110 protein-coding genes, 1 pseudogene and 1 riboswitch (1 of these 112 running past the window's edge) are annotated in these 110,273 nt (G+C 69.6%); of the genes and pseudogenes, 73 read left to right on the top strand and 38 right to left on the bottom strand.

Features of this window, described 5'->3' with window-relative positions:
* The 3 genes from MKK50_RS17930 to MKK50_RS17920 all read right to left on the bottom strand — a co-directional run.
* Positions 1 to 1,972, bottom strand: partial view of a glycosyltransferase family 2 protein gene (locus MKK50_RS17930; protein WP_499024240.1) — the 5' portion only. The gene continues 83 nt to the left of window position 1, outside the view; 1,972 of the gene's 2,055 nt are visible here — the first part of the coding sequence; it begins with the start codon at positions 1,970 to 1,972; its stop codon lies off the left edge, out of view.
* A gap of 71 nt (positions 1,973 to 2,043) precedes the next feature.
* Entirely contained in the window at positions 2,044 to 2,676 is a 633-nt protein-coding gene (locus MKK50_RS17925) for a hypothetical protein (RefSeq protein ID WP_499024239.1), read from the bottom strand.
* A gap of 60 nt (positions 2,677 to 2,736) precedes the next feature.
* A complete protein-coding gene (locus MKK50_RS17920) occupies positions 2,737 to 3,279 on the bottom strand; it encodes an invasion associated locus B family protein (protein ID WP_499024237.1) in 543 nt (180 codons plus the stop codon).
* A gap of 235 nt (positions 3,280 to 3,514) precedes the next feature.
* On the opposite strand from MKK50_RS17920, the gene MKK50_RS17915 reads away from it, so the two are divergent.
* Positions 3,515 to 3,934, top strand: coding sequence for a hypothetical protein (locus tag MKK50_RS17915; protein WP_499024236.1), 420 nt, complete (start codon positions 3,515 to 3,517; stop codon positions 3,932 to 3,934).
* Between the two features lie 81 nt (positions 3,935 to 4,015).
* Here the strand turns inward: MKK50_RS17915 and MKK50_RS17910 are convergent, their stop codons facing one another.
* The gene (locus MKK50_RS17910; RefSeq protein ID WP_499024234.1) at positions 4,016 to 4,741 is read right to left on the bottom strand and encodes a M48 family metallopeptidase; all 726 of its coding nucleotides are present in this window, start codon (positions 4,739 to 4,741) and stop codon (positions 4,016 to 4,018) included.
* 94 nt (positions 4,742 to 4,835) lie between these two features.
* Positions 4,836 to 6,080 (bottom strand): polyhydroxyalkanoate depolymerase, encoded by a 1,245-nt coding sequence (locus MKK50_RS17905; protein WP_499024232.1) that lies wholly within the window; start codon positions 6,078 to 6,080, stop codon positions 4,836 to 4,838.
* 146 nt (positions 6,081 to 6,226) lie between these two features.
* On the opposite strand from MKK50_RS17905, the gene MKK50_RS17900 reads away from it, so the two are divergent.
* From MKK50_RS17900 to purQ, 5 genes are all read left to right on the top strand, one after another.
* The gene (locus MKK50_RS17900) at positions 6,227 to 7,621 is read left to right on the top strand and encodes an ActS/PrrB/RegB family redox-sensitive histidine kinase (protein WP_499024230.1); all 1,395 of its coding nucleotides are present in this window, start codon (positions 6,227 to 6,229) and stop codon (positions 7,619 to 7,621) included.
* A 36-nt stretch (positions 7,622 to 7,657) separates the two neighbouring features.
* Positions 7,658 to 8,260, top strand: a complete 603-nt coding sequence (locus MKK50_RS17895) for an ActR/PrrA/RegA family redox response regulator transcription factor (RefSeq protein WP_499024248.1) — start codon at positions 7,658 to 7,660, stop codon at positions 8,258 to 8,260.
* Positions 8,261 to 8,442: 182 nt separating this feature from the next.
* Positions 8,443 to 8,667: a hypothetical protein gene (locus MKK50_RS17890; RefSeq protein ID WP_253367620.1), complete on the top strand. Its 225-nt coding sequence runs from the start codon at positions 8,443 to 8,445 to the stop codon at positions 8,665 to 8,667.
* 192 nt (positions 8,668 to 8,859) lie between these two features.
* Positions 8,860 to 9,099: a phosphoribosylformylglycinamidine synthase subunit PurS gene (gene purS, locus MKK50_RS17885; RefSeq protein ID WP_253367619.1), complete on the top strand. Its 240-nt coding sequence runs from the start codon at positions 8,860 to 8,862 to the stop codon at positions 9,097 to 9,099.
* The gene (purQ, locus tag MKK50_RS17880; RefSeq protein WP_499024227.1) at positions 9,099 to 9,779 is read left to right on the top strand and encodes a phosphoribosylformylglycinamidine synthase subunit PurQ; all 681 of its coding nucleotides are present in this window, start codon (positions 9,099 to 9,101) and stop codon (positions 9,777 to 9,779) included. Before purS ends, purQ begins: the two co-directional genes overlap by 1 nt.
* A 123-nt stretch (positions 9,780 to 9,902) precedes the next feature.
* Here the strand turns inward: purQ and MKK50_RS17875 are convergent, their stop codons facing one another.
* Both MKK50_RS17875 and MKK50_RS17870 read right to left on the bottom strand, forming a co-directional pair.
* Entirely contained in the window at positions 9,903 to 10,448 is a 546-nt protein-coding gene (locus tag MKK50_RS17875; protein ID WP_253367611.1) for an adenine phosphoribosyltransferase, read from the bottom strand.
* A gap of 74 nt (positions 10,449 to 10,522) precedes the next feature.
* Positions 10,523 to 11,317 (bottom strand): inositol monophosphatase family protein, encoded by a 795-nt coding sequence (locus MKK50_RS17870; protein ID WP_253367610.1) that lies wholly within the window; start codon positions 11,315 to 11,317, stop codon positions 10,523 to 10,525.
* A gap of 122 nt (positions 11,318 to 11,439) precedes the next feature.
* Here MKK50_RS17870 and MKK50_RS17865 point away from each other — a divergent pair, with 122 nt between their 5' ends.
* On the top strand, positions 11,440 to 11,616 hold the full coding sequence (locus tag MKK50_RS17865; RefSeq protein ID WP_499024225.1) for a heme-binding protein: 177 nt from the start codon (positions 11,440 to 11,442) through the stop codon (positions 11,614 to 11,616).
* Here the strand turns inward: MKK50_RS17865 and MKK50_RS17860 are convergent.
* The 5 genes from MKK50_RS17860 to MKK50_RS17840 form a co-directional block, all read right to left on the bottom strand.
* Positions 11,609 to 12,226: a thiamine phosphate synthase gene (locus MKK50_RS17860; protein WP_499024224.1), complete on the bottom strand. Its 618-nt coding sequence runs from the start codon at positions 12,224 to 12,226 to the stop codon at positions 11,609 to 11,611. The two genes, MKK50_RS17865 and MKK50_RS17860, sit on opposite strands and share 8 nt — an antisense overlap.
* Positions 12,227 to 12,232: 6 nt before the next feature.
* Positions 12,233 to 13,042, bottom strand: coding sequence for a thiazole synthase (locus MKK50_RS17855; RefSeq protein WP_253367607.1), 810 nt, complete (start codon positions 13,040 to 13,042; stop codon positions 12,233 to 12,235).
* 2 nt (positions 13,043 to 13,044) lie between these two features.
* Positions 13,045 to 13,257: a sulfur carrier protein ThiS gene (gene thiS, locus MKK50_RS17850; RefSeq protein ID WP_499024221.1), complete on the bottom strand. Its 213-nt coding sequence runs from the start codon at positions 13,255 to 13,257 to the stop codon at positions 13,045 to 13,047.
* The gene (gene thiO, locus MKK50_RS17845; RefSeq protein WP_499024219.1) at positions 13,254 to 14,474 is read right to left on the bottom strand and encodes a glycine oxidase ThiO; all 1,221 of its coding nucleotides are present in this window, start codon (positions 14,472 to 14,474) and stop codon (positions 13,254 to 13,256) included. The genes thiS and thiO overlap by 4 nt, the downstream gene beginning before the upstream one ends.
* 77 nt (positions 14,475 to 14,551) lie before the next feature.
* Positions 14,552 to 14,674: riboswitch (TPP riboswitch) on the bottom strand.
* A 121-nt stretch (positions 14,675 to 14,795) separates the two neighbouring features.
* Positions 14,796 to 16,067, bottom strand: coding sequence for an adenylate/guanylate cyclase domain-containing protein (locus MKK50_RS17840; RefSeq protein ID WP_499024217.1), 1,272 nt, complete (start codon positions 16,065 to 16,067; stop codon positions 14,796 to 14,798).
* Between the two features lie 297 nt (positions 16,068 to 16,364).
* Between MKK50_RS17840 and MKK50_RS17835 the strand changes: the two genes are divergently transcribed.
* The 3 genes from MKK50_RS17835 to MKK50_RS17825 all read left to right on the top strand — a co-directional run bounded on the left by MKK50_RS17835 (position 16,365) and on the right by MKK50_RS17825 (position 19,281).
* Positions 16,365 to 16,733: a hypothetical protein gene (locus MKK50_RS17835; RefSeq protein ID WP_499024216.1), complete on the top strand. Its 369-nt coding sequence runs from the start codon at positions 16,365 to 16,367 to the stop codon at positions 16,731 to 16,733.
* A 191-nt stretch (positions 16,734 to 16,924) separates the two neighbouring features.
* On the top strand, positions 16,925 to 17,929 hold the full coding sequence (locus tag MKK50_RS17830; protein WP_499024213.1) for a helix-turn-helix domain-containing protein: 1,005 nt from the start codon (positions 16,925 to 16,927) through the stop codon (positions 17,927 to 17,929).
* A gap of 8 nt (positions 17,930 to 17,937) precedes the next feature.
* Positions 17,938 to 19,281, top strand: coding sequence for an MFS transporter (locus MKK50_RS17825; protein WP_499024212.1), 1,344 nt, complete (start codon positions 17,938 to 17,940; stop codon positions 19,279 to 19,281).
* A gap of 205 nt (positions 19,282 to 19,486) precedes the next feature.
* Here MKK50_RS17825 and rpoD read toward each other — a convergent pair whose 3' ends face one another.
* The gene (gene rpoD, locus MKK50_RS17820) at positions 19,487 to 21,487 is read right to left on the bottom strand and encodes an RNA polymerase sigma factor RpoD (RefSeq protein ID WP_253367593.1); all 2,001 of its coding nucleotides are present in this window, start codon (positions 21,485 to 21,487) and stop codon (positions 19,487 to 19,489) included.
* A gap of 201 nt (positions 21,488 to 21,688) precedes the next feature.
* Positions 21,689 to 23,617, bottom strand: coding sequence for a DNA primase (gene dnaG / locus MKK50_RS17815; RefSeq protein WP_499024211.1), 1,929 nt, complete (start codon positions 23,615 to 23,617; stop codon positions 21,689 to 21,691).
* A 134-nt stretch (positions 23,618 to 23,751) separates the two neighbouring features.
* Between dnaG and MKK50_RS17810 the strand changes: the two genes are divergently transcribed.
* Positions 23,752 to 24,738 carry an SMP-30/gluconolactonase/LRE family protein gene (locus MKK50_RS17810; RefSeq protein ID WP_499024209.1) on the top strand — a complete coding sequence of 329 codons (987 nt, stop codon included), beginning with the start codon at positions 23,752 to 23,754 and terminating at the stop codon, positions 24,736 to 24,738.
* Positions 24,735 to 25,901, top strand: a complete 1,167-nt coding sequence (locus MKK50_RS17805) for an L-dopachrome tautomerase-related protein (protein ID WP_499024208.1) — start codon at positions 24,735 to 24,737, stop codon at positions 25,899 to 25,901. Before MKK50_RS17810 ends, MKK50_RS17805 begins: the two co-directional genes overlap by 4 nt.
* Before the next feature lie 9 nt (positions 25,902 to 25,910).
* On the opposite strand, the gene MKK50_RS17800 is transcribed toward MKK50_RS17805, so the two are convergent.
* Positions 25,911 to 26,369 (bottom strand): GatB/YqeY domain-containing protein, encoded by a 459-nt coding sequence (locus tag MKK50_RS17800; RefSeq protein ID WP_499024206.1) that lies wholly within the window; start codon positions 26,367 to 26,369, stop codon positions 25,911 to 25,913.
* A 190-nt stretch (positions 26,370 to 26,559) separates the two neighbouring features.
* Here MKK50_RS17800 and carA point away from each other — a divergent pair, with 190 nt between their 5' ends.
* Both carA and MKK50_RS17790 read left to right on the top strand, forming a co-directional pair.
* Positions 26,560 to 27,810 (top strand): glutamine-hydrolyzing carbamoyl-phosphate synthase small subunit, encoded by a 1,251-nt coding sequence (carA, locus tag MKK50_RS17795; protein ID WP_499024204.1) that lies wholly within the window; start codon positions 26,560 to 26,562, stop codon positions 27,808 to 27,810.
* Between the two features lie 130 nt (positions 27,811 to 27,940).
* Entirely contained in the window at positions 27,941 to 28,315 is a 375-nt protein-coding gene (locus MKK50_RS17790; RefSeq protein ID WP_056498551.1) for a hypothetical protein, read from the top strand.
* Positions 28,316 to 28,355: 40 nt separating this feature from the next.
* On the opposite strand, the gene MKK50_RS17785 is transcribed toward MKK50_RS17790, so the two are convergent.
* Positions 28,356 to 31,016, bottom strand: coding sequence for a heparinase II/III domain-containing protein (locus tag MKK50_RS17785; RefSeq protein WP_499024202.1), 2,661 nt, complete (start codon positions 31,014 to 31,016; stop codon positions 28,356 to 28,358).
* Positions 31,017 to 31,173: 157 nt separating this feature from the next.
* Between MKK50_RS17785 and flgB the strand changes: the two genes are divergently transcribed.
* The 10 genes from flgB to fliP all read left to right on the top strand — a co-directional run bounded on the left by flgB (position 31,174) and on the right by fliP (position 37,884).
* Positions 31,174 to 31,563 (top strand): flagellar basal body rod protein FlgB, encoded by a 390-nt coding sequence (gene flgB, locus MKK50_RS17780; protein ID WP_253367578.1) that lies wholly within the window; start codon positions 31,174 to 31,176, stop codon positions 31,561 to 31,563.
* Positions 31,560 to 31,976, top strand: coding sequence for a flagellar basal body rod protein FlgC (flgC, locus tag MKK50_RS17775; protein WP_253367576.1), 417 nt, complete (start codon positions 31,560 to 31,562; stop codon positions 31,974 to 31,976). The genes flgB and flgC overlap by 4 nt, the downstream gene beginning before the upstream one ends.
* Before the next feature lie 13 nt (positions 31,977 to 31,989).
* Positions 31,990 to 32,343, top strand: coding sequence for a flagellar hook-basal body complex protein FliE (fliE, locus tag MKK50_RS17770; protein ID WP_499024198.1), 354 nt, complete (start codon positions 31,990 to 31,992; stop codon positions 32,341 to 32,343).
* 26 nt (positions 32,344 to 32,369) lie between these two features.
* Positions 32,370 to 33,158, top strand: coding sequence for a flagellar basal-body rod protein FlgG (gene flgG, locus MKK50_RS17765; protein ID WP_253367573.1), 789 nt, complete (start codon positions 32,370 to 32,372; stop codon positions 33,156 to 33,158).
* 53 nt (positions 33,159 to 33,211) lie between these two features.
* The gene (gene flgA, locus MKK50_RS17760; protein ID WP_056456770.1) at positions 33,212 to 33,706 is read left to right on the top strand and encodes a flagellar basal body P-ring formation chaperone FlgA; all 495 of its coding nucleotides are present in this window, start codon (positions 33,212 to 33,214) and stop codon (positions 33,704 to 33,706) included.
* 110 nt (positions 33,707 to 33,816) lie between these two features.
* Positions 33,817 to 34,944 carry a flagellar basal body P-ring protein FlgI gene (flgI, locus tag MKK50_RS17755; protein WP_253367569.1) on the top strand — a complete coding sequence of 376 codons (1,128 nt, stop codon included), beginning with the start codon at positions 33,817 to 33,819 and terminating at the stop codon, positions 34,942 to 34,944.
* 362 nt (positions 34,945 to 35,306) lie between these two features.
* Positions 35,307 to 35,792 carry a MotE family protein gene (locus tag MKK50_RS17750; RefSeq protein WP_499024246.1) on the top strand — a complete coding sequence of 162 codons (486 nt, stop codon included), beginning with the start codon at positions 35,307 to 35,309 and terminating at the stop codon, positions 35,790 to 35,792.
* Positions 35,792 to 36,499 (top strand): flagellar basal body L-ring protein FlgH, encoded by a 708-nt coding sequence (gene flgH, locus MKK50_RS17745; RefSeq protein WP_499024196.1) that lies wholly within the window; start codon positions 35,792 to 35,794, stop codon positions 36,497 to 36,499. The genes MKK50_RS17750 and flgH overlap by 1 nt, the downstream gene beginning before the upstream one ends.
* Positions 36,500 to 36,622: 123 nt before the next feature.
* Positions 36,623 to 37,105, top strand: coding sequence for a flagellar basal body-associated FliL family protein (locus MKK50_RS17740; protein ID WP_499024194.1), 483 nt, complete (start codon positions 36,623 to 36,625; stop codon positions 37,103 to 37,105).
* The gene (fliP, locus tag MKK50_RS17735; protein WP_499024192.1) at positions 37,102 to 37,884 is read left to right on the top strand and encodes a flagellar type III secretion system pore protein FliP; all 783 of its coding nucleotides are present in this window, start codon (positions 37,102 to 37,104) and stop codon (positions 37,882 to 37,884) included. Before MKK50_RS17740 ends, fliP begins: the two co-directional genes overlap by 4 nt.
* Positions 37,885 to 37,926: 42 nt before the next feature.
* On the opposite strand, the gene MKK50_RS17730 is transcribed toward fliP, so the two are convergent.
* Positions 37,927 to 38,580 (bottom strand): hypothetical protein, encoded by a 654-nt coding sequence (locus MKK50_RS17730; protein ID WP_499024189.1) that lies wholly within the window; start codon positions 38,578 to 38,580, stop codon positions 37,927 to 37,929.
* A gap of 111 nt (positions 38,581 to 38,691) precedes the next feature.
* Between MKK50_RS17730 and fliF the strand changes: the two genes are divergently transcribed.
* From fliF to MKK50_RS17700, 6 genes are all read left to right on the top strand, one after another.
* Positions 38,692 to 40,383, top strand: a complete 1,692-nt coding sequence (gene fliF / locus MKK50_RS17725) for a flagellar basal-body MS-ring/collar protein FliF (protein WP_499024188.1) — start codon at positions 38,692 to 38,694, stop codon at positions 40,381 to 40,383.
* Complete coding sequence (locus tag MKK50_RS17720; protein WP_499024186.1) at positions 40,383 to 41,114, top strand: hypothetical protein; 732 nt, start codon at positions 40,383 to 40,385, stop codon at positions 41,112 to 41,114. The genes fliF and MKK50_RS17720 overlap by 1 nt, the downstream gene beginning before the upstream one ends.
* A 1-nt stretch (position 41,115) precedes the next feature.
* Positions 41,116 to 42,486, top strand: a complete 1,371-nt coding sequence (locus MKK50_RS17715) for a MotB family protein (protein ID WP_499024184.1) — start codon at positions 41,116 to 41,118, stop codon at positions 42,484 to 42,486.
* A 158-nt stretch (positions 42,487 to 42,644) separates the two neighbouring features.
* A complete protein-coding gene (locus tag MKK50_RS17710) occupies positions 42,645 to 43,955 on the top strand; it encodes a chemotaxis protein (protein ID WP_499024244.1) in 1,311 nt (436 codons plus the stop codon).
* 39 nt (positions 43,956 to 43,994) lie between these two features.
* Positions 43,995 to 45,944: a flagellar hook-length control protein FliK gene (gene fliK, locus MKK50_RS17705; RefSeq protein ID WP_499024183.1), complete on the top strand. Its 1,950-nt coding sequence runs from the start codon at positions 43,995 to 43,997 to the stop codon at positions 45,942 to 45,944.
* A complete protein-coding gene (locus MKK50_RS17700) occupies positions 45,898 to 46,566 on the top strand; it encodes a transglycosylase SLT domain-containing protein (RefSeq protein ID WP_499024182.1) in 669 nt (222 codons plus the stop codon). Before fliK ends, MKK50_RS17700 begins: the two co-directional genes overlap by 47 nt.
* Before the next feature lie 6 nt (positions 46,567 to 46,572).
* Here MKK50_RS17700 and MKK50_RS17695 read toward each other — a convergent pair whose 3' ends face one another.
* From MKK50_RS17695 to fliN, 5 genes are all read right to left on the bottom strand, one after another.
* Positions 46,573 to 47,274, bottom strand: a complete 702-nt coding sequence (locus MKK50_RS17695) for a response regulator transcription factor (RefSeq protein WP_253367535.1) — start codon at positions 47,272 to 47,274, stop codon at positions 46,573 to 46,575.
* Between the two features lie 222 nt (positions 47,275 to 47,496).
* Positions 47,497 to 47,943, bottom strand: coding sequence for a BspJ family T4SS effector nucleomodulin (locus MKK50_RS17690; protein ID WP_253367533.1), 447 nt, complete (start codon positions 47,941 to 47,943; stop codon positions 47,497 to 47,499).
* Positions 47,940 to 49,001, bottom strand: coding sequence for a flagellar biosynthesis protein FlhB (gene flhB, locus MKK50_RS17685; protein WP_499024178.1), 1,062 nt, complete (start codon positions 48,999 to 49,001; stop codon positions 47,940 to 47,942). The genes MKK50_RS17690 and flhB overlap by 4 nt, the downstream gene beginning before the upstream one ends.
* A gap of 43 nt (positions 49,002 to 49,044) precedes the next feature.
* Entirely contained in the window at positions 49,045 to 50,124 is a 1,080-nt protein-coding gene (locus tag MKK50_RS17680; RefSeq protein WP_499024177.1) for a flagellar motor switch protein FliG, read from the bottom strand.
* Between the two features lie 22 nt (positions 50,125 to 50,146).
* Positions 50,147 to 50,473 (bottom strand): flagellar motor switch protein FliN, encoded by a 327-nt coding sequence (fliN, locus tag MKK50_RS17675; RefSeq protein WP_253367528.1) that lies wholly within the window; start codon positions 50,471 to 50,473, stop codon positions 50,147 to 50,149.
* A 200-nt stretch (positions 50,474 to 50,673) separates the two neighbouring features.
* On the opposite strand from fliN, the gene MKK50_RS17670 reads away from it, so the two are divergent.
* Positions 50,674 to 50,946, top strand: coding sequence for a PepSY domain-containing protein (locus tag MKK50_RS17670; protein ID WP_253367526.1), 273 nt, complete (start codon positions 50,674 to 50,676; stop codon positions 50,944 to 50,946).
* Positions 50,947 to 50,959: 13 nt separating this feature from the next.
* Here the strand turns inward: MKK50_RS17670 and MKK50_RS17665 are convergent, their stop codons facing one another.
* Genes MKK50_RS17665 through motA form a run of 3 tightly spaced genes read right to left on the bottom strand, consistent with a single transcriptional unit; the run spans position 50,960 to position 53,138 of the window.
* Positions 50,960 to 51,256 carry a hypothetical protein gene (locus MKK50_RS17665; RefSeq protein ID WP_253367524.1) on the bottom strand — a complete coding sequence of 99 codons (297 nt, stop codon included), beginning with the start codon at positions 51,254 to 51,256 and terminating at the stop codon, positions 50,960 to 50,962.
* Positions 51,240 to 52,250, bottom strand: coding sequence for a flagellar motor switch protein FliM (locus MKK50_RS17660; protein WP_499024175.1), 1,011 nt, complete (start codon positions 52,248 to 52,250; stop codon positions 51,240 to 51,242). The genes MKK50_RS17665 and MKK50_RS17660 overlap by 17 nt, the downstream gene beginning before the upstream one ends.
* 12 nt (positions 52,251 to 52,262) lie before the next feature.
* Positions 52,263 to 53,138, bottom strand: coding sequence for a flagellar motor stator protein MotA (motA, locus tag MKK50_RS17655; protein WP_003601565.1), 876 nt, complete (start codon positions 53,136 to 53,138; stop codon positions 52,263 to 52,265).
* A 199-nt stretch (positions 53,139 to 53,337) separates the two neighbouring features.
* Between motA and hslV the strand changes: the two genes are divergently transcribed.
* From hslV to MKK50_RS17640, 3 genes are all read left to right on the top strand, one after another.
* A complete protein-coding gene (hslV, locus tag MKK50_RS17650) occupies positions 53,338 to 53,898 on the top strand; it encodes an ATP-dependent protease subunit HslV (protein WP_253367521.1) in 561 nt (186 codons plus the stop codon).
* 112 nt (positions 53,899 to 54,010) lie between these two features.
* On the top strand, positions 54,011 to 55,324 hold the full coding sequence (hslU, locus tag MKK50_RS17645) for an ATP-dependent protease ATPase subunit HslU (protein ID WP_003601561.1): 1,314 nt from the start codon (positions 54,011 to 54,013) through the stop codon (positions 55,322 to 55,324).
* A 2-nt stretch (positions 55,325 to 55,326) separates the two neighbouring features.
* The gene (locus MKK50_RS17640; protein WP_499024173.1) at positions 55,327 to 56,217 is read left to right on the top strand and encodes an EamA family transporter; all 891 of its coding nucleotides are present in this window, start codon (positions 55,327 to 55,329) and stop codon (positions 56,215 to 56,217) included.
* A 35-nt stretch (positions 56,218 to 56,252) separates the two neighbouring features.
* Here MKK50_RS17640 and MKK50_RS17635 read toward each other — a convergent pair whose 3' ends face one another.
* The 3 genes from MKK50_RS17635 to MKK50_RS17625 form a co-directional block, all read right to left on the bottom strand.
* Positions 56,253 to 57,314: an MBL fold metallo-hydrolase gene (locus MKK50_RS17635; RefSeq protein ID WP_499024172.1), complete on the bottom strand. Its 1,062-nt coding sequence runs from the start codon at positions 57,312 to 57,314 to the stop codon at positions 56,253 to 56,255.
* A 49-nt stretch (positions 57,315 to 57,363) separates the two neighbouring features.
* On the bottom strand, positions 57,364 to 58,449 hold the full coding sequence (locus MKK50_RS17630) for an aromatic ring-hydroxylating oxygenase subunit alpha (protein ID WP_499024170.1): 1,086 nt from the start codon (positions 58,447 to 58,449) through the stop codon (positions 57,364 to 57,366).
* 523 nt (positions 58,450 to 58,972) lie between these two features.
* On the bottom strand, positions 58,973 to 59,479 hold the full coding sequence (locus tag MKK50_RS17625) for a hypothetical protein (RefSeq protein ID WP_499024169.1): 507 nt from the start codon (positions 59,477 to 59,479) through the stop codon (positions 58,973 to 58,975).
* A 266-nt stretch (positions 59,480 to 59,745) separates the two neighbouring features.
* On the opposite strand from MKK50_RS17625, the gene MKK50_RS17620 reads away from it, so the two are divergent.
* The 5 genes from MKK50_RS17620 to rimM all read left to right on the top strand — a co-directional run bounded on the left by MKK50_RS17620 (position 59,746) and on the right by rimM (position 63,064).
* Positions 59,746 to 59,967, top strand: a complete 222-nt coding sequence (locus MKK50_RS17620; RefSeq protein WP_499024168.1) for a glutathione S-transferase — start codon at positions 59,746 to 59,748, stop codon at positions 59,965 to 59,967.
* Positions 59,968 to 59,985: 18 nt separating this feature from the next.
* Positions 59,986 to 61,548, top strand: coding sequence for a signal recognition particle protein (gene ffh / locus MKK50_RS17615; protein ID WP_499024167.1), 1,563 nt, complete (start codon positions 59,986 to 59,988; stop codon positions 61,546 to 61,548).
* Positions 61,545 to 61,892, top strand: coding sequence for a chorismate mutase (locus tag MKK50_RS17610; RefSeq protein WP_499024165.1), 348 nt, complete (start codon positions 61,545 to 61,547; stop codon positions 61,890 to 61,892). The genes ffh and MKK50_RS17610 overlap by 4 nt, the downstream gene beginning before the upstream one ends.
* The gene (gene rpsP, locus MKK50_RS17605) at positions 61,892 to 62,254 is read left to right on the top strand and encodes a 30S ribosomal protein S16 (RefSeq protein WP_091950264.1); all 363 of its coding nucleotides are present in this window, start codon (positions 61,892 to 61,894) and stop codon (positions 62,252 to 62,254) included. Before MKK50_RS17610 ends, rpsP begins: the two co-directional genes overlap by 1 nt.
* A gap of 126 nt (positions 62,255 to 62,380) precedes the next feature.
* A complete protein-coding gene (rimM, locus tag MKK50_RS17600) occupies positions 62,381 to 63,064 on the top strand; it encodes a ribosome maturation factor RimM (RefSeq protein ID WP_499024161.1) in 684 nt (227 codons plus the stop codon).
* Between the two features lie 7 nt (positions 63,065 to 63,071).
* Here the strand turns inward: rimM and MKK50_RS17595 are convergent, their stop codons facing one another.
* A complete protein-coding gene (locus tag MKK50_RS17595) occupies positions 63,072 to 63,866 on the bottom strand; it encodes a bestrophin-like domain (RefSeq protein ID WP_499024159.1) in 795 nt (264 codons plus the stop codon).
* Between the two features lie 68 nt (positions 63,867 to 63,934).
* Positions 63,935 to 64,666, bottom strand: coding sequence for a class I SAM-dependent methyltransferase (locus MKK50_RS17590; RefSeq protein ID WP_499024157.1), 732 nt, complete (start codon positions 64,664 to 64,666; stop codon positions 63,935 to 63,937).
* Between the two features lie 109 nt (positions 64,667 to 64,775).
* On the opposite strand from MKK50_RS17590, the gene MKK50_RS17585 reads away from it, so the two are divergent.
* The 6 genes from MKK50_RS17585 to mtnA all read left to right on the top strand — a co-directional run bounded on the left by MKK50_RS17585 (position 64,776) and on the right by mtnA (position 70,571).
* Positions 64,776 to 65,078, top strand: coding sequence for a hypothetical protein (locus MKK50_RS17585; RefSeq protein ID WP_499024155.1), 303 nt, complete (start codon positions 64,776 to 64,778; stop codon positions 65,076 to 65,078).
* Between the two features lie 109 nt (positions 65,079 to 65,187).
* The gene (gene trmD, locus MKK50_RS17580) at positions 65,188 to 65,910 is read left to right on the top strand and encodes a tRNA (guanosine(37)-N1)-methyltransferase TrmD (RefSeq protein WP_499024153.1); all 723 of its coding nucleotides are present in this window, start codon (positions 65,188 to 65,190) and stop codon (positions 65,908 to 65,910) included.
* Between the two features lie 173 nt (positions 65,911 to 66,083).
* Complete coding sequence (locus MKK50_RS17575) at positions 66,084 to 67,259, top strand: phosphoserine transaminase (RefSeq protein ID WP_499024151.1); 1,176 nt, start codon at positions 66,084 to 66,086, stop codon at positions 67,257 to 67,259.
* Between the two features lie 157 nt (positions 67,260 to 67,416).
* On the top strand, positions 67,417 to 69,024 hold the full coding sequence (serA, locus tag MKK50_RS17570) for a phosphoglycerate dehydrogenase (RefSeq protein WP_499024149.1): 1,608 nt from the start codon (positions 67,417 to 67,419) through the stop codon (positions 69,022 to 69,024).
* Between the two features lie 103 nt (positions 69,025 to 69,127).
* A complete protein-coding gene (locus MKK50_RS17565; RefSeq protein WP_253367480.1) occupies positions 69,128 to 69,331 on the top strand; it encodes a DUF1902 domain-containing protein in 204 nt (67 codons plus the stop codon).
* A 142-nt stretch (positions 69,332 to 69,473) separates the two neighbouring features.
* Positions 69,474 to 70,571 carry an S-methyl-5-thioribose-1-phosphate isomerase gene (gene mtnA, locus MKK50_RS17560; RefSeq protein WP_499024147.1) on the top strand — a complete coding sequence of 366 codons (1,098 nt, stop codon included), beginning with the start codon at positions 69,474 to 69,476 and terminating at the stop codon, positions 70,569 to 70,571.
* A 12-nt stretch (positions 70,572 to 70,583) separates the two neighbouring features.
* Here the strand turns inward: mtnA and MKK50_RS17555 are convergent, their stop codons facing one another.
* From MKK50_RS17555 to MKK50_RS17545, 3 genes are all read right to left on the bottom strand, one after another.
* Positions 70,584 to 70,931: a DUF3140 domain-containing protein gene (locus MKK50_RS17555; RefSeq protein ID WP_499024145.1), complete on the bottom strand. Its 348-nt coding sequence runs from the start codon at positions 70,929 to 70,931 to the stop codon at positions 70,584 to 70,586.
* Positions 70,932 to 70,996: 65 nt separating this feature from the next.
* Positions 70,997 to 72,424 carry an MATE family efflux transporter gene (locus MKK50_RS17550; protein ID WP_499024144.1) on the bottom strand — a complete coding sequence of 476 codons (1,428 nt, stop codon included), beginning with the start codon at positions 72,422 to 72,424 and terminating at the stop codon, positions 70,997 to 70,999.
* Between the two features lie 125 nt (positions 72,425 to 72,549).
* Complete coding sequence (locus MKK50_RS17545; RefSeq protein WP_499024143.1) at positions 72,550 to 74,406, bottom strand: ABC transporter ATP-binding protein; 1,857 nt, start codon at positions 74,404 to 74,406, stop codon at positions 72,550 to 72,552.
* A gap of 124 nt (positions 74,407 to 74,530) precedes the next feature.
* Between MKK50_RS17545 and MKK50_RS17540 the strand changes: the two genes are divergently transcribed.
* The 8 genes from MKK50_RS17540 to MKK50_RS17505 all read left to right on the top strand — a co-directional run bounded on the left by MKK50_RS17540 (position 74,531) and on the right by MKK50_RS17505 (position 85,173).
* Positions 74,531 to 74,980 carry a tRNA (cytidine(34)-2'-O)-methyltransferase gene (locus MKK50_RS17540; RefSeq protein ID WP_499024141.1) on the top strand — a complete coding sequence of 150 codons (450 nt, stop codon included), beginning with the start codon at positions 74,531 to 74,533 and terminating at the stop codon, positions 74,978 to 74,980.
* Between the two features lie 170 nt (positions 74,981 to 75,150).
* A complete protein-coding gene (locus MKK50_RS17535; protein ID WP_499024139.1) occupies positions 75,151 to 76,848 on the top strand; it encodes a methyl-accepting chemotaxis protein in 1,698 nt (565 codons plus the stop codon).
* Positions 76,849 to 77,111: 263 nt separating this feature from the next.
* The gene (locus MKK50_RS17530) at positions 77,112 to 78,251 is read left to right on the top strand and encodes a PspA/IM30 family protein (RefSeq protein ID WP_499024136.1); all 1,140 of its coding nucleotides are present in this window, start codon (positions 77,112 to 77,114) and stop codon (positions 78,249 to 78,251) included.
* Positions 78,248 to 78,904 (top strand): OB-fold-containig protein, encoded by a 657-nt coding sequence (locus tag MKK50_RS17525; protein ID WP_499024134.1) that lies wholly within the window; start codon positions 78,248 to 78,250, stop codon positions 78,902 to 78,904. Before MKK50_RS17530 ends, MKK50_RS17525 begins: the two co-directional genes overlap by 4 nt.
* Positions 78,905 to 78,953: 49 nt before the next feature.
* Positions 78,954 to 80,660 (top strand): flotillin family protein, encoded by a 1,707-nt coding sequence (locus tag MKK50_RS17520; protein ID WP_253367464.1) that lies wholly within the window; start codon positions 78,954 to 78,956, stop codon positions 80,658 to 80,660.
* Between the two features lie 191 nt (positions 80,661 to 80,851).
* Positions 80,852 to 83,038: a TonB-dependent siderophore receptor gene (locus tag MKK50_RS17515; RefSeq protein WP_499024133.1), complete on the top strand. Its 2,187-nt coding sequence runs from the start codon at positions 80,852 to 80,854 to the stop codon at positions 83,036 to 83,038.
* A gap of 42 nt (positions 83,039 to 83,080) precedes the next feature.
* Positions 83,081 to 84,004 (top strand): oxygen-dependent coproporphyrinogen oxidase, encoded by a 924-nt coding sequence (gene hemF / locus MKK50_RS17510; RefSeq protein WP_499024132.1) that lies wholly within the window; start codon positions 83,081 to 83,083, stop codon positions 84,002 to 84,004.
* A gap of 47 nt (positions 84,005 to 84,051) precedes the next feature.
* Positions 84,052 to 85,173, top strand: coding sequence for an ATP-dependent DNA helicase (locus MKK50_RS17505; RefSeq protein ID WP_499024130.1), 1,122 nt, complete (start codon positions 84,052 to 84,054; stop codon positions 85,171 to 85,173).
* 134 nt (positions 85,174 to 85,307) lie between these two features.
* On the opposite strand, the gene MKK50_RS17500 is transcribed toward MKK50_RS17505, so the two are convergent.
* Positions 85,308 to 86,585: an aspartate aminotransferase type Ic gene (locus MKK50_RS17500; RefSeq protein ID WP_499024128.1), complete on the bottom strand. Its 1,278-nt coding sequence runs from the start codon at positions 86,583 to 86,585 to the stop codon at positions 85,308 to 85,310.
* Between the two features lie 384 nt (positions 86,586 to 86,969).
* On the opposite strand from MKK50_RS17500, the gene MKK50_RS17495 reads away from it, so the two are divergent.
* Positions 86,970 to 87,650, top strand: a complete 681-nt coding sequence (locus tag MKK50_RS17495; protein WP_056194201.1) for a response regulator transcription factor — start codon at positions 86,970 to 86,972, stop codon at positions 87,648 to 87,650.
* A gap of 108 nt (positions 87,651 to 87,758) precedes the next feature.
* On the opposite strand, the gene MKK50_RS17490 is transcribed toward MKK50_RS17495, so the two are convergent.
* Together MKK50_RS17490 and MKK50_RS17485 are read right to left on the bottom strand one after the other, a co-directional pair.
* Complete coding sequence (locus MKK50_RS17490; protein ID WP_253367452.1) at positions 87,759 to 89,510, bottom strand: flagellin N-terminal helical domain-containing protein; 1,752 nt, start codon at positions 89,508 to 89,510, stop codon at positions 87,759 to 87,761.
* A 348-nt stretch (positions 89,511 to 89,858) separates the two neighbouring features.
* Positions 89,859 to 90,161: a PilZ domain-containing protein gene (locus tag MKK50_RS17485; RefSeq protein WP_499024125.1), complete on the bottom strand. Its 303-nt coding sequence runs from the start codon at positions 90,159 to 90,161 to the stop codon at positions 89,859 to 89,861.
* Between the two features lie 203 nt (positions 90,162 to 90,364).
* Here MKK50_RS17485 and MKK50_RS17480 point away from each other — a divergent pair, with 203 nt between their 5' ends.
* From MKK50_RS17480 to fliQ, 11 genes are all read left to right on the top strand, one after another.
* Positions 90,365 to 90,925, top strand: coding sequence for a hypothetical protein (locus MKK50_RS17480; protein WP_499024124.1), 561 nt, complete (start codon positions 90,365 to 90,367; stop codon positions 90,923 to 90,925).
* A 172-nt stretch (positions 90,926 to 91,097) separates the two neighbouring features.
* The gene (locus tag MKK50_RS17475; protein ID WP_499024123.1) at positions 91,098 to 92,351 is read left to right on the top strand and encodes a DUF1217 domain-containing protein; all 1,254 of its coding nucleotides are present in this window, start codon (positions 91,098 to 91,100) and stop codon (positions 92,349 to 92,351) included.
* A 5-nt stretch (positions 92,352 to 92,356) separates the two neighbouring features.
* Positions 92,357 to 93,085 (top strand): flagellar basal-body rod protein FlgF, encoded by a 729-nt coding sequence (gene flgF, locus MKK50_RS17470; protein WP_499024121.1) that lies wholly within the window; start codon positions 92,357 to 92,359, stop codon positions 93,083 to 93,085.
* Between the two features lie 4 nt (positions 93,086 to 93,089).
* Complete coding sequence (gene fliI / locus MKK50_RS17465; RefSeq protein ID WP_499024120.1) at positions 93,090 to 94,418, top strand: flagellar protein export ATPase FliI; 1,329 nt, start codon at positions 93,090 to 93,092, stop codon at positions 94,416 to 94,418.
* A 202-nt stretch (positions 94,419 to 94,620) separates the two neighbouring features.
* A complete protein-coding gene (locus tag MKK50_RS17460; RefSeq protein ID WP_499024118.1) occupies positions 94,621 to 95,832 on the top strand; it encodes a flagellar hook protein FlgE in 1,212 nt (403 codons plus the stop codon).
* Between the two features lie 78 nt (positions 95,833 to 95,910).
* A complete protein-coding gene (gene flgK / locus MKK50_RS17455) occupies positions 95,911 to 97,374 on the top strand; it encodes a flagellar hook-associated protein FlgK (protein WP_499024117.1) in 1,464 nt (487 codons plus the stop codon).
* 10 nt (positions 97,375 to 97,384) lie between these two features.
* On the top strand, positions 97,385 to 98,434 hold the full coding sequence (locus MKK50_RS17450; protein ID WP_499024115.1) for a flagellar hook-associated family protein: 1,050 nt from the start codon (positions 97,385 to 97,387) through the stop codon (positions 98,432 to 98,434).
* A gap of 41 nt (positions 98,435 to 98,475) precedes the next feature.
* Complete coding sequence (flaF, locus tag MKK50_RS17445) at positions 98,476 to 98,826, top strand: flagellar biosynthesis regulator FlaF (RefSeq protein WP_499024113.1); 351 nt, start codon at positions 98,476 to 98,478, stop codon at positions 98,824 to 98,826.
* 46 nt (positions 98,827 to 98,872) lie between these two features.
* Entirely contained in the window at positions 98,873 to 99,358 is a 486-nt protein-coding gene (flbT, locus tag MKK50_RS17440; RefSeq protein WP_437178564.1) for a flagellar biosynthesis repressor FlbT, read from the top strand.
* A 6-nt stretch (positions 99,359 to 99,364) separates the two neighbouring features.
* Positions 99,365 to 99,781, top strand: coding sequence for a flagellar hook assembly protein FlgD (flgD, locus tag MKK50_RS17435; RefSeq protein ID WP_253367431.1), 417 nt, complete (start codon positions 99,365 to 99,367; stop codon positions 99,779 to 99,781).
* A 128-nt stretch (positions 99,782 to 99,909) separates the two neighbouring features.
* Complete coding sequence (gene fliQ, locus MKK50_RS17430; RefSeq protein ID WP_110350743.1) at positions 99,910 to 100,176, top strand: flagellar biosynthesis protein FliQ; 267 nt, start codon at positions 99,910 to 99,912, stop codon at positions 100,174 to 100,176.
* Positions 100,177 to 100,191: 15 nt separating this feature from the next.
* Here fliQ and bamA read toward each other — a convergent pair whose 3' ends face one another.
* Positions 100,192 to 102,690 (bottom strand): outer membrane protein assembly factor BamA, encoded by a 2,499-nt coding sequence (bamA, locus tag MKK50_RS17425; protein WP_499024110.1) that lies wholly within the window; start codon positions 102,688 to 102,690, stop codon positions 100,192 to 100,194.
* A 436-nt stretch (positions 102,691 to 103,126) separates the two neighbouring features.
* Here bamA and flhA point away from each other — a divergent pair, with 436 nt between their 5' ends.
* From flhA to MKK50_RS17385, 8 genes are all read left to right on the top strand, one after another.
* Positions 103,127 to 105,208 carry a flagellar biosynthesis protein FlhA gene (gene flhA / locus MKK50_RS17420; RefSeq protein ID WP_253367429.1) on the top strand — a complete coding sequence of 694 codons (2,082 nt, stop codon included), beginning with the start codon at positions 103,127 to 103,129 and terminating at the stop codon, positions 105,206 to 105,208.
* Positions 105,205 to 105,975: a flagellar biosynthesis protein FliR gene (gene fliR, locus MKK50_RS17415; protein ID WP_253367427.1), complete on the top strand. Its 771-nt coding sequence runs from the start codon at positions 105,205 to 105,207 to the stop codon at positions 105,973 to 105,975. Before flhA ends, fliR begins: the two co-directional genes overlap by 4 nt.
* A gap of 5 nt (positions 105,976 to 105,980) precedes the next feature.
* A complete protein-coding gene (locus MKK50_RS17410) occupies positions 105,981 to 106,391 on the top strand; it encodes a hypothetical protein (protein WP_253367426.1) in 411 nt (136 codons plus the stop codon).
* A 74-nt stretch (positions 106,392 to 106,465) separates the two neighbouring features.
* The gene (locus tag MKK50_RS17405) at positions 106,466 to 106,936 is read left to right on the top strand and encodes a rod-binding protein (RefSeq protein ID WP_499024108.1); all 471 of its coding nucleotides are present in this window, start codon (positions 106,466 to 106,468) and stop codon (positions 106,934 to 106,936) included.
* 5 nt (positions 106,937 to 106,941) lie between these two features.
* Positions 106,942 to 107,286 (top strand): flagellar protein FlgN, encoded by a 345-nt coding sequence (locus MKK50_RS17400; protein ID WP_253367422.1) that lies wholly within the window; start codon positions 106,942 to 106,944, stop codon positions 107,284 to 107,286.
* Positions 107,287 to 107,289: 3 nt separating this feature from the next.
* Positions 107,290 to 107,736, top strand: a complete 447-nt coding sequence (locus MKK50_RS17395; RefSeq protein WP_499024107.1) for a hypothetical protein — start codon at positions 107,290 to 107,292, stop codon at positions 107,734 to 107,736.
* A gap of 107 nt (positions 107,737 to 107,843) precedes the next feature.
* A complete protein-coding gene (locus MKK50_RS17390) occupies positions 107,844 to 108,737 on the top strand; it encodes a dihydrodipicolinate synthase family protein (RefSeq protein WP_499024106.1) in 894 nt (297 codons plus the stop codon).
* Between the two features lie 101 nt (positions 108,738 to 108,838).
* Positions 108,839 to 109,825: a hypothetical protein gene (locus MKK50_RS17385; protein ID WP_499024105.1), complete on the top strand. Its 987-nt coding sequence runs from the start codon at positions 108,839 to 108,841 to the stop codon at positions 109,823 to 109,825.
* Positions 109,826 to 109,942: 117 nt separating this feature from the next.
* Here the strand turns inward: MKK50_RS17385 and MKK50_RS17380 are convergent.
* Positions 109,943 to 110,014: pseudogene (locus tag MKK50_RS17380) on the bottom strand (DUF1491 family protein); the annotation flags it as partial.
* Positions 110,015 to 110,273: the final 259 nt, after the last annotated feature.

Here is a 110,273-nt window from a genome sequence, read left to right as displayed (position 1 = left end):
CGGTGAAGGCGGCGGCCTCGCGCTCGAAGCGCGCGCGGGCGGGCCCGACCGGTCGGCCGCGGCTCACCGATTCGAGGTGGGACAGCACCGCGTGGGGTGTCCATACCGTCTTCCAGCCCCGCGCGCCGAGGCGCAGGCAGAAGTCGATGTCGTTGAAATCGACGGCAAAGGTCTCTTCGTCGAACCCGGCGATGGCGTGATACTTCTCGCGCGCGACGGCGAGGCAGGCCGCCGTGACGCCTGAGACCTCATGCGCCACGCCCAAGCGATCGAGGTGGCCGGGCGTGTCGGCGCGGCGGCGGCGCAGGATATGGCCGGCCTCGCCGCCGAGCCCGACCACGACACCCGCGTGCTGGAGGCGCCCATCCTGGTAGAGGAGCTTAGCGCCGACCGCGCCGACCTCCGGCCGGACCGCCTGGGCGACGAGGACGGCGAGCCAATCCGGTCGCAACACCGCCACGTCGTTGTTGAGCAGGACAAGGACGTCGCCGCGCGCTTGCCGCGCGCCGGCATTGACCAGCGCCGAGAAATTGAAGGGGTGCGGATAGGGCTCGATCCGGACCCGTGGATCGCCGCGCAATCGCTCATACAGATCGAGCACGGCCGGCTCTTTCGAGTCGTTGTCCACGATCACCAGTTCGAGGGCGGGATAGGGCGTCTTTTCGAGGACATCCTCGGTGACCCGCGCGATCAGGTCGAGCCGGTCGCGGGAGGGGATGATGATGCTGACGAGCGGTGCCGGCTCCGGCAGCGGCCACTGAAGATCGAGGCGGCCGTCGTGGAGTGCCGCATGCGCCGACGATCCCGTGTTGCGCAGGTGCCGGTCGAGGTGTGGCGCGCGGGCGTTCGGATCGACCGTGACGGGTTCGCGACGGCATAGAATGCGGGGGATGTGAGCGACACGGGTCGCGGCCCCGGCCGCAAGATCGAGCGCAAGGGCGAAAGCGTCGGGAGTGCCCACCGGCTCGGCGGGCAGGCGGGCGAGGAAGGGTTCTGCGATCAGCGCCGGCGCGCCGACATAACCCGTGGCGAGGGCCAGATCGGGGCTCCAATCCGGCTTGAGGCGGGGCCTGACCCCTCGGCCGCCGGTCTCCTCGTCGGCATAGACCATCTCGGCCGCCTCAGCCTCGATGGACGTGGCGAGCAGATCCAGTGCCTCGGGCGCCAGGATGTCGCCGGGGCGGAGCAGGCCGAACAGGTCGGCCCCTCCGCCAAGCTCGTGCAGGGTCGCCGCCGAATTCCATGGGGTGGACCGCACGCGCCCGTCGATGGCCGGGTTCGTCGGCGGGGCGCCGTCGGTCCAAGCGATGAGGAGGGACCAGTCCTGATGGGTCTGGGCGCGCAGGCTCGCGACGCTGCGCGCCACCGCATCGGCCTGGGCAAAGGGAGCGGGGAGAACGAGACGGATCCGCGCACCGGATCGCTTCTCCGTCGATGCGGCGCGAAACAGCCGCGACGCCTTCCAGGCCGGATAGCGGGCAAGGGGCGCCGCCGCGCAGGCGCCGCGGAGGCTGTCGCGCCAGCGCCGCTCGTCGCGCGCGAGGCGGGCGCGCAGGGCGGCTGCGGCGCGCCCCGGCCGCTTCAGCAGCGCTTCCGCGAAGACGCCCGCGCTGCTCCGCAGTCCGACGCGCTCCAGCACGAAACCCGGCTCGGCCGCGATTTCGATGCGCTCGCAATCTTCCGGCAGGTAGCCGAGCCAGCGCGCGGCGCCGAGGGCAACACCCGGCAGCACGAAGCTGTCGCGTCGGCCGGCGCTGCGGAGCAGACGCAGCAGCGGTCTCTGCGGCCGCGCACGCACGGGCAGCGTGTAGGTCAGAACGATCCAGCGATCCTGCCACGGCCTCCGGTCCGGGGGCGACAGGACGAGGCGGCGGTCGAACAGGGGGGCGTCGGTGGGCAACAGGGAGAACGGCGTCTCACGGCCCCGCCACACGTCCCACCCATCGCGCCCCCTTTCATCAGGTTTGGCCATCAATCTTGGCCATCAGTCTTAGCGATGCCGTCCTCCGGCGCATTGCGAGCCGTGCGGCGCGGGCGCTTCCGTCATTGCCCAACAGGAGCCTCGCCCTGTTCCGCCGCCGCCGCAGGTGCAGGCTTGCGGCGGCGCGCGGCCGGCTTCGGGCGCGCCGAGGCGCCGGCCAGGGTCACTTCGATGTCGTAGCCCGTGGCCTTGTCGGCGGGCACGGTGAGATCGTTCTCGATGACCGTCGCCTCGCCCTGGACGGCGCCCGCCGGAACCACCACCGCCACACGGTGGCTGCGCATCATCACGGGCTGCTCGTTGTATTTCACGCCGATGGTCACCGGCACGTCGAAACGCCCGGCGGCACCGGCCGGTCCGAGCAAGGCACGCAGTTCGACGCCGACGCGCACCGCGACCGAGCCGTCGGGCCGGGCCTTGCACTCCCGGCTGAGCCGGCCGAGCACGACCTGATGGCGCAAGCGCCGGTTGTCGCCCGCGGCTCCGGCGAAAGCCTGGATCGCGGCGCCGCCGTCCGGCACGAAGACCGGCGGGCAATAGACGTCCCCGGGGTCCTGCGCCCGCGGCGCGGTGACCGCCGGCGCCTCGCCCTCGCGGCCACCGAACATGTTCTTGAAGAAGCTGCCCGGTTCGGCTCGCGCCGTGCCCGGCACGATCAGCACCAATCCGCCGAAGATGATCAACGCCCTGCGCATCGTCTGACCGTTCCCTGCCCTTTCCCGGCGATCCCTTGAACGCTCCGGAGCCGAACGATCCTACTTGAGCGCGTCGAAACCGGGGCCGAAGCCCTTCATCGAGACCGGGATGCCGACCCCCTCCTCCGGCGTCTGGAAGACGATGAAGGTCGATTGCGCCCCGTTGCGCATCGATTTGATGAGGCCGTCATCCATCACCACCTCGGCGACGCAGCCCATGGTCAGGCAGCGCACGAAGCTGGCGCGGCCGATATCGGTCTGATCGATCTTGAGGCCGAGGCCGGAGGTCAGGAGGATGCCGAGCGGGGCCTGCACCCGCAGCAGGTAGCCGCGGTTGTCGGCGATCTTCAGCACGATGACGACGAGGTTGAGGTTCGGCCGGTCTTCCGCCGCCACGTACTGCACCAGGGCGCATTGCTCGGCCTTGGCACCGGCCGGCGTCTCGCAGCGCAACTGCCAATCGTCGAAGGTCTTGCGCACGGTCCCCTGGGCCAGTGCAGCGCCGCCCCCGGCCAGCACCGCCGCGGCGGTCGCCACCGCCAGCGCAAGACGGCGGCCGGCCCCAGGACGCACCGCCCGAACCACGCCCGCAAACAGACTCATACGAACTCCGATCGATCGCTTTTCGAGACGGCGGCCGGCTCCGGCGGATGCCCCTCGCGCTGATGCACGCGGGCCCTCCGGAGCGCCACGCGGGCTCGGGCGTTGGGACCATGCGGGTTTCCCGGTGTCAAGCAATCGCGGCGCGGGTGTGTCGGGAATAGGGCAAAGCGGCTACCCCTCGCCGCCCCGCTGCCCTAAGGTAAGGCCAAGCTCTCATTCATCCGAGGAAACTGCCATGCGCCGCCTCGCCTCCCCCCTCGCCCTCGCGACCCTCTTCGTCGCGCTGGGTTGCGGGGGTGCTTTCGCCCTGTCCCTGCCGTTCGAGGAGTCGGATTACCTGCCCCCCGAGGCGACGACGACCTATGTCGAGCGCTCCCTCAACCATCAGGCGCCGCTCACCATCGAGCACCCGCCGGTGGAGCGGAATCCGCGCGGGCGCCGTCGTGGCGACGCGGCGGCCATCGCGGGTTTCTGCCGGGACGGCGGCACGGTGCTGCGCCGGGATACGATGGGCCGCCCCACCTACCTGCGTCAGCGCGAGGTTTGCGACAACGTCGCGCCCCGTACCCTGTGGCCGGGCCACGTCGCGCCGCGTCCGGCTTGGCCCGCCGAGGCGGCGCCCGTTCGCGGCCGGGCGATCGTGACGAAGTACTGAGCCGCTTCCGGTCGATCAGAACCGAGGCACGCTCGAGGATCGCCCGAATTCGCCGTCCCGCAGTAATCGACCGGACCGGGATCAGCCGTAGCGGTGCAGCTCCGAGCCGTGCCGCTTCAGCCAGCGCTCTGCCTCGTCGACATGGGGGCAGAGTTCATTGGTGAGGGCCCAGAAGCGCGGGGAATGGTTCATCTCCCGCAGATGCGCCATCTCGTGGGCGACGAGGTAGTCGAGCACGACCGGTGGTGCGAGGATCAGCCGCCATGAGAAGTTCAGCTCGCCGCGGGCCGTGCACGACCCCCAGCGGCTGCGCGTATCGCGCAGCGTCACCCGCGCCGGCCGCTGGCCGAGACGGGTCGCGTAGACAGCCACCGATTGCGACAGGTCGCGCCGCGCCTCCCGCATGAGGAACTCGCGGACGCGGCGAGGCATGTGCGCCGGATCGCCCGGGACGGCGAGCGTCGCGCTCGCGGGATCCGCCTCGGCGGTGCCGCGCCCCTCCCGGGCCACGATCCGGTGCGGCACACCGCGTAGCGGAATCACCGAGTCTTCCGCGAACGGCACCCGCTCCGGCAGCTTGGCGAGGCGGGCGGCGATCCAGCCGCCGTGGCTGTGCACGAACTTCTGAGCCGTGGCGAGCGACGACCGGGTCGGCAGCGTGAGCACCACCGCGCCGGTCGCGCTCGAAACCCGCAGGGTCAGCCGGCGCGCGGTCGGCCGCCGCAGGATGGCGATGCGGAAGGTCTGCCCGTCATGAGCGATCTCGATGTGATCCGGATCCGGCCGTCGCAGCAGGGCGCGCGTCATGCCCGCGAGCCTAGCCGCAGCCGGTCGGCTCAGCCATCCCAGCAATCCCTCTCTCACCGGAAATCCGCCTGACCGGAGCTTTGCGCGCGGGAATTCAGGCGCTCCCCTCCATCTCCCGCACGAAGCGGGCGATGCGTGGGGCGATGACGGAGCGGAAGCGCGAGCCGTTGAACACGCCGTAATGCCCCACCTTCTCCTGCATGTGGTAGGCCTTGCGGGCCTCGGGCAGGTTCGGGGTGAGATCGAGCGCGGCCTTGGTCTGGCCGACGCCGGAAATGTCGTCGTTCTCGCCCTCGACGGCGAGGATGGCGGAACGGCGGATCGCCGAGAGATCGACCAGCCGTCCGCCATGGCGCATGCGCCCCCGCGGCAGGGCGTGATCGACGAAGACGGTCTGCACGGTCTGAAGGTAGAACTCCGCCGTCAGGTCCATCACGGCGAGATACTCGTCGTAGAAGTCGCGGTGCTTCTCGGCCGAGTCGCCGTCGCCGGTCACGAGGTGATGGAACATGTCGGTATGGGCGGTGACGTGGCGATCGAGGTTCATCGCCATGAAGCCCGAGAGCTGCAGGAAGCCGGGATAGACCCGGCGCATCGCCCCCGGATAGAGCGGCGGCACCACCGTGATGCAATTCTTCTCGAACCAAGCCATGCCGCGCTCCTGCGCGAGGCAATTCACGGCGGTCGGCGAGCGGCGGGTGTCGATCGGCCCGCCCATCAGGGTCATCGAGACCGGCACATGGGCCGAATCCGCCGCCTCCATCAGCGCAACCGCGGCGAAGACCGGCACGGCGGGCTGGCAGACGGCCATGACGTGCAGGTCCGGCCCGAGGTCACGGAACATCGCCTGCAGGTAATCGATATACGTCCCGAGGTCGAAGCGTCCGTCCAGCAACGGGACCATGCGCGCGTCGGACCAGTCCGTGATGAAGACCCGGTGGTTAGGCAGCATCGCCTCGACGGTGCCGCGCAGGAGCGTCGCGTAATGGCCCGACATGGGCGCCACGATCAGGAGCTTGGGCTGCGGCTCCGAATGCCCGGCGGGCAGCGCCCGGTCGAAGGCGATCACACGGCCGAACGGCCGCTCCCAGACGACACGCTCCGAGACCGGGACGACCTGTCCGTCGATCACCGTCGTCGGCAGGCCGAAAGCCGGCTTGCCGTAGCGGCGGGTCACGCGCTCGAACATCTCCAGCGCGGCGGCCGTCGAGCGGGCATAGGGACCGTAGGCGAGAGGATTGCCGGGGTTGTCCAGACTGTGCCGGGCCGCGTCCGCCGCGAGCCGGGCCGGCGTCAACATCGCGCGGGCCGTCTCGTACCAGATATACGCCAAGTCCATTGCGGCACTCCCCGACGCGGCCCCCGAACCGGCCATGCTCGGATCGATCTTATCGAATGTTGCAGGCGGAGAAATCCTTCAAAATTACAGGCCGCCGGTAACGCGGCCGTGGACGTGCCCCCCACCGGCCCTATCGTAGCCGCAGCATGATGGACGCGGCCCACGAAACCCTGACCCCGACGGGCCGCCACCTGCGGCTCGACACCTTCGTGCGCCTGCGCTGGCTCGCGCTCACCGGACAGAGTGCGGCAGTCGTCGGCGCCCAGTTCGGGCTCGGGCTCAACCTGCCCTTCGGCTGGTGCTTCCTCGTCATCGCCGCCTCGTGCTGGCTGAATCTCGGGTTGCGGATCCGCTTTCCCGCGAGCTACCGCCTGAGCGACGATTCGGCGGCGCTCTTGCTCGCCTTCGACATCGTGCAGCTTGCCGGCCTGCTGTTCCTGACCGGCGGCCTGCAGAACCCGTTCTCGCTGCTGTTCCTCGCCCCCGTCCTGATCTCGGCCACCGCCCTGCCGCCGGAGCGGACCCTGGCGCTCGGTCTGCTGGCGGTGGGGCTCGCCACCCTGCTCGCTCTCGTCCACCGCCCGCTGCCCTGGTTCGCCGACGGGCGGATCGAGCTGCCCTTCCTCTACGTCTCGGGGGTCTGGACCGCGATCCTGCTCGGTACTGCCTTCACCGGCGTCTACGCGTGGCGGGTGGCGGAAGAAACGCGCCAGCTCGCCCGAGCGCTGGCCGCGACCGAACTGGTGCTCGCCCGTGAGCAGCACCTGTCGCAGCTCGACGGGCTCGCCGCCGCCGCGGCGCACGAACTCGGAACGCCGCTCGGCACCATCATGGTGGTGGCCAAGGAGCTCGACCGTCAGCTCGGCCCCACCGCCTCGCCCGCCATCGCCGAGGATCTAAGCCTGCTGCGCGATCAGGTGGACCGTTGCCGCGGCATCCTCTCGAAGCTCACTTCGATGGGCGAGGAGAACGAAGAGGGTGAGAGCTTCCTCCAGACCGTCACCTTCGGCCATCTCATCGAGGAACTGGTGGCGCCCCAGCGGGCGCTCGGCATCGCCGTCGAGGTCGTTCGGCAGGGCGAGGGGCCAGAGCCGATCTGCCGCCGCAACCCCGGCGTGATGTTCGGGCTCGCCAACATCCTCGACAACGCCGTGGACTTCGCCGAATCGCGCGTGGTGCTCGAGGCCAGGTGGGACGCCGAGCGCGTCACGCTGACGGTCCGTGACGACGGTCCCGGCTTCCCCAGCGAGGTGCTGTTGAGGGCCGGGGAGCCCTACGTCACCACGCGCAGTCGCGACCGTTCGCAGAATCCCGATGAGGTCGGCGGGGGGCTCGGACTCGGCCTGTTCATCGCCAAGACGCTGATCGAGCGCTCCGGTGCGCAACTCCTCCTGTCCAACATCACGGAGGCGGGACAGCGCGGTGCGCTGGTGCGGGTGACGTGGCCTCGTCACGTTTTCGAGAGGGAAGTGATTGCGCCCCATCGCGTTGCGCACAATTCTCTGAGACCCCTAACGGAACGGGATGCCGCACCCATATAATGCATATAGATGACACGAACCGACGAGGAGCGCCGCATGCTGACGCAGAGCGGGACGACGGTGCCGGGCTCCGACACCGCTTTTCTTTCCGATTCCGATCCCCTTGCCGCCTTCAGCGATCGCAGCCTGCTGATCGTTGACGATGACAAGCCTTTCTCAACCCGACTCGCCCGGGCGATGGAAGCGCGCGGCTATGAGGTCCATGTGGCCGAGAGCGTCAGCGAGGGCGTGGCGGCCGTCGAGTCCAAGGCGCCGGCTTTCGCCGTGATCGACATGCGGCTGGGCGACGGCAATGGGCTCGACGTGATCGCCCGCCTGAAGGAGCGACGCCCCGAGGCGCGAGGCGTGATCCTGACCGGCTACGGCAACATCGCCACGGCGGTGACCGCGGTGAAGCTCGGTGCCTTCGACTATCTCGCCAAGCCGGCGGATGCGGACGAGATCCACGGCACGTTGATGGCGCAGCCGGGCGAGCGGGCCGACCCACCGGAGAACCCGATGTCGGCCGATCGGGTCCGCTGGGAGCATATCCAGCGCGTCTACGAACTGTGCAGCCGCAACGTCTCCGAGACGGCACGGCGCCTGAACATGCACCGACGTACGCTCCAGCGCATCCTTGCCAAGCGCGCGCCGCGCTGAAGCCGAAAGAAGGGCCGGCGGATCGAATCCGCCGGCCCTTTTCGTTGTCGAGGCATCAGCGGACGCGCATGCCGGGCGCATTCATACCTTAACTGCGTGTTCTCGTTCGTTCCGGACGGTTGCGCCAAGCCCCGGCCTCGGGCTAGTTCGCCGCTTGAAAAGCGGAACGGGCTGACGCGCTTATGCGGAATCTCATCACGATCCTCGGTCTGATGGTGCTGGTCGGCACGGAAGTGTTCGCGGCTGCCATTGCCGCCGGCTGGGCTCTGGCCGGATTGCTCGATCTCGGCGATCAGGTCGGCCACGTGCTGATGGCGCTGTTCAGCCTCGTCGCCGCCTGGATCATGGTTCAGCTCTGGCGCCGCGCAACCGAAGCCGAGCCGATCGCGGCGGCCAAGCGCCGGTGAGATGTTTCCTGCGGTGACGTTTTCACGAAACCGCGGTAGAATTTCGGCCTCCGGCAGGCAGGTTCTCACTTGTTTTCGGATCGCCTTGAACAGTCCGGCTCACGCGCACGCGATCGAGCGCTCTTCCCTCCGTATCCGGCCTGACCGCCCCCGCGCGGCGCGGCCCGCCGATTTCCCAAACGAGTGCCCGCCATGAAAGCCCGCATCGTCGTCACCTTGAAGACAGGCGTTCTCGATCCGCAGGGGAAGGCGATCGAGGCGGCCCTGAAGTCGTTCGGGATCGATGACGTCTCCGGCGTACGCCAGGGCAAGGTGTTCGACCTTGAGGTCGCCTCCGGGAACCGCGAACAGGCCGAGGCGACGCTGAAGGCCGCCTGTGAGAAGCTGCTCGCGAACACCGTCGTCGAGAACTACACCGTCGAGATCGCCTGATGCGCGCCGCCGTCGTCGTCTTTCCGGGCTCGAATCGCGACGGCGACGTGGCCCGCGCACTCCGCCGCTCCGGTGCGGAAGTCGTTAGCGTATGGCACGCCGACACCGAGCTGCCCGCCGGCACCGACCTCGCGGTGGTGCCGGGTGGCTTCTCCTACGGCGACTATCTGCGCTGCGGCGCCATCGCCGGCCGGGCAGCGGCCATGGATGCCGTGCGCGCGCACGCCGCCCGCGGCGGCCTCGTGCTCGGCATCTGCAACGGCTTCCAGATCCTGTGCGAATCGGGCCTTCTGCCCGGCGTGCTGATGCGCAACGTCAACCGCCGCTTCATCTGCCACCGGCAGTTCCTGCGGGTCGAGCGCGCCGACACGCGGTTCACCTCGGCCTATACCGAGGGTCAGGTGATCGACGTCTGCGTGGCGCATGGCGAGGGCAACTACTTCGCCGATTCCGAGACGATCGACCGGCTCGAAGGCGAGGGCCGCATCGCCTTCCGCTACAGCGACGCCAGCGGCGCGCTGACCGAGGATGCGAACCGCAACGGCTCGCTCAACTCGATCGCAGGGATCTATTCCGAGCAGCGCAACGTGCTCGGCATGATGCCCCACCCCGAGAACTTCGTGGACGCCCTCGTCGGCGGCACCGACGGCAAGGGCCTGTTCGACAGCCTCGCCGCCTGATGGCCGATCGCCCGAACATGAGACGTCGCGCAGCCGGGTTGCTGCGCTGACGTTGGCGATGACGGCTGCGAAGCCGCCTCTCCGTCATCGCAAGGCGAGCAAGAATCCGGCGCTATGAGGGGCTCAGTGCCCCTCGAACTCCATCAGCGTGCGCACGGTGACGCCGAGATCGCGCAGGCGCTGGGCGCCGCCGATCTCCGGCAGATCGATCACGAAGCAAGCGGCCACTACCTCGGCGCCAAGCTGGCGCAGCAGGTTTACCGCCGCTGTCGCCGTGCCACCGGTGGCGATGAGGTCATCGACCAGGATCACCCGGTCGCCTGCCTTGATCGCATCGACGTGGATCTCGATCTCGTCGGTACCGTATTCCAGCGCGTAGGCCGTCGAGACGGTCTTGTGGGGCAGCTTGCCCTTCTTGCGGATCGGCACGAAGCCCGAGGAGAGCTGGTGCGCCACCGCGCCGCCGAGGATGAAGCCGCGCGCCTCGATGCCCGCGACCTGATCGATCCGCCCGCCCGCATAGGGGTGCACCAACGAATCGACCGCCCGGCGGAACGAGCGCGGATCGCTGAGCAGGGTGGTGATATCGCGGAAGATGATGCCCGGCTTCGGATAGTCGGGAATCGAGCGGACCGAGTCCTTCAGGGCGGAGTGGCGACGGGCTTCCATGCGGGGTGCTCGGTTGACGGCGATGCGGGACGTTCGGTTAGAGCGGGCCGGGGGCGCAGGGCGCGCCCCGCCCGTCAGGCGGCGGCCTTGCGCAGCAGGCCGATCAGATCACGGTGCAGCACCTCGTTGCCGCAGGCCACGGAGCGGGCGGCGAGCGGCTCGGCGCCGCCATCGGCGCTGGTGACGAAGCCACCGGCCTCGCGCACGAGGATGATGCCGGCCGCGATGTCCCAGGTCTGGAGGTCGCGCTCCCAGTACAGGTCGGTCCGGCCGCAGGCGACGTAGGCGAGGTCGAGCGCCGCCGAGCCGAGCCGGCGGGTGCCGCCGGACACCGCCATCACCGCGGCGACCTCCTTGAGCAGCCGGCCATGGCTGCCGCGGCCAAGATAAGGCGTGCCGTACGCGACCAGCGCGTCGGCGAAATCCTGCCGGCCGGAGACGCGCAGGCGCCGGTTGTTGAGGAAGGCACCCTTGCCGCGCTCGGCGATGAACAGCTCGTCCTTGGCCGGATCGTAGATGACGCCGGCAACGATCTGGCCGTCGCGCTCGAGCCCGACCGAGATCGCGAAATGCGGGATGCCGTGCAGGAAGTTGGTGGTGCCGTCGAGGGGATCGACGTGCCAGGTGTGGCTCTTGTCGGTACCCTCGATGTTCCCGCTCTCCTCCATGATGAGGCCGTAGCCGGGCCGCGCCTTCATCAGCGCGTCGCGCAGCACCTCCTCCGCCTTCCGGTCTGCGGCCGAGACGAAGTTACCGGGGCCCTTGCGAGAGACCTGAAGGTTCTCGATCTCGCCGAAGTCGCGCTTGAGACCGCGGGCGGCCTTGCGCACGGCATCGACCATGACGGTCATGAGGGGAGAGTTGATCATGCGGTTCGGCTCGCAGCCCTGGCCGGGCGCCTTGCTGGAAAAGAATTCTGTCAGGGCTTCTATACGCCTTACGCCGCAGCGCCAGGGGTGATCGGCGCAGGGGCGATATCCGGCAGGGTCCGGTGCCGAAACCGAATGGGCAAGCAGAGAACAAAAAAGCCTTCGCAGGGTTGGCGGCCTCGCCGGGCGGATTCCCGCTGGTTGTCGAGGGCCGAATCGTCGGCGCCATCGGCTGCTCCGGCGGCACGGGCGATCAGGATACGGTGGTCTGCCAAGCGGGCCTTGCCGCCCTCACGTGAGCGCGGCGACGAACCGGGCGGTGGCGGCACGCGGATCGGCCCCACGCATCACGCCGCCCATCACGGCGACGCCCGCTGCCCCGGCCTCGCGGCAGGCGGGGGCGTTGTCCCCGTCGATCCCACCGAGCGCGAAGACCGGCAGGCGATGGGCTGCGACGGCGCGCAATGAGGCGAGACCGAGGGCGGGACCGTAACCGGGCTTGCTTGACGTCGGGAAGATCGGGCTGAGGGTGGCGTAATCGGCGCCCATCGCCTCGGCCTCCGCGATCTCCGCGACGGAGTGGGCGGAGAACCCGATCAGCGCCCCCGCGCCAAGGATTTTGCGCGCCGCACGGATGCCGTCGATCCCGGCAGAGCCCGGCAGATGCACGCCCTGCGCCCCGGTCTCGGCCGCCAGCTCCGCGTCGCCGCCGACGATAAGACGGCCGCCGACCGGTGCCAGCAGGGCGATCAGGTCGTGGGCGAGATCCCGCCGCGTGTCCCGGTCGAGATCGCGGTCGCGCAGCCAGACGAAGCGCGCCCCGCCCGCCACCGCCGCCCGGACGGTCTCAGTCAGCGGCCGGTCCGCGCCGTGGCGGTCGGTGACGACGAGGAGCGGCGGGAGCGTCACCCGCCCTCACGAACCGACGAGGCCGAGCTGTGGGCTCGACGGCTCGGCCCGGCCGCGGCGCGGGATGCGCCCGGCCAGATGCGCGAGACGGCCCGCCTCGACGGCGTGGCGCATGGCGCCGGCCATCCGCACCGGGTCGTCGGCCTTCGCCACCGCGGTGTTGACGAGGCAGGCGGCCGCGCCCAGCTCCATCGCGATGACCGCGTCCGACGCGGTGCCGATACCGGCATCGACGATCACCGGCACCTTGGCCCGGCGGCAGATCAGCTCGATGTTGGCCGGGTTGGCGATGCCCATGCCCGAACCGATCAGCGAGCCCATCGGCATCACCGCGGCACAGCCGAGATCGGCCAGCCGCTCGCAGACCACGGGATCGTCGTTGCAGTAGGGCAGTACCGTGAAGCCGTCATCGACGAGATGGCGGCAGGCTTCGAGCAGTTCGGTGACGTCCGGATAGAGCGTCTCGCGGTCGCCGATGACCTCGACCTTGATCCAAGACGTGCCGAGCGCCTCGCGGGCGAGTTCAGCGGTCATGATCGCGTCGCGGGCGGTCTCGCAACCGGCGGTGTTGGGCAGGAAGCGGGCGCCCTTCAGCTTCTGGAAGGTGTCCGAGCCGTGGCCCTGGAGCGAGACCCGGCGGATCGAGGCGGTGACGATTTCGGCACCCGAGGCGCGCACCGACTGCGCCATGATCTCCTGGCTGGGGTAGCCGGCCGTGCCGATGAACAGCCGTGAGGAGAGCCGGATGCCGGCGATTTCCAGCGCGTCGTCCTCGGCGGCGGAGGTCTGGGCGAGGGTGGTGTCGTGATGATTCATGGTCAGCCTCCCTGCATGGCGCGGACGATCTCGATCCGGTCGCCCTCGTTGAGTGACGTTTCGGCCCAGGCCCCCTTGCGCACCACGCGGCCGTTGACGGCGATGGCGATTCCCTCGGCACTCTCGATGCCCCGCTCCTCGGCCTCCGTCGCGAACAGGACGGCGAGGTCGGTCGCCTCGCGCTCGCAGGTCTCACCGTTGACGGTCAGCCTCATGCCACGGCCCTCCCTGCGGTTTGCATCGATGACGAGAAGCGCGCCCGGCCAAAACCGCGGGCGAAGTCCGGCAGCGTGCCCTCGGTGAGGAGGGTCGCCACGGCGTCGGCGGTCGCCGGGGCGAGCAGGTAGCCGTTGCGGTGATGGCCGGTGGCGACGACGAGGCCGGGAGCGGCCTCCTCGATGATCGGCGCGTCGTCGTCCGAGGTCGGACGGAAGCCGCTCCAGACCGCGTCGATCGCCATTTCCTCGATACCGGGCAGAACCCGCCGTGCGCCCTCCAGCAAGGCGAACAACCCGCCCGCGGTGACGCCGCTGGTGAAGCCGCAATCCTCCACCGTCGCGCCGACGATGAGATGCCCGTCGCCTTTCGGCGCCATGTGCACCGCGTCGGTCCAGACCATGCGGGAGAGGGTGCCGGTGCGCTTGGTCGTGCGCAGCGCCAACGACTGCCCCTTGAGCGGCCGGACCGGCACGGCGAGGTCGCCGGGAAGCAGGCTCGCCTCCCCGCTCCAGGCACCGGCAGACAGGATCACCGTGTCTGCGGCCAGCGTGCGGCCGGCGGCGTGCAGGCCGGTGACGCGCTCGCCCCGGCGCTCCAGCCCCTCGACCGCGACACCCTCGCTGATAACGACGCCAGCCGCCTCGCAGGCGCCGAGCAGCGCGTCCATCACGAGCCGTGGGTCGACCTGCGCGTCGAGGGGGCAGAGGATGCCGGCGGTGACGTTGGGGCGCAGCAGCGGCTCACGCGCACGCACCTCCGGGCCGGACAGCCACTCGGCGGCGACACCCGAGCGGCGCTGCAGATCGTGACGGAAGCGCAGACGCTCGACCTCGTCGCGGCCGATGGCGATCACGAGGGTGCCGTCCGCGCGGTAATCGATTTCGCGGCCGGACGCCGCCTGGAGCGCGTCGCGAAAAACCGGCCAGCGGCGCAGCGACTCGAGCGCCAGCGGCAACAGCAGATCGGAGCCCGGCTCGTGCTCGGCAGCGGGCGCCAGCATACCGGTCGCGGCAAGGCTCGCACCGCTGCCGACGCTCCCGCGCTCCACCACGGCCACCGAGCGGCCGGCTTGCGCCAGCCGCCACGCGATCGACAGGCCGATCAGCCCCGCACCCACCACGGCGACGTCGGCACGCTGCGGCAACTCCGCCGGGCGCGGTCGCACCGTGAGGCTCCGGCGCTGGCCGATCGGGGAGGTCAGCAGGTCTGACATCGAAAACGTGCCTTCCGCGGGTCTGCCCGCAGGAACTGGCACCATGTGCTTCGATAGAAGCGGGTCCGCTCGAACGAGCGCCCCATCAGGTCCAATCCCTACGCCGGTATGAGCCGGATCAGGTTCGAAGGATTTCCGCGCTGCCGGCGACGGCGATAGCGGTTTCTCAGCCCCTTGTCGGGGATCTCCCTGGAACACTTCGGATGTGGGCCCCGCCGGGCGCGCGGTCAATCCCTACCGGGCCGGGGATGGGGTAAATCATCTACGACTCACACCGGACGGCGGAAGCACGCGAACGCTTGGCTTGCGTTCGTTGACGATTTATTCCGCAGCGGCCTTCGCCGCTCGTCTCCGGCCAGGGCGGTACACCGCCATCGGCTCGTCGAACCCGTCGAGGTCGTGGCTTCCGAGCGGTTCGGGGTCGCCCCACAGGAAGTCCACGAACGGCTTCGACATCAGGAGCGGCTCCTGAAGCGTCCGGTTGAGCCGCGCGAGGCGGCTCGCGAGGTTCACGTCGCGGCCGATCACGGTGAAATCGAGCCGGGTGCCGGAGCCGACATTGCCGTAGGCCGCCTCACCGTGATGCAGGGCGATGCCGGCATCGACCACCCGCTCGCCGAGACCGAAGCGCCCGACCGTGTTCGCTTCGGCAAGGGCCGCCAACGCCGCCTCTGCTGCCGTGAGCGCACTCTTGGCCGCGCCGCCGAGGTCGTCTCCCGATTCGCGGAAGATCGCGAGCAGCCCGTCGCCGAGATATTTCAGCACCTCGCCGCCCTCCCGCTCGATCGGCGGCACGAGACAGTCGAAGAACGCGTTCAGGAGATCGACCGCGCCCTCCGGCGTCCGGTTGGCGGACAGGCGCGTGTAGTCGCGCATATCCGCGAACAGGATCGCCGAGCGGATGCGGCGCACCTGCCCGCGCCGGATGTCGCCCGAGAGGATCGCGCGGTGCGGCTCGTCGCCGACATAGATGCGCAGCACCGTATCGAGCTGCTTGTTGAGAATGCGCATCTCCATCACCGCGGCGAGCGCGGGCATGACGAAGCGCAGGATCGCGATATCCTCATCGCGGAAGCCGTCCTCCGCGCGCGTGGCGAAGGTGATGCCGTTCTTGTTGCCGTTGGTGAAGATCAGGGGCGCCACGAGGTAGTGCGTGTAGCCGTCGGCCTTCAGCTCCGGGACGATCGCGTAGGCGTCCTCGGCGGTCTCCGCGAGATCGAGGCTCAGCCACTCGCCGGATTCGTGCACGGTGGAGAACGGGCTCGCTTGGTAGGCCTTCGCGGAGACCTCGCCGTGGGGAAACAGGCGCACGGTCGATCCGGCGCCGCGGGTCCAGACGCGGCCGACGCCGGAATACTCGGAATGAAGCGTGTCGATGGCCGTGGAGGCCCGGTCGATCGGCACGCCGATCGCGTTGAGGCGCTCGGCGAGCCCCGCAAGCAGGTCGTCGGCCTTGGGCAACCGGGCACCTTCACCGAGCAGCCAATCGCGGATGCCAACGCAGCGTTGCAGAGCCCCGAACGGGACGTCCTCGGCTTCCGATCCGTCGGCGAGAGCCGTCGGCGTTGGTTTCGGTGCGTCGGCGTCTCGCATCGGGGAAAGGTGGGTTCTCGGGTGCTCAAAGCAAGGCTTCGCGCGGGGCACGAACGGCGCTTTGAGCCCATGGTGGACGACGAGCGCCCGGCACGCTCGAAGCCTGGGGGACGAGCGTGACCGCATCGTGACGCGGAAGGCCGGGCAAGGTGAGCCAGCATGACCGAGATTGGGACGCTGGATCAAGTCATCGAAGCGACACGGCAATGCGCAGCGCACGCCCCGGCGCTAAGGCGGAAGCGTGGCAGGAGGATGCCTGCCGGACCCGCCGATCGATCGGCGCCAGGACGACCCGACATGTTGAGAACCGCTTTCAGCCTCACCCTTCTGGCCACCGCGGCGCTCGCACCAAGCCTTACCCTGGCTCAGGGCAAGCAGGATTTCACCCTCGTCAACCGCACCGGCTACCAGATCGACGAGGTCTATGTCGGTCCCGTCAGCCAGTCGCACTGGGGCCAGGACGTGATGGGCAAGGATGCGATCGCCAACGGCGACACCGCCGACATCACGTTCAACGGCAGCTCGAACGCCTGCAAGTGGGACATCAAGGTCGTCTACAACGACGGCGACGAGTCCGAGTTTCGCGCGGTGAACCTGTGCAATGTCAGCCGGGTGACCCTGTTCTGGAACCGCAGCGCCGGCGAGACGCGCTTCGTCGTCGAGTAGACCCGACCCGAGGCGGCTTGCCGAATGAAAAGTGCGCGGAAAGCATGCCGTTGAGCCGTCGATTGAATTACGCTTCTCAACACATCGCGAGCGCGGGACTTTCTGCACAATATCGCGCTTGCGATCACCAGAAGCGATACCGATAACTGCATGGGATCGCGGTTTTCAGATTCCCTTGCGCTCCTTGGCCCGTGTCGAACCAATCCTTCACCTTCACATCCGAGGCAGACGGCTTCGAGGGGTATCATGCGCTCTACTCGGCCGGTTCCAACGTCGCGGCGACCGATGGGACATTCCGCGCTCGCGTAGAGGCGCATCGGTTCGGCCCAATCAACGTCTTCGAGCGAACGTTAAGCAGCGTCCAGCATTGGCGTGACAGAGCCCGCGTGCGCCGCGACGGCTTCGATCACTTCGTGATTCAGTACCTGCGCAGCGGTACCTACTATGGTGGTTCCATCGACGCGGAACGCCGCCTCGCACCCGGCGATGTCATCCTGTTCGACATGAGCCGCCCGCAGCGGACGCACGTCGAATCGGCATCGACCGTGACGGTGAGCCTGAGCCGAAAACTGGTCGAGGCGGCGGCGCCCGAAGCGGGCCGCTATCACGGACATGTCTTGCCGGAGGCGGTGTCGGGTCTGCTCGGCGACCTGATGGGATCCCTCGCGCGGCGGGCCGCCGCCACCGAGCCGAGCACGGCCGAGAGTACCGCCCGTGCGCTGACCGAGTTGCTAGCCGGCGCGCTCGGGCAGGTCAGGCCCGACGACGAGGCTTCGAATGCCCTTATCGCCGATTTGCGGCGGCGGCGCGCGGAGGCGTTCATCGAAGGGCGGCTCAACGACCCCGCACTCGACGTCTCGATGGTCGCAAGGGGGGCGGGATTGTCCCGCAGCGCACTCTATCGCCTGTTCGAGCCGACGGGCGGCGTCGCACACCACATCCTGACCCGCCGCCTCGAACGGTTGAGCGGGGCGCTCCGCAATCCGGTCGAGGCCCGCTCGATCACCACCCTCACATTCGATCACGGCTTTGCCAGCGAGAGCCATTGCAGCCGCGCCTTCCGCAGCACGTTCGGCTTGCCGCCGGGCCGCTATCGCGCCGAAATGCGCCACCCGCGCGCGGGCACCGTCGGCCAGCCTCTGCCCGGTGAGAGTGCCGCGAACCTAATGTCCGCTTGGTCGCGCGCCCTCGCCTGAACCCACGGATGTCATCCCTTTCCGCGAACCCGCAACCGGGCACAGCCTCCGCCCGAGCCGGTCTCGCGGGCTGGCCGCTCGTCGCCTTGCTGGCCACGATCCAGTTTTCGGCGTTCAGTGACCGGTTTCTCCTGACGCTGGTCGCCACCCCGCTCAAGCAGGCCTTGGCTCTCAGCGATACCCAGCTCGGCCTGCTCCAAGGCTCGGCCTTCGCCCTCCCCTACGCACTTGCCCTTCCGCTGCTCGGCATCGTGGCCGACCGTGGTCGCCAGCGCGGACTTATCCTGGCAGGGCTCTCGCTCTGGAGTGCGGCGACCTTCGCCAGCGGTCTCGCAGCCGGGTTCGGCGCGCTCCTCGCGGCGCGCCTCGCGCTCGGGCTGGGTCAGGCGGGGTTCGGCCCCGCCGCTCTCTCGCTGATGACCCTGCATCTACGCCGGAATCGCCTCGGCCGGGGCATCTCGGCGCTCACCGCCGCCGCCACGCTCGGCCGCAGCTTCGCTCTCCTCGCGGGCGGGGCCGTGCTGGCATGGCTGACGGCACGGGGCGGCCTCACCCTTCCCGGCCTCGCCCCCCTCGCACCGTGGCAGGCTCTGCTCGTCCTCGCGGCGCTGCCGAACCTTGCCCTCGCAATCCTGGTGCTCCGCATCCGGCCGACCCCGCGGGCCACCGCTTCGGCACAGGCGTCGCGCAGACGCCGCGAACCGTCGCTTCGCAGCGCCCTGGCCTGGATCGCGCGGCGGCGGAAGGCGTACCTGCCGCACGTCGCCGCCGCCACGGCCGCGGTTCTCATGACGCAGACCCTCACCGCCTGGGCGCCGACCTTCTATGTCCGCGCCTTCGGCCTCACCCCGGCGGAGAGCGGCCTGCGCCTCGGCCTCCTCGTGCTGATCGCCGCGCCGCTCGGCCATTTCGCGGGCGGGCTGGCCCTGGACCGGCTGCGCGGCGCCGGGCACGCGGATGCCGCGCCGCTGCTTCTGGCGGTGGGGCTGATCCTGGCCGTGCCGATGACGGCGTTCGCGAGTTTGAGCCCCGACCTGTCCCTCTCGCTTATCGGGTTCGCCGGCCTCGTCGCGCTGCTCGGCTTCACCAGTCCACCCGGCTTGGCAGGCATACAGATCTTGACCCCGCAGCGGCTGCGCGGCCGGGTCAACGCCCTCTTCCTCGCAACCGTCAACTTGGCGGGGTTCGGCCTCGGGCCGCTTCTAGTCGGTCTTCTCAGCGACCACCTGTTCGGGGAGGCCAGCCTCGGGCTCGCCCTCCTGGCCGTCTACGCGCCCGTCGGCGTAGCGGGGACCCTGGCCGCCCTGCTCGCGCGCCGCGCTTGGCGACCGGCTCGGCGGCGCCCGGTCTGATACGGTTTATCGCCTCAGGATCTTCACTGTCTTTGCGAGACGAAGCCGTGGCAATCCAGGGCTCCGCACGATCCGGCGAAGTCGCGCCCTGGCTCGCTTCAGCTCCGCCTCGCGATGACGGAGGGGGCAAAATCCCGGGCGATCACTCTGAATCCGTGTCAAACGAAAACGGCCGCCCCGAGGGGCGGCCGGTTCAGCGTCCGGATCAGTTGTCGAGGAAGCTTCGCAGCTTCCGCGACCGGCTCGGATGCTTGAGCTTGCGCAGGGCCTTCGCTTCGATCTGACGGATGCGCTCGCGGGTCACCGAGAACTGCTGACCCACCTCTTCGAGAGTGTGGTCTGTGTTCATGCCGATGCCGAAGCGCATGCGCAGAACGCGCTCCTCGCGCGGCGTCAGCGAGGCGAGCACGCGGGTCGTGGTCTCGCGCAGGTTCGACTGGATCGCCGCGTCGATCGGTAGGACGACGTTCTTGTCCTCGATGAAGTCGCCGAGATGCGAATCCTCCTCGTCGCCGATCGGCGTTTCGAGGGAGATCGGCTCCTTGGCGATCTTCAGGACCTTGCGCACTTTCTCCAGCGGCATGGCCAGCTTCTCGGCCAGCTCCTCCGGAGTCGGCTCGCGGCCGATCTCGTGCAGCATCTGGCGCGACGTGCGGACGATCTTGTTGATCGTCTCGATCATGTGCACCGGAATGCGGATCGTGCGCGCCTGATCGGCGATCGAGCGGGTGATCGCCTGCCGGATCCACCACGTGGCGTAGGTCGAGAACTTGTAACCGCGGCGGTACTCGAACTTATCGACCGCCTTCATCAGGCCGATATTGCCCTCCTGGATCAGATCCAGGAACTGCAGGCCGCGGTTGGTGTACTTCTTGGCGATCGAGATCACGAGGCGGAGGTTGGCCTCGATCATCTCCTTCTTCGCCTGACGAGCCTCGCGCTCGCCCTTCTGCACCATCGCGACGATCTTGCGGTATTCGCCGATCTGAAGGCCGGTCTCGGAGGCGAGCGTCAGGATCTGCTCGCGCAGGTCCGCGACCTGCCGGCCGCCGCGCTCGACGAAGTTCTTCCAGCCCCGGCCGCCGAGGGTGGCGACGCGGTCCATCCAGTTCGGGTCGAGTTCGTAGCCCTGGTAGTGGCGCAGGAACTCGTCGCGGGCGACGCCGTGATGCTCGGCGGCGCGCATCAGGCGGCCCTCATGCGAAATGAGGCGCTTGTTGATGTCGTAGAGCTGCTCGACCAGCGCCTCGATGCGGTTGGCGTTGAGCGAGAGCGACTTCACGTCGGTGACGACGATGTCCTTCAGCTCGGCCTGCTTCTTGGTCTGCGCGGAGGTGACCGTGCCGCCGCCGGCCTTTAGCTCCGTCTCCTCGTTCTGGAGCTTGCGCAGCTTGCGGTAGTTCGAGGCGATGTTGTCGAAGGTTTCGAGAACGCGCGGCTTGATCTCGGCCTCCATGGCCGCGAGCGACACGTTGTTCTCCATGTCGTCCTCGTCGTCGCCGCCTTCCGGCGGGACGGCGCCTTCGGCGTCCTCCGACTCCTCGTTCTCGCTCTCCGCCTCCTGCGGCGCGCCGCGGGCGTCGGGGCCGGCATAGGTGGCTTCGAGGTCGATGATGTCGCGCAGCAGCACCTTGCCGTCGACGAGTTCGTCGCGCCAGATGATGATGGCCTGGAAGGTCAGCGGGCTCTCGCAGAGGCCAGCGATCATCGCCTCGCGACCGGCCTCGATGCGCTTGGCGATCGCGATCTCGCCCTCGCGCGAGAGCAGCTCCACCGAGCCCATCTCGCGCAGGTACATCCGCACGGGATCGTCCGTTCGGTCGGTCGGCTCGCGGGTGGTGGGGGTCGCGACCGCGACAGCACGGGTGCCAGAGGTCTCGGCGACCTCGCCGCCCTCGGCGCTCTCCTCCTCCTCGGAGGCTTCGCCGTTGGCCTTGGCCTCGGGCGCGGCCTCTTCGGATTCCTCCGCCTCGACCACACGGATGCCCATGTCGTCGAGCTGCGCGAGAACGTCCTCGATCTGGTCGCCGTCGACCTGACCGTCCGGGAGGACCTCGTTGATCTCTTCGTAGGTGACGTAACCGCGCTTCTTCGCGAGCTTGACCATCCGCTTGACGGCGGCATCCGTCAGGTCAAGGAGCGGGCCGTCCGTCGGTTGATCCTGGGCGGCGTCCGCATCGTCCCGCTCGGTTGCCTTCGTTGCCATGCTCAGCCTATTGTTCTCGTGGCGGCGCCGCAGGCTGAGCCCGCGCTCCGCGAAAGACCCGTCGCAATGTCTTGGAATGGCGCGCTTGTCGAGTGCCCGCGCCGATTCTCGTTGCATCCGCTTTAACTTGCCGTGCGTTGACCGACCGTTAACCAAATCGGCCCCTCGCCGCCGTCACCCTACGGTCACGCCGACGCGAATTCATTCCTCATGAGAGACCTCCGCTTCCGCCTCGGCCGCAGCGATCACTGCCAATTGCTGTTGCACATCGCATAGCCACGCGAAATTGGCCTCGGATCCGTCCTCGGCAAGATCTCTTTCAGCTTGGTGAAGTTCGCTATGTAGCGCTCCCGTCTGCCGGTGCAAGATCACGGCCTGATGCAGGGTCTGTTCGAGACGCTGCGGGTCGGCGTTCGGATCGAGCGTCCAGCGGTCGCCGGAGCTGACCAGGGCGAGCAATCGGGCATGGGCCTCTTCCAGCCCCGCACGACGCAGCCGCGCCTCCATCAATTCGGCTTCCGGGGTGCCGGCCTCCGCCGCCCGGTCGAGCAGGAGAGTGCGCAGCGCGCAGGCATCCGGGTTCATCAGTTCGAGGGCGGCGAGCGCCTCCTCCTCGATCCCGAGCAACTCCGGGTGCGCGAGCAGGCTCATGACGATCATCGCCTCGCGCTTGGCCGCCCGCCCGCCCGCCGCCGGCATGGGGGCCGCCGTCTTCAGCAGCGGGTTGAAGCCCGTGGTGATGCGGGGCGACGGCGGCGGATCGCCGGGGCGGGGCCGGCGCTGGAACGGGGCGCCGCGCGGGCTCGCCGGACGGCCGCCGGCCGCGCGCTCGGTGCGTCCGCCGGAAAAGCCGCCACTAGCCCCGCCGGACAGGCCCCGCAGCCGCCCCTCGATATCGTCGCGATAGAAGCGGCGCACGGTCTCGTCGCGAATGCCGGCCACCGCCTCCCGCAGGGTTCGGGCGAGTCCGGCCCGGCGCTCCGGCGTCTCGAGGGTCGCCGCCTCGGCCTCGCGCGCCCACAGCATCTCGACGAGCGGTCGCGCGGCCGAGAGCACCGCCTCGATCGCCGGGGGACCGCCGGAGCGCATCAGGTCGTCGGGGTCCTGCCCCTGGGGCAACATCGCGATGCGCAGGGACTTGCCGGGCTCCAGCATCGGCAGGGCTACGTCGAGCGCGCGGAAGGCGGCGCGCTGGCCCGCCCCGTCACCGTCGAAGCACAGAATCGGCTCGTCGGCATGGCGCCAGAGCAGGGCGAGCTGATCCTCGGTCAGCGCCGTGCCGAGCGGCGCCACCGTCTCGGGGTAGCCGGCCAGCGTCATGGCGATGACGTCGACATAGCCCTCCACCGCGACGATCCGGCTCCGGTCGTGCGCGCTCTTGCGGGCGGCATGGAGGTTGTAGAGCATCCGCCCCTTGTGGAAGAGCGGCGTCTCCGGCGAGTTCATGTACTTCGCCTTGGCCTCGGCTTGCATCGCCCTGCCGCCGAAGGCGACGACGCGGCCGCGGACGTCGAGGATCGGAAACATGATCCGGTCGCGGAACTTGTCGTAGGGGACGTTCACCCCCTCGGGCGCCGCGAGCAGCCCGAGTTCCAGCATCAGGTCGCGGTCGACCCCCTTGCCCGCGAGGAAATCGCGCAGGGCGTAGCGACCGGGCAGGGAATAGCCGAGCCGGAACGTCTTGCGCGTCGCCTCGCCCAGGGCCCGTCGGTCGAGATAGGCCCGCGCCTCCCCGCCCGCCGGCCCCCGCAACTGCTCCTCGAAGTAGGCGGCGGCCAGTTCCATGACTTCGAGGGCGCCCTTGCGCCGCTCCTCGGCCTGCTCGTTCTCCACCGTCATCTTCGGCAGGGGGACGCCCGCCTCGCCGGCCAGCCGCTCGACCGCCTCGGGGAAGCTCAAGCCTTCCGTTTCCATGACGAATTTGAAGATGTCGCCGTGCTTGCCGGAGGAGAAGCAGTGGTAGAACTGCTTCTGGTCGTTCACGTAGAACGAGGGCGTCTTCTCCGAATTGAACGGCGACAGGCCGCGCCACTCGCGGCCGGCCTTCTTCAGCCGCACGCGCCGGCCGACCACCTCGGAGGTGGGCACGCGGGCACGGATCTCTTCGAGGATGTGGGGCGGGTAGCGCACGGTGACTCTGCTGGAAGCGGATCGCGTGGACGTTCAGGACCGGCCTTGCGGCAGGCAGTCTAGCGCGGCGGACCTGCCGGAGTCTTAAAGCCGATCGCGCGGAGCTTTCGCCGGGGCGATGCGTTTTTCGCCCGATGACGGAATCGCCCTCGCTCACCCGCCGCGGCATCGGACGCCGCCCGCTCCTCGGCCTCGCCCTGTTCGGCGCGCTCGCCTCCCGGGCGCGCGCCGCCGACGATCTCTCGGCAGTGCTCGATCCCTCGGCCCGCGTGGAAACGCTGTATGACGAGGGTGAATGGTGCGAGGGGCCGGTCTGGGCGCCGTCCCTCGGCGGCCTGATCTTCAGCGACGTGCGGCGCAACCGGATGATGCTGATCCGCGAGGGTGGCCGCGCGGACGTGTTTCGCGAGCCCTCCAACAACGCCAACGGCAACACCCTCGATACGCAGGGCCGCCTCGTCACCTGCGAGCACCGTACCTCGCGAATCGTGCGGCGGGAGACCGACGGCGCTATCACCGTGCTGGCGGACCGTTACGACGGTGGACGGCTCAATGCGCCCAACGACGTCGTGGTCGCCCGCGAAGGCGCGATCTGGTTCACCGATCCCACCTACGGCATTGATCAGGCCGAAGAGGGCAAGCCGCGCCCGTCCGAGCAGAAGGGCCGCTTCGTCTTCCGCCTCACCCCCGACGGGTCGCTCGCCGTCGCCACGGATCGGTTCGTGCAGCCCAACGGGCTCGCCTTCTCGCCCGACGAGCGCATTCTCTACATCTGCGAGTCGGGCACCCGCGAAGGGGCGGCCGGTGAGATCCGCGCCTTCGACGTCGCGGACGGACAGCTTTCGAACGAGCGCGTCTTCGCAACCGTCTCGAAGGGTGTCCCGGACGGGGTGAAGGTCGATACCGACGGACGGGTCTATGCTGGCACGGGTGACGGCGTACGGATCTGGTCGGCCGACGGCCACCCGGTCGGACACATCCCGACCGAGGGCCCCTGCGCCAACCTTGCCTTCGGCGGGCCGGACGGGCGGCGACTGTTTCTCTGCGCGGGCAAGCGGGTGCTCGCCGTCGAGACCAAGGTGCGCGGCGCCGCGACCGGCTCAGGGGGGAGCCGCCCATGACGATTCGCTTCGCGCGGCGCACGCTGCTCGCCGGCACCGCGGCTTTGGCCGCCGCACGTACGATGGCGGCGAGGCCGGCCCACGCTCAAGCGGCGACCGGGCCGGTCGGGACCTTGGACCTCGTGGTGGCCGCGCAGGCACCGACGACGCCGACCGGGCTGACGCTCTCCGCCGACGGCCGGATGTTCCTGTTCATGCCGCGCTTCGACGAGAAGACGGTGTTCACGGCCGGCGAGGTGTTTCCGGACGGGCGGGTCGTGCCCTATCCGAGCGAAGCGGCGAACCGGCCCGATCCGGCGCGGCCGGCCGAGACGCTGTTCCACGTCCCTAACGGCGTGTTCGACCGGCAAAATCGCCTCTGGCTGCTCGATGCCGGGCTGATGGCCTCGTCGGGCGAACCGGTACCGGGGGCGGCCAAGCTCGTATGCATCGATCCGGCCACGAACGGGATCCTGCGCACGATTCCGCTGCAATCGGTCGTGACAGAAACCTCCTCGCTCAATGACCTGCGGGTCGATATCCGGCCGGGGCGCGAGGCGGCTTACATCACCGATCAGGGCCAGACCGGCGCGGGCGCTCTGATCGCCGTTGATTTGGCAAACGGGCGCGCGGTGCGGCGGCTCGCGGAGCATGCCAGCACGCGATCGGTGCCCGACATCCTCAAGATCGTCGAAGGCCGGGTGCTGCTGAAGCGCGAGCCCGACGGCACGACGAGCCCGATCAAGGGCGGCGCCAACGGCATCGCGCTGAGCCCGGACGGTGCGCGGCTCTACTACACGCCGCTGATGAGCCGCCGCCTCTACGCGGTTGAGACCGCCGCCCTGCTCGATGCCGGCAAGGACGACGCCGCGGTGGCGGACACGGTGAGGGATCTCGGCGAGAAGGGCCTGACCGGCGGGCTCGCCGCCGATTCGCGCGACCGGGTTTACCTCAGCCTGCAGGAATTCAACGGCATCGGCCGGCGCGACCCGGATGGGCGGATCGAGGTCATCGCCACCGATCCGCGCCTGATCTGGCCGGACACGTTCTGGATCACGGCGGACGGCTGGCTCTACCTGTCGTCCGCCCAGGCCAACCGCCGCCCGGAGCATAACGGCGGCACCGACCGGCAGGAGCCGCCCTACGCGATCTTCCGCATGCGGATCGATGCCGGGCCGGCGTGACGGGGAAGGCTACTTGCCCGCCAGCGCGTCCTTCACCAGCGCGCTCGCACGGCCGAAATCCATCCGGCCGGTATACTTGCCCTTCAGCGCGGCGATCACCTTGCCCATGTCCTTCGGGCTCTCGGCGCCGGTCTCGGCGATGGCGTCGGCGATCGCCGTACGGGTCTCGGCCTCGTCCAGCTGCTGCGGCAGGAAGGTCTGGATGATCTCGGCTTCCGCACGCTCGCTCTCGGCGAGTTCGGGCCGGCCGCCCTGGTCGTAGACGCCCGCGGCCTCCTGGCGCTGCTTGATCATCTTCTGGAGGAGCGCGAGGATTTCGTCCTCGCTCGTCTCAGCCTTACCCTCGCCGCGAGCGGCGATGTCGCGATCCTTGAGTGCGGCCTGAATCATGCGCACGGTCGAGAGCTTCTGCTTCTCGCCGGCCTTCATGGCCGCTTTCATTTCGGCGGTGATGCGCTCGCGCAGCATGGTGCTATGACTCCCGTCGGCTGTTTCGATGCGGACGTCTGATCCGTCCAGGGCATTGCGCACGGCTGAGTCCGCGCCCAGATTGACCCGGGCGCGGCCGGCTCGCTATGAGCCCCGCAGAGATATCGCCTTGCCCCGCGGCCCGAATGAGCGGCCGCGCGAGGCGGCGGACATAAGCCGGATCGGACCCATGCTGCAAGACGAACCCGCGACCCTGCGCGCCGATCCCGCGCGCACGAACCCGGAACCCAAGGCACCCGAGCCCTGGAGCGAACCGCTGGTGACGGCCCTGCTCGTGCTGGCCGACGGCACCGTGCTCGAAGGCTTCGGCATCGGCCAGACCGGTGCGGCCGACGGCGAGGTCTGCTTCAACACGGCGATGACAGGCTATCAGGAGATCCTGACCGACCCGTCCTATGCCGGGCAGATCGTGACCTTCACCTTCCCGCATATCGGCAATGTCGGCACCAACGACGAGGATCTGGAGAGCCTCGAAGCGGCGCCGGCGTCCGGCGTGCGCGGGGCGGTGATCGCCTCGGCCGTCACCAAGCCGTCGAACTGGCGCTCCTCCTCGCATCTCGACGGCTGGCTCAAGGCCCGCGGCATCGTCGGCATCACCGGGATCGACACGCGGGCGCTGACGGCGCTGATCCGGGACCGCGGCATGCCCAACGCCGTGATCGCCAACGATCCCGAGGGCAACTTCGACCGCGAGGCGCTTCAACGCCGCGCGGCGGCGCTCGCGCCGATGGAAGGTCTCGACCTCGTGCCGCCGGTGACCTCCCGCGAGACCACGGCCTGGACCGAGACCGTCTGGGCGGTGAAGGGCGGCTACGGCTCGCGGGCGCCGGGCCAGGGCTTGAAGGTCGTCGCCATCGATTATGGCGTGAAGCGCAACATCCTGCGCCTGCTCGCGGAAGCCGGCTGCGACGTGACGGTGGTGCCGGCCACGACCAAGGCCGAGGACATCCTGGCCTTGAAGCCGGACGGCGTGTTCCTCTCCAACGGCCCCGGTGACCCGGCCGCGACCGGCGAGTACGCCGTGCCGGTGATCCGCAAGCTCTTGGATGAGCGGGTGCCGACCTTCGGCATCTGCCTCGGCCACCAGCTCATGGGCCTCGCGCTCGGCGGGCGCACGGTGAAGATGGGTCAGGGCCATCACGGCGCGAATCACCCGGTGAAGGACCACACCACCGGCAAGGTCGAGATCGTCTCGATGAACCACGGCTTCGCGGTCGATCCGAAAAGCCTGCCCGAGACCGCGGTCGAGACCCATGTCTCGCTGTTCGACGGATCGAATTGCGGGCTGTCACTGACCGACCGCCCGGCCTTCTCGGTGCAGCACCACCCGGAAGCCTCTCCGGGCCCGCGTGACAGCCACTATCTCTTCGAGCGCTTCGTGAAGCTGATGCGCGAGAACCGGCCCGAGACGGCGGCGTAACAGGCTGAAACGGCGGCCCAGCGCCGCCGTTCCCAGCAGCGTCACAAAAAATCCAACCTTGCCCCCCATCCCCTGGTTCATGGCCGGATCGGACAAGAATCAGCGGCCGGACACATTGGGGGCTTGCCGGATGACGCTCGACGACGCGCGCGACGACTTCTCGCGCCTGCATCGCCTGTTCACCTTCCACCTCGGCGTGGCGGTCGGCCTCGCGTGGCTGACGACGCTCTACGCGGCGGCTTCCGCGCCTTGGGTGCGCAACATCCGCGCGCTGATCGACCCGACCGATCCGATGCGGATCGAGAGCACGCTCTCCTACCTGTTCGTGATGCCGGCGGTCCTGACCCTGGCCTGGGCCTCCGCCTATTTCGGCCGCGAGACCATGCGCCGCTTCCAGACCCTGCCGAACCAGACCCTCGAATTCGCCGCCGCGGCGATGGTGGCCTTCGGCGTGTTCTACCTGTCGATCGACCGCGCAGTCGCCGTCATCGGCGCCGGGTTCTGAACCCTGGCAACTCCCGAGTGCCGGCGCATCCAGCCTGCACTTATCCCTCCACCCACCGCCGCACCGCGCCGTCGGCGAGCAGACGCACCAGCCGCTGCTCCGCCTCAGCATCCGCGGCGACGATGACACCGCCGCAGACCGTGTCGCGGCCGGTGAACGCGTAGCGCAGCACCGGCGCCGGCCTCAGCCCGCCCGTTCCCGTCGCGCAAAATCCTTGCATCGCGTGCGGCCGGTCGCTGCGGCCGATGGCGACCTCCAACCCGCCCGCCTGCCCCTTCAGCGGAATCGCGAAGAATTCGAGCCGCCGCCCCTCCTGCTGGGCGAGCGCCCGACGGGGGCTGGAAAGCGCGACAAGGGCGTCGGGGGGCAGATGCAGCAACCCCTCGAACGACAGCGATGGCCCCACCCGCGCGAATCGGTCGATCACGGCCATCCCCCTCAGGTCGTCGAGTACGAGGAAGAGGCGCGCGTGGGCGTAGTCGGGCCCGTGCACGGTGGTGGAAACCGTCAGGACCTGGGCACCGTCGAGCGTGAAGCGTGCATCCAACCTCCCCGAACCGGCGACCGGCTCGCACCCGTCGGGGATGGCGACGTTGTGAGCGCGGGGCGAGAGCAGGTAGTGGCGCGCCGGGCCGACCTCGACGCCCTCGGCACCGCCCCCCTCCACGATCCAGCGGCGCGAGCCGGTGGCGAAGGTGAAGGAGGTGCAGTCGCGATGCCCGTGCGGTGATTGCACGGCGTGGGTGAGGGCGAAATGGCCCCAGCCCTGCTCCATCCCATCGTGGCGGAGCGCCAATATGCCGGCGGTGCGACCCTCGGGAACGGGCGCCGCGTCGCGCTCCGCGACGAGGTCGTAGCCCTGAGAAGGGCCCAGCGAGGAGAGTCGAGCGATCCAGGCGGCGTGGTCGAGGCCGGCGGGGGCATCGCCGAAGGGCGGCAGCCGTCCGCCGCGATCGATCAGTCCGGCGAGGCCGGGCAAAGCCGCGTCGACGCGGCGGCGGATCGTCGGGCCGGGCTCGGTCTCGCCGAGCGCATCCGCGATCGCCTGTCCGTGGCTCAGGAGATCGAGGCGCCGCATCGGGGCGGCATCGGTGAACGCGCCCGCCTCCGACAGCAGCGCATCGAAGCCGTGGGTGAGGCTGTCGCGCGCCAGAGAATCCCAGTGAGGGGCGAAGGCGAAGCCGGGCAGCGCCCGCGCGACGGCAAGCAGAGCCGCCGCCGCCTGGATCCCGTGCAGAGCCCGCGCGAGGGTGTTCTGCCCGACGATCTCGGCGAGCGCGAAGCCCTGCCGCGCGGCCTCCGCGGCAATCTCGGCGCGGGCGGGCTCATCGCCGCCCGCGAGCAGGCTCGCCAGCACGTCGCCGCGTGGCGCCAGAGCCGCCGGGTGCAGGCTCAGGCCGTCCGCCGGCTGACTCCACGGATTGCACCGCGACCAAGCCGCGGCGATCGTCCGGGCGCGGGCTGCTCCGTCCGGAAGGGCTGCGAGCGGCAGCAGCCAGGCCAGCGACTGATAGGCGAGGCGCCACGCCACCGAGCGGAACGGATCCTCGCGCCAATCCGGCGCTTGCGGCAACGTCCAATCGGGCAGGCCGGCCAGAGCAAGGACGACGCTCTCGCCTTCGATCCGCGCACTCCGATCCGGCCCGGCGCGCCGCTCGCGGGCCTGGGCGAGGATCGGCGCAGCGCCCGTATCGGAACCCGCCCGCCACGACGCGGGCACGCCTTCGGGCAGGCCGAGCCGGTCGGCGAGGCGGGCGAGGAAGGCCGGCGCATCGAGGATGTCGTCGTCGCAGAGGCTTTCGAGGCGGAAATCGTCTTCGAGCGCGAGTTCGGGCAGACCGATCAACTCGCTCTCCGCGGCGGTCTGCGCATCCTCCCACACGCCGAAATCGAGCGCGACCTTGGCGGCACCGGGCGGCGGACGCAGGGTCAGGGTGAAGCGGCGCGCCTGCGGCTGGGCCGAGAGGTTGATGACCGCACCGAGGCCCGGCACGGAGACGGCGTTGGCGTAGGGCGGCGCGATCTCCGCGCCCGCCGCGTCACGGTAGACGAGCCGCACCCGGGCGGCATGATCGTCGGCCCGCGCGGCGAAGATCTGGCCGCGCAGCACCAGGGCGACGTCCTCGGCAAGCGCGTAGTCGAAATGCAGCCCCTCGCCGGATAGCGTACGCCGACGCGGCGCCGGCGCCGGATCGGGTTCGCCGAGGCGCAGCACGGGGTCGGCCACGGTGACGTCGCGGGTGTTGCGCCACGAGCGCAGGGTGACGCTGACGCCGGTCGCCTGATCGGGCACGCGGAAGGCGATGCGGAACGGCTCCGCACCGAGGAGGGCCGGCCCCGGAATCCAGGCGACATGCGGATCGAGCAGGCTGCGGGCCAGCCCCGGCACATGATCGAGATCGAGGCTGGAGCCGTCCGCCGCCAGGAAGTCGAAGCCGGCCGCGGCGGCATCGACGGCCAGGGCCGCCGCCTCGTCCGCATCGAAGGCCAGACCGAATTGGAGGCAGGCCCAGGTGCCGGGTGACAGACCGGAAAAGTTCAACGCTACCCGCGCGAAGCGGTTGTTGGGCGCGATGCGGTGCAGCCCCTCGCGTCCGCCCGGCCCGGCGCCCCCGGCATAGCGTGAAGCGGCCGGCAGCCGGGCCGCTGCGCCCTCGCCGTCGGAGACGGCCGCAGCGGCCCGCTCATCGATCTGGTCCATCACCCGCAGGCGCTACCTCGGGGATCGGCCGTGTCAAGGCGCGAGCCAGCCTCGTGCAAGATTGCCTACCTAAACCTCCCATCCGACGCGGGCTCCACCGTCCGGGTGCGCCGGCATCCCGCGTTTCTCCAGAGGCCCTTGGGATGGGGGCGTTGCCATGACGACGGGCGTCTACCTGTTCGACCTCGCCTCGCAGCACGCGCGCCACCTCGCGACGCGGCAGGCCACCATCGCCGGAAACGTCGCGAACGCGAACACCCCCGGCTACAAGGCGCGAGACGTCGTGCCTTTCGCCCAGGTTCTGGCCAGGACCGGGCTCGACATGGCCTCGACCGCCACGAGCCACATGGAGACGCAGGGAAACCGCATTCCCGTGCGCGAGGCCAAGTCCGCCGAGACCTGGGAAGTGCTGCAATCGTCGAGCGCGGTCAGCCTGGAGCAGGAGATGCTCAAGGCCGGCGACGTCTCGCGCCAGCACAACCTCGACACGGCGGTGGTGAAGTCGTTCCACCGCATGCTGATGGCCGCGGTGAGGGGCGGTGCATGATCGATCCCCTGCTCTCCGCCTCGCGGCTCGCGAGCGCCGGCCTCGAAGCGCAGTCGCTGCGCATGCGGGTCGTCTCCGAGAACCTCGCCAACGCGCAATCGACCGGCGCGACGCCGGGCGCCGACCCCTATGCCCGCAAGACGGTGACGTTCCGGGCCGAACTCGATCGGGCGGCGGGCATCGCCTCGGTGCGCCTGCGCGAGATCGGCACCGACGACGCCCCGTTCCGCACCGAGCACGACCCCGCCAGCCCGGCGGCCGATGCGAACGGCAACGTCAAGCTGCCCAACGTGAACATGCTCGTCGAGATGGCCGACATGCGCGAGGCCAACCGATCCTACGAGGCGAACCTCCAGGTCATCAAACAGGCCCGGGCCATGGTCGCCAGCGTCATCGATCTCTTGAAGTCCTGAAGAGCCGCCCGCGATGATCGAAGCCCTCAACTCGCTCGCCGCCTTCGACAAGGTCGCCGGCACCTCCTTCGCCGGGGCCGCGCCGACCCAGAAGGCCGTGTTCAGCCCGGCCGCCCTCTCGGGCATCGCCGGGCCCGCCCCGACGGCGCCCACCGATTTCGGTGACGTGATGGCCCAGGTCGCGTCGAGCGCCCGCGATGCGCTGCGCAGCGGCGAGGCCACGGCGATCTCCGGCATCCAGGGCAAGGCCACCGCCCAGCAGGTGGTCGAGGCGGTGATGTCCGCCGAGCAGAGCCTCCAGACCGTGGTGGCGATCCGCGACAAGGTGGTCGCCGCCTACCTCGAACTCAGCCGCATGCCGATCTGATCGGCCATTCAAGGAAGCCAGACGCCATGCGCGCGCTCGCCATCGCCGCCACGGGCATGTCCGCCCAGCAGCTCAACCTCGAAGTCATCGCCAACAACATCGCCAACCTGAACACCACCGGGTTCAAGGGCGCGCGGGCCGAATTCACCGATCTGCTCTACCAGGCCGAGCGGCAGCAGGGCGTGCCGAACCAAGCGGGCCAGGAGGCGGTGCCGGAGGGCGCGATGCTGGGCCTCGGCGTGCGCGCCGCCGCGATCCGCAACCTGCACCGGCAGGGGTCGCTCGCCAACACCGGCAACCAGCTCGATCTGGCGGTGAACGGGCGCGGCTACTTCCAGATCACCAGCCCGGCGGGCGAGATCAACTACACCCGCGCCGGCTCGTTCAACAAGAACAACGCCGGCCAGCTCGTGACCATGGAAGGCTACGCCGTCGATCCGGCGATCCTGATTCCGCAGAACACCACGCAGGTAACGATCAACGAGTCCGGTCAGGTCTTCGCCAAGATCGACGGGCAGGTTGCGCTACAGAACGTCGGCCAGTTGACGCTTGCCAACTTCGCCAACGATTCCGGCCTCGAACCGCTCGGCAACGGCCTCTACCGCGAGACCCCGGCCTCCGGCGCGCCGGTGGTCGGCAACCCCGGCGACGTGAGCTACGGCAAGCTGCAGCAGGGCTATCTCGAAGGCTCCAACGTCGATCCGGTGAAGGAGATCACCAGCCTCATCACGGCCCAGCGCGCCTTCGAGATGAACTCGAAGGTGATTCAGGCCGCCGACGAGATGGCCGGAACGGTCTCCAAGGGCATCCGCTGACACGCGCGGAGCTCTCTCCCGCGGCCTCCCCTCCTCCTTCGGCGCGATCCCCCATGCCCCGCAAGACCTTCGTCCGCGGCCTCGTGCTCGCCGCCCTCGCGGCCGGTTCGGCGCAACCCATCGCTCTGGCGCAGGCCGTCGAGGGCATGGCGAATGCCGAACTCATGCTGCCGGTGCCGACCGTCACGATCTATCCCGGCGATACGATCAAGGAATCGATGCTTCGGATGCAGGCCTATCCCGCGACCTACCGGGCGCGCACGGCCGTCATCGATGCCTCGGCGGCGATCGCCGGCCGGGTCGCGCGGCGGATGCTGCTGCCGGGCGAGCCGGTGCCGGTCAACGCCGTAGACGATCCCCGCCTCGTGAGCCGGGGCGCGCCGACGCAGATGATCTTCGAGGAGAACGGCCTCGTCATCACCGCGGTCGGGGCGCCGCTCCAGAACGGCGGCCTCGGCGAGACGATCCGCGTGCGCAACACCGACACCAACCGCATCATCCTCGGCACGGTAATGGCCGACGGCCGCATCCGGATCGGCGCGCAATGACCCGCCGGGGCTCGTACCTCTTGGCAGCGATCCCGACCTTCGGTCGTGATCGCCACGCCCGGCGGACGCCCGCCGCCGCGCCGTCGCGCGGGCAGACGGCAATGCAGCCAATGCATCGCCGTCTGATCCTCGCGGTGCTGCTCGGCCTGCTCACCGGCCTCGGCTTTGCCGCGATGACGGGTTCGGCCCGGGCGGGCGGCACCCGCATCAAGGACATCGCCACGCTCAAGGGCGTGCGCGACAACCAGCTCTTCGGCTACGGCCTCGTCACCGGGCTCCAGGGCACCGGCGACACCCTGCGCAACGCGCAGTTCACCGAGCAATCGCTGCAATCGCTGCTCGACCGGCTCGGCATCAACGTGCGCGACGCCCGCCTGCGCACCCGTAACATCGCCGCCGTGATGGTGACCGCCGACCTGCCGCCCTATACCGGCACCGGCTCGCGCATCGACGTCACCGTGACATCCATGGGCGACGCCACATCGCTGCGCGGCGGCACCCTCCTGATGACCTCGCTCACCGGCGGCGACGGCCTCGTCTACGCGGCGGCGCAAGGGCCGCTCGCGGTCTCCGGCTTCTCGGTGCAGGGCCAGGCCGAGCAGTTGACGCAAGGGGTGCCGACGGCGGGCCGCATCCCCAACGGCGCGATGATCGAGCGCGAGGTGCCCGGCACCTTCCGCGATCTGCCCGAACTCGTGTTCGAGCTGAAGAACCCCGACTTCAAGACCGCGACCCAGATCGCCGACGCGATCAACGCGTGGTCGCTCGGCGCCTTCGGCCGTCGCATCGCCAGCGCGCGGGACCAGCGCGCGGTGGTGGTGATGCGCGGGCGCCAGATGGCCCAGACCCGGCTCGTGGCGCAGATCGGCGACCTGACGATCCAGCCCGACACGCCGGCCCGCGTCGTCGTGGACCAGCGCACCGGCACCGTCGTGATCGGGCGCAACGTGACGATCTCCACCGTCGCGGTCACCCACGGCAACCTCACGGTGCGGGTCACCGAGGCGCCGGAAGTGTCGCAGCCCGAACCCTTCTCCAATGGCCAGACCACGGTGGTGCCGCGCACGGAGGTGTCGGCGCGGGAGGAGCGCGGCAAGCTCGCCATCCTCGGCGGGTCCGATCTCCAGACGCTGGTGCGCGGGCTCAATCAGGTCGGGCTGAAGCCCACCGACATCATCGCGATCCTGCAGGCGGTGAAGACCGCCGGCGCCCTCCAGGCGGAGCTTGTGGTGCAATGATCGGGTCTCGAATCGATCCGGCCGCCGCCGCTCCCCCTCTCCCCGCCAGGCGGGGAGAGGCCCGCAGGCACCTTGTCGTGCCTGCGGGAAGCGAAGGCGAAGCCGCAGCGGCGGTGAGGGGGTATCCCCGGACGGGGCTCCTCCGGCACCGCCCCCTCACCATCGGCTGCCGCCTTGCTGCGCTCCCCGACAAGGGGGAGACGCAGCCCTCTCCCCGCGCGCGGGGAGAGGGGATCCGCGTCGACCGTGCGCCCGCATCCGGACCCCGCCTGAGATGCGCGATCGCACTCTTCTTATGTCTCGCGGCCGCGCCGGCGCTCGCGGCCGGCGGCGACCATGCCGACCCGGCCAAGGATGCCGCGATGCGGGCGCTCGCCGTCCGCGACGCGCCGAAGGAGGTCTCGGCCCAGGACTTCGTCGCCAAGGAGCCGGCCAAGTCCGGCTACTGCGCCAACATCGCGGATGCCGCCGCCGATGCCCGCTTCGCGTGGCAGAAGGAGCAGCTCGCGACCATGGAGCGGCAGGTCGAGGAGCGCATCAAGCTGCTCGAAGAGAAGCGGGCCGAGTACGAGGCGTGGCTCAAGCGCCGCAACGAGTTCCTGGCCAAGGCCGACGAGAGCGTGGTCGCGGTCTACGCCAAGATGCGGCCCGACGCGGCGGCGCTCCAGCTCGCCAACATGCCCGACGAAGCCGCCGCCGCCCTGCTGACCAAGCTCAACGCAAGAGCTGCCAGCGCCATCCTCTCCGAGATGGAGGCGGCCCGTGCCGCCGGTCTCGCCCGTGCGATGTCGGAGACCGGCCGCAAGGATGCGACCGCTCCGGCCGTCAAGAAGAACCAGAGGTCGTGATGCGCCCCTCCTCCGCCGCCGCGGCCGTGCTGGCCCTCTCGCTCGGCGCCTGCCAGAGCGATCTCGACCGCCTCGGCCGCCCGCCGCTGCTGACGCCGATCGGCACCGGCCTCAACGCGCCCCGCGAGCCGCTGCCGACCTCCTTCGGCGCGCTCGGCCCGCGCCACAGCTACCACTCGACCTGGAGCCCGGTGAGCGCCGCGCTCTATCAGGATCCACGCGCCCGCGACGTCGGCGACGTCATCACGGTCAGCATCGCCATCAACGACAAGGCGCAGTTCGACAACGCGAGCGAGCGCGGCCGCAGCCAGAAGAGCAGCCTCGGCTTCGATTTCGGCTACGGCGTCTCGGCGCTCAAGGACACGGCCACCGCCGATACCGGCATCCGCTCCGGCACCGAGACCAAGGGCCAGGGCTCGATCGACCGCAAGGAATCGCTCAGCCTCTCCGTCGCGGCGGTGGTCACCGAGGTGCTGCCCAACGGCAACGTGCTGATCTCGGGCTCGCAGGAAGTGCGGGTCAACAACGAGGTCCGCGTGCTCGAAGTCGCCGGCATCGTCCGCCCGCGGGACATCTCGCGCAAGAACACCATCGACTACGACAAGATCGCCGAGGCGCGCATCTCCTACGGCGGGCGCGGGCGCATCACCGATGTGCAGGGCCCGAGCCTGGGCCAGCGGGTCTTCGAGACCGTGGCGCCGTTCTGACGACGCGCCCCGAGCGCGGCTGCGCGAACGGCTTCGTTCGCGACAAGCGCGACCGCGCGCCGCCGCCGATGCGGCGAACCGCTCTCACCGCGAAGCGCTGAGAGCGAACCCAGGAGAATCGAGATGGCGGACGCCAAGGACTCCAAGAAGGGCGGCAAGGGCTGGATCGGGGCGCTGGCCCTCGTCACGCTGGTCGCCGTCGGCACCGGGGGCGGGCTCGGCGTCTACCTGCTCGGCACCGTCGAGAAGTCGGTCGACCTGAAGCAGCGCGAGGAGGCCGGCAAGGCGGTGAAGGTGCTCAACTACACCGGCGACCTGTCCCTACGCAGCGTCGGATCGGTGGTGGCCAACCTCGCCGAGCCGACCGATTCCTGGGTGCGGATCGAATCCTCCGTCGTCTTCAAGACCGGTGCGCTGCCCAATCCCGACGTGACCCTGGCCGAGATCCGCGCCGACGCGCTGGCCTACCTGCGCACGCTCTCCATGGCGCAGATCGAGGGCGCGCACGGCCTGCAGCACCTGCGCGAAGACCTCAACGAGCGCGTGGCGACCCGCACCAAGGGGGCGGTGCGCGAACTCATCGTCGAATCGCTGGTGGTCCAGTGAGGATGGCGCGCGCGATCCTCGTCACCGCCGGCCTTGCAGTGGCCGCCGGCCTCACCGCCTCCGCCGCGATGGCGCAGGGGGCCTCGCCCGGCGGCGTCACCGGCGTGCCGGGCCTCGACGCGCTGCTGCCGCCCGGCAACGGGGCGGCGTCCGGGCGCATCATCCAGCTCGTCGCGCTGCTCACCGTGCTGTCGCTGGCGCCGGGCCTGCTCGTGATGGTAACGAGCTTCACGCGCTTTGCCGTCGCGTTCTCGTTCCTGCGCTCGGGGCTCGGCCTCCAGAGCACGCCGGCCAACCTGTTCCTCGTCTCGCTCGCCCTGTTCATGACCTTCTACGTGATGGCGCCGACCTTCGACCGCGCCTGGAACGAGGGCGTGAAGCCGCTCCAGGAAAACCGCATCGGCGAGGAGGAGGCCCTCAGCAAGATCGTCGAGCCGTTCCGCGAATTCATGACCCAGCACGTGCGCCCGAAGGATCTTCAGACCTTCACGGACTTGGCGAGCCGCAATTTCCCCAAGGCCGAGGCCGGCGAGAAGATCGACCTGCGCATCCTGATACCGGCCTTCATGATCTCCGAGCTGCGCCGGGGCTTCGAGATCGGATTCCTGATCGTGCTGCCCTTTCTCGTCATCGACATCATCGTCTCCACCATCGTGATGTCGATGGGCATGATGATGCTGCCGCCGACGGTGATCTCGCTGCCGTTCAAGGTGCTGTTCTTCATCCTGATCGACGGCTGGAATCTGCTGGTCAGCGGGTTGGTGCGGTCGTTCTTCTGATCCGGTGATTCAGGCCGAACGAGATCGGCGTCCCAGCCGCGGTCAGCCGTGATAGGACCAGAAATCGCGCCCGAACACCCGGATCAGACCTGCGTGCAGGCCGCTCAGACGCGCCAAGGCCGCCGCAGCCTGAGCGGCGACCGCTCCCGCGTCGCCGTGGACCACGACGTCCGCCCCCTCGTCCGGATCGCCCTCGGCGATGAAGAGTGTTCCGTCGCGAACGAGGATGCGCAGGAACCAGCCCTGGTCGATCGCGTCCCAGACCACGCCGTCGGGCCCCGCATCGGCGAGCGCCCTGAGGAAGGCGGCGGTCTGCGGCACGTCGTCGGTCCAGGGGAAGGAAACGACCGGCTGGCCGTCCTCCAGCATCAGCGGCGTGACCGAGAAGTACGGAAACGGCTGCGCCAGGGCCGTGGGCTTGCCGTGACGGCGCGTCGTGGCAATCAGCCTCCCGTAATGGGCGGCGAGCGCGGCCTCGCGGCCCGGCAGGTCGAGCGTCGCCGCCAGACGCGGGACACGGCACGGCAGGTCGGCCGCGTCGAGGGGCACCCGCAGACGCTCCCAATCGGCCGGGCCGATGTCGTTCTCGGGGCCGATGGAGAGGCTGTCGGCGATGCGGAAGGCGGCATCGCAGAGCAACGGGCCGAGCGGCCGGGCCCGCGCCATCCAGTCCTCGTCCGTACCATCCTCGATCATCAAGGGCTCCCAGCACCGATGCCAACGTGTCGCGCCGCAATCCCCGCGCAAGGGTGAGCCCTCATTCAAGCTGGCGACGCGTGTCAGGTCGCGGGCGGGATTGGTCCAGGGATGTTCGGTCGCGAGCAAGCCGAGAGATTGTGGAGCAACATCGTCGATCTCGGCGCGAGGCGGCTGATCGCCCTCGGGCTGGTCGGCCTTCTGGTGTTTCTCGGCGTCGGTGTCGGCGCCTACTACCTGAGCCGCCCGGCGCAGGAGATGCTCTATACGGGCCTCTCGCGTGAGGACGTGTCGCGCATCGGCGGCGTGCTCAAGGACAACGGCATCCCGTTCGACGTGTCGTCCGACGGCACCGCCGTGCTCGTCTCCTTCGGCCATACCGCGCAGGCGCGGATGCTGCTGGCCGAGAAGGGCCTGCCGCAGAGCTCCAAGTCCGGCTACGAGCTGTTCAACGATCTCGGCTCGCTCGGCATGACCTCCTTCATGCAGGAAGTGACCCGCGTGCGCGCGCTCGAAGGGGAGATCGCCCGCACCATTCAGGGCATGAAGGGCGTGCGCGCCGCCCGCGTCCACCTCGTGCTTCCCGATCGCGGCTCGTTCCGCCGCGACCAGCAGCCGGCCTCGGCCTCCGTGGTGGTGCGCACCGAGCCCGCCGACGACGTGTCGGGCGCGCAGGCGATCCGCCAGCTCGTCGCCTCGGCGATCCCCGGCATGAAGCCCGACCGCGTCACCGTGATCGGTTCGGAGGGTACGGTGCTGATGGCGGGCGACGATGCCGGCACGGCGCCCACCGGCAAGATGGCGACGCTGGAGAAATCCGTAAGCCGCGAGATGCAGGACAACATCCGCCGCACCCTCGCGCCCTATCTCGGCGTCGGCAATTTCGAGATCAGCGTCGCGACCCAGCTCAACACCGACAAGACTTCAACCAACGAGACGATCTTCAACCCCGACCAGCGGGTGGAGCGCTCGGTGCGCTCGGTGCGCGAGAGCGAGAACGCGCAGAACCGCAACAGCCAGCGCCCGACCAGCGCGCAGGAGAACCTGCCCGACCAGCGCACCCGATCGGACGGCAACGACCAGTCGAGCAACGAAACCTCGAAGAAGGAGGATCTCACCAATTACGAGATCTCCCAGAAGACGGTCCAGACGGTGAGTGACGGCTACGCCATCCGCCGCCTCTCGGTCGCGGTGCTGGTCAACCGCTCGCGGCTGACCGCGCTCGCCGGGCCCGACGACAAGGCGAGCCTGGACCGGCAGATTGCCGAGATCGAGGAGTTGGTCGGCTCGGCCGCGGGCTTCAGCAAGGAGCGCGGCGACACGATCAAGGTCGCGGCGGTCGGCTTCGTCAACGACGGCCAGGCGATGGAGCCGGTGCCGCCGCTCTCGCTCACCGACGTGATGATGAAGCAGTCCGGCACGCTCATCAACGCGGCGACGATCCTCGTCGTGGCGGGCCTGCTGATCTGGTTCGGCCTGCGCCCGGCGCTCCGCGCGATCCTGGCGACGCCCGAGACCGCGCAGAGCGAGGTCGCGGCGCTCGCCGGCCCCGAGGGCGCACCCGCGCTTGCCGCTGGTATGGCGACCGACGGCACGATGGCGCTCGCCGCACCGGGTGCAGCGCCTCTCGGATCCAACGAAGCGGCCAAGCTCCCCGCGCCGGGCGTCGCCGGCCTGCTGGAGGAACTGGAGGACAAGATGGCCCGCTCGCCGCAGAAGCGGCTGGAGCAGCTCATCGACATCGACGAGGAGCAGGTCGCGGCCGTGCTCAAGCGCTGGCTCATGCGTGAGGAGGCGGCGTGATGGACGCGGTTCTCGCACGTTACCTTCCGGACTTTTCCGCTCCTCCCCCGCCGCCCGTCGCACTCACTGGCGAGCCGGATTTTTCGGGAGCATGGTTCCGCGCGCCCGCTACAGTCGTGGAGCCGGCCGCACCGGAGCCGGTCGAGATCCAGGCCGAACTCGAACCCTTCCTGCCCCGTGCCGCCGCAGCGGCCCTGCGGCCGGCAGAGGATCGCGAGGCGCTGATCGCCGCCGCCGAGGCGCGCGGGCGCGAGCAGGGCCGGGCCGAGGCGATGGAAGAATGGTCGTCGCAGGCCGCGCTTGAGCGCGCGGCACAGCAGGCCCTCTTCGAGGAAGGATTGGCGCAGGCCCGCCGCGACTGGACCGCGGCGCAGGGCGAGACCCTGGCGCAAGGCTTCGTCGCGGCCATGCAGGCGCTCGACGCTACGCTGTCGGACCGGGTCGCGCGGCTGATCGCGCCGGTCCTGGGCCAAGCGCTGCAACGGCAGGCGCTGGATGAACTCGGCGCCGCCCTCAAGCGCATCCTGGCCGAGCCGCAGCAGGCGGTGGTGAAGGTGCGCGGGCCGGACGACCTGATCGCGGCGCTCGCCGCGCGGCTCGGCGGCGCGGTGGGAATCACTTTCGAGGCGGCCGAGGGGCCGGAGGTGACGGTGCGCGCGGGCGAGACCGTGATCGAGACCGAACTCGCGGCCTGGAGCCGCCTGATCACCGCCGCGATCGCGGAGGCGTAAGATGTCGGACCACGCCCAAGAAATCATCATCATCAAGCGCCACGGCGACCATGAGGACGGCCATCACGGCGGCGCCTGGAAGATCGCGCTCGCCGACTTTATGACGGCGATGATGGCGCTGTTCCTGGTGATGTGGCTGATCAACTCCACCAGCAAGGAGCAGAAACAGACCATCGCCGAGTACTTCAACCCGGTGAAGCTCGCCGAGGTCACCCACGACCGCAAGGGCGTGAACGACCCGCAGGACACGCCCAACGATCCCGCCCCCTCCGGCAAGGGCAAGGGCGATGGCGGCAACGCCGAGGGCAAGGGCGACGCGGCCGGCACACCGGGCAGCCGTGCCCGCGAATCCGCGCTGTTCCAGGATCCTTACGCGGTGCTCGCCAAACTCGCCGCAGAGGCCGAGGCCGCCGGGCCGGAGGCCGCGAGCGCGGATGCCTCCGCGGTTGAGGCCGGACAGCCGGGCGTCGCCGGCGGCGAGACCGGGCGCGACCCGTTCGACCCGCTCTACTGGCAGGTCGCCGCCCTGCCGCGTCGCCGCACGGACAATCCCGGCGCCCTCGACACGGCCGCCGCCGCGCCGGCCGAGGCCCGCCTCGACGCGCGTGCCCAGATCGCCGGCCCCAAACCCAAGGATTTGCCGAAGGAATCGGCCAAGGACGTCGCCCGCCAGAGTCTGAACGAGGCCATGCGGCAGGCCGGCGTCAAGCTTGCCTCGGCCGAGCCGATGCCGCTGGCGGTTCCGAGCGCCGAGCCCGCCAAGCCACCGGCCGAGACGGCACCGCACGCGTCCCCGCCCGAACTCAAGACGGCCCCGCCCGAACCGACGCTGCTGGCGAAAGCCGAGACGCCTGCTGCGAAGGAACTGGCGGCGGGGGCCGATCAAGCCGCGAAAGCGGCCGAGACCGCGGCGCTCTCGGCTCTGAAGGCCGAGATCGCGCGGGCCGTGCCGTCGCTGCCCAACGGCGCCCCCGCCCCGCAGGTCGAGGTGCGCCGGACCGGCGAGGGCGTCCTCATCAGCATCACCGACGAGATCAATTTCAGCATGTTCGGCATCGGCTCGGCCGAGCCGACGCCCAAGGTGGTCAAGGCGCTGGAGCGCATCGCCAAGATCCTCAACAGCCGCCCCGGCCGCGTCGTCGTGCGCGGCCATACCGACGGCCGCCCGTTCCGCTCGGAGACCTACGACAACTGGCGCCTGTCGTCGGCGCGGGCGCAGATGGCCTCCTACATGCTCGTGCGCGGCGGCCTCGACGAGGCCCGCATCGACCGCATCGAGGGCTATGCCGACCGCCAGCCCCGCATCGCCGCCAACCCCAAGGCCGCCGAGAACCGCCGCATCGAGATCCTGCTGCGGGGCCTGCCGGAATGACTTCTTTTCGGGAGGCCCTGGCGCGGTCGAGTCGCTCGGCCGTCGTCGCGAGCGACGTCGGGGACCGTCGCGGCGCTGGATTGCTTCGCCTGACGGCTCGCAATGATGGTCGAGGGCACACCTTCCGTCATTGCGAGCCGAAGCCGAAGCAATCCAAGATCGCGACGCTGACGGACAGAGCATCCCGGCCTCGCGCCCTCGCGGCGACCGCCCTCACCCTCTGCCTCGCCCTCGTTCCGGCCATGGCCGCCGAGCACGGCGACGGCCACGCGCCGCCCGCGGAAAACCATGCCGCCGACGACCATGGCGGACACGGCGCTCCGGCGAAACCGATCGAACCGCTGCCGGTGAAGGCGCACGGCCTGCCGGTCGAACTGACGCGCACGCTCCAGCTCCTTCAGGACCGCATCGCCAGCGGCTCGACCCAGGCGCATGTCGCGCAGCGCCAGCTCCTCGGCCATATCGAGCAGCGGCTGATCACCCTCGATCCCGAGGCCTGGGCCGAGGCGGAAAACGTGCGCGCCGCCGTCACCTTCGCGCTCGCGGGCGGCGGACCGGGAGCCCTGCGGGTGATCCTCCGATCCGGCAAGGTGCCGGAGGCGGAGCAGCCCCTGGCGCTCGGAGCACTTGCCTATCTCGAAGGGCGCGAGCGGGAGGCGCGGGCCAAGCTGGCCGGCATCGACCCGCGCACGATGCCGGCGGGCCTCGCCGGGCAGCTCGCGCTGACGCAATCGGCGCTGATGGTGCGCGACGCGCCGGTCAAGTCGCTCGAACTCCTGGACCTCGCCCGGCTTCTGGCGCCCGGCACGCTGGTCGAGGAAGGGGCGCTGCGCCGCCAGATCTTCGTGGTCGCGCAGGGCGGCGATGCGCGGCGCTTCGAGGCGCTGGCGATCCAGTACCTGCGCCGGTTCCGCCGCTCGGTCTATGCCGGCAACTTCCGCCAGCGCTTCGCCGGCGCACTCACACGCCTCGACTTCGACAGCGACCGCACCCGCATCGCCAGCCTGGAGCGGATGCTCGACGAGATCGAGCCCGAGAGCCGGCGCGACCTCTACCTGCTGGTGGCCCGCGCCGGGCTGGAACAGGGCCGCCGCGAGACCGCGCTGTTTTCCGCCGAGCGGGCGATGGGGCTCGCCGCGCCGGATTCGCGAGCCGCGGCGCAGGCGCGGCTCTATCACGGGGCGGCGCTGATCGTGGCCGATGGACGCTTCGAGGAAGGGTACGACGCCCTGCGCGGCCTCGACCGTGCCGATTTCGCCCCGTCCGACGCGGACCTGCTCGACGCCGCGCTCTCCACCGCCCGGCAGATCCGCACGCCCTCCCCCGTCGCCGCGGCGGCCCCGGCCCCGCCGCCCTCGGCGAGCCGGCCGATCCCCGAATCCGGCTCGCTGCTGCGGGCGCAGGAGGCCCTGGCCCGGGCCGAGCGCGCCATGGATCGCCCCTCGGATGCCACCACCGGCACTCCCTGAGATTTCCCCGCACTCCAACCACCGGACGATCGACCCGTGATGCGGTCCCTCGACACCCTTCCCCTGACGCGGCCGAAGCCCGAGGTTGGCCGTGCGCCCGCGGGCGAGGATGCGCGCGCAGACGTCCCCTCCGGCTTCGAGGCGATGCTCGGCGCATTGGAGAGCGGAACGGGCGAGACCGGGGCGGCCGAGAGAGGGCCGTCAGTGGCCGGAGAGGTTGGGGCGGAACCGGCCGAAGCCGGGGCGGACCTGCCCCCTGCCCTCCCCGCCGACGCCTCGCCCGCCATCACCGTCGACGTCGGCGGCTCGGCCTTGCAGGCGCTGATGGCGCTCACCGGTCCTGCGGCGCCGGCCATCGCGGCTCCCCCGGATGCCAGCCTGGAAGCCATGGTGCAGCGGGCCGCCCTACGCGCCGGATCGGGGCCCGGCCCGGCCCCGGCGGAACCGGCCTTGCAAATGTCGATGGTCGGCCTGGAAACACATTTCGCGCCGGTCCGGCCGCGCGGGGCCGCAACCCCGGCAGAACCGGGCATCGGGCAGGGCTTGAGCGAGACATCCGCGCCGCCGACCGTCCCGACATCGGGCCGCGTCGGCGCCATGCCGGTCGCTCCGGTGGACCAGGAAAAGGCGCCTGTTGCGGACGCCGCGCGGACCGCGACGGCGGCCGATGCGATCATGCCGCCGGCCGGTGGACCGGATGGCCACCCCGCGACAGCATCGGAGGCGATGCCGCTCCCGGCGGCTCACAGCGACGTTCGCGACCCGGCCGCACCATCCGATCGGCCGGCACCGGAAGCCGCCGCGAACGGGCTGACTGCACCGGCCGCCGCCCCGCGCGCACCGTCGCCGGGTAATGCGGCAAAGCCTGCGGCACCGGCCGGCATGGCCGACCCCGCCGCCACGGCGTCCGCGTCGCCGGCCTCGCCTGATCCGACCGCCGCAACGCCTGCGCGGCCGACCGGGCCTGATCCAGAACCCGACCACCCCGCCACCCCTGTCGTGCCGAGCCTTGCGCCGGCATCGGACGAGGCCGTTCGGCAGCCAGCCGCTGCCCCGGTGCAGGCCACCGTCATCGAAGCCCTGCGAAGCCCCACAGCCCGCGGGGCACCGCGGAGCGATCGCGCCGCACCGGCCGGCGCGGCGGACAACGCCGCGCGCGTCGATCGACCGGACAGCCCGAGCCTCACCGAACCGGCCGCCATCGCCCAACCCAGCGCGCCGGGACAGACCCGGCGTGACCCGGATTCGAGGCAGGATCACCCGGCCGTCATCGCACGCCCCGAAACCACGCCGGAGCATGCCACCGTGGCGGTGCCGCGGCCGCAGGTCGACGGAGGCTTTGCGCGTCCCTTAAGCGCCGAAACCGACGCGGCGATGCCCGAAGCGCCGCGCCCGGAGATTCCGCTGGCGCAACCCGTTGCGCAGGAGACGGCCGGCACGCCGGCTCCGGTACCCGCCTCGCCGCTGCGCCAGATCGTCGATGCGGTCGCCGCCCAGTTGCCGGCCGCGCCCACGAGCCAGGCCCGCACCGTTCCGGCTTCGACCGAGGCCGGGCCGCTTAAGATCCTCACGCTCCAGCTCCATCCGGCCGACCTCGGCTCGGTGCTGGTGCGGATGCGTCTGCAGGATGGGCGGCTCGAGATGAGCCTGCGCACCAGCCGCGAGGAGACCGCCGAGCGCCTGCGCAAGGAGAGCGAGCTGCTCTCCGGCCTGCTGCGCGAGGCCGGCTACGAGCCCGAAGCCGTGACGATTCAGGCAGGCGGCCCCGGAGCCGGCGAATCCGCGCCGCGCGGCCAGGGATTCGCGGCCTTCGCCGGATCGCAGGGCGGACAGCACGACAGACAGCCGGGCGCGGCGACGCCCGATCAATCGGGCCGGCGCCCGTCCCCCCGCGCGGACGCGGCCGCCGAGTCCACCGACATGCCCACCGGGGAGCAGGACCATGAGACGGATTCTCGCGGGCGCGATCGCGGCAGCCTGTATCTCTAGCGCCGCCGGGCCGAATGCGGCGGCCGCGCATTCCACCGCCGCCGAGGGCGCCGCAGAGGCCGCCTCCGCACAGACGGGCGCGCTGGGCGGCGAGACGCGAGGAGGCTCCAGCCGTCCTGCGATGGCGGGCACCTCCCGTGTCTGCGAGCGCCAGATGGCGCAGGCGGCGGCCAAGCACGGCGTGCCGCTCGGCATGCTCTACGCGGTCGGGCTGACGGAGAGCGGTAACCGCGGCTCGCTCCAGCCCTATGCCATGAATGTCGGGGGCAAGGCCTATTTCGGCAGCGGCGCCGCCGACGTGATGCAGCGCCTCGCCCAGGCGCAGCGGGAGGGCGTGCGCCTGGTCGATCTCGGCTGCATGCAGATCAACCATCACTATCATCGCGCGAAGTTCGCCTCGCTGGAGGCGATGATCGACCCGGCCCAGAACGTCGAATACGCGACGCGCTTCCTGAAGGAATTGAAGGAGCGCGAGGGAAGCTGGACGCTCGCCGTGGCGCGCTACCATGCCGGGCCGAACAACAACCCGGCGCAGAAGGTCTATGTCTGCCGGGTCATCACCAACATGGTCGCCACGGGCTTCGGCAACTGGACGCCGGGCGCGAAGGCATTCTGCCAGTAGCCGGGCTCACCCGACGTAGGTGTAGCCCATGTAGCGCTTGGCCTCGATCGGATCGTGGCCGAGCCGCTCGGCGAGCTTCTTGCGCAGCTTGCTCACATGGCCCTCGATCACGCTCTCTTCGACGCCGTTGCTGTAGACGCCGTAGACCACGTTGAAGACCTGGGTCTTGGTGAGCCGGCGCCCACGGTTGCGCACGAGATATTCGAGGATGTGCCGCTCCCGCCGCGGCAGGGACAGCGGCACGCCGTCGATCTCGGGGTCGCGCCCGTCGTGGAAGACCTTGAGCCGGTCCACTGCCCTGGCCTCGCCCTCGGTCTCGCCGTCCGCCTCGCCGGCTTGGACGGCGCCGTTGACCCGGCGCCAGATCGCCTCGGAGCGGGCCAAAATCTCGCGGACATGGACGGGCTTGGGCAGCACGTCGTCGATGCCGGCTTCCAGCAGTTCGACGGTCTGCTCGAGGGAGCGCAGGTCGGCGAGCGCGATGATCGGTGCGCGGGACTGCTTGCGGATGACGCTGGCGCATTTCGCCCGCTCCGCGAAATCCCCGAGGAGGAAGCCCTGGATCGCTTCGAGGTCGGCGGGAGAGGCCGCCCGGAGCCAGCTCAGGAACTCTTCGGGCATAAGCGCGAACGAGGAGATGCCCTCACGCTCGAAGCTGGCCTTGTAACCCGCGTTCACCGTATCGCGCGGATCGACCAGAAAATACATCGACGACTCTTCCCCTGATCCCGCCGGATCGCCCTGCCACTGCGCCGCGATGAGGGCAGGTTTTGGGCGCTCCCGGAAGACCGTCTCCGCCGCCTTCCGCAACGCTTCGAAACGCTGCCGCAGCCAATTCATGAAGCGCGGCCGCGGGGGGGTCAATCTACTGAAATGCACATTTCCAAACAGGGGCGGTGTTCGTCGGCGGCGCGTGGCATTCGCGCCGCTTCAGGCGTGGCCGACCCGGGCTTGGCTGAGGGCGTGGGCGAAGCCTTCGAGGGAGAGCGCATCCGTCTCCTCCGCGACGATGCGCTGGATCGCGACGCCGGCGAACACCTCGTCGAGCACGAGCTTGAAGAACACCGTCATCGGCTCGGCGGCGAATTCGAGATCGAGGACCACCTGCATGGAGCGGCCCCAATCGAGGCACACGTCGGCCGCGTCGGCGTAGGTCAGCACCGATTCCTTGAAGAACAATTCGGCGGAGGACGAGACGATGTCGGCGATGTTGCCGTGCCGCTCGCCGCGGATCCAGCCGATGAGCACCCCGCCGTCGAGCAGGCACAGCTCGGCGATGAAGTCGCGCAGCGCCTCGGCGAAGATCTGTTCGGCCGCCGCATGGCTGTGCGGGACGGCTGACGGTCCTGGCGCGAAACGTTGGACCTGAGGGGTCATCGGGCTCTCGCGAAAAGGAAGAAAAGGATCTGCGCCACGGCGCGGTAAAATTCTGCCGGAATCGTCTGATCGACCTGCACAGCATCGTACAGCGACCTTGCGAGAGGCTTGTCCTCGATAACGGCGATGCATTTTTCCTCGGCGATCGCGCGGATGCGGAGCGCGATGAGATCCTGCCCCTTGGCGATCACGAGGGGGGCCGGGTTCTCGCTGGGCTCGTAGCGTAGGGCCACGGCGAAGTGGGTCGGGTTGGCGATGATCACGGTCGCCCGGTCGACATTGGCGAGCATCCGGTTGCGGGCGCGGTCCTGGGCGAGCGAGCGCAGCCGGGCCTTCACCGACGGATCGCCCTCGGTCTGCTTGTGCTCGTCCTTGATGTCCTGGCGCGACATCCGCAGCGAGCGCTGCCAGCGCAGCCGCGCCCAGACGAGGTCGCCCGCGACGATCACGATGGTGGCGATGGCCACCGCCGAGACGAGACGGATCGCGACCGTCAGGATCAGTTCGGGCAGTTGGCTCGGATCGACGAACATGGCGTTCACGGCTCTTGTCCGCTCCGAGCGGAGGAGCAGAAGGGCGACGACACTGACCGACAGGAATTTAACGAGGGATTTCAGGAACTCGACTTGACCCGAGGTTCCGAAGATCCGCGCGAAACCCGCCATCGGCGACACCCGCGACCATTTCGGCGTGATCCGGTCGAGGACGAAGCGCGGCAGGTTCTGCAGGAGCGAGGCGGTGAGGCTGCAGACCGCCAGGATCAGCAGGATCGGCAGCAGGAATCGGCCCGCCGCCAGCGCCACGCGGCTGAGAAGCAGCATCGCGTCGCCGCCGGTCTCCAGGGAGAAGCCGCGCGGATCGTCGAAGAGCGGCTTGAAATCGGCTGCGAGCTGCGCCGCCTGTCCCCGCGCGAACAGGGCGAGCGCGATCAGCAGGCCGAGCGTCGAAGCGAAGACCGGCGCCTCGCGCGAGAACGGGATGTCGCCCTTCTCGATCGCCTCGCGCACCCGCCGTTCGGTGGCGGCTTCGGTCTTGCTCTCCTTGTCCTCGTCCGACACGCATCAGCCCCGCCGATGCGCAAGCGGAACGTGGGCGCGCGGATCAGCGGATGAGTGCTTCATCCTCGCCTCCCGGATTGATCTCGATCTCGCCGCGCCCGGCCATGTCCATGGCCAGATCGGTGATGGTGCGGCGCGCCTCCAGCACGTCGCGCTGCGCCGCCGGCTCGCCGCCGTTCAATTCGTGCTCGACCATGCGGCGCACGCGTGCCGAGAGGGCGCTGAGCACCGTGGTGCGGAACTCGACCTCCGTGCCCTTCAGTGCCAGCACCAGCCGGTCGTTGGGCACAGCGTCGAACAGGGTGGTGCGGGCGCGCGGCGCCAGCTTGACGATGTCGTCGAAGGTGAAGAGCAGGCCTTTCAGGATCTCGACCGATTTCGGACGCGACTCGCCGAGGCTGGTGAGCACGTCGTCCATCTGCTGGCGCTCCATCTTGTTGATGATGTCGGCCATCTTGGCGTGCGTGTCGGCGCCGGAATTGCGCGCGCCGTTGATCATGAAGTCCTCGTGCAGCGTCTTCTCGATCGCGTGCAGCACGTCGTCGACGATCGGCTTGAAGCTCAGCATCCGCCGCATCACCGTGTTGCGCACCGGCGCGGGCAGGTGGCCCATCACCTTGGCGGCGGTGGCGGGCTTCACCTTCGACAGGATCAGCGCGGCGGTCTGCGGGTGCTCCTTGACGAGGTAGCTCGCCAGCACGCTCTCCTGCACGGTGCCGAGCCGTTCCCACACCGAGCGGGTGGCGCTGCCGCGCACGTCGGCGAGGATGTCGGCGATCTGGTCGGCCGGCAGCAGGCCGGTGAGCAGCTTCTCGACCTCGCTCGCCGTCCCGATCAGGCTGTTGCCGGCGGAGAATTCGGACGAGAAGTTCTCGACCACCGTGTCGAGCTGCTCGGGGCTGACCGCTCCGAGATGCGAGGCCGAGCGGGTGATGCGCTTGAGTTCGTCCGGCTCGAAATACTTGATGAGCCGCCCGGCCGCGGGCTTGCCCATGGCGAGCAGCAGCGCCGCCACCTGATCGACGGGGTCGAGCCGCCGGGTCGCCACCGCACGGGGCGCGATGGCGACCGAGGAGACGGCGTCCGATGGGACGGGGCTCGATGCCAGAGGGCTCGAAGACATGGCGGCCCGCTCTCGCCGAGGCTCAGGTGTTCTGGTCGGTGGCGGAGGGGCCGACCACCTCGGTCAGCGACACGCCGAACCGGGAATTGTCCTCCTCGACGATCACGATCTCGCCCCGCGCGATGACCCGGCCGTTGACCATCACGTCCACGGGCTCGCCGACCCGGTGATCGAGGGGGACGACGGCGCCGCGCCCGAGCTTCATCAGATCCGCCACCGGCATGGTCGCCGAACCGAGCACCACCTGCATCAGCACCGGGATGCGCAGGATCGAATCGAGGTTGCGCCCGTCGCCGACGCGGGGCTCGGTGCCGGCGAGATCGGTGGCGGGGAAGGGGCTGCTGCTCATCGCTCGGGCTCGTCGGGTCCGCTTCGTGCGTGAGGAGGGTCTAGCCGGCTTGGCTGACGCGAGGCTGTCGCCGCATGTCGTAAGCCTCCCACTTCGCGCGGCCGGCCCGGCTGACATTTCGCTGACGGCTTCCGTCAGGTTCGCGGGGGTCGTCCGGTGACAGAAGGAGGCATCACGACACCCGACAGGACCCGAACGCCATGAACGCCTTCAAGACCATTCTTGCCGCCACGCTGGCCACCGGCCTCGTTGCGGCGTCGGCACAGGCCGACACGCCCGGAAAGGACTGGATGCCGATTGACCAAGTGCTGACGAAGCTGTCGGAGGCCGGCTACGGCACGGTGCGCAGCATCGAGGCCGACGACGGGGTGTGGAAGGCCAAGGCGGTCCGGGACGGCCGGAGCGTCAAGCTTCAGCTCGATCCGCGGACCGGCGCCATCGTCGAGAAGGCCAAGGGGCAGAGCGACGATTGAGGCCGACGACGGCTCACGGCTTCTGCGAGCGCGCGGCGACGAGGGCCGCGCGCGACGCCTCCAGCGCGTCGAGCGTCGCCCGCGCCTCCTCGATCTTGAGGCTCAGGGCGTCCAGAACCTCGCGGCCCTCCTCCTTGAAGGAGCGCACCGCCTCGCCGGCCTGGGTCAGCGCCACGCCGGAGGCGGCCACTGCCGCGCCGTACTCGGCCTGGGTCCGGTCGAGGCGCTTGAGCTTCAGGTACATCGGCACGACGCAGGCGCTCGTCACCACGAGCGCGACGAGCAGTACGCCGTCAACCAAGGAGCCCATGGCCGCCCTCCTTCTCCGGATTGATCGATTCCTCCACCCGCAAGACGTAAGCGCCCTGCGACTGGCCGGCCCGGCACCAGAACAGCGGCCGGTCGTTGCCCTCGAGCTTGATCCGCGTCGCGGGCGTCGCGTCGAGGGTCAGCACCTGCCCGACCTTGAGGCCGGCGATCTCGCCGAGCGTCAGGTGTCGCTCCTCGAGGACGGCGCGCAGGCGCACGGTGGTCTTTTGCACCTCCGCCGCGATCTGCTCGGCCCAGCGCGGGTCGCGGGCGGCGGATTCGCCGGTCAGCACCTTGCCGAGGGCCGGGCGCAACGGGTTCAGCACCGTCTGCGGGATGATGAGGAACATCTCGCCGCCGCGGTTGAGCGCCTGGAGCAGGAACTTGGCCTGCACCGCCTTGTTGGAGCGCCGGCCGATCACCGCGAACTCCATCCGGGTCTCCATCCGCTCCAGGCGGAAGGCGGTCTGCGAGACGAGGCCGAAGGAGGATTCGAGCGCCTTGCCGACCTGCTCGAACACCATCTGCGCGATGCGCAGCTCGATCGCCGAGAAGGTGCGCTCGTCCTCCACCGGCGGCTCGGAGCCGTCGGAGCCGAACAGAACCTCGACCATGGTGTAGAGGAAGTCGCGGTCGAGCCCGACCAGGACGTGCCCGTCCCATTCCGGCGCCTGGAAGATGCCGACCACCGCGTTGGCGTCGTAGGCATCGAGGAACTCGCCGAAGCGCCCACTCTCGACGCCGCTCAGGGAGTAGAACGCCGAGGAGGCGGCCAGATGCTTGGCCGCGTCGCTGCAGGCGGTGGCGAGGCGGTCGAACACCACGCTGAGCATCGGCAGCCGGTCGAGCGACAGGCCGCCGGCCTCCTGGATGCGGGCGCGGATGTCGGTCGCGGGCCGTGACGCCGTGACGAAGGGAGGCAGTTTGGGCCGGGGCTCGGGGGTCGCCTCGGGGCCCGTTTCGGGCGCCGCGTCGGAGGTCTCGGTCTCGTCCATCGGGAAAGGCCCTTACGCCGCGGCCGGTTCGGCGCGGGCGCCGGGCACGGTGGCGCTCTCGACCTCGTCGATGGTCGGGCGGTCGGCGCCGGCGATGCCCTTGCGGCCGTGCTCGATCGCGACCTGGGGCAGCGCGCCGTTCATGTAGGCGATCAGGCTCTGCTTCACGATGGTGTAGACGCTGCACTGCTTCTCGCGCACGCCCTTGATCTTCACGGCGAGCGGGGCGAGCATCCCGTAGGACGCGAACACGCCGATGAAGGTGCCGACCAGCGCCGCGCCGATCAGGCCGCCGAGGATCTGCGGCGACTGGTCGAGCGCGCCCATCGCCTTCACGATGCCGAGCACCGCCGCGACGATCCCGAGCGCCGGCAGCGCCTCCGCCACGGTATTGATCGCGGCATAGGGCTTGAGCTTGTACTTCTTATGGGTGCCGATCTCTTCTTCCATCAGCGCCTCGATCTCATGCGAGCGGGCGTTGCCGATGAGGATCAGGCGGCAATAGTCGCAGATGAACAAGACCAGATCCTGGTCCTTGGTCACCTCGGGATAGTTCTTGAAGATCTCGGAATTCGCCGGGTCGTCGAAATGCGTCTCGACCTCGTTGCGGGGCTTGGTCTTCAAGTCGCGCATCAGCGCGTGCAGCAGCCCCAGCAGCGAGAGGAAGTCCTGGCGCTTCGGCCCTTTGTTGGTGAAGGCCTCCATCGTCGCCTTACCGGAATCGACCACCGTCTTCATAGGGTTGGCGATGACGAAGGTGCCCGCCGCCATGCCGAAGATGATGACGAACTCCCAGGGCTGCCAGATCACGATCAGATGCCCGCCCATGGCGACGAAGCCGCCGAGCATGCAGCCGATCGCGATGACGAGGCCGACGAGGATTCCCATGAGAAGACTCCGGGGGACACCGCTGCGGGGACGGGTGCCGACGCGCGGCGGCCCTTTGTCCGAGCCAATAGGCATAGTGGCTTGCGCGGAGCTTTTTCACGCAACGCCAGAGCCTGTCGTTGCCGGGGCCGACCTTGGAGCCGGGCATTCGAGCGCCTAACTGAGGCTCGGCCTTTTTCCCTCGAACCGGAGCGTTTCCTTGGCCCAGACCGACGATCGCCTGCCGCAGATGCACGCCACCACGATCCTCATGGTCCGCAAGGGCGGCCGGGTGGTGATCGGCGGCGACGGTCAGGTCAGCCTCGGCCAGACCATCGTGAAGGGCAACGCCCGCAAGGTCCGGCGCCTCGCAAAGGGCACCGTGATCGGCGGCTTCGCCGGTGCCACCGCCGACGCCTTCACCCTGTTCGAGCGGCTGGAGGCCAAGCTGGAACAGTATCCCGGCCAGCTCACCCGCGCCTGCGTCGAACTCACCAAGGATTGGCGCACCGACCGCTATCTGCGCCGTCTGGAGGCGATGATGCTGGTCGCCGACAAGGAAGTGAGCCTGCTGCTGTCCGGCTCCGGTGACGTGCTGGAGCCCGAGACCGGGGTGATGGCGATCGGCTCGGGGGGCAACTACGCCCTCTCCGCCGCCCGCGCGCTCGAGGATGGCGAACTCGACGCCGAGGCGATCGTGCGCCGGTCGATGAAGATCGCCGCCGAGATCTGTGTCTACACCAACGGCAACCTCGTGATCGAAACCCTCGACGCGGCCTGAGGGCCGCGCTCCCTGGAAAGCCGGGACTTGCCCGCTTAGATCGTCCTCGGGGAAGGCCCCGCGCCCGACGCGCCGCCCCATACATCCCCAAAAAAACGGCCGCAGGAGCCCGATGACCACCTTCTCTCCCCGCGAGATCGTCTCCGAGCTCGACCGCTTCATCGTCGGCCAGAAGGATGCCAAGCGTGCAGTCGCGATCGCCTTGCGCAACCGTTGGCGGCGCCAGCAATTGAAAGGGCCGCTGCGGGACGAGGTGGCGCCCAAGAACATCCTGATGATCGGCCCGACGGGCTGCGGCAAGACCGAGATCGCCCGGCGCCTCGCCCGGCTCGCGGGTGCGCCCTTCCTCAAGATCGAGGCGACCAAGTTCACGGAGGTCGGCTATGTCGGCCGCGACGTGGAGCAGATCGTGCGCGACCTTGTGGAGGTCGGCATCGGCCTGACGCGGGAGGAGAAGCGCAAGGCGGTGAAGGCCAAGGCGGAAGCGGCCGCCGAATCGCGCATCCTCGACGCGCTGGTGGGGCCGACCGCGAGCCAAGCGACGCGCGAAAGCTTCCGCAAGAAGCTGCGGGCGAGCGAGCTCGACGACAAGGAGGTCGAGATCGAGCTGGCCCCCTCCGGTTCGCAGGGCATGCCGATGTTCGAGATCCCCGGAATGCCGGGCGCATCGATGGGCGCGATCAACATCTCCGACATGCTGGGCAAGGCGCTCGGCGGCCAGCGCGGCAAGCCGCGCCGCATCACGGTGGCGGAGGCCTACGCGCCGCTGATCGCCGAAGAGAGCGACAAGCTCGTGGACGACGACGCCCTGACCCGCGAGGCGATCCGCGAGGTCGAGGATAACGGCATCGTCTTCCTCGACGAGATCGACAAGATCTGCGCCCGCGAGGGCCGCTCGGGCGCCGACGTCTCACGCGAGGGCGTGCAGCGCGATCTGCTGCCCCTGATCGAGGGCACCACGGTGGCGACCAAGCACGGGCCGGTGAAGACCGACCACATCCTGTTCATCGCGTCCGGCGCCTTCCACGTCTCGAAGCCGTCCGACCTGTTGCCCGAGTTGCAGGGCCGCCTGCCGATCCGCGTCGAGTTGCAGCCGCTGACCGTCGAGGATTTTAAGCAGATCCTCACCGCGACCGAGGCGAGCCTCATCAAGCAGACGGTGGCGCTGATGGAGACGGAGGGCGTCACCCTCGACTTCACCGAGGATGCCATCGACGCGCTGGCCCGCGTCGCCGTCGAGGTGAACGGCTCGGTGGAAAATATCGGCGCCCGCCGCCTGCAGACCGTGCTGGAACGGGTGATCGACGAGATCTCGTTCACCGCCACCGACCGCTCCGGCGAGACGGTGCCGATCGATGCGGCCTATGTGCGCGACCGCGTCGAGGATCTGGCCGCGAACGCGGATCTCAGCCGCTTCATCCTCTGACTGTGCTTGGACGCAGCGCCGCGCCCGACATCGCCCTGCCGATCCTCGCCCTCCTGGCGGGGATGGTCTCGATCCAGAGCGGCGCGGCTTTGGCCAAGGGGTTGTTTCCGGTCGTCAGTGCGGCGGGCGTCACGACGCTCCGCGTCGGCTTCTCTGCGCTGATCCTGCTCGCGGTCTGGCGGCCGTGGCGGCGCAGTCTCGAACGGGGCGAGATCGGTGCCATCGCGCTCTACGGCGCGGCGCTCGGGCTCATGAACCTGCTGTTCTATCTCTCGCTCCGCACGATCCCGCTCGGGATCGCGGTGGCCATCGAGTTCACCGGTCCGCTCGCCGTGGCGTTGGCGGGCTCGCGCCGGGCGCCCGATTTCGCCTGGATCGGCCTCGCGGTGCTCGGGCTCGGCCTGCTGCTGCCGCTGGGCGAGGCGAGCACCCTCGATCCGACGGGTGCGGCGCTGGCTCTCGGCGCGGGCCTGTGCTGGGCGGCCTACATCGTGTTCGGCCAGCGCGCCGGCCGGGCCGGCGGCGGGCGGGCGGTGTCGCTCGGGATGCTGGTCGCCGCCCTTGTCGTCACACCGGTGGGCCTCGTGGAAGCCGGCGCCGACCTGTTCACCCCGGCCACGCTCGTATCAGGTCTCGTCATCGCGATCCTGTCGAGCGCCCTGCCCTACTCGCTCGAAATGTTCGCCCTCACGCGCCTGCCCCGCCCGGCCTTCGGTGTGCTGATGAGCCTGGAGCCGGCCGTCGCGTCGGTGGCCGCCCTCGCCCTGCTCGGCGAGCGGCTGACTCCGATGCAGGGCGGGGCCATCGCCTGCATCGTGGCGGCTTCGGCGGGGATCACTCTGGCGAGCCGTCAATCCGGCAACCGACGACAGGAGCCGGACGACGTCGGGTGAACCGGGCGTGATCCCGAGCGGGCGATCGCCCGCCCCTACCCTTCCCAGACCTGCCCCGGCCGCAGCGCCAGGAACCGCTTCGGCGCAAACGCGGCCGCCGTCAGCGCTTCGCCCAGCGCCTCGACGGGACGCTCGATGCCCTCGTCCGTCAGCTTGAAGGTGCCCCAATGGTGGCCAAGCGCCTGATCGGCGCCGAGGAGGCTCAGCGCCTCCACCGCGTCGGCCGGGTTCATGTGCTGCGGCTGCATGAACCAGCGCGGCTCGTAGGCGCCGATCGGCAGGGTGGCGAGACGGGGCGGGCCGAACCGGGCGCGGATCTCCCGGAAGATCGCGCCATCGCCGAGGCCGGTATCGCCGACATGGTAGTGGACGCCGCGAGGCGTCGTCAGCAGGAAGGCGCACCACAGGGCCATGCGCCGGTCGTTGAGGCCGCGCGCCGACCAGTGGTTGGCCGGCGTCAGATGCACGGTGATACCGGCGCCGAGATCGACCGACTCGCCCCAGTCGCGGGTCTCGACATGCATGGTCTCGTCGTAGCCGCGCAGGATCGCGTCGTTGCCGAGGGGGGCGACGATCAGCGGCTGGTGGTCCTGCCACAGGCGGGCGATCGTCGGCCCGTCGAGATGGTCGTAGTGGTTGTGGGTGATGAGCACTGCATCGATCGGCGGCAGGTCGGCATAGGCGATGCCCGGCGCGTTGACCCGCTTCGGCCCGGCAAAGCGGACCGGGCTCGCGCGCTTGGCATAGACCGGATCGACCAGGATGTTGCGGCCCGCGACCTGGAACAGGTAGCTCGCATGTCCGATCAGGACAACGCGCGATCCCTCGAAGCGCTCCGGGGGTTTGTCCGCGGGAAACGGGCTCGGGAAGCTTGACGGCCACGCCTCGGGCTTGCCGGTCCGGCGCCAGCGGGCGAGGTCGGAGAGCGACTTGTCGGGCGGCTGGTTCGGGGCGTGGAAGCGCAAGCCATCGAAATGCGCGCTCTGGGGCCCGCGGTAATAGGGGTTCTTGCCCCGGCGATGCGCAGCGTAGCCGACACCCCCGAGGGTCATCACCGTGGCCGCGCTGGCGACCGTGAGCAGGCCACGCTTCTTCATACGGCCAAGATGGCCCGTCCGGTCCGCGGTTCAAGCGCGGCGCAGGGCCTCAGGAGCGCCAGCGCAGCTCCTGGCGGGTCAGCGGGTTGGCGAAGGGGCGGCTCTCGCGCGCCGCCTCCAGGGCCTCGCGCTTGAGGCGGAAATACCATTGCGAGGGCAGATCGCCCTGGCCGAGCAGCACCATGGTCGGCTTGCGGTCGAGACCCGCCTGCGCATGCTGGAGCACCTGCTGATCCTGGGTCAGGAACTGGCGCATCAGCGGCCGTGCGATCGGCTTGAGGAGGTTGAGCGCCGGCAGGCTCCAGTAGAGCGCGTTGGTCAGCATCGTCCGGTTGGGCCCCATCGGCGTGGCGAAGGTGTAGTTCGCCACGCGCTTCGTGCCCGCCTTGATCCGCTCCAGCCGCACGCCGGGCAGGCGGAACTCGATCTCGACCTCCGGTGCGCCGCCGAGCAGGCGGTAGACCGGCGAACTCGTCGTCGTGGCATGGCTCGTCATGACGAAGCCGTGCGGCACGGGCTGGAAGGTCTTCACCTTCTCCCGCAGTTCCTTCGAGGGCCGGAACCACCACGTGTCGTGGACGAAGGCGACGTGGCCCGGATCGACGAGGCTCAGCGTCGTCAGGTCGAACGAGGCCTCGACCTCCAATTCGAGAACGAGGCAGCCGGCCGGCTCGAAATCGAGGGCGGGCACCGCCGGCACGGCGGCCGGATCGGCGGGGCCGAGATGCGGGTTCACCCAGAGGAAGCCGGCGCTCTCGACGATGGGAAAGCGCTGGACCGCGATACGCGAGAAGTCGGAAGCGTCGTGCGCGGAGAGCGTCGGCACGTCGCGGCAGCGCCCGTCGGTGCCGAAGCGCCAGCCGTGGAACGGGCACATCAGCGTGTCGCCGTCGAACCGGCCCTTGGACAGCGCCATGCCGCGATGGGGGCAGCGGTCGCGCAGGGCGAACAGGCTGCCGTCCTTGGCCCGGCCGAGCACGACCTGCTCGCCGTTGAGCGCGACCGCCCGCATCTTGCCGCCGACGACCGCCGAGGCTCGGCCGGCGCAGTACCATGCGTTCGACAACGGCTCGCGCATGGCGCGCGGATCGAGGGCGTCGTCGGGGGGGATGCGTGGGGCGGCGGCGGAGGACATGGCGGCTGAGGGGCCCGATGCTGACGGGCGCCCTCTTTAGGCGCCTCGTCGTCCGTCGGCCAGCGGCATAGGGGGACAGGGCCGTCGTGCGAAGCCGCATCGCGGCTCGTTGGCGCGAAGAGCATCGCGCGGAGCGGGCGTTTTAGGGCTTGAACGCCGGAAAGCGTCGAGCGGAGCGATAGCCTGAGGCCGCGGAAGCGGGCGCCGGCGCCGGAGGCCGGACAGGAAACCAAAACGGCATGCTGCACCGCGGCGAGACAACGCACCGGATCGGCCGCCGGGGGCCTTTCGCATGGCGGAAATCGCCCCTACCTTGGGCTCATCCGCAACGAACGAAAGGAGGTGATCCAGTGTCTCATTGTCATCAGCCGTCGCCGACGACCAAGACCTGGACTGTTGCCTCCGGCGTGTGCGCCTAACGCATTCGCGGGATCTCAGCAGGTTTCGTCGGACTGACCGGTTCGACAATGGAAGGGCCGCCCCTCGGGGCGGCCCTTCGCATTTTCGGGGTCTCTCAAGCAGCTCAGCGATGCTGAACCTGAAACAGCGGCGCGGCCAGGGCCTCGCAGCGGGCGCGCCAGAGGTCGCGCTCGGTCCGCAGGTCTTCCATCTTGCCGACCTCTTCGGCGATGTGGGCGCGCAGCTCGCGGATTTCCTGGGCCAGGATCACCTGAAGCTCGTCGCGGCGCTCGGATTCCACCCGGAGTCGGGCCTTCAGCATCATGTTCTCGGCCATGATCTCGGCCACGTCCTCGTCGGCGGCCTCGGCCGATTTCGCGGCGACGGAGACGAGGCGGGGCGACCAACCGCTGCTGCGCATCTCGGCTTCCGGCGCGGCGGAAGCGAGCTCCGGCTCGCGCGCCTCGACGGCGTGCGTCTCGGACACGGCGGTGCGCATGGTGGTGAGCCAATCCCGCAGCGGCGCGGTGGCAGCGGGAGTCCGGAGACCGGGCTCGGGAGACGGGGCCTGTCGCGCGGGTTCCGACATCGGGTAGTCCTCGGGCACCTCCAGCGGTGCGTTGACAGGCATCAGACCCGAACATGCTTAACGAAGCGTAAAGCTTAAACCTTCGCTGACGTCCGTTTCGGGTACAGTCCCGCATCGGTCCACGCGCCCTCGGGATTGACTTGAAGCGGTACACGGCCTATCCGCCCGGCTCCATTTCGACGTTCGAACGTCACGATGAGCCGCCGACCGGTCCGAGGGGCCGGAGGTCAACGTCCGACAGCGCGTGTGCGCCCTCGGGCGCCCTTGTCGTTGCCGAGCGTGCGCCGAAGCGTCAAACGAGCCCTGCCATGGCGCCCGCGAACGACACCACCCTGCGCATCGAGGATGCGGTCAACGACCTCTGCCCGTGGTCGGGCAAGCCGATCGTGCCCGAGGCGCTGACCCTCTACAACGGTGCGACCGTCGGCTTCTGCGATGCGTCGTGCCGGGACAAGTTCGCCCGCGCGGTGGCGTCCTTCGAGGATGCACTCCGCGCGCGCCGCGTGGCCAATGCCGGCCTTCACCAGTAGCCCAGGCTGACGCGACAGATGTTCGAAGGCCTTTCCGACCGCCTCTCCGGTATCCTCTCCGGCCTGACGCGCCGCGGCGCGCTGACGGAGGCCGACGTCACCGCCGCCATGCGCGAGGTGCGCCGCGCGCTCCTCGAAGCCGACGTGGCGCTGGAGGTGGTGCGCGCGTTCACCGACAAGGTGCGCGAGAAGGCGGTGGGCGCCGTCGTGCTCAAGTCGGTGACGCCCGGCCAGATGGTCGTGAAGATCGTCAACGACGAGCTCATCGCGATGCTCGGCACCGACGCCAGCGTCGTCGATCTCAACGCACCGGCCCCCGTCGCCATCCTCATGGTCGGCCTCCAGGGCTCGGGCAAGACGACTACCACGGCCAAGATCGCCCGGCGGCTGAATCAGCGCGACAAGCGCCGGGTGCTGCTCGCCTCCCTCGATACGCGGCGTCCCGCGGCGATGGAGCAGTTGGCTGTGCTCGCCAAGCAGGTCGAGGTCGAGAGCCTGCCGATCGTCGCCGGCCAGTCGGCGGTGCAGATCGCCCGGCGTGCCATGGAGGCCGCCCGGCTCGGCGGCTTCGACGTGGTGATGCTCGACACCGCCGGCCGCACCACGGTCGACGAGGGGCTGATGAACGAGGCCGCCGAGGTCAAGGCGGCGACGAAACCCCACGAAGTCCTGCTGGTGGCCGACGCGCTCACCGGCCAGGACGCGGTCAACACCGCGCGCGCCTTCGACGAGCGCCTCGGCGTCACCGGCATCGTGCTGACCCGCATGGACGGCGATTCCCGCGGCGGCGCGGCCCTCTCCATGCGCGCTGTCACGGGCAAGCCGATCAAGCTCGTCGGCGTCGGCGAGAAGGTCGATGCGCTGGAGGAATTTCACCCGCAGCGGGTGGCCAACCGCATCCTCGGCATGGGCGACATCGTCTCGCTCGTCGAGAAGGCGGCCGAGACGATCGACCATGAGCAGGCCCTGCGCACCGCCGAGAAGATGCGGAAGGGCAAGTTCGACCTCGAAGACCTGTCGATGCAGCTCGCCCAGATGGAGAAGATGGGCGGCATCGGCGGGCTGATGGGGATGCTGCCCGGCATGGGGCAGATGAAGAAGCAGGTCGAAGGTGCCAACCTCGACGAGAAGATGTTCAAGCGCCAGCGGGCCATCATCTCATCGATGACGCCGGGGGAGCGTAAGAATCCCGACCTCCTTAAGAACAGCCGCAAGAAGCGCATCGCGGCGGGTGCCGGCGTCAAGGTCGAGGAGATCAACAAGCTCCTCAAGATGCATCGGACCATGGCCGACATGATGAAGTCGCTGGGCTCGGGCAAGCGCGGCGGCATCGGCCAGGCGCTCGGCAACATGTTCGGGCTCGGCGGCGGCATGCCGGGCGGGTTGCCGGGGGGCATGAAGCTGCCGCCGGGCATGCCCGAGCCGACGCCGGAGCAGATCGCCGAAATCGAGAAGCAATTCGGCGGCAAGCTCCCACCGATGCCCGCCGGGCTCGGCGGCGGCAAGATGCCGGGCCTGCCGGGCTTAGGCGGACCGAAGATGCCGGGCCTCGGCGGCTTCCTGCCGGGTAAGAAGAAATGACGGTCTTGTCCGCACAGGGGATCGATCCCGAGCTGGCAAGCCTGCGTGAGAGCATCGACAACTTCGATGCCGCGCTCATCCATCTGCTCGCCGAACGCTTCCGCTGCACCCAGCGGGTCGGCGAGTTGAAGGCCCGCAAGGGCCTGCCTCCCTCCGATCCGGATCGGGAGGCGCGTCAGGTCATGCGCCTGAGAAATCTCGCGGTCGATGCCAAGCTCGACCCCGATTTCGCCGAGAAGTTCCTCGCCTTCGTGGTCAAGGAGGTCATTCGGCACCACCGGACGATCGCCGAAAGCGTCGATCACAACACCCCAGCGAAACACGACACCGAAAGGAACGACTGATGTCCCTCAAGATCCGTCTCACCCGCGGCGGCGCCAAGAAGCGCCCGTACTACCGCATCGTCGTCGCCGACGCCCGCGCTCCCCGCGACGGCCGCTTCATCGACAAGGTCGGCGCCTACGACCCGATGAAGGCCAAGGACGATCCGGCCCGGATCGTGCTCGACAACGAGAAGATCCAGTCCTGGCTCGCCAAGGGCGCGCAGCCGACCGACCGCGTCCTGCGCTTCCTCGACGCCGCCGGCCTCGCCAAGCGCCCGGCCCGCAACAACCCGCAGAAGGCCGAGCCCGGCGAGAAGGCCAAGGAGCGCGCCGCCAAGCGCGCCGAGAAGGCTGCCGCCCCGGCCGAAGACGCCGCGGCGTAAGTCTTCCAATCCCCTCCCCCTGCGGGGAGGGGTCTTCCGGGGTGGGGGATGCCTTGGGCACCACCCCACCCTCGCTCCCACCCCGTCAGGGGACGGGACAAACGCGCCGTCATCGAGGCACTCTGCATGGCTCGCCGCCCCGGCTCCTCATCGCGCGGACCTGCGCGGTTCGACCGCCCCGCCGACCGCCTCGCGCCGGAAGCCGTAACCTCGGCCCGCAAGCCGCCGGGCGCCAAGCCGCCCCCGGCCGCCTCCCCCGATCCGGGGCTCGTTCTGCTCGGCGAGTTCGGCCGGCCGCACGGGCTGCACGGCGAAGTCCGGCTGAAATCCCATACCGGCGAACCGCTGGCGATCGCGGGCTACGGCCCTCTGCACGCCTCCGACGGGCGCAGCCTCGAACTCGCCCATGTGCGCCCCGCTCCCGGCAGCTCCCCCGACCTGCTGATCGTCCGGGTAAAGGGCGTGGACGACCGCAGCGGCGCCGAAGCCCTCAACCGCGTCACCCTCGCCATCGCCCGCGAGCGCCTGGGGGAGGTGGAGGACGAGGACGAGTTCTTCCTCACCGACCTGATCGGCTTGACCGTCGAGGACGGCGCCGGCGTGGCGATCGGCACCATCGTGGCGGTGCCGAACTTCGGCGGCGGCGATCTGCTCGAGATCCGCCCGGCAGCCGGCGGGCCGACCGCGCTCCTGCCCTTCACGAAGGCTTTCGTGCCGACCCTCGACATCGCCGGCGGAAAGGTCGTCGCCGACCCGCCCGACGACCTGTTCGCCCCGCCGGGGCCGAAGCCCGCCGACGATCCGGGCTGATCCCCGATCAGCGTGTGCCCGCCTCCATCGCGGCGCGGGCGAGGCGGATCGGTTCGGACGACAGCGCCAGGGGCCCGTCGAAGGGTCGCTCGTGCAGGGCGATCACGCCGAGCGTCGTCACCATCGCCGCGGAGAACAGGGCCAGCGTCGTCGCCTGCGCGAACGGGCGCTCGCAATGGACGAGGGCGATCGCCGTCAGTGTCAGGGCGGCGAGTACGAGCAGCGTCAGCCATTTGCTCTCGTCGCTGCGGGCGGCGCTGAGCGCGAGGCGCTCGCTGCGGGCCGAGCGGAGCTGCATCACCGCTTCGAGCAGCGCCGCGTGCGTCGCCTGCCCCGCCTCCGCGGCGGTGCGCGGGTCGGCCGCGGTTTGGAGCAGACGCCCGAGCGCTTGGCCGGCGCTGGGCGCCGAGGCGCCGGTCGCGGCCATGGACGGCCACTCCTCCTTCACCACGGCATCGAGATAGGCAAACAGCGAGGTCCGCAGGCCGCTCATGTCGGGGGCGGAGGCGATGCTGAGATCGTAGACCGCGAGCGCGTGCGACCGCTCGGCCTGGAGCACACGGCTGGCCTGGCGCTGGCGCTCCCAGGCATCGTTGGCGACGAAGCCCGTCAGCAATGCCAGCAGCACCGCGATCACGCCGATGTAAGGCGGCACGATTCCGGTCGCGAGCCGGCGTATTCCCGCCCGCGTCCATGGCAGGATGGTGAGCAGGCTCAAGAGCAAGCAGAACGCAAGGAAGACGCCCGACAGGAGGGCGAACATCAACCAGACGGGTTGGTCGAGCCAGAGGCCGAGGATCATTGCCGAACGGATTGCGAGGACGGGCCCGCAGGGTGGCTGGCCAACCCCTCCGATTCGGTAAAGACGCGTCAGCGCTTCTCGCGCGTGGCCTCGTCCCGGCACGGGCGGATCGTCTCCGGTGCCGGCCGCCGGTCCGGCGCGGGCGCCTCGAAGACGGCGAGATAGCCGACACCCCCCTTCAGGCGCGTCATCGACACCTCGCGGTAGCCGACCGCCGCGAGTTCGCAGCGCAGGAGCTTCGGCGGCGTGCCGTGGCGTGAGGGGATCGCATCGGCATCGACGATCCCGACCCGGCCGCCGGGCTTCATCACGGCGGCGAGGTTCCAGAGCAGGCCGAAGGGCTGGGCGATCTCGTGGTACATGTGGACAAGCACCGCCGCATCGACCGAGCCCGGCGGCAGGCGCGGATCGTGCGCCTCGCCCCGCACCACGGTGACGTTGGAGAGCCCCGCCTCGCCGACCCGGCGCTCCAGCTCGGCAAGGTAGTCCGGCGTGATGTCCTGAGCGAGGATGCGCCCCTCCGGGCCGACGCGGGGGCTCAGGCGGAACACGTAGTAGCCGCTGCCCGCGCCGATATCGGCGACCGTCTCGCCGGGGACGATCCGCATGAGGCGGGCGACCTGCCCGACCTCGTCGGCCTTATCGCGCTCGCGCTCGTCCGCCCATTGCGGCGCGACGATCTCGGCGACCGGGCGGTCCGGCCGCGGGAATCGCTCGGCCGGCGCACCGGGAGGCGCGAGCGGCTCGGCCGCGACGGCCGGAAGCGACAGCAGGATAAGAGCGGCGGCAAAGCGGATCATGCCGGCTTTCAACGCGCGAATGCGCGGAACGCACCGTCCGGAGCGAACCTTCGCGAATCTGCCTCGTTCAATCGAGGCAGGTCCGAACCCAGGCGCGAACGAGATCCCCATGCACAACCCAGTTCTTCGCCACGCGATCCTCGCGGCCTCCGCCGCCCTGGCGCTGACGCTTCTGCCGGCGAGCCTCGCCCAGGCGCAAGGCATGCCCGGCGCGACGGTCGGGCTCCCCATGGGCTCACCCGATACGTTCGGCCTCTCGACAGTGAACCGGCCGTCCGGATACGACGCCGAGCCCTCTGCCGAGCCCGGCATGAGCCGGCCCGAGCGCCGCATCCGCCCACGCCCGCACCGGCAGCTCAAGAGCCACCGGAACGCCGCACCCAAGCGGCGGGCGCCGCTGGCCCGGCGCTGATCGCCGCCTCGGCACCGTCGTTTTCCGAAGGCCGACGCTCATCCCCCGTGACGGGGCTTCGGCGGGCCGCCTCCGTTGACCGGCTCGCCCCGCGCCGCCATCAAGCGGCATGAGCGAGCCCATCCTTCCCGGCACGGCGGCCCCCTGGCGGGCGACCGTCCTGACCCTCTACCCGGAGATGTTTCCAGGGCCCCTGGGCCACTCGCTGTCGGGAGACGCACTGGGCCGCGGGACGTGGAGCCTGGAGCCGCGCCAGATCCGCGAGCACGGGCTCGGCCGCCACCGCAATGTGGACGACACGCCGGCCGGCGGCGGAGCCGGGATGGTGCTGCGCTGCGACGTGCTCGGCGCCGCCATCGACGCCGCGGCATCTGCGGACGATCCCCGCCCTCGCCTCCTCATGTCGCCGCGCGGAAAGCCGCTGACCCAGGACCGCGTGCGGGCGCTGGCCGAGGGGCCCGGCGCCATCATCGTCTGCGGCCGATTCGAAGGCGTGGACGAGCGGGTGATCGAGGCGCGCGAACTGGAGGAAGTCTCGATCGGTGATTACGTGCTCTCGGGCGGCGAGATCGCGGCCCTCGTGCTGATCGACGCCTGCGTGCGCCTGCTGCCCGGCGTGATGGGCAAGCATGCCTCGGGCGTCGAGGAGAGCTTCGAGGGCGGGCTGCTCGAATACCCGCACTACACGCGCCCCCGGGAATGGGAAGGCCGGGCGATCCCCGACGTCCTGATAAGCGGCAACCACGCCGCCATCGCCCTTTGGCGGGCCGAACAGAGCCGCGCCCTGACGCGGGCGCGCCGGCCCGACCTGCTCGCGCGGGACGAATCTTAGATGGAACTTCGACGCATCTATTCTTCGGGCAACTGAATCATCCTTCTGTCACCGGCAGCACACAGGGCGCCGAATGCTGGAAAGGCGGCTTGCATTGCGGCGCGCGATCCGTCATTTCCAGCGGCGGGACACCTCCCCCCAACGGGAGGCAACCATCTGGAAGGATGGATGACATGACGGTTCAAATGCCCGCCGCGCGTCCGCGCGTGCCCTATTTCTCGTCCGGCCCCACGACCAAGCGTCCCGGCTGGACCCTCGACGCCCTCTCCGGCGCGGCGCTCGGCCGCTCGCACCGCTCGGCCGCCGGCAAGGCGAAGCTCGCCGAGGCCATCGAGCTGACCCGCAAGGTCCTGCGCATTCCCGCCGATTACCGCATCGGCATCGTCCCCGGCTCCGACACCGGCGCCGTCGAGATGGCGATGTGGTCGATGCTCGGCCCGAAGGCGGTCGAGGTCATGGCCTGGGATTCCTTCGGCGCCGAGTGGGTCACCGACGCCCTCAAGGAACTCAAGATCGACCCGATCGTGCATGTCGGCGAGCACGGCATCCTGCCCAAGCTCGACGCCATCGACACGAAGAACAACGACATCGTCTTCACGTGGAACGGCACCACCGCCGGCGTGAAGGTCCCGCACAGCGACTGGATCGCCGACGACCGCGCGGGCGTCACGATCTGCGACGCGACCTCGGCCGCCTTCGCGATGCCGCTGCCGTGGGACAAGCTCGATGTCGTCACCTATTCCTGGCAGAAGGTGATGGGCGGCGAGGCCGCGCACGGCATGCTGATCCTCTCGCCGCGCGCCGTCGCGCGCCTGGAGAGCCACACGCCGGCCTGGCCGATCCCCAAGGTGTTCCGCCTGACCAAGGGCGGCAAGCTGATCGAGGGCATCTTCAAGGGCGACACGATCAACACGCCCTCGATGCTCGCGGTCGAGGACTACATCGACACCTTGAAGTGGGCGCAGAGCATCGGCGGCCTCGACGCGCTCCACGCGCGGGCGGACGCCAACGCGCGGGTGGTCCACGACTGGGTGGCGCGCACCCCCTGGATCGGCCACCTCGCAGTGGACCCGGCGACCTACTCGAACACGGGCGTCTGCCTCGTGATCACCGATCCGGACGTGCTCGCCAAGGGCGACGCCGTGGTCAAGACCGTCGCTGCCGGCATCGTCAGCCGCCTGGAGAGTGAGGGCGTGGCCTTCGACTTCGGCGCCTATCGCGACGCGCCGGCCGGGCTGCGGATCTGGTGCGGGGCGACCGTCGAGGCCTCCGACATCGCGGCGCTGACGCCTTGGCTCGACTGGGCTTTCGCCCAAGAGAAGGCGGCGCTCGCCGCCGCGGCGGCCTGAGGGTCTGAGACGTCACGATGGCCGGTCATGAGACCGGCCATTTGCTTATCGACGCGCTCCAGCGATCTCCCGGTCCTAAATCTGCGCACGCGGCGACCGGCCACGCCTCTCCCGAGAGGAAGCGATCCTGCGCGCCCGCATGACGCGAGGTGCTCCCGTGTCCAAACTCATATCTGCCAAACCCAAGGTGCTCATCTCCGACGCCCTGTCCGACGCCGCCGTCCAGATCTTCCGCGATCGCGGCATCGAGGTCGATTTCCGGCCCGGCCTCGGCAAGGACAAGGAGGCACTGGCCGCTATCATCGGCGACTATGACGGCCTTGCCATCCGCTCCGCCACCAAGGTGACGGGCAAACTGCTCGCCGGGGCCACGCGGCTGAAAGTGGTCGGCCGCGCCGGCATCGGCGTCGACAACGTCGACGTGCCGGCCGCGACCGCCAAGGGCGTGATCGTCATGAACACGCCGTTCGGCAACTCGATCACCACCGCCGAGCACGCCATCGCCCTGATCTTCGCGCTCGCCCGCCAAATCCCGGCGGCGGACGCCTCCACGCAGGCCGGCAAGTGGGAGAAGAACCGCTTCATGGGCGTCGAGCTGACGGCCAAGACGCTCGGCGTCGTCGGCTGCGGCAATATCGGCGCCGTGGTCGCCGACCGGGCGATCGGCTTGAAGCTGAAGGTCGTCGCCTACGATCCCTTCCTGACGCCGGAACGCGCCGTCGAGATCGGCGTGGAGAAGGTCGAACTCGACGAGTTGCTGGCGCGGGCCGACATCATCACGCTCCACGTGCCACTCACCGACAAAACCCGCAATATCCTCTCGGAAGAGAACCTCGCCAAGACCAAGCGGGGCGTCCGCATCGTCAACTGCGCCCGCGGCGGCCTCGTGGACGAGGTGGCCCTGCGCGCCGCCCTCGATTCCGGCCATGTCGCGGGCGCGGCCCTCGACGTGTTCGTGACCGAGCCGGCAACCGAGAACCCGCTCTTCGGCCACCCGAACGTGATCTGCACGCCGCATCTCGGCGCCGCGACCTCCGAGGCGCAGGAGAACGTCGCGCTCCAGGTCGCCGAGCAGATGGCGGACTACCTGCTCAGCGGCGCCATCACCAACGCGATCAACTTCCCCTCGATCTCGGCCGAGGAGGCGCCCCGACTCAAGCCGTTCGTGGCCTTGTGCGAAAAGCTCGGCTCGTTCCTGGGCCAACTCACGGACGCGCCGATCAAGGGTATCCGCCTCACCTACGAGGGCGCGGTGGCCGGAATGAACACCCGGGCGCTGACCTCGGCGGCGCTGACCGGCGTGCTGCGTCCGATCCTGCAGGACGTGAACATGGTCTCGGCCCCGGTGATCGCGCGGGATCGCGGGATCGTCGTCGACGAGATCAAGCGCGAGGGCGGGGCCAGCGACTACGAATCGGTGGTGCGCCTCACCGTGGACGCGGAGGATATGCCGCGCGACGCCGCCGGCACCGTCTTCAACGACGGCAAGCCGCGGGTGATCGAGATCCGCGGGATCGGCATCGATGCCCCCTTCGCGCCGCTGATGCTCTACGTGCGCAACCATGACAGGCCCGGCTTCGTCGGCCGCTTCGGCACGGTGCTCGGCGAGGCGGGCGTCAATCTCGCGACCTTCGCGATGGGCCGCGAGGCCGAGGGCGGTAACGCCATCGCCTTCGTGGCGGTGGATGCAGAGGTGTCTCCCGAGGCTCTGAAGGCGATCGAAGCGATCCCGCAGGTGAAGCGTGTGCGCCCCGTGCGGTTCTGAGGCCGACACGGCCCCGGCGGAGGTCCGTGACCGCCCCCTCGACAACGACGGCACGGCGCTTCCCGCGCCGTCCTCCCTCCCCCCCGACCATGAGGATCGCACGATGGACCGCAAATTCACCGTTCGCTGCGCCTGGGACGAGGCAGCCGGCGTCTTCTTCGTCCACGACTCGCCGGTGCCGGGCCTCGCCACCGAGGCGCCGACCATGCCGGCCCTGCTGTGCAAGCTGCCCGGCATGATCCGCGACCTCCTCGGCCTCGACGACGGCGCCTATCTCGACATCTACGTCGAGCGGGTGAAGCGCTGAAAACGCCGTCGAAAGACCGCCTCGGACGGCTTGACCGGCCGGGGCCATCCTGGCGACACACTCACGCGATGAGACATCGTCAGGCATCGCTCCGGACGGCCCTGGCCGCTGCCGAGCCGATGCTCTCACGCGCGAGCACACCATGAAGATCGACGGCCACCCCTACCGCACCATCTTCCCCGAGGCCGACGGCGATGCCGTCACCGTCATCGACCAGACCCGGCTGCCCTTCGCTTTCGAACTCAAGCGGCTGGCGAACCTCGATGACGCCGCGGTGGCGATCCGCACGATGGTGGTGCGCGGCGCGCCGTTGATCGGCGTCACCGCCGCCTATGGCATGGCGCTGGCCATGCGGCAGGATGCGAGCGACGCGGGGATCGAGCAGGCTTCCGCGACGCTCGCCGCCACGCGGCCGACCGCAATCAACCTGCGCTGGGCGCTCGACCGGATGGCCGCTGTCCTACGCCGCGCCGCGCAATCCGAGCGCGCGGCGCTCGCCTTCGCGGAAGCCGCTGCCATCGCCGACGAGGACGTCGCGAGCTGCCGCGCCATCGGCGAGCACGGCGCCAAGATCCTCTCCGAGATCGCCGCGAAGAAGAGTGGGCCGGTCAACGTGCTGACCCATTGCAACGCCGGCTGGCTCGCCACCGTCGATTGGGGCACGGCGCTGGCGCCGATCTACGTGGCGCACGATGCCGGCGTGCCCGTCCACGTCTTCGTGGACGAGACCCGGCCGCGCAACCAGGGCGCGGCGCTGACCGCCTTCGAGCTCAACGCCCACGGCGTGCCGCACACCGTGATCGCCGACAATGCCGGCGGCCACTTGATGCAGCACGGGCAGGTCGATGTCTGCATCGTCGGCTCGGACCGCACCACGGCTTCGGGCGACGTGTGCAACAAGATCGGCACCTATCTGAAGGCGCTGGCGGCAAGCGACAACCGCATCCCGTTCTATGCGGCGCTGCCGTTCTCGACGATCGACTGGACGCTCCACGACGGAGTGCACGACATCCCGATCGAGGAGCGCGACGCCCGCGAGGTCACCCATCTCACCGGCCGCACCGACGACGGCGCCTTTGCCACCGTCGCCGTGGTCTCGCCCGGCAGCCCGGTGGCCAACCCGGCCTTCGACGTGACGCCCGCACGCCTCGTCACCGGCATCATCACCGAGCGCGGCATCTGCGACGCCTCGGAGGACGGCTTGGCCGGGCTCTACCCGGAGCGGCGCAAGGCCGCCTGACGAACGGGCCCGTCAATCTTTGAGCGGATCGTGGCCCCAGTTCATCAGCGACAGTCGCCAGGGTGAGTCCTCGGTCTTGGACTTGTCCTCGGGCCCGCCCTGCTTGAGGTGGCGGTTCACGTAGCCGGTCACCTTCTTCATATGGGCGTAGTCGTCGTCGCTGAGGTCGGCCTTCTTCGTGTGAAGTATCTCGACGATGCGCCGGCCCTCCTTGTGGCCCGTGGCCTCGCCGCCATCCTTCTTCTGGCCGACCGATCGGCTCTCGTCGGATTCCAGGAATGTCTCCAAGGCCGAGGCGGTCATGTTCACCGCGCCCTTGAAGTCCTTCCAGATCGCCTCGTGATCGTCTTTGTCGGCCATGGCGTCACGCGTCCTCCCGGTCTCGTCGGGGCGGGAACGGGGGCGTTTCGGGCGCGGTTCCGGCCTCACCCCGCCTGTGCGTTTGAGCCGCGCGGACAGTCGGCACTCAGCCGCCGCCAGCGGATCACCAGCGCCACCGAGACCACGAGCAGACCGGCGCAGAAGCCCGCCCAGATCCCGCGTCCGCCCATGCCGGCGCCCCAGGCGAGCGCCGCGCCGAGCGGCACGCCGATGCCCCAGTAGCCGGCGAGCGCAATCAGCATCGGCACCTTGGTGTCCTGCAGGCCGCGCAGACATCCGAGCGCCACCGACTGCACGCCGTCGGAGATCGCGAACAGGGCTGAGAAGATCAGGAAGCCGGCGGCCACGGGAAACACGTCTGCGGCACCTGGCGCCTCGGCATCGAGGAACAGGCCGATGAGGGTGTGCGGCGCAAAAAGCTGCACCAGCGCACAAGCCACCATGAAGCCGAAGCCGAGGCAAAGCGCGACGGCGCCCGCGCGGCTCAGACCCGCCCGGTCCGCTGCACCATAGGCGCGGCCGACCCGCACCGTCGCCGCCTGCCCGATGCCGTTGGGCACCATGAAGCAGGTCGCGGCAATCTGCAGCGTGATCGCGTGGGCGGCGAGCGGCAGCGTGCCGAAGGTGCCCATCGCAACCGTGGCGGCCTCGAACAACCCGGCCTCGGCGATGCCCGCGACACCCATCGGCAGGCCGACCCGCACGACGCGTGCGAGGCGCTCGGCGTCGAAGCGCCAGAGGCGGGCAAACATCCGGTGGCGGTGGAGGCCCCGGTCGAACCGGATCACCGCGACCAGGGCGGCAATCGCCAGGAACTCGGTGATGACGGTGCCGAGCGCGACGCCGACGATGCCGAGATCCGGCGGGCCGAAGGCGAAGAAGGCCCCCAGCGTGACGTTGAGCGGAAGCGCGGCGAGGCTCACGGCGAGCGGCGCCCCCGGGCGCTGGAGCGCGGCCAGCGCGCCCTTCAGCACCATGAAGGCCAGCGCCGGGAACATCCACCATTGCAGCACCCGCATGTAGGCGCCGGCCTCGCGCGCGACCGCGGGCTCCTGATGCAGGGCGATCAGCAGCCGTTCCGTGAACCAGAGCCCCGGCATCAGCGCGAGCGTCACGAGGAAGCCGACCCACAGGCCCGCCCGGACCGTGCGCCGAACCTCATCCGTGCCAGAACCGGCCGCCCCCGGCGCCCGCCCGGCGGCCTCCGCGACGAGCGGTGCCACCGAGGAGGTGAGGCCGATGCCGCCGATGAACAGCAGCAGGTAGAGGCTGGTGGCAAGAGCGCCCGCGGCGATGGGCTCGGCGCCGAGCCGGCCGAGCAGCACCGCGTTGGAGGCGACCAACCCATGCTGGGCGAGGTTGATGAGGACGAGCGGCGCCGACAGCTTCAGCGTCGCGCGCAGCTCGTCGAGCCAGGGCGAGGCCGGCGGCCGGCGAAGGCCGCTGGCTGCGAGGCTCGGTGAAGACGTCACGGTGTGTCAGCTCCGTTCGTTCGGTCCAGAGCCTCGTCCCGGATCTCGAATCCAAGACGAGGCTCTGACCTTTTGTTCGGCATCGTCTTTTTCCGAACGCCGGTCTCCACCGTTCGGGACGATGCTCAGGAGGCCGGAGCCGGCGTCCGATCCCCCAGGAAGCCGCCGGACTGGCGCCGCCAGAGGTCGGCATAGAGCCCGCCCCGGCGGATCAGCTCGGCATGGGTGCCCTCCTCCACGATCCGTCCGCGGTCGATCACGATCAGCCGGTCGAGCGCGGCGATGGTCGAGAGCCGGTGGGCGATGGCGAGCACGGTCTTGTCGCCCATCAGCGTGTCGAGCGCCTCCTGGATCGCCGCCTCGACCTGGCTGTCGAGGGCGCTCGTCGCCTCGTCGAGGATCAGGATCGGCGCGTCCTTGAGGATGACGCGGGCAATGGCGATGCGCTGGCGTTGCCCACCAGAGAGCTTCACCCCGCGCTCGCCGACATGGGCGTCGTAGCCGCGCCGGCCCTTGTGGTCCACGAGGTCGAGGATGAAGTCGTGGGCATGCGCCAGCCGCGCCGCCTCCTCGATCTCGGCATCGGACGCCCCCGGACGGCCGTAGCCGATGTTGTCGCGGATCGAGCGGTGCAGCAGCGAGGTGTCCTGGCTGACCATGGCGATGGCTTCGCGCAAGGAATCCTGGCTCACCCCGGCGATGTCCTGGCCGTCGATCAGGATGCGGCCGCCCTCGACGTCGTGCAGGCGCAGCAGCAAAGCGGTGATGGTGCTCTTGCCGGCACCGCTGACGCCGACGAGGCCGACCTTCTCGCCCGGACGGATGTGGAAGGACAGGCCTTCGATGATGCTGGCATCACCCCGGCCGTAGTGGAAATCCACGTTCTCGAAGCGGATGTCGCCACCGGTGACGGTGAGCGTCTTCGCATCCGGCGCATCGGTGAGGCCGTGCGGCCGGGCGATGGTCTGCATGCTCTCCTGAATCACGCCGACATTCTCGAACACGCCGCGCACCGTCTGCATCACCCAGCCGGACATCGCCATGAGCCGCAGGATCAGCGCGAGACCGGCGGACGCCTCGCCGGTCGTCAGCGCGCCGCGCTGCCACAGCGCGAAACAGACATAGGCGGTGGCGAACAGGAGCAGGCTGTTGAGGCCCGCCAGCAGGCTCGTCGTCAGCGTGGTGAGCCGGAACTGGTGGAGATAGGCACGCGTGTGGGTGTCGACCGCGTCGCGCACGGTGGCGCGCTCCTCACGGTCGCGGGCGAAGAGCTTGACGGTCATGATGTTGGTGTAGCTGTCGACCACCCGGCCGATCAGGGTCGAGCGGGTCTCGGCGGTCAGGTGCGAGCGCTTGCGGGCGCGCGGCACGAACCACGCCGTCAGCCCGGCATAGGCCAAGACCCAGACCACCACCGGCAGGGCCAGCCAGCCGGAGATCGAGGAGAACAGCCCGATCGCAGTGATCGCGTAGATCGCCACGTAAAGCAGCGTGTCGATGAACACGACGGCGAGTTCGCGCACCGCCGGCCCGACCTGCACCGTGCGGTTGGCGAGCCGCCCGGCGAAATCCGCCTGGAAGTACGAGAGCGAGTGGCCCAGCGTGTAGAGGTGGGTGCGCCAGCGGATCTGGTTGGTCGATTGCGGCACGATGAGCTGGTTCGAAGCCAGTTCGTGCAGGAAGGCCGCCAGCGGGCGCACCACGAGGAGGAGGAGCGCGGCCAGCGTCAGCGGCACGGCGTTGTCGGAGAGGACGGTGGTGCGGTCGGCCGCGCTCATCAGGTCGATGAACCAGCGCATGAGCAGGTAAAGCGAGGCCTCGATCCCGCCCGCGATCACGGCGATGATGAACAGGGCCAACAGCGCGACACGGATCGGCCGCAGATAGAAACCCGCAAAGCCGAGCACCGTCTTCGGCGGCATGCGCCGGTCGTCGAAGGGCGCGAACGGATCGATGCGGCGCTCGAGCCAATCGAGGAACATGCGTTTTGGGACCAAGTGAGGAATGAGAGGCTCAGGTAAGCCTCCTTGACGCCGGGCCAACCCCGCGCCCATGCCGCAGGCAAGACCCTGCCCCGCCTTGCCCCTTCGCAAATCCGCCCCGCCGATGCTGCGTCTCGCCCTCTACCAGCCCGACATCCCGCAGAACACGGGCACGATGCTGCGCATGGCCGCCTGCCTCGGGGTCGCGGTGGAGATCATCGAGCCGGCGGGCTTCGACGTGTCCGACCGACACCTGCGCCGCTCGGGGCTGGACTATCTCGACCACGTCGCGATCACCCGGCACCGCTCCTGGGACGCCTTCGAGACGTGGCGGCGCGAGGCCGGCATCCGCCTCGTGCTCGCCACCACCGCCGGCGCGGTGCCCTACACGCAGCACGCGTTCCGCGACGGCGATTGCCTCCTGCTCGGCCGTGAATCCGCCGGCGTGCCGGAGGCGGTCCACGCGGCAGCCGATGCCCGCGTCGTCGTGCCGATCCGGCCGGGCCTGCGCTCGCTCAACGTCGCCGTCTGCGCGGCGATGATGCTGGGCGAGGCGATCCGGCAGGTGGGGTGACGGTCGGTTGGACGGCGTCTGATCCCGGAGGGGATACCCGTTCGACGTTCCGTCACCGAAGCCGGCGGTACGCGACGAGGCCGCCCGCTTTATAAAAAATGTTAACTCAGTTTTTACTGGCGAATCAATGAATACCTTTTAGGCACTTTGCCGAAATTATGGGTAATTCGATGCGATTTTTCAGCAACGCCAGGCTTATAGTTAAAATCGCTTTACCTTTAATTTTGACTCTCATGATCAGCGCTGGCCTGATCGTCTACGCGCGCGACGTGATGCGCGGTCTCTCGGAACAGACGGGCAGGATCGTCGATGTCCAGGCCGTGCGTCTGGACGCGCTGATGCACATGCGCGGCGGCATCACCGAGGCGGTGGTGATGGACCGTAACATGCTGCTCGACAACGACCCCCAGAACAAAGCCCGCTTCCGGACGCGTCAGCAGGGCGGCATGGCCGAGGCGCGAGAGGCCGCAGACCGGCTCATCACGCTCGCCGACACACCGGAGCGGCGGACCGCTAACGAGGCGATGCGCCGCGACATCGAGAGCTTTTTCGCAACCCTCGATCGCGTCTACGACCTCGGCATGCGTCAGCAGGGTGAGGAGGCCTTCCGGATCGCGCGGGATATCGGAATCCCGGCCCGGCTGAAGCTGAACGAGTGGATGCAGAATCGGTCCACAGTGCTGGCCAACGAGCTGGCATCGGCGAAGGCTCATGCGATCGAAGCCTCCGATCGCGGCACCTACACACTCATCGGTTTCGCGGTTGTCGGCCTGCTGGGGGCCATGGTGCTGGCCGGCCTGATCGTCGTGCTGGCGGTGACCCGTCCGCTCGGCAGCCTCGTCAACGTCCTCCAGCGGATGGCGCGCGGCGAGATCGAGGCCGAGATCAAGGAGGCCACCCGCGGCGACGAGATCGGCGCCGTCGGCCGGGCCGTCGAGGGCATCAAGACCATGGTGGCCCGCAAGGCCGCCGAGGAGGCCGAAGTGCGCCGTCGTACGGACGAAGCCGCGGCGGCGGAGCGCAAGCGCACGATGATCGAGCTGGCCGACGGCTTCGAGGCGGCGGTCGGCGGCATCGTCGGCATGGTGTCGTCCTCGGCAACCGAGTTGCAGGCGACCGCCCAGCAGATGACCGCGAGCGCGACCGAGACCGCCTCGCAATCCACCACGGTGGCCGCGGCCGCGGAGGAAGCCGCCTCCAACGTCGGCACGGTCGCGGCCGCCGCCGAGGAGCTCGGAGTTTCGGTCCAGGAGATCGGCCGTCAGGTGCAGGGCTCCGCCGGCTTGGCGCAGGCGGCCGTGGGCGAGGCCGACCAGACCACCCATCTCGTCCAGGCGCTGCGGACCACCTCGGCCCGGATCGGCGACATGGTCGGCCTGATCTCCAACATCGCCTCGCAGACCAACCTGCTCGCGCTGAACGCGACCATCGAGGCGGCGCGGGCGGGCGAAGCCGGGCGCGGCTTTGCGGTCGTGGCGTCCGAGGTGAAGGAACTCGCCAGCCAGACGGCACGCGCCACCGAGGAGATCTCCGGTCAGATCGGTGAGATCCAGGGGGTCACGGATCAGGCCGTCACGGCGATCGGCGCCATCACCAGCCGGATTCGGGAGATCAACAACGTCGCGACCGGTATCGCGGCGGCCGTCGAGGAGCAGGGCGCGGCGACGCAGGAAATCGTGCGCAACGTCTCGCAGGCATCGAACGGCACCTCCGAGGTGACGCGCAACATCTCCGGGGTGGCCCAGGCCTCGGAGGAAACCGGCATGGCCGCGAGCCAGGTGCTGGTCTCGTCCTCCGAGCTGTCGCGCCAATCCGAACACCTGTCGGCGGAGGTGCAGCGCTTCCTCGCGACGGTCCGGGCCGCCTGACCCACGCACCACGGCACGACCGAGAGACCTCGCCCCAACCGGCGGGGTCTTTTTCGTTGCTGGCCCGCCCCGACGGCCGGCGACTCGCAGGGACGCGTTGCGCCGCCATCGCGCGGCAGCATCAGCCACCGTATCGCGCCGCCGGCCCATCGAGCGGGATCGACGTGCCTCCGCACACTCAGCGCGGGCGCTGCCGCCTGAATGCTGCATCCGAAGCGTGTGTCACGCTTGAAAACACCGAAACGGTGTTTTAGCCTCGATTCGTGACCCGCTCAGGAACCCTTCCTTCTCGCCTCACCTACCGGCTCCTCCCCGAGCCGGCCGATCTCGATGCCGTCCGCGCCATGCTCGCGGCCTATCGGCGGATGCTCGTTCTGCTCGAGGAGATCCGCCGGGAGCATGGCTTGCGGGCCAACGTCGTCGCCCTGATCGAGCACGGCTACGGGCGTGCCCGCGACGAGACCGGACTTCCGGCCCGCCTCGTGACCCTCGGCATCCGCGACTTCGCGCAGCGCGCCGCCGGGTTCGCCCCCGAGACCGTCACGTCGATGCCGCTCGACGACAAGCTGTTCAGCGTGAAGGGCGCCTCGGAGATCGCGCTGACCACCATGAGCGGCCGGCGCACGATGCCCTACCGTGTCGAGGGCTATGACGGCCCCTGGCGCGAACTCTCCAGCGCCCGCCTCACGCTCGCGGGCGACACGCTCACCATCCAGGTGGGCGTCTCCGTCACCGCACCGAAGGAGGAGACCCGCATGCCCGAGAACATCCTGACCCGCGTCGGCCGGATCATCGGCGGCCTGTCCAACGCCGCCCTCGACGCGGTGGAGGACCGCAACGGCCTCGCGGTCGCCGAGCAGGCACTCCGCGAGATCGACGCGGTGATCCACGAGGCGCGGCTCGACCTCGGCAAGATCAAGGCCGAGGAGCACCGCCTCACCGCCCGCCGCGGCCAGCTCGACGGCGAGCGGACGGCCCTGCCCGAGAAGCTGTCGCTGGCGCTGTCGAGCGGGCGCGAGGATCTGGCGCGGGCCGGCATCAGCCGTCAGCTCGACCTCGAGAGCCAGATCGAGGCGATCGATTCGAGCCTCGCGGATGTGGCGGAGCGGCACGAGGCGGCGACGAAGGCGATGCAGGCCGCCACGGCCGCCCGGCGCGACGCCGAACACCGGATCGCGCTTCTGCGGCAGCCTCCGGCGAAGGCGGCCGACCCGCTCGACGGTTACGGCCGCGAGGAGGCGACGCGCACCCGCCAGCTCGAACAATCGCTGCGGGCGATCGACCGGGTCACCGGCACGGCCTCGGCGGTCGCCGACCCCTCGGTCGAGGATCTCGACCGGCTGCACCGCGACGACGCCATCGAGCGGCGGCTCGCGGCGCTGAAGCAGGGCCGACCTTCGTGAGTGCTCTGGTCGCTCCCGCCCTTTTCCCCTTCACCCTGGCAGCGGCGGTGATGGCCGGCCTCGTCGTGGTGGAGGCGCTGTCCCTCTTCCTCGGGCAGTCGCTCTCGGCCGTGGTGGACGGTGCCCTCGGTCACGAGACGGGCGGCGGGGGCGATCTCGCGACTGGCGCGGATGCCGGCGGTGCGCTCTCGCCCGCCGCGCTGATGTCGTGGATCAATCTCGGACGGGTTCCGTTCCTGATCCTGCTGATCCTCGCTCTGGCTGTCTTCGCGCTGGCGGGCTTCGTGCTGCAGGGCCTGGCCGCCGCCTTCCTCGCGCCCCTGCCGGCGCCGGCTGCGATCCTGCTCGCGTTCGCGGCGACCCTGCCGGCGCTGCGCGTCTCGACCAAGGCCATCGCCCGGCTGATCCCGCGGGACGAGAGCTACGTCGTCACGGCCGACGACCTGATCGGCGCGACGGCGGAGGTCACCCTCGGGCCGCTCGACCAGGGCCTGCCGGGACAGGTCCGCGCGGTGGACCGCCACGGCAACACCCACTTCCTGCGCACCCGCGCCGCCCCCGGAGCCCCGGCCATGGAAGCCGGCGCCCGCGTCCTGATCGTGGACCGGGCCGACGCCGTCTACGTCGCGGTGCCCGCCGCGCCGGATCTCTGATCGCTTCTTCTCCCCCCACCGCCCCCCGCCACCGAAAGGGTCGCTCACGATGGATTTGGTCAGCCCCGGCATCGTCAACCTGCTGGTGATCGCCGGCATCATCGTCGTCGCGTTGCTCGGCATCGGCTTCGTGTTCAGCCGGCTCTACCGGCGCACGACGCGGGACACCGCCTTCGTCCGCACGGGGCTGGGCGGGCGCAAGGTCGTGGTCGATGGCGGCGCGGTGCTGCTGCCGGTGTTCCACTCCATCGCCATGGTGAACCTCAACACCCTGCGGCTGGAGGTGAAGCGCTCAGGAAACGAGTCGCTCATCACCAAGGACCGCCTGCGGGCCGACATCACCGTCGAGTTCTACGTCCGCGTCGAGCCCAAGGAGGAGTCCATCGCGCTCGCCGCCCAGACGCTGGGTGACCGCACCAACGACGCGATGCTGCTGCGCGAGCTGATCGAGGCGAAGTTCGTCGATGCCCTGCGCTCGGTCGCCGCCGGCATGACCCTGCCCGACCTTCAGGAAAAGCGCGCCGCCTTCGTGAAGGGCGTGCAGGAGGCGGTCTCGGGCGACCTGCGCCACAACGGCCTCGAACTCGAATCCGCCTCGCTGACCCGCCTCGACCAGACCTCGATCGAGCATTTCAACCCCGACAACTCGTTCGACGCGGAAGGTCTGGCCCGGCTGAAGGAGATCACCGAGCAGCGCCGCAAGGAGCGCAACGCCACAGAGCGCGACGCCGAGGTCGCGGTGGCCGAGAAGGACCGCGAGACCGCGCTCAAGCAACTGGAGATCAAGCGCACCACCCGCGAGGCGCAACTCGCCCAGGAACGCGACATCGCCAACAAGACCGCCGAGACCCGCGCCGAGACCGCCCAGGCCGAGCAGCGCGCCCAGCAGAGCGAGGAGACCGCGCGGATCGAGCGCGAGCAGGCGGTGCGCCTGCGCGAGGCCGAGGCACGCAAGAATTCGGAGGGTGCGCGGATCGAGGCGGACCTCGCCATCGCCCAGCGCAACGCGGAGGCCGAGCGCGAGCGCCAGCTCATCCTTCAGGACAACGCCATCAAGATCGCCGAACGCTCCCAGAAGGAGTCGGAGGCCCGCGCCGCCGCCAAGACGGCCGAAGCGCTCGCCGTCGCCGCGGAGGAGCGCGTCGCCACGGCCAAAGCCAAGGAGATCGCCGAGCGCGAGCGCGAGGTCACCGTCATCGCCGCCAAGCAGGAGGCCGAGCGGGAGGCGACCGGCGTCACCGTGACGGCGGAGGCCGAGCGGCGTGCCGCCGAGGATCGGGCCAACGCCATCATCACCCTGGCCGAGGCCGAGGCGACCGCCGCCACCTCGCGGGCGGAGGCCATCGCCAAGCTCGGCCAAGCCGAGGCCGAGCGCGAGCGGGCCATGAACGAGGCGCGCAACGCGCTCTCGGCCGAAGCCCGCGCCTTCGAGACGGGCCTCAAGCGCCTCGGCATCATCCCGGATGCCCTGCGCGAGAGCATGCGAGCGGTGGAGAAGATCGACTCGATCCGCATCTTCGACGCGGGCGGCATGATGGGCGGCGGCAACGGCGCCGGCGGCGTCTCGGCGAGCCTCGGCGACAACCTGTCGGGCCACCTGCTGCGCTACCAGTACAACAGCCCGATCCTCGGCGCGATCTTGAACGAGGCGGGCTTCGCCGAGGGCAAGGGCAGCCTCGACACGCTGGTCGGCGGGCTGCGCAACGGGACAGCCGTCGAGCCGCCCGCCAACGGGCATGCCGGCGCGGCCGAGTGACCGAAAAGAAACAGCGGAGCAGGAATCTGCACAGGCATGGTCTTCCCGAAGATTATGCCTGATGCTTGAAACCAAACCCGGATCACCTTGAAGACTTGAATCGTTCTACTTCCAGCAACATAACCCGCGTTGCGCGATCCCGAGCCCCGTTCTAGCTGCCTCTTCAGCGAACAACGAAACCGGGTTCCTCGATGTCGTCTGCGTTGCGTGATCGACTGCGTTATGGCCTCGCCGCTTTTCTCGCCGGCACGGCCGCCCTCGGCTCGTCCGGCATGGCGTGGGCGCAGGAGGCGGTGACGCTCGAGACGCTGAGCGTCGAGGGCTCGGGCCGGGGCGGCAGCGGTCCGGGCGGGGCCGGCACCGAGAGCGCCTTCGGTCCGGTCCCCGGCTACGTCGCCCAGCGCAGCGCCACCGGCACCAAGACGGACACGGCGCTGAAGGAGACGCCGCAATCCATCTCGGTCGTCGGCGAGCAGCAGGTCCGCGAGCAGGCCGCCACCAGCGTGCAGGAAGCCCTGCGCTACACCGCTGGCGTTGCCGCGGAAGCCTATGGCCCGAGCACCCGCGGCGACTATCCGCGCATCCGCGGCTCGGACGCGGCGATCTTCCTCGACGGCCTGCGCCTCAAGGACCCCGACGTCTTCAACGAGCCGCGGCCCGATCCCTACACTCTGTCGCGCTTCGAGGTGCTGCGCGGCCCCGCCTCGACCCTCTACGGATCGAGCCCCGTCGGCGGCCTGATCAACCTCGTGTCGAAGCGCCCCCTCGACGTGCCCTACACCGAGGCCGGGGTGCGGTTCGGCAATTACGGCTGGAAGGAAGCCTTCGCGGATTCGACCGGGCGCCTCACCGAGGACGGGCAGTTCCTCTACCGGTTCGTCGGCGTGGGACGTCTGGCCGACGCGCAGACCGACTTCGTCGCCAACGACCGCTACGTCATCAACCCCTCGGTGACGTGGCGCCCCTCCGCCGACACGAACTGGACCCTGATCGGCCTGCACCAGAAGGACGCGTTCGGCGCCTCGGACGCCTTCCTGCCGCGGGAGGGCTCGCTCTATGCCGGACCGAACGGCTTTATCCCGCTCAACCGCTTCACGGGCGACCCGAACTTCAACCGCTACGAGACCGAAACGAGTTCGATCACCAGCCTGTTCGAGCATCGCTTCGACGACAGCCTGATCCTGCGGCAGAACCTGCGCTACAGCCACATCGACGGGACGTATCAATCGGCCTACGGCAACGTGTACACGCTGACGCCGAGCGCCACCCTGCCGAACGCGCCGTTCCTCGACCCGGCCCGCCGCACGGTCGACCGGTTCACCTACCGCGTCAGCTCGGTCAAGGACCGGATCACCACCGACACCAACCTGCAGGGCCGCTTCGACACCGGGCCGATCTCGCACACCGTGCTCGGCGGCGTCGATTTTCGCCAGCAATGGGACAGCACGCGGACGGGCTTCGGCACCGATCCGCGCCCGTTCGACCTCTACGCGCCGGTCTATGTCGGCGTGACGCCGCCGGATCTCGGCGTGCCGACCGCGCTCTCGCAGAGCCAGACCGGACTCTACCTGCAGGATCAGATCAAGTTCGGCCAATGGATCGTGCTCGCCACGGTGCGGCACGATTGGGTGAACAGCGCGACGCGGGGCGCGGAGAGTGTCGCCGGCGAGGCCACCACCGGCCGCATCGGCCTGATGTACGCCTTCGAGAACGGCCTGACCCCGTACGTCTCCTACGCGACCTCGTTCACCCCGATCTTCGGCGCCAATGTCTGCGCGGGCGGGGCCTGCCGGCCGATCGAGGGCGAGCAGATCGAGGGCGGCTTCAAGTACAACCCGACGCCGTGGTTCGCGGTCAACGCGGCGATCTACGACACGGTGGAGCGCAACCGGCTGACCCCCGATCCGAGCGGCCTGCCGATCTCGATCCAGACCGGCAAGGTCAAGATCCAGGGCGGCGACATCGAGGCCATCGCCACCATCAACAACGACACCAACATCATCGCGAGCTACGCCTACACCGATGCCCGCTACGCGGCCGGCGACAATGCCGGAGCGCGGGTCGAGACGCAGCCGCTGCACCTCGCCTCGCTTTGGGTGACCCACCGCTTCACCCTGGCCGACATCCCCGGCTCCTTCCTCGTCGGCGGCGGCGTGCGCCATATCGGCGAATCGTTCGACGGCTCGCTCAACAGCTTCAACACGCCGGCCGTGACGCTCGCCGACGCGCTGGTGGGCTGGGAGGATGCGCATTGGCGCGCGCAGCTCAACGTCTCCAACATCGCCGACACGCGGTATCTCTCGACCTGCCTTGCCCGCGGCGATTGCTTCGTCGGCACGCGGCGCACGATCCTCGGGAGCCTGACCTACAAGTTCTGAGCCCGAATTGACGGATCGCCCCTCGGGTGGGAAAGCCTGTCCATGGCTGATGTGACGGCACCCCCCCTTCCCTCACCCGACGACCTCGCCGCGCTGAAGAGCGAGGCGGGGGCGTGGTTCTCCACGCTACGCGACCGGATCGTCGCCGCGCTGGAGACGCTGGAGGAGGAGGCGGCGGGCCCCTTCCATCCGGATGCCCCGAAAGAGGCCGGGAAGTTCGAGAAGACGCCGTGGCAGCGCACGGACCATAGCGGCACGCCGGGCGGCGGCGGCGTCATGGCGATGCTGAAGGGTCGCGTCTTCGAGAAGGCCGGCGTGCACATCTCGACCGTGCACGGCGAGTTCGCCCCGGAGTTCCGGGCGCAGATGCCGGGTGCGGCCGAAGATCCGCGCTTCTTCGCCACCGGCATCTCGCTGATCGTCCACCCCTGGAACCCGAACGTTCCGACGGTGCACATGAACACCCGCTTCGTCGTGACGACGAAGGCGTGGTTCGGCGGCGGGGCCGACCTCACCCCCGTGCTCGACCGGCGCCGGACGCAGGAGGATCCCGACACGCAGTTCTTCCATGCCTGCCTGCGCGAGGCCTGCGAGAAACACGCGCCGGCCGCCGACTACGAGAAGTACAAGGCGTGGTGCGACGAGTATTTCCACCTCAAGCACCGCAACGAGCCCCGCGGCATCGGCGGCATCTTCTACGATTATCACTGGACGGGCGATCCGCAGGCCGATCTGGCCTATACGCGCGATGTCGGCGGGGCCTTCCTGAAGGCCTACCCGGAAATCGTCCGGCGCAACCTCGGCCGAGCCTGGACCGAGGCCGACCGGGAGGAGCAGCAGGTGCGGCGCGGACGCTACGTCGAGTTCAACCTGCTCTACGACCGCGGCACCATCTTCGGCCTGAAGACCGGCGGTAACGTCGCCTCGATCCTGTCCTCGCTGCCGCCAACGGTGCGCTGGCCCTGACCGGAAGACGGTCCACAAATCGGCCGACTCGTTTATGACGTGACGCCATGGCCGAGTCCTCCCTTCCCACCCGTTTCGCCCCACAACAGGACGAGGCGCTGAAAGCCATCGCCCGCTGGCGCAAGGAGGGCGGCTCCCAGGTCTTCCGCCTGTTCGGCTATGCCGGCACCGGCAAGACCACGCTCGCCCGCCGCATCGCCGACGACATCGACGGCCCGGTCGTCTACGGCGCCTTCACCGGCAAGGCGGCTTCGGTCATGCGCCAGAAGGGCTGCGACGAGGCGGCGACGATTCACTCGCTGATCTACCGCACCAAGGAGGGCGACGAGGGCGGCCCGACCTTCAGCCTCAACCGCTCCGGCCCGGCGGCCAAGGCCGACCTCATCGTCATCGACGAGTGCTCGATGGTCGATTCCGACCTCGGCCACGATCTCCTGTCCTTCGACAAGCCGGTGCTGGTGCTGGGCGATCCCGCCCAGTTGCCGCCGGTGCGCGGCGGCGGCTTCTTCACCGAGGCCGAGCCCGACGTGATGCTCACCGACGTCCACCGGCAGGCCGCCGACGACCCGATCGTGCGCATGGCGATGACGATCCGCGAGGGCGGCCGGCTCGAAGTCGGCGAATACGGCCAGAGCCGGGTGGTCCGCCGCCGCGACATCGACCCGGCCCAGGTGCTCGATTGCGATCAGGTCCTGGTCGGCCTTAACCGGACGCGGCGCCTCTACAACAACCGCCTGCGGGAACTCGCCGGGCACAAAGACCCGATGCCCTCGGTCGGCGAGAAGCTGGTCTGCCTGCGCAACGACCGCACCAAGGGTCTGCTCAACGGCTCGACCTGGACGGTGCAGGCCCTGCGCGCCCCGCCCCGCCCCGACACGGTCCGCCTCGACGTGGTGCCCGAGGACGACCCGGCCGCGCGCCGCCGCGCCGTGGATATCAAGGTGCTGCGGCAGGTGATCGAGGGCTCGGAAGAAGAGATCCCGCTCTTCCTGCGCCGCGAGACCGACGAGTTCACCTACGGCTACGCGCTCACCGTCCACAAAGCGCAGGGATCGCAGTGGGACAAGGTGGTCCTGTTCGACGAATCCTACGCCTTCCGCGAGCACCGCGCCCGCTGGCTCTATACCGGCCTTACGCGCGCGGCGCAGGCGATCACCGTGGTGGTGTGAGGAGGGCTTCGCCCCCTCCCCTGTATTCATCGCGAGGGGCTGAGAAGCGATCCGGCACCACGACCTGTCCGGAACGGTCGAGGCGCTGGATCGGTACGGTCCAAGCCTGGCGATGACGGAGTTGGACTGCCCGACTACTGCGCGGCCCGCGCCTCGACTTCAGCCAGCAGCGTACAGAGCGCTACCGCCTCCGCCGCCTCGCGCACCGCATCGAGCTTCGGGAAGGTCGGCGCGATCCGCAGGGTCCGGTCGTGCGGATCCTTGCCGTAGGGATGCGTCGCGCCGGCCGGGGTCAGCGCGATCCCCGCTTCGCCCGCGAGCCGGACCACCTGCGAGGCGGTGCCATCAGCGACATCGAGCGTGATGAAGTAGCCGCCGAGCGGCCGGCTCCAGTGCGCAACCTCCCAACCGTCGAGACGGGCGGCGAACGCCTCTTCCACCGCGGCAAATTTCGGGGCGATCAGGGCGCGGTGGCGCTCCATATGCGCGGCGATCCCGGCGGCGTCGCGCAGGAAGCGGACGTGGCGGAGCTGGTTGAGCTTGTCCGGCCCGATGCTGCGGCGCCCGGCCTGGGCGAGATACCATTTCACGTTGGCGGGCGAGGCGGCGAGCATCGCGAGACCGGCGCCGGCCAGCGTCACCTTCGAGGTCGAGCCGAACACGATCGGCCGGTCCGGGTTTCCGGCCTCGGCGCAGGCCTCCAGAATGTTGACGAGCGCCGGCCGCGCCTCGGTGAGGTGATGCACCGCGTAGGCGTTGTCCCACAGGATGCGGAAATCGGGCGCCGCCGCATTCAGCGAAGCCAGCCGCCGGACGGTTTCGTCGGAATAGGTCTCGCCGCTCGGGTTCGAGTACTGCGGCACGCACCAGATGCCCTTCACCGAAGGGTCGGCGGCCTCGCGCTCGACCGCCGCCATGTCCGGCCCCTCCCCCGTCATCGGGATCGGGATCATGCGGATGCCGAAGCCCTCGCACAGGGCGAAGTGGCGGTCATAGCCCGGGACGGGGCAGAGGATCGTGATCGGCTCCTGCTTCGACCACGGCCCCGCGCCGCCGGGCACGCCCTTCAGCAGGGCGTAGACGAGCACATCGTGCATCAGCGCGAGGCTCGAATTGTTGGCGATCACGATCTGCTCGGGCGGCGCGCCGAGTACCGGCGCGAACAGCGCGCGGGTCTCGGGCAGACCCGGGAGGTTGCCGTAATTGCGCGCGTCGGTGCCGTCCTCGGCGGTGGTGTCGCGGTTGCCGGGCAGCGCCAGCATCTCGGCGGCGAGGTCGAGCTGATCGTAGGCGGGCTTGCCGCGGGTCATGTCGAGCTTGAGCCCCTGCGCTTTCAGGGCTTCGTACTCGCCGCGCAGGCTGGAGCGCAGCTCCGACAGCGCTTCGGGCGACAGGGTGGACAGCGACGGCATGGGATTCCTCGTGGCGGTGCCGAGCCCGCGTTCGAACCTGCGGCGCGCGCGCGGTCAAGGCCATCCCACCGGAAAGGCGTGGGCGAGCGCCACGGCACCCCACTGTGGCACATCTGTCACGTGTGCAGGTGCGAAATGATCAAACTCCTAACGCGGGACGAAGCGCGAGCTTGGCTTTAACGCGCCGTTAACCATTCCGAACAAAAAGCTAAATCCGTCAAATGATGGAGGAAGCGGAAGGCAGGAGCGTCTCGCGACAGCGAATACGCTCCCAAACCGCAATCCAAAAGCATTCGACAGCCCTCAACAGTTCAATCGGCCATGGCGGCGCGCGAGGACACTCGCGCCTGACGCAATGGTCTTGGACATCTTCGAGCACAGACGATGTATATCGTTGTCGACGAGCGGCAAAGCGTGACCGACCACTACGTCGCCGGCTTCGGCGCCGAGGGCGTGAAGGCGCAGGGGTTGGCCATCGGGTCGATGAAGGATTGGCTCGACGCGGCGCCGCGGATCGACGTCGAGGCGATAGACGGCTTCCTGATCGGGGATTGCGCGGACCGCGCCTCCTGCACCGTGGCGATCCGTTCGCTCAGCCGGGCGCCGATCATCGCCCTCAACGAGACCCGCTCCCTGGAGCAGACGCTGGCGCTGTTCACCGTCGGTATCGACGACGTGGTGCGCAAGCCCGTCCATGTCCGCGAAATCATCGCTCGCGCCACCGCGATCCGTCGCCGGACCGGCCGGGGCGTCGAGCCGGCGCCGGCCCCCGACCGGGCGGGCCGCCTCAAGGTCTACACCGACGGCCGCGACCCCGAGATCGACGGCGCCTGCCTGATCCTGCCCCGGCGCGAGCGCCACATCCTCGAATATCTCTCGAAGAACCGCGGCCGGCAGGTGACCAAGGGCCAGATTTTCACGGCGGTCTACGGCGACCTCGACACCAGCGTCGAGGAGAGCGTGGTCGAGGGCCATATCAGCAAGCTGCGCAAGAAGCTGCGGATGCGGCTCGGCTACGACCCGATCGAGGCCAAGCGGATGGCAGGCTACACCTTCGTCGGCTGAAGAATCCGCACACGATGCGTCCATGAAAAAGGCCGCGCTCGGTGAGAGCGCGGCCTTTTTCTACGCCGGGAAGTATCCCAGCCGCGCGAGCGGCTGGGACGTCTTAGCTTAGCGGAACAGCGACAGAACGTTCTGGCTGCCCGAGTTGGCGATCGAGAGCGCCTGCACAGCAAGCTGCTGCTGCGTCTGGAGCGCCTTCAGCTTGGTCGACTCCTCCTCGATGTCGGCATCGACCAGGATGCCGACGGTGCGGTCGTTGGCCTTCATCAGCGTGTCGACGAAGGTCTTCTGACCGTCGATCTGGGTCTTGTTGGCGCCGAGCTTGGTCCCGGCATCGGTCACCTTGGCGAGAGCCTTCTCGACCTGGGTGATGATGTTCTGCAGAGCCGTGTCGCCGGCCGTACCGGTGAGGTTGGAGATGTTAATCGAGCTGATCGAGAAGCCCGTCGTGGCATCCGCGGTGTCGAGGATGCCCTTGCCGGCCGTCGTGCCCGCCGCCGTGCCCGAGCCGGTCGACGCGGCCGACACCGGGGCCGTCTGGCCGGCCGTAAAGCCGAAGGACGTCACATCGGCGCCGCCCACGGTAATCGGAAGGGTCGAGCTGCTCGTGAGCGTCAACTTGTTGTCGGCCCCGAAGGCGATCCGGGCGGTGTTGCCGGCCGCCGTCAGCTGCGCATTGATCAACCGCGCAGTGTCGCTACCATTGACAGCACCGCTACCGGTCGAAGTCGGGGAGGCGAGTCCACCGTAAAGGGCAGCGGTGAGCGTGACAGTCGTCGCTCTGTTCCCGTCATTGACCGTGATGACCTTATCAGCCGTCAGGTCCACCGTGGTGAAATTCGTTCCCGCCTTCACCGTAGGCGTGGCCGAGATCGCGCTGAAGCCGACATCGACGAGCGCGTTGGTGCCGCTCGCGTTGATGTTCTTGACCGAGATCTGAGCATCGGTCCCCGAGCCCGTCGCCGTGCTCGTGAAGGTGAGGCGTCCGGAGGCGTCCAGCGAAGCGGCGACCTTTCCGCTCAGCGGCGTTGTGGCGGTGTCGGCCGTGATCTGGTTGTTGATGGCGGCGAGGAACTCGTCCGTCGTCACCCGCGTCAGATCTCTGGCGGCAGAGGCCATCGTCGCACTGTTGATGACGATGTCCGCCGTGGAACCGTCACCGAGGCTGAGCGTGAAGGCAACCTCGTTGGCCCCGTTGAAATTCGCGGTCCCGCGGTTGGCGACGACGGCATCGCCCGGACGGAATGCGGCGGTCCCGGTGAGAGACGTCTGGGCGAACACTTGGCCGCTGGTTGCGGCGGTTGTGACGCTGCTTGCGTTGACGTCGTACAGCTTGATCGCATTGACGTCGACATTGATCTTGGAGAAGGTCACCGCGCCGCCGCCAGCGCGAGAGAAGCCGGCGATCACGCTCTGCGTCGCCTGATAGGCGGTGTTCGTCGCCGTGGAATCGACGGAGAGCCAGTTCTGGCCCGACGAGTTCGACGAGTCGGCCGTCGCCTTCATCTTGCTCTGGATGGCCGCGATCTCGGTCTGGACCTTCGAGCGATCGACACCCGGCTGCAGGGCCGTCTGCAGCTTGGCGCGCAGGTTCTGCATGTCGGACAGGATCGAGTTGAGGCCGTTATAGGCGGTGTCGACCGCCGAGGAACCGAGGCCGAGCGAATCCTTCACGGCAGACAGGGAGGCGTTGTCGGTGCGCACGGTCGTGGCGATCGACCAGTAGGCGGCGTTGTCGGCGGCGGTCGAGACGCGCTGGCCGGTCGAGACGCGGTTCGAGGTGGCGTCGAGCTGGCTGTTGATGCCCTTGAGCGTCGTCAGCGCCGTCATGGCGGAGATGTTGGTGAGCAGGCTGGTCACGGATCAGACTTCCGGCAAAAGAGGGGGGACGGTTCTCAGGACCGGACTCGCACCGGTGCGGCCACACGACCCTATCGAGAGGGCCGCGGCGAGCCCCTGAAGGCTCGTTTCGCCGCGCATCACACCTCCGGACTCACACCGGATCAACGGACCGACATCATGTCCATGAACCCGTCGGAGGGTTCACCCGCTGGCCTCTTCTCGAAGGCGGCTCCGCATGGTTGCGGAAGGCGCCTCGCGATGGGCCGACAATGGCGGTAGCCCGTTACGAAGCGATTAAGCGACCCTGCCCCGCATCGTCCCGCCCCATGCCCTCAACAGGTCGGCCTCGTGCCTGTGGAGAACAGGCTAAACGACCGCCGGCTCACCCTCGAAGGCGACGCCCACGAAATCTCCGCGGCGCCAGCACAGCCGGGCATTCATCGTGCGCAGGTCATGCGCGGCGATCACGAGGGAAAACGTCTCCGGCAGGACATGCTCGGGGGCGACGCGGATCTTGGCGCCCCGAAGCGAGAGGTCGCGCACGGTGCAGGCGATCAGGCGTTCGGGGCCGAGGACGATGCGGCCCTGCTGGACGACGCGGTGACGCTTGCCCGCCCGTTCGACGGGCGCTGCGGCTTCCGGCGAAACACTTTCCCGCGGATCGGCCATGCTCGCTCCCCGGCGCCCTTTCCCTTCGGCTTAACGAGCACCCGCGGCACTGTCGATGAGACAGGACGCCCCTTTGCGGGGCATCGTTAACCGGACGTCAAGCATATTTGTAGACGGATCATGAACGATGACGCTGTCGCCCCCGGGGCACGCGCCGCGAAGACGTTTCGCGCGGCGCCTCGGGATTACCTGCCGAGACCTCCATGACGTCCGATTCCGCACGGCGATCCTCCCTCGGCACCGTCGCACGCCTGCCGGCGCGGCCGGTGGCGGGAAGCATCGCGGCCCGCCGTGCTCGTGAGGCAGCCGGCGAACGCACCGTGCTGGCAAGCCTCGTCCTGCTCGCCCTCACCGCCAGCGGGTTCGCCGGTTACGCCATCGCGACGGGAACGCACGAGTATGCGGTGCAGGCGGTTCTGCCCGCCGGCACGGCGCCCTTCGCTTGGAAGAAGACCGTGGCGCAGGGGCGCCTGGCCGACCCCGATTTCGATCCCGTCACCACCGGCTCTCTGCCCGACCGGCCCGTCGCGGCAACCGCCGGCCTTCAGGGCCCGGCGGAGTCGCCGGCCCTGCCGCCCGCGGGCGCCTACGCCCTGCGCGGGGTCGCCGACGGCATCGCGACCCTCGAGAACCGGGAGGGACAGCGCAAAGCCGCGCTCGGCAGCGTACTGCCCGGCGCGGGCCGCGTCCTGTCGATCCGCCGGACCGGCGCGGGCTGGGTCGTGATCACGACCGAGACGATCATCGGCCCGGTGGCGCCGTGACGCGACCGGCCGAAGGCGGGCAAGCCTGGGACAAGGGAGCCGCCCTAAGCATCGGCCCGAAAGGTGGCGACCGGCTTTCGGAAAAAGACGATGCAAACGAAGCATCGGATCCTGCTCGCACCGCCGAGCCGTTGGTCGCCCCCCTCCCGCGCTCCCGCTCAGGCGCCCGCCCGTGACCGACACCCTCACCAGCTACCGGCTGATCGCCAAGGATCTCCCCGCCTCCCTTTCCCGGAAGGCGGCCGAGCCGACGGTTGCCCGGGAGACCGCCTATTACGAGGCGCATATCGGCGGGGTGAAATCGGTCGACGATCTGCTCGGCGACCAGCGTCTCTACGCCTACGCCATGAAGGCTTACGGCCTGGAGGAGATGACCTACGCCAAGGCGTTCATGCGCAAGGTGCTGGAGGAAGGCGCTGCCAGCGCGGCGAGCTTCGCCAACCGCCTGGCGGACGACCGCTACACCGCCTTTGCCAAGGCGTTCAGCTTCGGCCAGGGCGTCACCGCCACGGGTGCCGACCCCACGCGCTTCGGTGAGCCCGCCCGCGCCGCCTCGCTCAGCGCGCCGAAGCTCCTGGCCGATACCTACGATTTCAGCGGCCGGGCCGAGGCGAGCTTCCTCGTGGAGTCCCGGCTCGACGCCACGACGACGCAATCGGTCACGATCCGGCTCAACGCGCAAACCCTGGCCGGTCGGGTGGACAATCCCGCAAAGGTGACGCCGTCGGAGATCGCCGCAGCGGTGGCGGCGCAGATCGAGGCGTCCGCCCTCAAGGGCAAGGTGCAGGCGGGGCTTGCCGCCGACGGGAGCCTGTTCTTCGAGACCACCGCACTGACCGATCTCGGCGCCGACGGCGCTTACGGCGGCACGGGCCGGGACGCCGACACGCTGGTGAACGCGGGCGGGCCGAACCGCACCCTGACGATCCGGAATGCCCCGCTCTCTGCCGATCGGACCGTCGTCGATGTCGGCTTCGGCACGGATCTGGGGCCCGACACGATGGCCCAGACCGTGACCCAGGCCTATCTGCGCGAGTCGCTGGAGGGCGATGCGGGCGACGCCGATACGGGCGTGCGCCTCGCGCTCTACTTCGCCCGCAAGGCATCGACGCTCACAAGCGCCTACGACATCCTCGGCGACGCGGCGCTGAGCCAAGTGGCCAACACCGTGATCGGCCTGCCGGCGACGAGCGGCGCGGCCACGAGCGAGGCCCTGGCCAAGCGGGCCCAACTGATCGCCGGCAAGATCGACATCGCGAGCTTCCGCGACCCTGCCAAGCTCGACGCCTTCGTGCGGCGCTTCGCGGCGATCTGGGACGCGCAGAACAACACCGCCAGCGCACCCATCCTTGCACTGTTCACCGGCACGGGCAGCCTCGACGCCGACACGCTCCAGAGCGTGCAGACGGCGCGGATCGGAGCTTAAGGGCCATGCAGAGCAGCCTCTACGTCGCCCTGTCGAGCCAGATCGCCCTCGAAAAGCGCCTGACCACGACCGCCAACAACGTCGCCAACATGGCCACCGTGGGCTTCCGGGCGGAGGAAGTCAGCTTCTCGGAACTGCTCGCCCGCTCGAACCGCGGCGAGGTCGCCTTCGTGGGCCCCGGCAAGAACACCATCTCGCGGGCTGCCGGCCCGACGACGAAGACGGATTCCACCCTGGATGTCGCCGTGCAGGGCGATGCGTGGCTCGGCGTGAAGGGCCCGAAGGGCGACACGCTCTACACCCGCGACGGGCGCCTGACGATGGACGCCAACGGGCAGCTGCGCACGGTGGGCGGCCTGCCGGTGGTCGATCCCGGCGGCGGCCCCCTGCTGCTCGATCCCCAGGCCGGGCCGCCGAAGATCGGCCGCGACGGCAGCATCCACCAGGGCGTGAACCAAGTCGGCGCGCTCGGCCTGTTCAGCATCGACCCAAAGGCGACGCTGACGCGCGCGGGCGAGAATGCCGTCGCCGCGAGCCTGCCCGCCCGGCCGGTCCAGGACTTCACCCGCATCGGCTTGGTGCAGGGCTACGTCGAGGGTGCCAACGTTAACCCGATCCTGGAGATGACCAAGCTCATCGCGATCCAGCGCGCCTTCGAGAGCGCGGCAACGATGACCTCGGAGGCCGACACGACCCTCACCGGCGCCGTCAAGACGCTGGGACCGCAGGGCTGATGCGATGACCCTCAACGCGATCGAGCGCCTGGAACGGGCGATGGAGGCCGGGCGCCGCGACCTGCCGCTGGTGCGGGTCGCTGGTCCCGTGCGCGAGGTGACCGCCAACGCGGCGCGGGTCGCGGGCGTCTCCGCCTTCGTGCGGCTCGGCGACCGCATGGGTTTCTCCGCTGACGGCCGCATGCAGGTCGGCGAGGTGGTCCGCATCGATGCGGCCGGCGCCACCGTGAAGCCGTTCGAGAGCCGGATCGAGGCCGGCATCGGCAGCCTCGCCCACCGCATCGGCCCGGCGCAGCTGCGCCCGGACCCGCGCTGGAAGGGCCGGGTGATCGACGCGCTCGGCCGCCCCGTCGATGGGCTCGGCCCCCTGGCCGAGGGTCCCGCCAGCGTTCCGCTCGATGCCGACCCGCCCGCCGCGATGACCCGCGCGCGGGTGAAGACGCCGCTGCCCACGGGGGTGCGGGCGATCGACCTGTTCACGCCGCTCTGCGCCGGCCAGCGCATCGGCATCTTCGCCGGCTCCGGCGTCGGCAAATCGACCCTGCTGGCGATGCTGGCCGGCGCTCAGGGCTTCGACAGCGTCGTGGTCGCGCTGGTCGGCGAGCGCGGGCGCGAAGTGCGCGAGTTCCTCGAAGGGCCGATCGCCGCCGCCCGCGACCGTGCCGTGATCGTGGTCTCGACCGGCGACGAGAGCCCGATGATGCGTCGCCAAGCGCCGAAGGTGGCGCTGGCGGTGGCCGAATCCTTCCGCGACCGCGGGGAGTCGGTGCTGCTGATCGTCGATTCCGTGACGCGCTACGCCCACGCCGCCCGCGACGTGGCGCTCGCCGCGGGCGAGCCGGCGGTGGCGCGCGGCTACCCGCCGAGCGTCTTCTCGGACCTGCCGCGGCTCTTGGAGCGCGCCGGCCCCGGCGCGGAGGGCACGGGTACGATCACCGGCATCTTCTCGGTGCTGGTCGATGGCGACGACCACAACGACCCAGTCGCCGATTCGATCCGCGGCACCCTCGACGGCCACGTGGTGCTCGACCGCGCCATCGCCGAGCAGGGCCGCTACCCGGCGATCGAGCTGCTCGGCTCGATCTCGCGCCTCGCGGGCGAGGTCTGGACCGGGGACCAGCGCGAGCTGGTGCGCAAGCTCAAGAGCATGATGGCCCGCTTCGAGGAGACGCGGGATCTGCGCCTGATGGGCGGCTACCGCGCCGGCAGCGATCCCGACCTCGACCAGGCCGTGAGCCTCGTGCCGCGGATCTACGAGGCGTTGCGCCAGGAGCCGGGCCAGCCGCCGAGCCGCGACGCCTTCCTCGAACTCGCCCAATCCCTGCGGGGATGAGGATGACTTTGCCTTTCGATGACCCGGCGGACGCAGCCAAGTCTATGCAGGCTGCGAAAACTTGCCTGCGCCGCCCCGCCTTCGCGGGGGCAGACGACGAAGCGCCGAACGCATCGCCGTCTGTGATCGACCACGCCTTCAGCCCCGCGCAAGCGACACCGTGTCCAGTGCGCAAGAATTCGAAAGTCAACGAGGTGTTCGCATGAGTCTCATCGGCGTGCTCCGCACCGGCGTTTCCGGAATGAACGCTCAATCCAACCGTATCTCCACGGTGGCCGAGAACATTCAGAACGCCAGCACCACCGGCTACAAGCGCACTTCGGCCGAGTTCTCGTCGCTGCTGCTCGATTCCGGTGACGTCGGCAACTACAACTCGGGCGCGGTCGAGACCACGTTGCGCCGTTCGGTGAGCGAAGGCGGCCCCATCGCCTCGACCAATTCCGACAAGGATCTCGCGATCCAGGGCAACGGCTTCTTCGTGGTGAGCGACGCCGCCGGCGCGCCCTTCATGACGCGGGCCGGCAACTTCGTGGTCGATGGCAAGACCGGCAACCTCGTCAATGCCGGCGGCTTCACCCTGATGGGCTACAGCCTCGCCAACGGCACCCCGAACCCCGTCCTCAACGGCGTGGCCGACCTCAAGCCGGTCAATGTCAGCGTGATGGGCCAGGAGGCGCGTCCCTCCACCGCCGCCACGGTCAGCGGCAACCTCTCCTTTGAGACGCCGGTCTACGATTCGACGGCGACGGGTGCCCTCGGCTACTCGAAGAAGAACTCGCTCAAGGTCTACGACAATGTCGGTCGGCCGGTGACGCTCGACGTCCAGATGACCAAGACCGCCGCCAACGCGTGGACGGTCTCCTTCTTCGACCCGGCGACACCGGCCATACCCGTCGGCACGAGCAACGTGACCTTCGACGGCAACGGCAAGGTCAACGGCGGCGGATCGGCGTTCGTGGACGTGCCCAACGGCCGCCGCATCACGGTGGATCTGGGCGGCCTCACGCAGCTCTCCGGCGACCACAACCTCTCCGGCACCGCCAACGGCTCGTCGCCCACCTCGGTCAGCGGAACGGCCTTCGGCGAGGACGGCACCGTCTACGCGGTCTATTCCGACGGTACCCGCAAGGCCGCGTTCAAGGTGCCGCTGGCGGATGTGGCGAGCCCCGACAACCTCGCGCCGCGGGCGGGCAACGTCTTCACGACGAGCGCGGAATCCGGCGACATCCAGGTCGGCTTCGCCGGCCAGGGCGGGCGCGGCATCCTGAAGGCCGGCGCGCTCGAACAGTCCAACGTCGATGTCAGCACCGAGCTGACCACGATGATCGAGTCGCAGACGGTCTACACCGCCAATTCCAAGGTGTTCATGACCGGCAACGAGCTGCTCGAAACTCTGATGAACCTGAAGCGCTGACGCGGACCATCGTCGCATCCGGGGGCGCCGGCCCGACACCGGCGCCCCCGTCTCGTATCGCGTCCCAGGAACCGACCGATGGGTCTCACCCTCGCGCTCAACACCGCGCGCGCCTCGCTGCTCGCAAACTCGAACCAGATCGCCGTCTCCGCGCGCAACGTCGCGGGAGCGAACGATCCCGGCTATTCGCGCAAGATCGCGACGCTGGTCGCCGGCAGCGCGGGCGGCGCCACGGTGACGATCACCCGCTCGGGCGACCCGGCGCTCTATGCCCGTACGCTCAACGCCTCGTCCGACGCCGCCCGCAGCGACGCCCTTCTCACCGGGCTGACGAAGCTCGCGCAGACCGTCGGCGACACCGAGGACCCGACCGCGCCGGCCGCGCGCCTCACGGCGCTCCAGGCGGCGCTCCAGGCGGCCGCCAACCAGCCCGACAACGCGCAGCTCGCCCGTGACGCGGTCGAGTCGGCCAAGGCCCTGGCGGGAAGCCTGAACCAGGCGGCGGACGCGATCCACGCCGTGCGGGCGGAGGCCGACGCCGGCATCAACGCTTCGGTCAACCGCATCAACGACCTTCTCGTCCGGTTCGATGCCGCCAACCGCGCCGTCACCAAGGCCACGGCCCTGGGCGGCGACGCCACCGACGCGCTGGACGACCGCGACCGCATCCTGAGCGCGCTGTCCCAGGAGATCGGCGTGACGGCCGTGGCCCGCGAGGGCGGCGACATGGCGCTCTACACCGATGGCGGCGTGACCCTGTTCGAGCGCGGCCCCCGCTCGGTCGCATTCTCGGCCACCCCCGTCTTTGCCGCGGGCACCGTCGGCGGCGGCGTGACGATCGACGGCGTGCCGGTGACCGGGGCCGCCTCGCCGATGCCGCTCGGCTCCGGGCGGATCGCCGGGCTCGCAGCCCTGCGCGACGGTGCGGCGGTCCGTTACGAGGCGCAGCTCGACGCCCTGGCCGGCGGCCTGATCGACGCCTTCGCCGAGACCGACTTCTCGTTGATCGATGAGGGTCCGCGGGCCGGCCTGTTCACCGCGGGCGGCCGCGCGCTCCTACCCGCGGGCGCCGGACGCAGCGGCCTCGCGGCCTCGATTTCGGTCAACGCGGCGGTCGATCCGGCCCGGGGCGGCTCGGTTACCCTGCTGCGCAGCGGCGGCATGAACGGCAGCGACTACATCGACCCTGCGGCGGGCGGCGACGCGGCCTATGCGGGCCGCCTTCGCGGCCTTCTCACCGGGCTGTCGGCGGCCCGGCCCGTCGATCCGTCGCTGGGCCTCGGCACCTCCGCCGGCCTGCCCGATCTCGCCGCGGCCTCCGCGGGGTGGCTCGAAGCGCAGCGCAAGGACGCCTCGACCGACGCCTCCTACCAGAGGACCCTTCTGACACGCGCCAATGAGGCGCTCTCGAACGTCGCGGGCGTGAACGGCGACGACGAGACCGCCCTCGCCCTGCAGTTGGAGCGCTCCTACAGCGCGTCGGCCAAGCTCCTCTCGGTCGTCAACGACCTCCTCAAGACCCTATTCGACGCGGTGCGGTGATACGGCCATGATGACGACCGGCTTCATCTCGAGCCTCAACCTCTGGAATGCGCCGCGCACCGGCGCCTCACGGCTCCAAACCGAGCTCGCCGCCGCGACCAAGGAGATCGCCACCGGCCGCTTCGCCGATGTCGGCGCGACGCTCGGCGGCGGTGTCGCCGGGGCCTTCAGCCTGCGGCGGCAGAGCGCCGTGCTGGCCTCGCTGACGCAGAGCAACACCGCGGCCACGTCCCGGCTCGCGGCGACGCAGGGCGCGCTCAACGAGATTCGCTCGGCCGCCGACGCGACGCTCAACGAGCTCACCGCGCTCCCCGCCAACCAGCGTGCGAAGACGCTCGTGACCTCCGCCCCCGGCCGCCTCGCGGCGCTGGCGGGGGCACTCAACACCAGCGCGAACGGTCAGTTCGTGTTCGGCGGCACGAACAGCGGCACGGCACCGCTGACACCCTACGAGGGCAGCCCGATCTCCGCCGCCAAGACGGCGGTCGATGACCTCTTCACGAATTTCTTCAACGTCGCGCCGGGCTCTGCGGCGGCCTCCGAGATCACGCAGAACCAGCTCAAGGTCTTCCTCGACGGACCGCTCACCGGCCTGTTCACCGAGGTGAACTGGGGCCGGACATGGTCGGGCGCGTCGAGCCGAACCCTCGACAGCCAGATCTCGCTCACCGAGACCGTCACCACTTCGGTCACCGCCAACGCCGAGCCTTTCCGCAAACTCGGCATGGCCTACGTCATCGCCTCGGGGCTCGGACTGTCCGGCCTCTCGCAGGAGGCGCAGAACGTGGCGACGAGCAAGGTCATGGAGCTTCTGGGCCAAGTCAGCGGGAGCCTCACGACGGTGCAGGCCGATCTCGGCCGCGCCCAGAGCCAGATCACGGAGGCGAACACGCGCATGGCCAAGCAGACCGCGCTGCTGACCGGACAGATCCGGGATCTGGAGAGCGTCGATCCCGCCGAAGCCAAGAGCCGGGTCGATGCCATCACGACCCAGATGCAGATGTCCTACGGGCTGACCGCGCAGTTGCGCAGCCTCAGCCTGATCAACTTCATCTCCTGAACGCCCGCTTTTTTGAAACCGAGTACGGAGCGTCGGCCCCGATGTACCGCCTGTCCTATGCCGAGATCATGGAAGACGCGCCCGACCTCGGTCGCGAGCGCGAGCGCGACGCCTTCGACCGGGCGCTCAGCCAACTCCGCACGGCCGAAGCGCGGGGATCCGCAGCCGGTTCGGCGCGGAGCGCCGCGGTCGGCTCGATCCAGGATCTCTGGAACGTGCTGATCGCCGACCTGCTCGACCCCGAAAACGCCTTGCCCGAGGGCCTGCGCTCCGACCTCGTGGCGATCGGCCTGTGGAACATGCGCGAGGCCGGCGAGGTGCTCAGCGCACCCGAGCGCAGCCTCGCGGCCTTGATCGAGGTCAACACCTCGATCCGCGACGGATTGCAGTAGGGGGCGGGCCATGACGCGCGAAACCGGCCGGGCCGCGGCCCGCACCATGCACCTGAGCCTGAAAGCGGGCGAGCGCGTCTACATCAACGGCGCGGTGGTGCGCGTCGATCGCAAGGTCGCGCTCGAACTGATGAACGACGCCACCTTCCTGCTGGAGGGCCATGTCCTCCAGGCGGAGGAGGCGACGACGCCCCTGCGCCAGCTCTACTTCGCGGCGCAGACCATGCTGATCGCCCCGGCCCAAGCCGGCCCGGCGCGGTCGCTCTATGGCCGGATCGAGGACGGCATCCTCGCCGTGACGACCGAGCCGGCGATCCGGGACGGGCTGACGGCGGCGCACGCCCTCGTCGAGGCGGGCCGGGCCTTCGAGGCGCTCAAACTGATCCGCGGCCTCTACGCGACGGAGTCCACTTTGCTCGGCCCCTCGGCTCCCCTCCCCGAGGTACCACCCGCCGCCCTCGTGCCATCCGCCCGCTCCGGCCAACGCCGCCGGCCGCGGACCCGGCCGGCCCTCTCCTCCGACAAGGCCTGAACTTCTATGGACGTCAGCAGCACCGGCACGAATACCGGCACCACCAGCACGACCACCGCTGCGGCGGCGAAGGCGGCGACCTCGGTCGCCTCCAAGATGAACGCCGACACCTTCCTGACGCTGCTGATGGCCCAGCTTCAGAACCAGGATCCGACGAAGCCGATGGACTCGACGGAATATGTCGGCCAGCTCGCCACCTTCTCGCAGGTCGAGCAGGCCACCAAGACCAACCAGAAGCTCGACTCGCTGCTGACCTCGAGCTTCCTGAATCAGGCGGACGCGATCATCGGGCGGAACCTCACCTCGGCGGACGGCCTGACGTCCGGCACGGTACAGTCGGTGCGGGTCACCGGCGACGGCGTGATGGCCAAGCTCACCGACGGCCGCGAGATGCTGCTCGCCTCCGGCATCTCGATCAGCTAGAGCATCAGCCTGAAAGGCGGCCGCCGGCCGTCGGAAAAGTTGATGGAAAACAAGGGCCTAACGCATCGGCTCGAGCGGTGGGTTTCGGCCTTCGGAAAAAAGACGATGCGCCCTCTGAAGGCCGTCCCATGAACGAGGTCGACGCCCTCGAACTCGTCCGCTCCGCGATCTGGACGGTGCTGGTCGCCGCCGGCCCCTCCGTCGGCGCGGCGATGCTGGTCGGCATCGCGGTCGCCCTGCTTCAGGCGCTGACGCAGATCCAGGAGGTGACGCTCACCTTCGTCCCGAAGATCGTCGCGATCCTCCTGGTGATGCTGGTGACCGGCACCTTCGTCGGCTCGCAGATCTACGCCTTCGCCGAGATGACCTACGGCCGGATCGCGACGGGGTTCTGAGGCCAAGCCGCGTCATCAGAACCGTGTCCCGCCCGAGAAACGGAAGGCCTGCGTCTGGTCCTTGCCGACCCGGCCGTAATAGGTGCCGTCCGCCCCGTAGACACGGGTGCCCTCGTCCTTGGTGAGCGCGTAGGCATAATCGAAGCGGATCGGCCCGAGCGGCGAGTTCCACAGGATCGAGGCGCCGATGGAGGAGCGGATCGTCGCCTTGTCGCGCACGTTCACGCATTCGGGCTCCACGCTGATCGCGCCGGCGCTGTAGCTGCAGGCGCCGGTCGGGCTGGTGCCGTTGATGAAGCCGTCGCCGTTCACATCGAAGCTGCGCTTGCCCTTGTATCCGAACAGCGTGCCCGCATCGGAGAACAGGGCGCCCTTCAGGCCGAGATCCTTCGGGATGCCGGGCAGCGGGAACTGCACCTCCAGCGTGCCGCCGAAATAGGTCGAGCCGCCGAGTGCGTTGGAGCGCGCGTCGCCGGTGCCGACGTCGCGCGGGCCGATCCCGTTGACGGCAAAACCGCGCACCAGCGACGGACCGAGAAAGAACTGGTCTGTGACGCGCAAGGGGTTGCCGTCGGTCGCTCCCATATGGCCGCCCTGGAACTTGACGAAGCCGACCACGTCCTCGCCGAATTCCCGGTAGGCCCGGGCCTCGCCCGTCACCCGGTAGAAGTTCGAATCGCCTCCGAGACCGGCGATCTCGGGCTTCAGCTCCGCGTAGAAGCCGTTCTTCGGTGCCTGCAGGTTGTCGAGCGTGGAATAGGCCAGGGTCGCGCCGACGAGCGAGGTCAGCGTCGAGCCCTGCGCCGACTTGATGGCGATCGAGGCCTCGCCGTCATAGGTGCAGGCGGGATAGGCCGCCTGTCCCGCGGCATTGACCGCAGTGTAGCCGCTGATGGGGCTCGAACAGTCGTTGTAGGGTTGGCTCAGCGTATTCGGCACCTTCAGGTCGGTGTTGTAGATCGAGTAGCGGAAGGTGACACCGAACTCATCCGTCACCGGCAGGCCGAGACGCAGTTGCGTGCCGACGACCGTGGTCTCGTAGCGCGAGTACCGCGCGAGGTTGCTGTACTTGTAGAAGCCGTCGAGGCCGGCCGCCATACGGTAGCCGAGGAAGTACGGCTCGGTGAAAGAGAGATCGACACCGCGGGCATACTCGCCCGCCTGCACCGCAAGTCGGACATACTGGCCGCGGCCGAGGAAGTTCGACTCGGAGACCGAGACCTCGCCGATGATGCCGTCCTGGGTGGAGTAGCCGCCCGCCACCGAGAACGAGCCCGTGGGCTGATCCTCGACGTCGATGTTGACCACCACCCGGTCCGGCGCGGAACCGGGCTCGTTGGAGAAGCGCACCTTCTTGAAGAAGCCCAGTCCGTTCAGCCGGCGCTCGGCGCGGTCCACCAGCACGCGGTTGTAGGCATCGCCCTCGGTCAGATCGAGCTCGCGGCGGATGACGTAGTCGCGGGTGCGGGTGTTGCCGCGGATGTTGATGCGCTCGACGTAGACGCGCGGTCCGTCCTCGACGACGAAGCCGAGGGCGACCTGATGGGTGGCGCGGTCGCGCTGGCCGGTGGGACGCACCTGGGCGAAGGGGTAGCCCTGGCGGTTGACCTCGTTGGTGACGCCGACGAGCGTCTTCTCGACATCCTCGGCGTTGTAGACGTCGCCGACCTGGGCGCGGATCTGTCCGTCGAGGGCCTCGCGGTCGATGCCGGCGATGCGCGGATCCACGGCCACCGCGCCGACGGTATACTGCTCGCCTTCCTCGACGGTGACGTTGATGACCCAGCCGGCATCCTCACCGGTCTCGACGTAGCGGGCGTCGGCGTTGACGACGCGGAAGTCGGCGTAGCCGTTCTTGAGGTAGTACCGGCGAACGATGTCGAGGTCGGCGGAGATGCGGTCGGGATCGTAGACGTCGGAGGTCTTGATGAACGAGAGGAAGTTCGTCTCGGACGAGGACATCAGCCCCTTGAGGGTCGATTCCGAGTAGGCGCTGTTGCCGATGAAATGGATCTCGCGGATGCCGGTCTTGTCGCCCTCGTCGATGGCGAAGACGACGTCGGAGCGTCCGCTGGGCAGGTCGACGAGGCGGTAGCTGACCTTGGCGGTGCCGCGGCCCGAACGCTTGTAAACGTCGCGGATGCGCTCGACATCCGCCGCGACCTGGGTGGGATCGAGGGGCGCGGCGCCCCGCGTGACGATGGCGGCTTCGAGCGTCGCCTTCTCGACCTTCTTGTTGCCCTCGAAGACGACACGGCCGGTCACGGCCTTCTCCCGCACCCGTACCAGCGTCCGGTCGCCGTCACGGGTCACCGAAACGTCCGAGAAGTAGCCGCTCGCCAGCAACTCGCGCCGCGCGTCGGCCGGGGCGTTCTCGACGATGGCGCGGATCACCGCCGCATCGACCCGGCGGTTCCCCTCGATGGTGAGTTCGGCAGCCTGCGCTTCAGCGGCCAGGGGCGCAAACGCCGCTGCGAGGAAAAGGCAACGGCGGAAACAAGAGGATCGGGGCACGGACAGGCTCAGGCAGGCCGGAGCGACCGCGCTCCTCACGCGATATTCGTGGGAATTTTTCACACGTCAACGCGGCAAGCCCCGTCGGCGTGCGGCGGAGCACCCAGCTCAACGGAGCCGAGACGGACAGGCTTGACGGTAGGGGAAACGGTTGGGACCGGGCGGAGGAAGCTGTCGAGACTTGACCGCCCGGTCCCGCGCGAAGGCCTCGACCTTGGGAAGGACAAAAGCTTCGACAGAGAAGACCTTAGCACTCAGAGCGGACAACGGCAGCACCCGATTCGATGCCCTGCCATGCGGCGGATGACGGCAGGCTTCGAGAGTCACGGTTAAGAGCGTCTGCTGAACCCTCGCCTACCCTTGCCCGCGGGCACCCATCCCCACGCAAGCTTGTCGCGCCACAACCGCCTCGACCTTGAGGGAATCGGTTCACGTCATGGCGGTGAGCGAAGCGCTCGTCCTGGAAAAGCGGTCGCGGCGCGACTTCGGCTTTGCGGCCGGCATCGTCGCGATCCTGGCGGTGCTGTTCCTGCCGGTACCGGCGGTGCTGATCGATGTCGGGCTCGCCTTCTCGATCGCGCTGTCGGTGCTGATCCTGATGGTGGCGCTCTGGATTCAGAAGCCGCTCGAATTCTCCGCCTTTCCCACCGTGCTGCTGATCGCGACGCTGCTGCGGCTGGCGCTCGGCATCGCGACGACGCGGCTGATCCTGGCCAACGGCCAGAAGGGCGTGGACGCCGCCGGCCACGTCATCCAGGGCTTCTCGCAATTCGTGATGAGCGGCGATTTCGTCATCGGAATCGTCGTCTTCGTGATCCTCATCACGGTCAACTTCCTCGTCATCACCAAGGGTGCGACCCGTATCGCGGAGGTGGGCGCCCGCTTCACCCTCGACGCCATCCCCGGCAAGCAGATGGCGATCGACGCCGATCTCAATGCCGGGCTGATCGACGACAAGGAGGCGCAGCGCCGCCGCCGGGAGTTGGAGGAGGAGTCGGCCTTCTTCGGCTCGATGGACGGCGCCTCGAAATTCGTGCGCGGCGAGGCGGTGGCCTCGCTCATCGTCATCTTCGTCAACGTGTTCGGCGGCGTCATCATCGGCACCACCCGCCACGGGATGCCGCTCGGCCAGGCCGCCGACGTCTTCGTCAAGCTGTCCGTCGGCGACGGCCTCGTCTCGCAGATCCCGGCCCTGATCGTCTCGCTGGCGGCCGGCCTCCTCGTCTCCAAAGGCGGCACCCGCGGCGCGACCGAGGAAGCCGTGCTCGGCCAGCTCAGCGCCTATCCCCGCGCGCTGATCGTCGCCGCCGCCTTGATGCTGATGTTCGCCATCGTCCCCGGCCTGCCGTTCCTGCCCTTCGTCACGCTCGCGGGCCTGATGGGCTTCGTGGCGATCACCATTCCGAGGCGCCAAGCGGCCCGGGCCGCCGCCGCGGCAGCCCAGGTGAAGCGCGAGGAGGAGAGCAAGCAGGCCGAGACCAAGGAATCGGTCAAGGAGCAGCTGCGCACGCCGGAGATCGAGCTCTGCCTCGGCCGTCAGGTCGCCGCGCAGATCCAGGGCAACCACGCCGAACTGCACCACCGGGTCGCCAAGATGCGCCGCAAGTTCGCACGCCAGTACGGCTTCGTTGTGCCCGACATCAAGCTCACCGACAGCCTCAACCTGCCGCCCAAGACCTACCAGATCCGCATCCACGGCACGGTCGCCGCGACCCAGGAGATGCGGCCCGGCGAGCTGCTCGTCGTCGTCGGCGACGGTCCGCGCCCCGATGTGCCGTCCGAGGAGGTGCGCGAGCCCGCCTTCGGCATGAAGGCACTGTGGATCGTCGACGCCTATGCCGGCGAAGTCCGCCGCTCCGGCTTCGAGGCGATCGACGGCGCCTCGGTGCTGCTCACCCACCTCTCCGAGGTGATCCGCAACAACCTGCCCCAGTTCCTGTCCTACAAGGACATGCGGGCGCTGCTCGACCGGCTCGACCCCGAATACAAGCGGCTGATCGACGAGATCTGTCCCTCGCAGATCTCGCATTCGGGCCTCCAGGCGGTGCTGAAGCTGCTGCTCTCCGAGCGCGTCTCGATCCGCAACCTACACCTGATCCTGGAGGCGGTGGCCGAGATCAGCCCGCATGCCCGCCGCGCCGAGCAGATCGCCGAGCACGTGCGGATGCGCGTCGCCCAGCAGATCTGCGGCGATCTGGCCGAGGACGGGGTGCTGCACGTGCTGCGGCTCGGCGCCAACTGGGATCTCACCTTCCACCAGAGCCTGAAGCGCGACGCCAAGGGCGAAGTCATCGAGTTCGACATCGACCCGCGCCTCGTGGAGCAGTTCGGCCTTGAGGCCGGCGAGGCGATCCGCGAGCGGATGCGGCAGGTCCACGGATTCGCCCTCGTCACCGCCCCCGACGCCCGGCCCTACGTGCGGATGATTATCGAGCGGATCTTCCCGACCCTGCCGGTGCTCTCGCATCTGGAAATCGCCCGCGGCGTCGAGTTGAAATCACTGGGCACGATCTCGTGATTCCGGGCTTCGGCAGCCTGTTCGGCGGCGAGGCCTTCCTTGGCGTCTTCCTGATCTTCTGCCGGATCGGCGGCTGCCTCCTGATCGTGCCCGGCTTCTCCAGCCCGCGCGTGCCGGCGCAGGTGCGGCTCCTCATCGCCGGCGGCGTCTCGCTCGCCGTCACGCCGCTGCTGCTGCCGCTGTTCCAGACCAAGCTCTCGGGCCAGGCGCCGACCGAGACGCTAACCTGGGTCGCCAGCGAGACGATCACCGGGCTGCTCATCGGCCTGCTCGGGCGCATCTTCATCTTCGTGCTGGAAACCGTGATGAACGCGGTCTCGACCATGGTCGGCTTCGGCTCGATGCCGGGCACGCCGGTCGAGGGGACCGACGCCATCCCTGCGGTCGAATCACTGATCGTCTTCGCCGCGGTCGCGCTGATGTTCGCCGCCGACCTGCACTGGGAGCTGTTTCGCGGCCTTGTCGATTCCTACGGCCGCATCCCGCCGGGCGAGGGCTTCGGGACGCAGACTGCACTGGTGCGTATCGCCGACCAGATCGGCGAAGCCTTCACCCTCGCCCTGCGGATCGCCGCCCCCTTCATCATCTACGCGGTGGCGGTGAACCTCGCGGCGGGCTTCGTGAACAAGCTCACGCCGACGATTCCGGTCTACTTCGTCGCCACGCCCTTCGTGATGTTCGGTGCGCTGCTGCTGCTCTATTACCTGTCGAGCGAGTTCATGACGCAGTTCCTCTCCGGCTACGTCGCTTGGCTTCGCAAAGGCTGAGCATCATGTCCGCCGCCGACATCGCCAAGCGCCTGAAGCGCGCCGAGCGCCTCACCGCCGTGCAGGAGCAGATGCGCCGCGCCGCCGAGTGGCAGCTCGCCGAGACCCGGCGCAATGCCGAGGCGGTCGAGGCGGACCGGGCGGCCTTGCTCGCGGCGGTCGGGTCCTCGGCGCACGGCCACCTGTTCCTGGAAGCCGCCAACCGCCGCCTGCGCGGGCTCGCCGCGCGGGCGACCGAACTCGAACGCATCGCTGCCTCCCAGGCGGACGACGTGCGCGAGCAGGGCCTTGCGCAGAAGCGCGCGGAGCTGAGCGCCGAGCGGATCGAGACGCTGCTCGGCCGGGAACGCGACCGGATCGACGCGATGGAGCGGCTCGACGGCCTCGCCCAGCGCCGCGATGCAAGCCTCCCGTAAGCCAGCGGATCTAGGATCGATCCATCCTCAGCGGCGTGCGCCCGGTTCGCGCCGCATCAAGGTTTGACGGCGCGATGAGCATCACCCCCCCTTCCGACATCGTGATGGACGTGGCGCGCGCCGCCGACCCAGCCCGCTATCAGGAAGCCGCGGCCAAGCTGTCGCAGCCCGGCGACCCGGCCGCCTTCGCCAGCGCCGCCGACGAGGCCGCGCGCGAGGTGGGCCTGACCACGCACATGCCCCTCGACGTCCACGGGGCGCTGACGGGCCTGAAGAACGAGACCGCCCGGACCGGCTCCGCCGACCCCTACCGGAAGTTCGAGGGGCAGGTGATCCAGCAATTCGTCGAGGCGATGCTGCCCAAGGCCGAGACCGTCTTCGGCAAGGGCAATGCCGGCGGCATCTGGAAGTCGATGCTCGCCGAGCAGCTCGGCCAGCAGATCGCGCAGACCGGCGGCATCGGCATCGCCCGCATGCTGAACGCCGCCCGCCCCGCCAACACCCCGGTCACGCCCACGGGCACCGGCGTCGCGGGTAAGGTCTGACCCTCATGCTCCTCGAATCCCTGAAGCGGCTGGAGGCCACCGTCGAGGCCGAGACCGAGGCGCTCCATGCCAACACGGCCCTCGATCTCGACGCGGTCAACCGGGCCAAGAGCCGGAGCCTCCTCGAACTCACGCGGCTGGCACGCGGCCTCGACGTCGCGACCCTCGACGCCGAGACCGGGATCGTGCTGGCGCGCCTGCGCGACAAGCTGATCCGCAATCAGGAGGCCGTCGCCCTGCATCTGCGGGCGGTGGAGGAGGTTGGCGAGACGCTGCAGGCCAGCCTTCAGGCCGCCGAGTCCGACGGCACCTATTCGGCCCGCTTGTCCGCACATTTGGGACGCGATTGAGCCATGCGCGTCCTCGTCTCCGGCCTGTGGATCTGCGCCGTCACCATCGCCTCCTGCTACGCGGCGGTGACTTTCGGCGGCGGGTTCTTCTCGAAATCGACCGAGCCCTATCTCGAAGGGCTGCAATATCAGAAGCTCGCGCCCATCAACATTCCGATGGTCGCCGAGGGCAAGGTGCAGGGTTACGTCATCGCCGTGCTGGTCTTCACCGCCGACGCCAAGCTGATGCACACGCTCCCCGTCGCCCCCAACGCCTTCGTGGTCGACGAGGCCTTCCGCCAGATCTACGGCGACACCACGATCGATTTCCGCAAGCTCGCCCGCTACGATATCAACAGCCGGCTGGCCCAGATCCGCGCCCGGGTGAACGAGCGCCTCGGCTCCGACGTGGTGAAGGACGTGCTGGTCGACGAGCTGAACTTCGTGGCCAAGCGCGAGGTGCGCTCGTAACCGCGCACGGGATCGCTCCGCTCGCCGTGACCGGTTGAACTGACCGCCGCGTCGAACTTGCGGTCGGCGTTGACCGCGCTCAGGCGGCCGCTCATCCTGCCGCCGTCATGACCTGCTTCACCGGCCTCTCCGCCTTTCCGATCACCCCCGCCGCCCCCGACGGACACGTGGATACGGCGGCGTTGCGTGCGCTGGTCGCCCCGCTCGCCGCCGCGGGCGTGGACTCGGTCGGGCTGCTCGGCAGCACCGGCACCTACGCCTACCTCTCCCGCGCGGAGCGCCGCCGGGCGCTCGATGCGGCTCTCGACGAGGCCGGTGGCCGGGTGCCGGTCATCGTCGGAATCGGGGCTTTGCGCACCGACGAGGCCGTGGCCTTGGCGCAGGACGCGCGGGCGGCGGGTGCCGCCGCCGGGCTCCTGGCCGCCGTCTCCTACACACCGCTAACCGACGAGGAGGTGTTCGAGCATTTCTCCGCGGTCGCGACGCAGGGCGGCCTGCCGATCTGCATCTACGACAATCCCGGCACCACGCATTTCCGGTTCACGCCCTCGCTGGTCGGGCGGCTGGCGCAGGTGCCCGGCATCCGCGCGCTCAAGAGCCTAGCGCCGGATTCCGACGCGGTGGCCGGCCAGCTCGACGCTCTGCGCCGGGCGGTACCGGCCGAGTTCCAGCTTGGCTTCAGCGGCGATTGGAACGCGGCCGAGGCGCTGCTGGCCGGCGGCGAGGCTTGGTACAGCGTCGCGGCCGGGCTGTTTCCGGAACCCTGCCTCGCGATCCTGCAGGCCGCTCAAGCCGGCGAGACCGCGCGGGCACGCGCCCTGAACGCGCGGATGCAGCCGCTCTGGGACCTGTTCAAGGAATTCTCAGGCCTGCGGGTCACTTACGCGGCCGCCCGCCATCTCGGCCTGTGCCGAACCGATCCGCCCCGGCCGATCCTGCCGCTGCCCGAGCCCGTCCGGAATCGGGTGGCCGAGGTCGTGGACCGGCTCGCGCTCGCCTGATCCGGCCGCAGCGGGACACTCGCGCTCGTGCGTCCTTAAAGGTCGATTCACGCAGAACTGTTTGACTCACTCCCAGAGTAAGTTCTGCGTAATCGAGTGCCATGCCCCCATCGGTCGCCGGCGCGCCGGACCTATCCGGCCTCATCGAGCTCTCGCGCGATCCCGCGCTGGACCTGAAGCCCGTGATCCTGCGGGTGCAGACCGACCTGTTCCTGGCCGCTCCGGTCCATGACCGGGCGATCCTCAGGGAGTTCGAATCCCTCGCCGCGGGGCTGATCCCGACGGTGGACGAGGAGACGGCGCGCATCGTCGCCGAGAAGCTCGAGGGATGCCCCGACGTCCCGGACGGCGTGCGCGCCGCGCTCGAAGCCCGCGGCTTTCCCATCGCGCTGCCGCCGGAGCCCGAGACGGAAGCGGAAGCCGACCGGGCGCTCGCCGAAAATCCCGGCGCGCTGATCGGCACCCGCGTGCTTGACCGCCTGCTCGCCCGCGCCCGGACCGACGCGGATCTCGCCCGGATCCTGCTCGGCCGGCCCGAGATCCCGCCCGCCGACCTCGCGCCGCTCTGGCTCTATGCCGGTCCGGAGCAACGCAGCGCGATCACCCAGGCCGTCGAGGCCACCGCCGCCCTCCGCCCCTGCCCGCCGGCCCCCCGCGCGCTCGCGACGAGTCTCGTCGAGCATTCCCATTCCCGCGACGTGCAGGCCTTCATCACCGCGCTCGGCCAGGGGCTCGGCCTGCCGCCGAACTATCTCGGCGCCGCCGTCGATCCGGTCGCCCGCTACGACCTGCTGACGCTTGCATTGCGCGCGGCGGATCTGCGCGAGGGCGAAGCGGTCTTCGTCTTCCTTACGCTCAACGACAGCGTCGCGCGCTCGGTCGATCGGGTGTTCTCCCTCGTCACGCTGTTTCGCGAGACGAGCAGGGCCACCGCCCGCGACCTGCTCTGCGCGATCTTCGGCGTGCCCGTGATGGAGCGCGCCGCGGGCGAGCACCAGCCCCTGCACGGCCCCGAAGCCAAGCGCGGCAGCATCGCGGCCGAGCGCCTGCGCACAGTGCTCCCGACGCGCCTGCGCCGGACGAGCTGACGCCGCACTTGCACGCGAGAGCATCGCCCTGGATATCGGATCCAGGACGATGCTCTCGGCACTTGTTTTTGCATCACCTTTTTCCGAAAGCCGGCAACCACCTTTCGGGCCGATGCTCTAACCCGCGAGCGGGAGGCAGTGCCGGCCTTCGCGATCGCCGATGTCGACGATCCAGAAATCGGAATCGAAGCGGGTCCCCCGCGCGCTGCGTTCCTCGACTGTCGGGGCCGGGGCGGCGGTGCGGAGCGGCCGTCATCGGCGCTCCCCCGCGTCATCCGCCTCCCCCAGCGCCTGCGGGCTCGGGCCGTGAGGGTGGGCGCGGCCTCCCGATCGCGGGTTAGCGCATCGTCCCGAAAGGTGGTTGCCGGCTTTCGGAAAAAGGTGATGCACAAACAAGTGCCGAGAGCATCGTCCTGGATCCGATATCCAGGGCGATGCTCTCGCGTGC

The organism is Methylobacterium sp. J-043 (assembly GCF_022829505.1).
In the GTDB taxonomy this organism is placed as follows: domain Bacteria; phylum Pseudomonadota; class Alphaproteobacteria; order Rhizobiales; family Beijerinckiaceae; genus Methylobacterium; species Methylobacterium extorquens_A.
Note: the sequence above shows the minus strand (reverse complement) of the source record. Positions and strands in the feature narration are given on the sequence as shown.

Excerpts from the sequence above, each read along its gene's own strand:
- MKK50_RS17925 (WP_499024239.1), bottom strand. The coding sequence starts at position 2,676 with ATGCGCAGGGCGTTGATCATCTTCGGCGGATTGGTGCTGATCGTGCCG.
- MKK50_RS17920 (WP_499024237.1), bottom strand. The coding sequence starts at position 3,279 with ATGAGTCTGTTTGCGGGCGTGGTTCGGGCGGTGCGTCCTGGGGCCGGC.
- MKK50_RS17915 (WP_499024236.1), top strand. The coding sequence starts at position 3,515 with ATGCGCCGCCTCGCCTCCCCCCTCGCCCTCGCGACCCTCTTCGTCGCG.
- MKK50_RS17910 (WP_499024234.1), bottom strand. The coding sequence starts at position 4,741 with ATGACGCGCGCCCTGCTGCGACGGCCGGATCCGGATCACATCGAGATC.
- MKK50_RS17905 (WP_499024232.1), bottom strand. The coding sequence starts at position 6,080 with ATGGACTTGGCGTATATCTGGTACGAGACGGCCCGCGCGATGTTGACG.
- MKK50_RS17900 (WP_499024230.1), top strand. The coding sequence starts at position 6,227 with ATGATGGACGCGGCCCACGAAACCCTGACCCCGACGGGCCGCCACCTG.
- MKK50_RS17895 (WP_499024248.1), top strand. The coding sequence starts at position 7,658 with ATGCTGACGCAGAGCGGGACGACGGTGCCGGGCTCCGACACCGCTTTT.
- MKK50_RS17890 (WP_253367620.1), top strand. The coding sequence starts at position 8,443 with ATGCGGAATCTCATCACGATCCTCGGTCTGATGGTGCTGGTCGGCACG.
- purS (WP_253367619.1), top strand. The coding sequence starts at position 8,860 with ATGAAAGCCCGCATCGTCGTCACCTTGAAGACAGGCGTTCTCGATCCG.
- purQ (WP_499024227.1), top strand. The coding sequence starts at position 9,099 with ATGCGCGCCGCCGTCGTCGTCTTTCCGGGCTCGAATCGCGACGGCGAC.
- MKK50_RS17875 (WP_253367611.1), bottom strand. The coding sequence starts at position 10,448 with ATGGAAGCCCGTCGCCACTCCGCCCTGAAGGACTCGGTCCGCTCGATT.
- MKK50_RS17870 (WP_253367610.1), bottom strand. The coding sequence starts at position 11,317 with ATGATCAACTCTCCCCTCATGACCGTCATGGTCGATGCCGTGCGCAAG.
- MKK50_RS17855 (WP_253367607.1), bottom strand. The coding sequence starts at position 13,042 with ATGAATCATCACGACACCACCCTCGCCCAGACCTCCGCCGCCGAGGAC.
- thiS (WP_499024221.1), bottom strand. The coding sequence starts at position 13,257 with ATGAGGCTGACCGTCAACGGTGAGACCTGCGAGCGCGAGGCGACCGAC.
- thiO (WP_499024219.1), bottom strand. The coding sequence starts at position 14,474 with ATGTCAGACCTGCTGACCTCCCCGATCGGCCAGCGCCGGAGCCTCACG.
- MKK50_RS17840 (WP_499024217.1), bottom strand. The coding sequence starts at position 16,067 with ATGCGAGACGCCGACGCACCGAAACCAACGCCGACGGCTCTCGCCGAC.
- MKK50_RS17835 (WP_499024216.1), top strand. The coding sequence starts at position 16,365 with ATGTTGAGAACCGCTTTCAGCCTCACCCTTCTGGCCACCGCGGCGCTC.
- MKK50_RS17825 (WP_499024212.1), top strand. The coding sequence starts at position 17,938 with ATGTCATCCCTTTCCGCGAACCCGCAACCGGGCACAGCCTCCGCCCGA.
- rpoD (WP_253367593.1), bottom strand. The coding sequence starts at position 21,487 with ATGGCAACGAAGGCAACCGAGCGGGACGATGCGGACGCCGCCCAGGAT.
- MKK50_RS17810 (WP_499024209.1), top strand. The coding sequence starts at position 23,752 with ATGACGGAATCGCCCTCGCTCACCCGCCGCGGCATCGGACGCCGCCCG.
- MKK50_RS17805 (WP_499024208.1), top strand. The coding sequence starts at position 24,735 with ATGACGATTCGCTTCGCGCGGCGCACGCTGCTCGCCGGCACCGCGGCT.
- MKK50_RS17800 (WP_499024206.1), bottom strand. The coding sequence starts at position 26,369 with ATGCTGCGCGAGCGCATCACCGCCGAAATGAAAGCGGCCATGAAGGCC.
- carA (WP_499024204.1), top strand. The coding sequence starts at position 26,560 with ATGCTGCAAGACGAACCCGCGACCCTGCGCGCCGATCCCGCGCGCACG.
- MKK50_RS17790 (WP_056498551.1), top strand. The coding sequence starts at position 27,941 with ATGACGCTCGACGACGCGCGCGACGACTTCTCGCGCCTGCATCGCCTG.
- MKK50_RS17785 (WP_499024202.1), bottom strand. The coding sequence starts at position 31,016 with ATGGACCAGATCGATGAGCGGGCCGCTGCGGCCGTCTCCGACGGCGAG.
- flgB (WP_253367578.1), top strand. The coding sequence starts at position 31,174 with ATGACGACGGGCGTCTACCTGTTCGACCTCGCCTCGCAGCACGCGCGC.
- flgC (WP_253367576.1), top strand. The coding sequence starts at position 31,560 with ATGATCGATCCCCTGCTCTCCGCCTCGCGGCTCGCGAGCGCCGGCCTC.
- fliE (WP_499024198.1), top strand. The coding sequence starts at position 31,990 with ATGATCGAAGCCCTCAACTCGCTCGCCGCCTTCGACAAGGTCGCCGGC.
- flgG (WP_253367573.1), top strand. The coding sequence starts at position 32,370 with ATGCGCGCGCTCGCCATCGCCGCCACGGGCATGTCCGCCCAGCAGCTC.
- flgA (WP_056456770.1), top strand. The coding sequence starts at position 33,212 with ATGCCCCGCAAGACCTTCGTCCGCGGCCTCGTGCTCGCCGCCCTCGCG.
- flgI (WP_253367569.1), top strand. The coding sequence starts at position 33,817 with ATGCATCGCCGTCTGATCCTCGCGGTGCTGCTCGGCCTGCTCACCGGC.
- MKK50_RS17750 (WP_499024246.1), top strand. The coding sequence starts at position 35,307 with ATGCGGGCGCTCGCCGTCCGCGACGCGCCGAAGGAGGTCTCGGCCCAG.
- flgH (WP_499024196.1), top strand. The coding sequence starts at position 35,792 with ATGCGCCCCTCCTCCGCCGCCGCGGCCGTGCTGGCCCTCTCGCTCGGC.
- MKK50_RS17740 (WP_499024194.1), top strand. The coding sequence starts at position 36,623 with ATGGCGGACGCCAAGGACTCCAAGAAGGGCGGCAAGGGCTGGATCGGG.
- MKK50_RS17730 (WP_499024189.1), bottom strand. The coding sequence starts at position 38,580 with ATGATCGAGGATGGTACGGACGAGGACTGGATGGCGCGGGCCCGGCCG.
- fliF (WP_499024188.1), top strand. The coding sequence starts at position 38,692 with ATGTTCGGTCGCGAGCAAGCCGAGAGATTGTGGAGCAACATCGTCGAT.
- MKK50_RS17720 (WP_499024186.1), top strand. The coding sequence starts at position 40,383 with ATGGACGCGGTTCTCGCACGTTACCTTCCGGACTTTTCCGCTCCTCCC.
- MKK50_RS17715 (WP_499024184.1), top strand. The coding sequence starts at position 41,116 with ATGTCGGACCACGCCCAAGAAATCATCATCATCAAGCGCCACGGCGAC.
- fliK (WP_499024183.1), top strand. The coding sequence starts at position 43,995 with ATGCGGTCCCTCGACACCCTTCCCCTGACGCGGCCGAAGCCCGAGGTT.
- MKK50_RS17700 (WP_499024182.1), top strand. The coding sequence starts at position 45,898 with ATGAGACGGATTCTCGCGGGCGCGATCGCGGCAGCCTGTATCTCTAGC.
- MKK50_RS17695 (WP_253367535.1), bottom strand. The coding sequence starts at position 47,274 with ATGTATTTTCTGGTCGATCCGCGCGATACGGTGAACGCGGGTTACAAG.
- MKK50_RS17690 (WP_253367533.1), bottom strand. The coding sequence starts at position 47,943 with ATGACCCCTCAGGTCCAACGTTTCGCGCCAGGACCGTCAGCCGTCCCG.
- MKK50_RS17680 (WP_499024177.1), bottom strand. The coding sequence starts at position 50,124 with ATGTCTTCGAGCCCTCTGGCATCGAGCCCCGTCCCATCGGACGCCGTC.
- fliN (WP_253367528.1), bottom strand. The coding sequence starts at position 50,473 with ATGAGCAGCAGCCCCTTCCCCGCCACCGATCTCGCCGGCACCGAGCCC.
- MKK50_RS17670 (WP_253367526.1), top strand. The coding sequence starts at position 50,674 with ATGAACGCCTTCAAGACCATTCTTGCCGCCACGCTGGCCACCGGCCTC.
- MKK50_RS17665 (WP_253367524.1), bottom strand. The coding sequence starts at position 51,256 with ATGGGCTCCTTGGTTGACGGCGTACTGCTCGTCGCGCTCGTGGTGACG.
- MKK50_RS17660 (WP_499024175.1), bottom strand. The coding sequence starts at position 52,250 with ATGGACGAGACCGAGACCTCCGACGCGGCGCCCGAAACGGGCCCCGAG.
- motA (WP_003601565.1), bottom strand. The coding sequence starts at position 53,138 with ATGGGAATCCTCGTCGGCCTCGTCATCGCGATCGGCTGCATGCTCGGC.
- hslU (WP_003601561.1), top strand. The coding sequence starts at position 54,011 with ATGACCACCTTCTCTCCCCGCGAGATCGTCTCCGAGCTCGACCGCTTC.
- MKK50_RS17635 (WP_499024172.1), bottom strand. The coding sequence starts at position 57,314 with ATGAAGAAGCGTGGCCTGCTCACGGTCGCCAGCGCGGCCACGGTGATG.
- MKK50_RS17630 (WP_499024170.1), bottom strand. The coding sequence starts at position 58,449 with ATGTCCTCCGCCGCCGCCCCACGCATCCCCCCCGACGACGCCCTCGAT.
- MKK50_RS17625 (WP_499024169.1), bottom strand. The coding sequence starts at position 59,479 with ATGCCTGTCAACGCACCGCTGGAGGTGCCCGAGGACTACCCGATGTCG.
- MKK50_RS17620 (WP_499024168.1), top strand. The coding sequence starts at position 59,746 with ATGGCGCCCGCGAACGACACCACCCTGCGCATCGAGGATGCGGTCAAC.
- ffh (WP_499024167.1), top strand. The coding sequence starts at position 59,986 with ATGTTCGAAGGCCTTTCCGACCGCCTCTCCGGTATCCTCTCCGGCCTG.
- MKK50_RS17610 (WP_499024165.1), top strand. The coding sequence starts at position 61,545 with ATGACGGTCTTGTCCGCACAGGGGATCGATCCCGAGCTGGCAAGCCTG.
- rpsP (WP_091950264.1), top strand. The coding sequence starts at position 61,892 with ATGTCCCTCAAGATCCGTCTCACCCGCGGCGGCGCCAAGAAGCGCCCG.
- rimM (WP_499024161.1), top strand. The coding sequence starts at position 62,381 with ATGGCTCGCCGCCCCGGCTCCTCATCGCGCGGACCTGCGCGGTTCGAC.
- MKK50_RS17595 (WP_499024159.1), bottom strand. The coding sequence starts at position 63,866 with ATGATCCTCGGCCTCTGGCTCGACCAACCCGTCTGGTTGATGTTCGCC.
- MKK50_RS17590 (WP_499024157.1), bottom strand. The coding sequence starts at position 64,666 with ATGATCCGCTTTGCCGCCGCTCTTATCCTGCTGTCGCTTCCGGCCGTC.
- MKK50_RS17585 (WP_499024155.1), top strand. The coding sequence starts at position 64,776 with ATGCACAACCCAGTTCTTCGCCACGCGATCCTCGCGGCCTCCGCCGCC.
- trmD (WP_499024153.1), top strand. The coding sequence starts at position 65,188 with ATGAGCGAGCCCATCCTTCCCGGCACGGCGGCCCCCTGGCGGGCGACC.
- MKK50_RS17575 (WP_499024151.1), top strand. The coding sequence starts at position 66,084 with ATGACGGTTCAAATGCCCGCCGCGCGTCCGCGCGTGCCCTATTTCTCG.
- MKK50_RS17565 (WP_253367480.1), top strand. The coding sequence starts at position 69,128 with ATGGACCGCAAATTCACCGTTCGCTGCGCCTGGGACGAGGCAGCCGGC.
- mtnA (WP_499024147.1), top strand. The coding sequence starts at position 69,474 with ATGAAGATCGACGGCCACCCCTACCGCACCATCTTCCCCGAGGCCGAC.
- MKK50_RS17555 (WP_499024145.1), bottom strand. The coding sequence starts at position 70,931 with ATGGCCGACAAAGACGATCACGAGGCGATCTGGAAGGACTTCAAGGGC.
- MKK50_RS17545 (WP_499024143.1), bottom strand. The coding sequence starts at position 74,406 with ATGTTCCTCGATTGGCTCGAGCGCCGCATCGATCCGTTCGCGCCCTTC.
- MKK50_RS17540 (WP_499024141.1), top strand. The coding sequence starts at position 74,531 with ATGCTGCGTCTCGCCCTCTACCAGCCCGACATCCCGCAGAACACGGGC.
- MKK50_RS17535 (WP_499024139.1), top strand. The coding sequence starts at position 75,151 with ATGCGATTTTTCAGCAACGCCAGGCTTATAGTTAAAATCGCTTTACCT.
- MKK50_RS17520 (WP_253367464.1), top strand. The coding sequence starts at position 78,954 with ATGGATTTGGTCAGCCCCGGCATCGTCAACCTGCTGGTGATCGCCGGC.
- MKK50_RS17515 (WP_499024133.1), top strand. The coding sequence starts at position 80,852 with ATGTCGTCTGCGTTGCGTGATCGACTGCGTTATGGCCTCGCCGCTTTT.
- hemF (WP_499024132.1), top strand. The coding sequence starts at position 83,081 with ATGGCTGATGTGACGGCACCCCCCCTTCCCTCACCCGACGACCTCGCC.
- MKK50_RS17505 (WP_499024130.1), top strand. The coding sequence starts at position 84,052 with ATGGCCGAGTCCTCCCTTCCCACCCGTTTCGCCCCACAACAGGACGAG.
- MKK50_RS17500 (WP_499024128.1), bottom strand. The coding sequence starts at position 86,585 with ATGCCGTCGCTGTCCACCCTGTCGCCCGAAGCGCTGTCGGAGCTGCGC.
- MKK50_RS17495 (WP_056194201.1), top strand. The coding sequence starts at position 86,970 with ATGTATATCGTTGTCGACGAGCGGCAAAGCGTGACCGACCACTACGTC.
- MKK50_RS17485 (WP_499024125.1), bottom strand. The coding sequence starts at position 90,161 with ATGGCCGATCCGCGGGAAAGTGTTTCGCCGGAAGCCGCAGCGCCCGTC.
- MKK50_RS17480 (WP_499024124.1), top strand. The coding sequence starts at position 90,365 with ATGACGTCCGATTCCGCACGGCGATCCTCCCTCGGCACCGTCGCACGC.
- flgF (WP_499024121.1), top strand. The coding sequence starts at position 92,357 with ATGCAGAGCAGCCTCTACGTCGCCCTGTCGAGCCAGATCGCCCTCGAA.
- fliI (WP_499024120.1), top strand. The coding sequence starts at position 93,090 with ATGACCCTCAACGCGATCGAGCGCCTGGAACGGGCGATGGAGGCCGGG.
- MKK50_RS17460 (WP_499024118.1), top strand. The coding sequence starts at position 94,621 with ATGAGTCTCATCGGCGTGCTCCGCACCGGCGTTTCCGGAATGAACGCT.
- flgK (WP_499024117.1), top strand. The coding sequence starts at position 95,911 with ATGGGTCTCACCCTCGCGCTCAACACCGCGCGCGCCTCGCTGCTCGCA.
- MKK50_RS17450 (WP_499024115.1), top strand. The coding sequence starts at position 97,385 with ATGACGACCGGCTTCATCTCGAGCCTCAACCTCTGGAATGCGCCGCGC.
- flaF (WP_499024113.1), top strand. The coding sequence starts at position 98,476 with ATGTACCGCCTGTCCTATGCCGAGATCATGGAAGACGCGCCCGACCTC.
- flbT (WP_437178564.1), top strand. The coding sequence starts at position 98,873 with ATGCACCTGAGCCTGAAAGCGGGCGAGCGCGTCTACATCAACGGCGCG.
- flgD (WP_253367431.1), top strand. The coding sequence starts at position 99,365 with ATGGACGTCAGCAGCACCGGCACGAATACCGGCACCACCAGCACGACC.
- fliQ (WP_110350743.1), top strand. The coding sequence starts at position 99,910 with ATGAACGAGGTCGACGCCCTCGAACTCGTCCGCTCCGCGATCTGGACG.
- flhA (WP_253367429.1), top strand. The coding sequence starts at position 103,127 with ATGGCGGTGAGCGAAGCGCTCGTCCTGGAAAAGCGGTCGCGGCGCGAC.
- MKK50_RS17410 (WP_253367426.1), top strand. The coding sequence starts at position 105,981 with ATGTCCGCCGCCGACATCGCCAAGCGCCTGAAGCGCGCCGAGCGCCTC.
- MKK50_RS17405 (WP_499024108.1), top strand. The coding sequence starts at position 106,466 with ATGAGCATCACCCCCCCTTCCGACATCGTGATGGACGTGGCGCGCGCC.
- MKK50_RS17400 (WP_253367422.1), top strand. The coding sequence starts at position 106,942 with ATGCTCCTCGAATCCCTGAAGCGGCTGGAGGCCACCGTCGAGGCCGAG.
- MKK50_RS17395 (WP_499024107.1), top strand. The coding sequence starts at position 107,290 with ATGCGCGTCCTCGTCTCCGGCCTGTGGATCTGCGCCGTCACCATCGCC.
- MKK50_RS17390 (WP_499024106.1), top strand. The coding sequence starts at position 107,844 with ATGACCTGCTTCACCGGCCTCTCCGCCTTTCCGATCACCCCCGCCGCC.
- MKK50_RS17385 (WP_499024105.1), top strand. The coding sequence starts at position 108,839 with ATGCCCCCATCGGTCGCCGGCGCGCCGGACCTATCCGGCCTCATCGAG.